The sequence below is a fragment of the Paenibacillus sp. J22P15 genome, from assembly GCF_056269345.1.
On the sequence record NZ_JBWDNT010000003.1, the window covers coordinates 346,029 to 461,371 of the forward strand.

The following is a 115,343-nucleotide window of genomic DNA, read 5'->3' on the forward strand; positions in this document are numbered from 1 at the left end:
CGATAAATGCCTGCTCCAAGGCTTCCAGCGGTAGGTTTGTAATATAGGAAGTGATGTTTTTCCAACAATTCCTTTATTTTATCCGCAGAAGGGTTGTTGACCGATTCTGGCAAGTGATTCAGCGCTTCAGGATCGTTATCGAGAAGCTTGTAGACGTCGGCCTTGTTGAAGAAGCTCCAGTTGAAAAAAGGGATCTTGCGGCGCACGAATCGTTCGCGCAGCGAATTAATGGAAGAGGATGTCTCCGCTTTGCGGCTCGGCAGGCGATTGTAGACGACGTCCGGGAGCGGCACGATTTTACGGTACCAGCTGCCCTGCGGGTTTAGAAAATAGCCGTTGACCGTTTCCTGCTGCCAATTGATGTCGCTTGGCGTAAAGCCGAACAGATAAGCTTTATGCTCACCTATACGAATAACTTGTTTGATAAATTCCGTTCGCGGACCGAAAGGATTGCTTTCGGAACGAGTGGGATTGTCACTCAGTATGCCGACTAGCGGCCCGAGTTGAACCTCGTTTTCTCCGGAATTAAGCACATATACGTTGCCTGATTTCGGCACTTTAATCGATTGACGGATGGCAGTGGACAAATACAAATGATTGCCCGGTCGCTTCAATTGCTTGATTTCAGCTACGATCACCTCTTTGCCTAGCTTGAGGTGAACCGATTTTTTGCCGGACAGCTTGAGTTGCTTTAGCAGAGGGCTGGATAAATAGACGATTTTATTCGATTGCTGTGAGAAATGTACGTTACAAGTTGTCAAACTCATCGATGAACCTCCTGAACGTTGAAAGGCCGTAATTGGTTGTCAGAACTTGAAAGATGATGACGGCCAATTGCGAATTCATTGGCTACAAAGGACGGTGATAGGCGCCTAGAGAGCGTGCGTGCATATATAAGTGGTCTTTCAATGGAAAGCCGCTCGGCCTCATGGTCGCTTATGATTCGAAAGGAAGAGCGGCCAGGCTTCGAGTTCGCTTCGAGCAGCCATATTCGGCCGCTCTGATCAATGCCATAATCTAACCCAAGTTCGGCAAGTCTGCCGAATTTGCTTTCTAGCCGTACTGCTGTTTGCTTGCTTATTGTATGGATCATCTCTAGCAAACGTTCGGCTTTTGGCTTACCAAATTTGTCTGATAGCAGTTGGAAGGCTGGGGAAGCGCCGCCGCCGCCGTGCAGGTTCGACGTTAAAGAACCCGCTTGCCCAGTACGAACTGCGACTCCAGAGATCGACCAACTGCTCTTCGTATCCTTTTGAATGAGTACTCTTAAATCAAATGGTTTGTTGTCGTCACCGCTAAGCTCTAAATAGGGCTGGACTAAATAGGGGGTACGATTAACAAATCGATTGATCCATTGCTCTAAAGCGAGATCCTCCTTAAAGGCGAACTTAAAGTGACGATTGCTACGAGTTCGACCCTTTACTACTGTTGACTGCTCGAGCGGACAGCGTCTCACATGTACAATGCCTCTGCCCTGCATGCCTGAGGAGGGTTTTAGAATAATGCCCCCACTGTAACGATCGGCTAGTTTAAGAGACAGCTGTGAAGTTAGCAAAGGCAATGTGAGGGGCAAAAATCTAGCGAGCTTGCTGTCTTCTTTGAGCGCTTCATAAACATTAAGCTTTGCGGGAAGAGCTCCGTTCAGCATTTGGTATGATTTTACTTGAGCTAGATGACCCAGCATGAGACGGCAATTTATTCGCTGGCTAGCTTGAGTGAAAAAACAGCGGTCATAGATGACGTCGGGCAATGGAACGGGCTGTCTTGCAAAATGTTCGTCTACCAATCGATAGCCCATGAGCGTTCCTGTTTGCTCCCGGTAGTCTTCTGCTGTGAATACATAGACGTCCATGCCTAACTGTTCCCCGGCATTACTGAGCGCTCGGTAGAAGGAAGGCTCTGGCAATATCGGATCGGATGCTTCATCCAATGCTTTATGGTTGATCGAGGCGACGAGGATTCCGAGTTTAACCACCCGAGTCTGCATAGGCGCCTCCGTTAAAAGCCAGATAAAAAACGAGAATATTGAATCATCATACGGACGGATGGACGGATCTTATTCTCAGACAACGGGGTGTTATCGTTCTTGGACGGCTTTGAATTGACCTCAAGCAGCCAGACACGACCGTTAGTATCCATAGCAAGATCAATACCGAGCTCACCAAAGTGTGCTGGAATTTGAGCGTCAACGCCGCGAGCGATATTTAATGCTGCCTGTTGGAGCCGCTGTGCCGCATCCTGCCTGCTAACTCCAGCCTGCAGATTTGACTTTGCCACAGCTTCTCCAACCGTGCTAAGCGTGCCGCCTCGCGCTAAATTCGAAACGAAATGATGGTTTCCTGCCGTACGAGCTACAATGGACGTAATCGACCATTTGCCGCTGGCATTTTTTTGGACGAGTGCACGAAAGTCGACTGGCCGCTTCTGAATTTCGATGAGCTGCAAACCCTGTTGAATTTGGTACCTCACCGTTTTCATCTTTGCCGATATCGTTGAGAAGAGCTTTACTAAGCTCGAGAACTGCTGCTTTCGGGATCCTGCCGATGTCGCATACATCACTTGATAATTGTTCATTTCCTGATGAGTGATGCGAATGATTCCTTTCCCTAAGCTGCCGCGTACTGGCTTGAGAAATACACTGCTGTGCCGAGAGCACATCGATTTCAGCATTGTATAGTTGCGAAGCAAATGTGACTCGGGTAAATAACGAACCAGACTCTCATCTTTCTTAAGCGCGTCGAATACCTCGGTCTTATCCAGAAACTTTTCGTTGAATACAGTCGTCTGATGGTGCTGTTTTACTTCTTTCAAGAAATGTTGTACGCTGGGACTGTTCTCTAATTTCCGCGAAGTTAGACGGTTATTTACGACATCAGGAACGGGCATAGAGTCCTTCTTCCAGCCGTTTGAATAGATCCAACCATCGATGTTATTGATATTTGTACCGATATGGTTTGGTGTGAAAAAATAAACGTATGCGCCTTGCGCCGTACAGGCTTCAACAAGCTCTCTGCAAAACATGGTAATGGAACCGAAGGGTTTATCCGGCATATGCGGATAATCACGGCTAATGAGTACGCCGATCAAGGGCCCCATTACGAGTGTGGCTGTGCTGGCTTTGTACTGCAGTCGGATCGATGTGCCATTTGTTAATCCCATCTGTCTGGCTAAGCTTTGGCTCATCCGCATTCCGTCGTATTTCGCGACAGGAATGACCTTAACATGCTGCCGAAAAGCGCCGAACTTTAAGATTATGTGCTGGCCTTGAGGGATCTTCCACTGCTTTACTTGTGTTTCGCCAAGCATGAGCGTATCCTCCGGTAGCATGCCGGAGCTGATCACCTGTACGGCTACTTTCGATTTGAGCATCATAAATCTCCTTCCAAGCAGGAGGATGACGATAAGAGGTAAGCGGCCTGTAGGTGTTTTACACGAATTACTTCAGCATATGAGGACATCTATCCCTTTGTGAATCAGAAACGAATCTTAGATCAACAAATATGTTTCCAAGAATAGGAGAGATACGAATGAATGTTCATGACAAAGCCTATGAGTTAGCGAAGACGCTTAAGGAAAGTGAGGAAGCAATACTGTTGAAAGCGGCGAAGCAGGAGGCTGAGGCTGATCCAGAGGCAAAGGCGATGCTGGATGATTTTCGCGAGCGTCAAAGCTTTTTGCAGCAAAAAATGATGGCTGGAGAAGAGCCGTCTGCAGAGGATATGGAGAAGATGAGCAAGCTCTACGAGTTGATCACGCTCAATCCTTTGATTGGCAAGCTCCTTGATGCAGAGCGTCGGTTTGCAGCGGTGTTCGAGGACGTTAACCGTATTATGTCCGATGTGCTGAAGTCCATCGTAGATTAATAAGAGACATATACCCTGTCCCTCCCTCATAGAATGATTATGCGGACAAGATAATAAGCCGCGTACGACCCTATAGAGGAGTTGAATGGAATGGTTTCTGGGAAAGTCCGTCATGTATTGTATTTGCTTATTGCGCTTGCGATGCTCGTATATGCGTTTCCTCGTCTCGAGCTGAGTGCGCCGTGGAGCCTGATGAGTGTATTTGGTCTTGTCTGGATTTTATTCGCATCAATCATCATCATCTCACATGTGAACGCACTATTCATGAGTGACGAGAAGCGTAAAGAGCTTGCTCGAATTAAGAGAGCAAAGGCGGTGCTCTGGGAGCGGAAGCTTACTCAGAAGGCTGCGTCTTCGAGAAGAGCTCAGGGCTAGAGGATAATTCCATAACACTGCAAACAAAAAGAAGATTCGACGGTATTATACCGGCGGATCTTCTTTTTGTTTGCAACGCTATTATCGGAGCTTGCTTATTGAATTTCCTTAAAATGTACAAGCTGCTTGACGAATTTATATACGGCTTCCTGCTCTTTTAAGCTCAATCCGTTCATTTGATGGGCAACTTTAGCGGCGTAGCCTTCATCGTCACTAACCTCCACCGCTTCAGAGCTGGCAATGATGTTTACGATCTTAGACAGCGGTATTTGAAGCGCAAGCGCGATTTTGCTGAGCACATCGATGGTTGGATTTTTTTCTCCACGCTCAACTTGTCCCAAATAGGAAGCATTTATATCAGCGCGGAATGCAAGCTGTTCTTGGCTTAGCCCGCTATTTTTGCGCAGCTTTCGAATGTTATCTCCTACTAGCCCTGCAATTTCACTCATTTGGTCACCCCAGACTAACGATAAATCTTTACAAGCTTATCAACAACATTCTATAGAACATATTAAAAAAAGTGACTATAGTCATTGACTAATTGATGGTCACTTTACTATAATTGTGTAAAAAAGTATCATTCTATTAACATGATTTACTTTAAAGGGTTGATTTACCAATTCAAATAAAGGTGATAGGATATAAAAGGGAAAAATGGACACGAGGAGGATGCATAGTGGTTGATGAATTCGAATTCTTCAGAAAAGTGCGCGCTTATTATAATAATGTTCCATTCCTTGTTCAGTTCACATACCGCTTGTCTCACCGTGTCGATAAGGCTTTAGAAGCTCGGGGTTCATTCAGCTGTCGTGTTAATCCGCATACTCAGATCGTAGAATATGTGCTGGACTTAAAATCAGACCCTATTTCTCGGCCGCATAGTGAGCAGAATACATTCTTGTTCTCTAACATATACGATGAGATTCCAGTGCAGGTAATTGAACTGAATCAGTTCCTCATACAGTCGCTGCGATATCCCATTCCGATAGAATATGATTGGCAGGCGTTTGTAATGTCTGGCGCGGAGGATGCAATCAACGTACAGACAGTGCAGCAGCTGTTTAAGAAATGGCGGTTCAAAGGCAAGGAGGGGCAGCAGGTGGACGGAAGGCTAAGGGCGAATCAGGTTCTGCTGCAGTGGCAATTGTAGAAGAGGGTTCACATGGAGGGTGAGCATGACTTGTTCCTCGCTTTCTCCTATAATAGGGGGAGACAATGGTAAGTGGACGGGGGATATGGAATGGCTTCAATCGGACCAGGCAACGAAACTAGCACGAAGCATGAACAAATTTTGATTTATATACAAGGTTTAAAAATTGGAACGAAAATTTCAGTCCGCGCGATCGCCAAGGAATTAGGAGTCAGCGAGGGTACGGCTTATAAGGCATTTAAAGAAGCGGAGAGCTCAGGACTTGTTAGTACGAAGGAACGCATCGGAACGGTACGGATCGATCGGAAACGCAGAGAGGCGCTTGACCAGCTTACATTCGGCGAGGTTGCTGAGATTGTTGAGGGAAAGCTGTTCGGCGGTGCAGCCGGGCTCGAGAAAACACTGCATAAATTTGTAATTGGAGCAATGGAGCTGGATGCAATGCTGCGCTACATAGACGAGGGCAGTCTGTTGATTGTTGGTAACCGAATCGGTGCACATCGGTGTGCGCTCGAGGAGGGGGCGGGCGTTTTGATTACCGGTGGATTTGAACCGAGCGCAGAAGTTATCACTCTTGCTGATGAACGGGCTCTTCCAATTATCTCTTCTCGCCATGATACGTTTACAGTAGCATCGATGATCAATCGTGCGATGTATGACCGTCTTATTAAGCGAAAAATAATGCTCATTGAAGATATCGTAACTTTCAGCAAGCCTGCGGATGTGCTGCGAATCGGTCATACCGTCTTAGACTTCCATAAGATATCACACGAAACCGGCTACTCACGATTTCCAGTCTTGGATGAGAGAGGCAAGGTCGTCGGCATGATGACTGCCAAGGATGCGGTTGGATCACCTGAGGATAGTGCAGTAGATAGAGTTATGACGAAACATCCCATCACGGCAGCTCCGAATATTACGGTCACGTCAGCGGCTCATACGATGGCAGCTGAAGGCATCGATTTGTTGCCAATTGTGGATAGGCATCGCAAGCTGTTAGGCGTCGTAACGAGGCAGGAAATACTTGATGCCATGCGATTTGCCGGCAAGCAGCCAGAGTCAGGAGAGACCTTCGAGGATTTGATGTGGACAGGCTTTATGGCTACGTCAAACGTAAATGCAATGGGACAGGACGAGTTAGGCATTGCCTACAAAGGGATTATCACACCGCAAATGTCAGGTGCGTTAGGGATGGTATCAGAAGGATTGCTCTCTACTTTAATGACGCAAGCGGCACGCAAGATGATTCGAGAAACAGCAAAACGTGATTATTTGCTAGAGAGTATGACGACTTTTTTTGTTAGACCTGTTCAAATTGATAGTGAGGTTACGATTATACCGAAAGCGCTTGAGATGAGTCGGAAGTTTACGAAGCTGGAAATCGAGGTTAAGGACAAGCAGGGCCTAGCCGCGAAGGCTATGTTGACGGCCCAAATGATTGATCCTTATTAAGGGCAGCGTTAATTTCTTCTCGTGTTGTAAATGCTTAAATTGCGAAGACCTGCAAATAGATTGAACACGCCAAGCACTAAGAATAGGGCGCCCATGACAATGCGAAGCGTAGATTCGCCGGACAAAAACAGCTGTACCATGGCGATAAACACGAGCATTGCACCCATGCTAATATTCATTCTAGCTGAGAAGACAGCTCTCGTTCTCGCATCGGTGGAACGGCGTGACTTAAAGCTGAATACAGCCGATAGCACAAGTGAAATAAGGATGCCCGGAACGAGCAGCCATTGCAGAAATTGATCCATAAAAAAGCAGCCCCTTTAAATTATGTAATTACAGCTTCAATCTCGTGAATAGACAGGTTCTATTGTATCACGAATCGCAGCTGTATGCTCAAGAAGGCGGCTTCGTATAATCGCGAACCTTAATCCATACATGCAGGACGTTATCAACGACGAGAACGGTCTTCACCTCAATCGTATAGTCCTTGTTATACACATCCATGTAGACCTTCTTTTCTAGAAGAAGGCGAGCGAACTTCGCATCGGAGTCGATCTCATAAATACTTTGACCGAGGAAGCTGCTGAGATCCTCTTTGATACGTTTAATAAGCATGGCCTCGGTTACCTGATCAAGCTTAGGTCTTCCCGTGTTCTGACCGGTTTCTTTTTCAATCCGGGGCAAGATGCTTTTTATAACCGTATGTTGATTTTTGAATTGATTTAAATGTTTTAAATCTTGCTCATACTGCTCCAGCTTTACCTCTAGCTCACTCTTCAACGTGATTAAAGCCTCGAACTTTGCCAAAAAGAGCGAATTGTAAAAAATAGCGCCAATGATCATCCCAAGTGTCAATACCCCAACCATTTGCAGTCCTCGCGTGAAACGGCTAAACGGCGGCACGCGCATCGCTTAGGCGGCCCCCTTGCAAATAAGCTTGACCAGCTCCGTACTTAAGTGAGCACCTAAAAAAGCGATAACAATAAAACATATTTGCTGCGCTGCCGGCGATAATTGACCATCCATGATGTTGCTTTCAATGACCCGCACAGGGTCGATCGAACCCCCGATTGCTGCTACGATTGCCCATATTTTTAGCCTTACGGCCGTATCCAGCATTGTAGTTGCGGGCGGCATCAGCATAAAGACTGCCCCTATTCCTGCAAGTGTAGAGCCCCCTAATACAACTCCAAATGCAATAAAGAAATCAAGTCCAGCTTTGGACAAAAAATAGCTCACCCATATCCCTCCAAAATTATAATGGCGTAGAATAACGTCGCTAGCAGGTATGCTCTGCTACCATTCTATGGGCGTGTCCACCGCTATTATGATAAAATAGAATTATCTTATTTGGACGAAGCGGAAAGGAACCGATGCGATGAGCGGCCATAACGAACAATCTTTCGTGCATTTGCACGTTCACAGCGAATATAGCCTACTCGACGGCGCCGCTAGAATCCATGGCCTTACGGCTAAAGCTGCGGAGCTTGGCATGAAGGCGCTTGCGCTCACCGATCATGGAGTGATGTATGGAGCCATTCCTTTCTACCGTGCATGCCGTGCTCAAGGTATTAAACCGATTATTGGCTGCGAGTTATATATGACGACAGGATCACGATTTGAGAAAGGGACACGTAAGGAAAATCCGATTTATCATTTGATTGTGCTTGCCAAAAACGAAATAGGTTATCGAAATCTGATGAAGCTTACTTCCATTGCACATATCGAAGGATTTCACTATAAACCTCGTGTCGATCTAGAAGTGCTGAGGGAGTACTCAGAAGGGCTGATTTGTTTAAGCTCATGTCTGGGCGGAGAGATATCTCAGCATTTGCTGCATGACCGAGTAGAGCAAGCGCGCAGCAGCGCTTTACGTTATAAAGATATTTTTGGTGATGACTTTTATTTGGAGCTGCAGGATCATGGTCTGCTTGATCAGAAAAAAGTAGCTGCTGATATGATAAAGCTTGCAGGCGAAACGGGGATTAAATTAGCAGCAACAAATGACGTGCATTACTTGCAGGCCAAGGATGCTGCTGTGCAGGATGTGCTGCTCTGTATAGGTATGGGAAAAACGATCGATGATACAGATCGCATGCGTATGCTGACAGACCAGATGTACCTGAAAAGCGCTGATGAAATGGCTCTCATGTATAGGCATGTGCCGGAAGCGATTACGAATACGATAGAAATCGCGGATAAATGCGAGCTGGAGCTGACGCTTGGACGTGCAGCACTTCCCGTATTTCGGCCAGTACCAGCGGGGATGAGCTCATCCGATTATTTAATGACATTGTGCCGTGATGGATTAATCGCTAGATATGCGGGTTTTCCGGAATGGCTGGCGGATACGGATTACAGACAGAAGGCGGAGCAACGATTGGAGTATGAGCTATCCGTCATTGAGAAAATGGGATTCAGTGATTACTTTCTGATCGTTTGGGATTTTGTACGCTTTGCACATGAATCTGGTATTAGAACAGGACCCGGAAGGGGTTCATCTGCGGGGAGCTTGGTTGCGTATACGCTTCGAATAACAGATGTTGATCCGCTGAAATATAAGCTATTGTTCGAGCGGTTTCTAAACCCGGAGCGAATTTCCATGCCGGATATCGATATTGACTTCAACGATGAGCGTCGTGATGAGGTCATTGCTTACGTTGCGGCCAAATACGGTGAAGAGCATGTCGCACAAATTATTACGTTCGGAACGATGGCTGCCAAGGCCGCTGTCCGGGATGTTGGAAGAGCGATGAACGTTCCGTTCCAAGAAGTGGATCGTGCGGCAAAACTCATTCCGAACCAGCTCGGTATAACACTTGAGGATGCTCTGCGCATTAGCAGTGATCTGCGTGAAGCGAGTGAACGTCAACCGAAGACGGCTGCTTTGCTTAATATGGCATTGAAAGTCGAGGGCATGCCGAGACATGCTTCGACGCATGCAGCGGGTGTCGTCATTTCCCAAGAGCCGCTCACCCACTATACGCCTATACAAACAGGCAGCGAGCAAATACCGTTAACCCAATATTCAATGGAGCACTTAGAGGCAATCGGGCTGCTCAAAATGGATTTTCTCGGCTTGCGTACGCTATCGATATTAGAGCGAGCGTTGCATTCTGTGAAGGAGCAGCACGGTAAAATAATTGACTTCAATACGATCAACGATAATGATCCAGCAACCTATGCGATGCTTGGCCGAGGGGATACGACGGGGATTTTTCAGCTGGAGTCTGCCGGCGTGAGGCGAGTGTTAAAGGAAATGAAGCCGACAGAATTCGAAGACATCGTATCTGTACTAGCTTTGTACCGCCCAGGTCCAATGGAGTTTATTCCGAAGTATATTCAAGGCAAGCATGGGCTCGTCACCGTCGACTATCCGCATCCATCACTTGAGCCTATTCTGTCGGATACTTACGGAATTATCGTCTATCAAGAACAAATTATGCAAATTGCCTCTTTGATGGCCGGCTTCTCGCTTGGGGAAGCGGATTTGCTGCGCCGCGCTGTTTCCAAGAAAAAACGCGAGGTGCTGGACGAAGAACGGGCACATTTCGTGAGAGGCAGCCTCGCAGAGGGATACTCCGAAACAGAAGCGAATCATGTTTATGATATGATCGTTCGATTTGCAGATTACGGATTCCCGCGGGCTCATGCTGCGGCATATGGAGTGCTTGCGTTTCAAACGGCTTGGCTCAAGGCGAATTATCCCGTCCCATTTATGGCGTCGATGCTGGCTTCAGTTACTGGAAATCAACGAAAGACAGCGGAATATGTGGATGAATGCCGACGAATGGGCATTTCCGTGCTGCCGCCAGATGTGAATGAGAGCAGCGTTTCTTTTACGCCAGTAGAGAAAGCGGTTCGATTCGGACTTGCGGCTATCAAAAATGTCGGAACACAAGCCATTGAAGCGCTCCTGAAAGAGCGAGCAGAGCGTCCCTTTGAAAGCCTGCTCGATCTTTGCCAACGAGTAGACCTGCGCGTGGTGAATAAACGGGTGCTAGAGTCACTCATTCAGGCGGGCGCTATGGATTCGCTGCCTGGACACCGGGCTCAATTGCTTGCTGCATTAGAGGAGACGGTAGAGACTGCGGTCAAATGGCGCAAGGATCGTGAAGAGCTGCAAATTGAAATGTTTGGCCTAGAAGAGGTGCAGAACTGGGATGTCGAGCTGCCGGACATTCGCCCTTACACGACGGGGCAACAGCTCGATTTGGAAAGAGAGCTGCTTGGGCTCTATTTATCGGGTCATCCGCTGGATGCTGCTGAGCAGCAGCTCGCAAAGTTAGGACTGGATCGGTTGGTTGAGCTGACTGATGCGAAGGACGGCGCGATTGCCATTATTGGCATTATGATCGTATCGATCAAACCTTTCACGAATAAGAAAGGTCTCTCCATGGGCTTTCTAGAGCTAGAGGATCGCATCATGCGTGTAGAAGCTGTCGTATTTCCTACGATTTGGAAGCGGATTGAAAGAAAGCTCGAGAAGGGCGGATTAGCGATCATACAGGCTACTGTTCAACAGCAGGATGATGATTATAAGCTAATCGTTGAGGATTGTGTACCGATTGAACATGAGGATATGGATCTAGCAGATCACGTCGGCCGCCTGCAAAAGCAGGCGAAAGCACGTGCAGCACGAACCGGAGGCAGCAGCTTTGCTGCACAAGGAAATGCTCAAAAAAATCAACAAAAGCCGCAGCGAGTATATATTAAAATTATTTCGCAGAATGAGCAGCCTGCTATACTAGAGCAGCTTAAAAGAGTTTTGACAGGCCATTCCGGTCAGCACGATACGGTATTGTTCTACGTACAAGGTCAAAAAACGATTGCACTTAGCGATAGTTATCGTGTTCATCCTACTGCACAAATGATTGCTGCGGTTGAGCAGCTTTTGGGCGAAGGCTCTATTGTTGTCAAATAATCGAGTGGAAATCTTATACTTGCAAAAAAGACGATCCCCTTCTATGAAAAACTTGTAAACAGCCGTATTTCTTATGCACGTCAGGGCTTATCTGTGCATATGTTTAGAGATACAAGTGAGATGACCATGGAGCTCGGGAAGTGTGAGCGCCGCTTTAGGACAATGTCATCTGCTCTCGCTTATGTTTCCAAGATAAACGTACAAGCAGTTACGGGAGGGATGAGTCCTATGACAGGAATCGAGAAATGGCTCTTAAAACGAGGGGTATCGATCGACGATGTAACAGAAATTGTGTATACGCTGCAGCGTCCCTATAACGGTGATTTGACGAAGGAAGAATGCGAAGAGAGCGTAAGAGCGGTGCTTGAAAAGCGAGAGGTTCAATATGTTATGTATACAGGCATAGCGCTAGATGAACTAGCGGAGAAGAAATTGCTGCCCGAGCCCTTGCAATCAATTATGGAAAATGATGAGTCGTTATACGGTGTGGACGAGACGCTTGCACTCGGCATAACAAATGTTTATGGCATGATTGGATTGACGAGCTTCGGATATTTGGATAAAGTAAAACCCGGTATTATTCGTCAATTAAATATAAAAGGTAAACGAATTCATGTGTTTCTAGATGACTTGGTTGCTGGTTTAGCGGCTGCAGCATCTGCTCGAATTGCACATCAGGACCCGAAAGCAAACCAATATGATTTGCCGGATTCCCCTTGACTATGGTATCATTATGACATCATATGGCCTGTTACCGGGATAGCTGTGCTTAGTAAGTGAGCTTTGCGGAAGCAAAGTTTTCAGGAGGTACCATGATGTGGACGGTCATTTATATCGCACCAACAGCAAAAATCGCAGATAACATCAAGAAGCGGCTAACGGATGAAGGGTTTTTGGTGAAAATCCGCTCCGTCAATCTGTCCAAACAGCAATACGAAATACTAGTTCCGTCAGGCGAGTTGGAGGAAGTTCAAGAAGTATTCAACTCCATTATGCGGCCATTATGATGGACTGCTCTATACTATTGCGCCTTGAGAGGTGTCACACGTGCAAATAAAGGATCTATTTACTAAGAAAAAATACGCAACAATACCTTCGGAACCACGTAAGCGTGAAGTTCCTGAGGGCTTAATGAATAAGTGCTCTAAATGCGGCACAATTCAGTACAGCAAAGAGTTGGAAAAGAATTTAAAGGTATGCTCCTCCTGCGGCCATCATCATCGGCTAAGCGCATTGGAGCGTATTGCATTGACGCTCGATGAAGGGCATTTGGTAGAATACGATGCAAACATGGAATCCGTTGATCCGCTAACTTTCCCAGGTTATGCAAGCAAGCTTGAGCAGCAGAAGGCCAAGTCGAGTCTTCGCGAAGCTGTTGTGACGGGAGAAGGGACAATTGGCGGTTTTCCGGTCGTTGTAGCGGTTATGAGCTTTGACTTTTTCACCGGCAGTATGGGTTCCGTCGTCGGAGAGAAGATTACAAGAGCGATCGAAGCGGCTCATGCTAAGCAGCTGCCGCTTCTTATTTTCTCTACATCGGGCGGCGCTCGGATGCAGGAAAGTATTTTGAGCTTGATGCAAATGGCTAAGACGAGTGCGGCGCTTTCGAAGTTTCAAGGTGCTGGAGGTTTGTTTATTTCGATTTTTACCGATCCTACTACTGGCGGTGTTTCGGCAAGCTTCGCGAGCTTGGGCGATTACAATTTGGCCGAGCCTGGCGCGTTGATCGGTTTTGCCGGACGTATTGTTATTGAACAAACGATTCGCCAGAAGCTGCCTGACGACTTCCAGACGGCTGAGTTTAATTTGCAGCACGGTCAATTGGATAAAGTCGTACACCGCAAAGATATGAAGCCTACGTTAGCAAAGCTGCTCGATATGCATTGCGTAAGGGAGGAAACATCCTATGGCGGGTGAGCTGCCTTTTGAAAAACCGTTGAATGACTTGCGGCAGAAGGTAACTGAGCTGAAGACGCTAAGTGTGGAGAAGGGTATCGACTTCACCGAAGAAATTCGAGGTCTTGAGCTTAAGTGCAAGCAGCTGGAAGAAGAATTGTACAGTGAGCTGACTCCGGCTCAAAAAATGCATATGGCGCGCCATCATCAGCGTCCTACTTCGCTAGATTACATTCAAACGGTATTTACCGATTACATGGAGCTTCACGGAGATCGTCTATTTGCTGACGATCTTGCAATTGTTGGTGGTCTTGCCAAGCTTAATGGTGTTCCGGTTACTGTTATTGGACATCAACGAGGCAAAGATACTCGCGAGAACATTGCTCGTTTTTTCGGCAGTCCTCACCCTGAGGGCTTCCGCAAAGCGCTGCGGCTAATGGAGCAAGCTAACAAGTTCAAGCGACCAATCATTACCTTTATTGATACGAAGGGTGCTTATCCGGGCAAAACCGCCGAGGAGCGCGGTCAATCGGAAGCGATTGCGCGTAACCTGCGGGAAATGGCCGGCTTCGGCGTGCCTATTATTTGTATCGTAATTGGTGAAGGCGGCAGCGGGGGTGCGTTGGCTCTAGGTGTCGGTAATCGCGTATTGATGCTGGAAAATGCGATATACAGTGCGATCTCGCCAAACGGAGCGGCTTCCATCTTGTGGAAGGATGCTTCAAGGGCAGATCAAGCAGCTGAAGCGATGAAAATTACAGCCAAAGACTTACTTGAATTTGGTGTAATTGAAGATATCGTTGCAGAGCCGCAGGGCGGCGCACATAAGGATTTGGAAGTTCAAGCGGAGCGAATTAAAGATAAGCTATGGAAGCATTTGAAGGAGCTCATGGATATGAGCGCTGAGCAATTGATTGAAGATCGTTATAATAAATTCCGTAAGGTAGGTCAGTTCAAAATAGTTGAACAGGCCGAAGTATTGCCAAGCGGAACAGCAGTCGAAGTGAATATCGGTAAAAAAGCGGACGAGACGAATGCTCCCGTGGAGCAGACGCCGGAAGCAACTCCGACGGTTCAATAATGAATTATATGTAAAAATGATTATTTCACTGTACAAGCAGTGGGTTGTCGTGTAAGTATAGTAATGAATATCAGGCAGTATACGGAGGAAACATAACATGCGTAAAACTAAAATTGTTTGTACTATCGGTCCATCCAGCGAATCGTTGGAAAACACAAAGAAACTAATTAAAGCAGGGATGAACGTAGCCCGTCTTAACTTCTCCCACGGAGATTTCGAAGAGCACGGCAACCGTATTAAAAACATCCGCATTGCGAATGCAGAACTTGGTACTTCGGTAGCGGTTTTGCTTGATACAAAGGGTCCGGAAATTCGTCTTGGCAAGCTGAAGGAAGAGCCTATCGAATTGAACCAAGGCGAAACGGTTACACTTACAACTGAGGACATTTTGGGTGATCGCAACCGCGTTCCGATTACTTACAATAACCTTCCAAACGATGTAACAATTGGTTCTACGATTTTGATCGATGACGGCTTGATCGGATTGACGGTAGAAGAAGTTCATGGAACTGAAATCGTATGCCGTATCGTAAACAGCGGTCCAATTAAAAGCAAAAAAGGCGTTAACGTACCTGGCGTGAAAATCTCCCTTCCTGGTATTACGGAAAAGGATGCGAATGATATCGTATTCGGTATCGAGATGGGCGTAGATTTCATCGCTGCTTCTTTCGTGCGTAAAGCGAGCGACGTCCTTGAAATCCGTGAGCTTCTTGAGCGTCACAATGCGGGTCATATCCAAATCATCTCCAAAATCGAAAACCAAGAAGGCGTAGAAAATCTTGATGAAATTCTTGAGGTTTCTGACGGTCTTATGGTTGCGCGTGGCGACCTCGGCGTTGAAATTCCAGCTGAAGAAGTTCCACTCGTACAAAAGAACATGATCAAAAAAGGTAACCGTGTAGGTAAACCTGTTATCACTGCTACACAAATGTTGGATTCCATGCAGCGCAACCCGCGTCCTACTCGTGCTGAAGCGAGTGACGTTGCCAATGCGATCTTTGACGGTACAGATGCGATTATGCTATCAGGCGAAACAGCTGCTGGCAGATACCCAACTGAATCCGTACAAACAATGGCTCGTATTGCTGAGCGTGCTGAAGCAGCTTTGGAATACCGTGAAATCTTCACAAAACAAGCGAATGCACAACAAGTTTCCGTTACGGAAGCGATCAGCCAAGCGGTTGCTAACTCGGCTCTAGACCTTGGCGCGAAAGCGATCATTACGTCGACACAAAGCGGCTTTACAGCTCGTATGGTTTCGAAGTACAAGCCTAAAGCTCCAATCATTGCAGTAACAACGGATGAGAAAGTATTGCGTCGTCTTTCACTTATCTGGGGCGTATTTGCAGTGCTAGGTCCTGAAGCTGACACTACGGACGAAATGTTCGAAAATGCTGTAAAAGGTGGTATGAGCACTGGTTTCCTAAGCTTGGGAGATACAGTTGTTATTACAGCTGGTGTTCCAGTTGGACGTGCAGGTACTACAAACCTTATCAAAATTCACCACATTGGCGAGCTTTTGGCACAAGGACAAGGCATCGGAAGCCAAACAGCTATCGGTAAAATTGTTGTAGCTCGTACACCAGAAGAAGCAATCGCAAAAACGACTCAAGGTTCCATCTTGGTAACGATCTCCACTGATAAAGAATATATGCCTGCTTTTGAAAAAGCTGGAGCTGTTATTACAGAGCAAGGCGGAATTACTAGCCATGCAGCTGTAGTAGGTCTTAATCTTGGGATCCCAGTTATTCTAGGTATTGAGCAAGCAACTGAATTGCTTCAAGATGGCATGGAAGTAACCATCTATGGTGAAACTGGCGTTATCTATCACGGCCAATCAAAAGTACTGTAATAAAACAGTACCTTATATAAGAACAACATAGTACAAAAAGCAAAAGCGATGGTGATCTCACCGTCGCTTTTTGCTAATCTATGAGCTATAGCAACTTAAATAACTTTGGGGGTACTTTTATGCTTTCAAATTCCGCTTGGTTTCTGCATCCGCTGCGCGTTCGTTATCAGGAGACTGATCAGATGGGCGTTGTATTTCATGGGAATTATGTAACTTGGTTCGAAATTGGACGTACTGAATGGATAAGGAATGCGGGCTATGACTATAAAACAATCGAAGAGCGCGGTTTGCTGCTGCCCGTTATCGATTTGCAATGCCGATATATACTGCCTGCCCGATATGACGATACTGTTGTAGTATGCACGCGGGTTATAGACTTCTCTCCCGTCCGTGTTACCTTTGAATCGCAGGTGAGAAGGGTGGAACTTTGTGATTTTCATGCATCAGAACAGTCAGAAAGCGAGCAATTGCCTGGTGAACTGCTAGTAGAAGGCGGAACCAAGCATGTGTGGGTAAACGAGGCGTGGCATCCGGCCAGGTTAAACAAAGTGATGCCTGAGCTAGATGAATTGTTTCGTACGAAGTAAGTTTGCTCCGCAAACCGAGCTTATGCTTACGAAGTAAGTTTGCTCTGCAAACCGAGCTTATGCTTACGAAGTAAGTTTACTCCGCAAACTTTGGAGGAGGTCCAAACATGTATAAATGGTTATTGGCGGTTATTATTGTTGTTCCGTTAGTGGAAATGTGGGGAGTGTTCCTAGTTAGCGGTTGGATTGGGGGCTGGAGCACTTTTTTCTTAATGCTCGTCATTGGTTTGGCGGGAGCTTATTTGGCTCAAATGGAAGGCCGTAGAGTGTGGAGTGAGGCTCAGCGTCAAATGCAAGTAGGTCAAATTCCTGGTCAATCGCTTTTGGATGGGTTATGCGTGCTGGCAGGCGGTATTTTGCTGCTGTTGCCTGGCTTCTTGTCCGATATCGTTGGCATTACGCTGCTCATTCCAGTGACACGGACCTTTTACAGACAAATTATGCTGCGTGAGATTGAAAAAAGAATCCGAAATGGCAACTTTAAGATCGGAAGGTTCTGATGTTTACGTGACATTTACAATATATTAACATTGCACTAATAGTCATGCATCATAATGAACTAGATAAAAGTCGTTTCCTGTCACTTTTGGTCTTGATATGCTAGCGGGAGCGTAAGCTATAGAAGTAAGTTTATTTCGTAAAATGACTCAGGAGGCGTGAGAAATGACCAAGCTTTTGTCCAACTATGTAAATCGCGACTTAAGTTGGATCGAATTCAACCGTAGAGTTCTTCAAGAGGCTCAGGATGCCAGCAATCCATTGCTGGAGAGAGCAAAGTTTTTGGCGATCGTATCAAGCAATTTGGACGAATTTATGAGTGTGCGAGTTGCAGGTATCCAGATGCAGATGAGAGCCGGTTTATCCAAAACTGATTTTACCGGCTATACGCCGTCGGGTCTCTGGAAAAGACTTATTAAGCGGGCAACCCAAATGGTGCATGACCAATACCGTACATATAGAGAAGTATTTCGCAGCTTAAGCCGCGAGGGCATTTTTATTCGTTCACTAGAAGAGTTAAATGTATCGCAGACGAAGGCAGTTTCGGACTATTTTCATGAAATCGTATTTCCAGTACTTACGCCGATGGCAGTTGATCAAAGCAGACCGTTTCCACTCGTTCATACGAAAGAGTTGTATTTAGCGGTGCTTCTAAAGCGAGAGGGAGATCAATCAGAAGAGGATCCTTTGTTTGCGATTGTGCAAGTGCCCTCCATCTTGCCGAGATTCGTCCCTGTTCCTGGGCGTATAAACAGCAAGAAAACGGAATTTGTATTACTTGAGGATTTGATCGAACAATTCATAGATACGTTATTCAATGGTTACATTCCGTTCTCGGTTAATCCTTTCCGTCTGACAAGGGATGCCGATATTACGTTGAATGAAGAGGATGCAGAAGATCTTCTGGAGGAAATTGAGAAGGAGCTGCGTCGTCGCCGCTGGGGTATCCCTGTAAGGCTTGAGGTTTCGAAAGGCATGCATCCTTATGCGCTTGAGATGCTGACGGAAGAACTCGAAATCGAAGATAACTTATTCGAAATCGACGGTCCGCTAGATCTTAGTTTCTTGATGAAGTTCGCAGCTGCTGTGCCAGGTAATGACGATTTGCGTTATGAGAAGCTAGAGCCGATTTATCCAAGAGAGTTTGACCATACTGATGATATGTTTGAGGTTATCCGGCAGCGTGATGTGCTCATGTACCATCCTTATGAATCATTTGATGCGGTAAATGATTTTGTTATGCAGGCAGCTTATGATCCAGATGTGCTAGCAATAAAAATGACACTGTACCGCGTGAGTGGTCAATCTGCACTCGTTCAAGCACTTGCTAAGGCAGGAGAAGCAGGAAAGCAAGTAACGGTAGTCGTAGAGCTGAAGGCGAGGTTTGACGAGGAACGGAACATCGCTTGGGCACGTCAACTGGAGAAGGCTGGTTGCCATGTCGTTTATGGTTTAGTTGGTCTAAAAACACATGCGAAAATTTTGCTAGTGGTAAGACGCGAGCAAGGGACTCTTCGTCGATACGTGCATGTTGGTACTGGAAATTATAATGACAGCACGGCAACCTTATATACAGATATCGGACTATTTACATCACATCCAATAATCGGCGGCGATGCTTCTGCTTTGTTTAATGAGGTAACAGGTTATTCTTCGCCATATGAATGGAAGGCTTTTGGCGTAGCTCCGTCAGATTTAAAGGAAAAGCTATATCGTCTTATCGATCGGGAAAGATTGAATGCAATTGCGGGGAAACCTGCACGTATAATTGCCAAAATGAATTCGTTGTCCAATCAAGAAATGATCGACAAGCTGTACGAAGCCTCCCAAGCCGGTGTGAAAATAGTTCTAATCGTCCGTGGAGTATGCTGCTTGCGGCCGGGTGTTCCTGGGCGCAGTGAAAATATTCAGGTGATCAGTATCGTAGACCGCTTTCTCGAGCATGCAAGAATTATGTACTTCCATAATAACGGTGAAGAAGAGGTGTATTTGTCCAGTGCGGATTGGATGACTCGTAACCTTACGAGGCGTATCGAGCTAATGTGCCCTGTATTTGATACTAAGCTTAGACAAGTATTAATAAATATGCTTCAACTGAATCTTGAGGATAACGTTAAGGCTCGCGAGTTGCAGCCGAACGGTACTTATGAACATATTTCTAGTGTCGATAAGCAGCCGTTCCGCAGTCAATTCGAGGCAAAGGTTATTGCATCTTGGAAGGGACGTGCGTAGCCTCATAATCGAGGCTAGGTTTAACACCCCACAACTTTTTGAACTCACTGGCAAGCTCAGCAACCTCGCGCTGCTCAACAGCTAGTGTTCCACGAGGCTGGATTGGTCGTAGAAGCAGTTGATTGCCTGATAAATGAACATTTAGCTGAGCAATGGCTTGCGTTTCTCCTCGATCCAGCGCTGCTGATAGCTGAAGCAGAGAGCCTAGTTTGTAAATAATATCAAGGTCGGATTCGTTAAGCAGCTCTTTATATTCAGAGATGTGCTGGCGAGCCCGGCCTTTGCTTTTGTATGAAGCAATTGCTGCTGTCATAATCATCTCCCGATGAGTAAGCCCGTTCAGGTGAGAGTTGATAATGAGGTAAAAGGAATGCCTTGCATATTCATAATAATCAATAGAAGCCCCTATTCGGAAAAGCTGAGATGCAGTATCGAGCAGCACCCTTGACCGTGGGGTTAGCGGATGAACATAGTTCAGGACATCGTAGATCTCTAGCGCTATTCGATTGACTTGCAGCACATGCTGCTTTGGAGCTTCCGGGTGCAATGCGCTTAAATTAGTGAGGCTATATTTCAGCACATCATCCAATTTAGGGCGATTTGGAAATCTAGTCGCATGGAACAATCCATCGCGTAGGCCTGCTCCGCAAATACGATAATAAGAGGCTTTGGTGGCGCGGAACAATACACGTAAAATTGCTACACCTGGTACGACTACATCGGCTCGGTCCTTAGACAAACCTGGTAGTTTACGTCTTTTGTCGAGCGGCAGCTTGCGCATTTGATGAAATAGTTCGTCAACGTGTTCGCTAGTAGTCGGATAATTATGAGTTTGAGGAAAGGGATATTTATGTGCAGCTTGATGCATTTTTCCTAATGCACGAACGGTGCCTCCAACTCCGACGAGCGGTAAGCCGGGCGTTTCCCCAATCCAAGACTCATTTCGAGCAGCTTCTGTGACGATAGTCTCAAGCGCCCGCAGGTCATCGTCTGAGAGCAATCCCTTGGTACCGAAACGTTTGTTGAAGCTTACGCAGCCAAACGGAAAGGATACCGAATGCACGAGTACACGGTTGCGAAATAAAGACAGCTCTGTGCTGCCGCCGCCGATATCAATCAGCAGTCCGTCACGAATATTGAGCGAGTTAATCATGCCTAGAAAACCGTAGGATGCTTCATCCTCGCCGGAAAGTAATTCAATGGTCAAATCCGTTTCCGCTTTGATGCGATTAAGAATGTCTAATCGATTATTAGCATTTCGAATGGCAGCTGTCGCGACTGCTCGAATATTGCTGGTATGATTATGTGTACAAATCATGCTAAAATGAGACAGCGTGTCGATTAACTCATCGATCGCTGTATCTGGGAGACAACCGTCTCCGTCAATACGTTCGCTTAGTCTGGCAGGCCGTTTACTGCTATCCGCCACACGATGAGCGCCGTTTGCAGTCCTCTCATAAACGACGAGCCGGACGGAATTGGAGCCTATGTCAATAATTCCGATGCGTTGTCCTGTCATATAGCGCCTCCAATACGGCAAATTTTGCTCTGTTCGTTCTCTTTTGACATTTTACCACTTTATCCGTTTCTGTAAAAATAGTTTATGCTTCAGTGTTAATCTCAGCCTCAATCATTTTTGCATGGCTTGATGCCTTTATTACCTTTACAAAATCTTTATTTGTCCACAATTTACCTGATCATTTACCTAAAATGGTATATTCGAACGTGCCCGGTGGAACAATAAGCTGTCGACAAAAACTAGCGTTTCTGCGCTACAATGTGCTACTGTATTACATAGGTCATTCAAAAAATCAATGATGCTGATAAAGCATTTTTATGTCCGTATTTGTTCACTTCTTTGTCAAAATCATTTATGATTGAAGTCGACGGTACAAAACAACGACCCCTTTTTAATGTTTACGATAACCATGTTAAAGGAGAGAGAACGATGACAGCAACTAAAGGTCTCGAAGGAATTGTCGCTGCGGCGTCATCCATCAGTTCGATTATAGATGGCGAATTGACATATCGTGGTATAGATATTGATGATCTTGCGGAAAATGCTACTTTTGAAGAGGTTGCCTACCTGTTATGGTATGGTAAATTACCGAATCGTTCCGAGCTTGATGGACTGCAAAAGCAATTGGATCAATTTGCTGCGCTGCCACAAGGCGTGCTTGATCAAATCAAGCTATATCCAAAAAACACGAACTCTATGGCTGCTCTTCGTACGGCAGTATCCAGCTTGGCATTGTACGACGAATTAGCTAACGATATGTCACCAGAGGCGAATCAACTGAAAGCAATTAAATTGCAAGCGCAATTGCCTACAATTATTGCTGCATTTGCACGTATCCGCCTAGGACAAGAGCCTGTAGCTCCAAAGCAAGGAGTATCCATTGCTTATAATTTCTTATATATGCTTACTGGAAACGAGCCAGCTGAAGTTGCTGTTAAAGCACTTGATCAAGCGCTCGTTCTTCATGCTGACCACGAATTGAATGCATCGACGTTTGCTGCTCGTGTAACCGTAGCAACGCTGTCGGACATTTATTCCGGCGTAACATCCGCGATCGGCACTTTGAAAGGTCCGCTTCATGGCGGTGCAAACGAAGCGGTAATGGTTATGCTTGAAGAAATCGGTTCTGCTGCTAACGTTGAGAGCTTTATTAACAACGCGCTTGCGAACAAATATAAAATTATGGGCTTTGGACACCGTGTATACAAAAACGGCGATCCGCGTGCGAAACATTTACAAAAAATGTCCCGCGAGCTTGGTAAGCTGACAGGCAACATGGAGCTTTACGAAATGTCTGTCAAAATTGAAGAGTTAGTAACAGGACAAAAGGGCCTGAAGCCGAACGTTGACTTCTATTCCGCTTCTGTATACACAACGCTAGAAATTCCACGTGATCTGTTTACACCAATTTTTGCGATCAGCCGCGTATCTGGTTGGAGTGCACATATCCTTGAGCAATATCAAGATAACCGCTTAATTCGTCCACGTGCTGATTATGTTGGTCCGGTTAATGCGAAGTACGTTCCGATTGAGCAGCGTTAATTACTTAATTAAGTTATAATGGTAGAATAGAGTGAATAAACACATCGTTCTATTTTTTCACCAAGTATAATCATTTGAAAGCTTGCAGTTGCAATCATGATTATATTTCAACACGACATAATATAAACTCATGCTTGCTGTATAGCAGGTACAATTCTAAGGAGGATTTTATTCATGGCTAAGTTCGAAAAATTCGCGCTTCCAACAGAAGGCGAACAAATCACAATTGACAACGGTGTTCTTCAAGTACCTAACAATCCAATTATTCCTTTCATCGAAGGCGACGGCACAGGCCGCGACATTTGGAAAGCTTCGAAACGCGCACTTGATGCAGCGGTAGAGAAAGCTTATAACGGCGAGAAAAAAATCGCTTGGTACGAAGTATTTGCCGGTGAAAAAGCATTCAACGAGTACGGCGAGTGGTTGCCTGCTGATACACTTACAGCAATCCGCGAATATATCGTTGCTATTAAAGGACCATTGACTACGCCAATCGGCGGCGGCATTCGTTCTTTGAACGTTGCACTTCGTCAAGAACTTGATCTTTACACTTGCTTGCGTCCTGTTCGTTACTTCACTGGCGTACCTTCCCCAGTAAAACGTCCTGAGCTTGTTGACATGGTAATTTTCCGTGAAAACACTGAGGATATCTACGCGGGTATTGAGTACCAAGAAGGTTCTGCAGAAGTGAAAAAAGTAATCGAATTTTTGCAAAACGAAATGGGAGCTAACAAAATCCGCTTCCCAGAAACTTCCGGTATCGGCATCAAACCAGTATCGAAAGAAGGTTCGAAACGTCTTGTTCGTGCAGCGATTGAGTATGCAATCAAGCATGGCAAAAAATCAGTTACATTGGTACACAAAGGCAACATCATGAAATACACAGAAGGCGCGTTCAAAAACTGGGGCTACGAAGTGGCTGAAGAAGAATTCGCTAACGAAACTTTCACATGGGGTCAATACGACCGCATTAAAGAAGCAGAAGGCACTGACGCTGCAAACAAAGCTCAAAAAGACGCAGAAGCAGCTGGCAAGCTAATCGTTAAAGACGCAATTGCTGATATCGCTTTGCAACAAGTACTTACTCGTCCAACTGACTTTGATGTTATCGCAACATTGAACTTGAACGGCGACTACTTGTCCGATGCTCTTGCAGCACAAGTTGGCGGTATCGGTATTGCTCCGGGCGCGAACATCAACTACTTGACTGGACACGCAATCTTCGAAGCAACTCACGGTACAGCTCCGAAATACGCTGACCTTGACGTAGTAAACCCAGGTTCCGTAATCCTTTCCGGCGTAATGCTCCTTGAGCACCTTGGCTGGCAAGAAGCGGCTGACCTTATCTATAAAGGTATGGAAGCTTCGATCAACAACAAAACAGTAACTTATGACTTCGCTCGCTTGATGGAAGGCGCAACAGAAGTTAAATGTTCCGCTTTCGCAGACGAAATCATCAAAAACATGTAGTCCAATCTTCACCTAAATAAGGGGACATTTGTCCCCTCATCTTTGGAATGGCGTCCCTATGGGACGTCATTCCTTGCTCTAAGCGCTAGGAATGGCGTCCCGCAGGGATACATTCCTTGCTCTTCGCATTAGGGAGTGGCGTCCAGCAGGGACAATTCCTTGCTCTTCGCATTAGGGGGAATGGCGTCCCGCAGGGACAATTCCTTGCTCTTCGCATTAGGGAATGACGTCCCGCAGGGACAATTCCTTGCTCTTCGTATTAGGGAATGACGTCCCGCAGGGACAATTCCTTGCTCTTCGTATTAGGGAATGACGTCCCGCAGGGACAATACCTTGCTCTTGCTCTAAACGTAAAGCGTGTCCCGAAGGGACGAAAGCGATCCAAGCTCATCAGTCGCATAGACACATCGGTCGTTCTCCAACGTTAGTCCAATTCGCAGGTGTCCAGAGGGCGCAGCGCCTTGGGGTCCTCCCTTGGAAGGGAGGATTTAGGTGGGTTCGAAAGGGTCAAAGGGGTCTCCCCTTCAAAACATATTGTTATGGGAGGATTTTCACAAGATGGCTATTAAACGCAAAAAAATCACTGTCGTAGGAGCAGGCTTTACAGGTGCGACTACTGCACTTATGCTGGCTCAAAAAGAACTAGGTGATGTTGTTCTTGTTGATATTGCACCTCTTGAAAACCCGACTAAAGGCAAAGCGCTTGATATGCTTGAAGCGACTCCGGTACTTGGAGTAGATGCAAACATTATCGGTACTGCCAACTACGAAGATACAAAAGATTCCGATGTTGTCATTATCACTGCTGGTATCGCTCGTAAACCGGGTATGAGCCGCGACGATCTTGTCAGTACTAACGCAGGCATTGTTAGATCCGTTTGCGAAAACATCAAAGTTTCGAGCCCGAATGCTTATGTTATTATTCTAAGCAACCCGGTTGATGCGATGACTTTTGCTGCTTTCCATGCGCTTGGTTTCCCTAAAAACCGCGTAATCGGTCAGTCAGGTGTTCTTGATACTGCTCGCTACTGCACATTTATTGCACAAGAGCTTAATGTATCTGTTGAAGACGTTCGCGGCTTCGTGCTTGGCGGTCACGGTGACGATATGGTTCCACTCGTTCGTTACTCGAACGTTGGCGGTATTCCAATTGAGAAGCTTATTTCAGCAGAACGTATAGAAGCAATCGTACAACGTGCACGTGTTGGCGGCGGCGAAATCGTTAATCTGCTTGGCAACGGCAGCGCGTATTATGCGCCCGCAGCTTCCTTAGTTCAAATGACAGAAGCTATCCTTAAAGACAAAAAACGTATCATCCCGGTTATCGCTTTACTTGAAGGCGAATACGGGTATGATAATTTGTTTATGGGAGTGCCAACAATCATTGGCGGTGACGGCATCGAGAAAGTGCTTGAGCTTGATTTGACTGCTGAAGAAAAAGCTGCACTTGATAAATCTGCTCAATCCGTACGCAACGTTATCGAGTTAGTAAAAGGCTAGTAAGCAAACTAAACTGCTGCTTTTATGAATGAATGCGTTTGGGAGGACCCTGACAGAATGCTGCCAGGGTCCTCTGTTTATTTTTACGGTAAACAAGCTTTACTTTGGGAGGGGTACAGGTTGATCGAACAAGCAAGACAAGCCTTGAAGCAAGTATATGGCTATGACTCTTTCCGCAAAGGGCAGGAGGATATTATATCGGGTATATTGAACGGACGTGATACACTGGCTATTTTGCCGACCGGTGGAGGGAAATCGATTTGTTATCAAATTCCATCGATGCTCCTGACGGGTACTTCGCTTGTGATATCTCCGCTCATTTCGCTCATGAAGGATCAGGTCGATGCGCTAAGACGGGTTGGTGTATCAGCTGCGTTTCTTAACAGTTCATTAGGAGCAGCTGAATATCGAGAAGTGATGCGTAACGCAATGAATGGCGAGTATAAGCTGTTGTATGTGGCTCCTGAACGACTTGATGCGCCAATGTTCCAGTCCTTGTCAGAGCAGCTTACAATCCCGCTCATTGCGATTGACGAAGCCCACTGCGTATCGCAATGGGGACATGACTTCCGTCCAAGCTATCGCCAGCTTGCCGGCTGGATTGCAAGAATGAAGGATCGTCCGCTTGTAGCTGCGTTTACAGCTACGGCTACGAATGAAGTAGCGATGGATATTTCAGAAATGCTCAAGCTGCGTGATCCTAGTATTTTTGTTACAGGTTTTGCTAGACCGAATTTGTCTCTCTCTGTCGTTACGGGTGTGGACAAGAAAAAATTTCTTGAAAGCTTTGTATCGGGGCGCAAAGACCAGTCAGGCATCATCTACGCAGCAACGAGAAAAGAAGTAGAAAATGTATATGAGCAGCTAACACGAAGGGGCATCCTAGCAGGAAAATACCACGGCGGATTGTCAGACGTTGAACGTGCCGATACGCAGGAGAAGTTTCGTTTCGATGATATCCGTGTGATGGTCGCAACGAATGCTTTTGGGATGGGCATCGATAAACCAAACGTACGTTATGTGCTGCATTGGCAAATGACCAGCGACATTGAATCCTACTACCAAGAAGCGGGCCGTGCAGGACGGGACGGCGAGGAGAGCGAATGTATTCTTCTGTTTGAGCCTGCTGATATGCAAGTACAGCGCTTCCTGATCGAACAAGGTACTGGAGATTCGGAGCGCAAGTCGATTCAACTATCTAAGCTTCACACCATGATGAATTATAGTCGGACACAGCGCTGCTTGCAGCAGTTTATCGTCGATTATTTCGGTGAAACCGATGTCGTAGCTTGCGGCAAATGCAGCAGCTGTCTCGATAAGAGCGAGCCGGTTAACCGGACAGAAGAAGCGAAGATGGCGCTCTCCTGCGTTGGTCGAATGAGAGGGCGCTTCGGAGTTACGATGGCGGCTAAAGTACTAAAAGGGTCACGTGACAAACGTTTGCTTGAATTTGGTCTCGACGGCTTGTCTACTTACGGCTTAATGCGCCATTTGCCTGAGAAGGAAATTGCGGATTGGCTGTATTGGCTCGTTTCTGAAGGGTACTTAAAGCTCAGTGATGGGCAGTATCCTGTTGTGTCTTTAACTGCAAACGCACTTCCTGTACTGGAAGGCCGAGAATCCATTATGCAAAGAGTAAGAGCTACCGTGAGGCAAGCTGCTTCCTCCGATCTTGCGAATGCTTCTCCTTTATTCGATGCGCTTAAGCATTGGCGTAAAGAGAAAGCGGCGCTAGAAGGCGTTCCGCCATTTATGCTGTTCTTTGACGCAACACTTCGAGAAATTGCGAATGCTCGTCCACAAAATGATGAGCAACTGCTAAGCGTTAAGGGGATTGGCGCGGCGAAGGCGCAGAAATACGGCGAGGATTTGCTCTCTATTATTTATTCGTTTGGAAATGAAGGGGATGCCGAGGGCGTCATAGGAAATACAGCTAGATCGTCAGCGCCTTCTAATAAGAGTGGATTAAGCGATGAGCAGCCGAGTCATCTAAGTACTCTTGCATTGTTTCAAACCGGGCTTGAAACGGATGAAATAGCGCAACAACGAGGATTAAGCAAAGTGACGATTGAAGGCCATATCATACGCTGCGCGGATGAAGGTGAAGAGGTCGATTGGAGCCGCATCATACCGGCGGAATATGAGCAGATGATCGTACAAGCCATTGGTGAGCAAGGAATTGAAAAGCTGCGACCGATTAAAGACGTTTTGCCAGAGGAAGTCACATATTTTGCAATTCATGGGGTTATGAGTAAGTATGGATTTAAGTCTTAGTTCTAAGTCCAGTACGTTCATCATGAGAACTTGCATTAAAGTGTGAAAATTCCGGGAACGTTTTTGGCATTAAGTCGTCAAAAAGTGTATAATACAGCGGTTCAGGAGCGGAGTCATTTGAAAAAAATCTCATTTCTGATAAACTATTTATAGATACGATTTTGGCGAAAGCGGATCGTTGATTACGCTTTACCAAAAACAGGAGGAGTTCAAATGTTTAATGTAATGATATTTTTGCACGTGCTAGGTGCAGTAGGAATGGGATTCTACATTGTGCTGCCCATTATGGTAGGCAGAGCATCTAAGCTAGCTGGTGTTGGACAAGGGGGACTCGCGGACGGCTTGCTTTCGGCGAATCGAATTGCACAGTATTTCCTAGTGCTTCAGCTGCTTACAGGCGGATACTTGATGTCTCAAGCTGATTACACTGTAGCTTGGATGATTATTGTCGTATTGCTATTCCTAGCGATAGCTGCACTAGGCGGTATTATGACCAAACCGCTTAAACTAGTTGTTGCATCTATTCAAGAAGGCAAGAGCGCGACAGCGCATATTAACAAAGCTCGCGTAATGAGCATGATCGTATTGGTGCTGTATATCGTTATTATTTACTTTATGAAATTTCCGATGATTGAAAGCTAACAATTACAATGTAGTTTATATGACGCTGTAGGGGGATTTTACGTGTTTGAATCATCGCCGCAAATTGTAACGTTTGGCGAATCAATGGCTTTGTTTATGCCGCAGGAGCACAAGTCGATCGAACGTGCTGCTACGCTGGAACAAAGCTTTGGCGGAGCGGAAAGCAATGTCGCTATAGGACTTGCACGTCTTGGCGCTTCGGTTGGCTGGTTTGGCGCTCTAGGCGACGATCCGTTTGGCAAAATAATATTGAAAACATTGCGCGGCGAGGGTGTGGATGTATCTCGCGCTCAGCTTAGCACAGAATCACCGACGGGTATGATGTTTCGTGAGCATGTAGCGGGTAGATCTGCTGTACATTATTTCAGAAAGCATTCGGCAGCCAGTCGAATGCTGCCTGAACAGCTTGATGAGAATTACATTCGCGGAGCTAAGCTGCTTCATGTAACCGGTATCACTGCAGCACTAAGTGACGATTGCAGGAGAACACTTCGCCGCGCTGTTGACATTGCCAAGGAAGCAGGCGTACTTGTAAGTTTTGATCCAAACATTCGGCTTAAACTTTGGTCAATAGAAGAGGCTCGCGCAACACTGCTGCCGTTTGCTGCAGATGCGGATTACTTTTTGCCAGGCTGGGACGAGCTTAAGCTATTGTATGAAACAGATGATTATGAACTAATTAAAGGTCGACTCAATGAGTTGAAGGCTGTGTCTGTCATTAAAGGCAGAGGAGATACGACAGTCGTCTTGAACAAAGGGCAGGAAGAGAGCTTGCCATTCTACCCGGCTGAACAAGTGATTGATACAGTTGGTGCGGGAGACGGTTTTTGTGCAGGTTTCTTGGCAGGAATAATGAAGGGCTTATCCCCCGTTGAAGCGGTGCGTCTTGCTAGTATCAACGGATCTTTAGTCGTGCAAATGCGAGGCGATTGGGAAGCGCTGCCTGAATGGAGCGTCGTCCAGCAGCGGATGTCCGCCAAAGCTTGGGTGGAGCGCTGATCATGGCTGAATTGATCGGAAACAAGGGGCAGCGTCGCCGTGAAGCTTTGTTGCAGCTTTTGAAGCAGCAAGGTCGGGTGACGATAGTCGAAATGGTGGAGCGATTCGGCTGTTCGGAGGCGACGGCACGTCGAGATCTCGAGCAAATGGAAGCTGATTATCCCATTATTCGGACAATTGGCGGTGCGATGTATGATGGAATGAATACGGTGAGGGATTTACCTTTTGCGGAGAAGGAAGGGTTATCGATTCTGGAAAAGGAACATATCGCTGAGCTTGCTGCTTCCCTAATTTTGGAAGGAGATGTGATCGGTCTTTCTGGCGGTACGACAAACTTTCTCATTGCAAAGACGTTAAAGTCCCGAAAAGGAATAACGGTAGTGACCAATGCGGTTAATATCGCGATGGAGCTTGCGGGCAGCGATATACAGGTTGTTGTTACCGGAGGCATAATGCGCCATAACAGCTTCGAGCTATGTGGTCCTCTTGGAGAAGGAATGGTGGCCCATCTACATATCGGAAAGATGTTCATTGGAGTCGATGGCATCTCTGCCGCTGGCGGAATTACGACATACTCCGAGCAGGAAGCGCAAATCGCTAAAGCACTCATTAAACGTTCACAAGCAGCATATGCCGTATTTGATCATTCCAAAACAGATCGTACCTCGTTGTTTTCGATTGCCTCCTTATCCGAGCTGCGAGGGGTCATTACAGATGCCCCGCTCAATGAGGAACTTACAGCCGAGATGCTGCGTAATGGTATTTCCGTTCATGTGACAAATTAACATCATGTTTAAGAGGTTCCGTTTCAAACGGTCACTGACCCTATGAAGCGGAACCTCTTTTTATATTCAGAAAGCTCAATTCGGCGGGTTACGTGTTATTAAGAAAGGGCTGCCCAACAAGCAGGAATAACCTGCTTGCGGGACAGCCCATTTGTTACCTATATGATTATTAGTAAATGACCCAGTTTAAGCTTCAAATACGGAACGGCCTTGTACCCAAGTTTGTTGAACGCGCATTTCCGTGTCAATCCAAACAAGGTCAGCTTGCTTACCGCTTTCTATGGTGCCCGTACGTTCGAATATACCAAGCTGCTTCGCTGGATTAGCACTTGCAAAACGACTAATCTCTTCAATGGATAACGAGGTGTGCTCAAGCATGAAGCGAATCGCATTAATCATCGTTAAACAGCTGCCTGCGAGGGCATTGCCTTCACGCAATCGTGCTTCCCCGTCCTTAACAATAACAGGTAATCCACCTAGACTATATTCGCCTTCCGGCATGCCAGCTGCAGCCATCGCATCCGTAATCAATATCACTTTGTCTGAAGGCTTCGCAGCAATCACCAGTCGTATCGCCGCTGGATGCACATGTATGCCATCCGCAATGAGCTCAGCTGCAATACGGTCATCTGTTAGAACAGCGCCTAGTGTACCCGGCTCGCGATGGTGTAGACCACGCATGGCATTATACGTATGAACAGCTTGTGAAAGACCGGCATCAGCGGCTGCAATGACTTCCTCATAGACCGCATCCGTATGCCCGCAAGCGGTGACAATACCTTTTTCAGCAAGCCAAGCAATGGTCTCAATTGAACCACTTTTCTCAGGTGCCAACGTGAGTTGACGAATAAGACCAGGCCAGCTCGCTTCCCATTGCTGCAGCCATTCGAGCTGAGGGTTTTTGATATGAGCCGGATTTTGGGCGCCTGGCCAAAGCTCGCTAATGAAGGGTCCTTCTAGATGTACGCCATACAACGCAGTAAAAGGCATTTCGCTGCTGCGGTAATCAGCTACCGCATGCAATACATCTTCAATTGCGTCTTTGGGAGCGGTCATCGTTGTGGCAAGCATTCCAGTCGTGCCTTGTGAAGCATGAAACTTAGTAATGGTATCGAAGCTATCACGGCTGGCATCCATAAAGTCCGCGCCGAAGCCGCCGTGAACATGTACATCAATAAAGCCTGGAAGCAGCCAGCCTCCTTGTCCATCAATGGAATGCAGTTCTTCTGAAACTGCAGCAGCAGCTCCTTTGTCATCCTTAGCAACGATCTTTGTTATTTTTCCTTCTTGCACGACGACACTGCCATTAACAACCTTGTCTTCAAGCACGATATTTACGTTTTGAATGATCCAGTTATTAGAGCTTATTGTCATTTAGCTTAACATCCTTCCTGCCTCGCGATCGAGCAATACAATGACGCGAGGATGTGTTTGCAGCAGCGAAGCTGGTACGTTAGTCGTAATCGGACCAGTAAGTGCCTCTTTTACAATTTTCGCTTTATCAGCACCACGAACAGCTAAGACGATCGTATTAGCCTTCAATATCGAACCTACGCCCATTGTGATTGCATACTCAGGTACCTCATCCATGGATTCGAAGAAACGAGCGTTTGCTTCACGAGTTTCCTCTTTCAATTTAACGACGTGAGTGCCGCCCGATAGGTTAATATCAGGTTCATTGAATCCAATATGACCGTTGTGGCCGAGACCAAGCAGTTGGACATCGACTGGTTGAGCTTCAAGCATTGCATCGTAAGATGTGGATTCAAGCTCAACATCCGCAGCCATACCGTTGGGCAAATGGGTTTGGTCTGCTGAGATATCGATATGCGAGAATAAATGTTGGTTCATATAATAGGCGTAGCTTTGGTCATTCTCAGGTTTTAGTCCCACATATTCGTCCAAATTGAACGTCGTTACATCCTTGAAGCTAACTTTTTTCTCATTGTATAGCTCTACTATTTTGTCATAAATTCCGATAGGTGTCGATCCTGTTGCAAGACCAAGTACTGCGTTTGGTTTCTCATTTACGGTACTTACAAACAGCTCCGCTGCATAAGCATCCAATTCCTTCTGTGTATCAAATATAATCATTTCCATGTTAAGTCCTCCTAGAACGTTTTTGTTAACTTTATTTTATATGAGTTTCGACGGATTAACAATATAAAATGATTGTAAAATTCAAATAAATGATTGCAAAAATCATTTATTTGTGTGACAACGTATTGCCTCTGCACATATAGAATAAGACGCAGGAGCTGGCCTAGACTCATTTATATTCAATCGACGACTGACTTTTATTAGGATGCCACATTTGCTGGAAGAACTATTCCTTGCGGCAGTTCTTGTTCTTCATTCAGGTTTATTCACCTTATGTGTCAAAGTCGTGGAGTTGGGGGCGTGAAACCGAATTTTATGTTAAAATAGTACATAGTCGTTTAGTCGGATATTAGAATTAGAAGATAGATAAGCAAAATATGAGCTGCGTTGCCATAGAAGGCGTTAGCCGTTTAAGCTTGGGAGGAACAAGCATGTCAGTAGATCAGCAAGCAGCGACTGCAAAGCGTAAAGGAGAGCATATACGCATATGTTTGCAGGAGCAGGTAAATAGCGTGGGCATTGAGACGGGCTTGGAGCGGTATCGCTTTAAGCATAATGCGCTGCCAGAACTATCCTTCGCGGAAGTGAGTCTGAATACAGAATGGTTTGGCAAAAAGTTAGGTGCTCCGCTGCTCGTTAGCTCCATGACTGGAGGAACAGATGAAGCAGGTGCTATTAATCGTAGATTGGCCGTTGTTGCAGAGGCAAAGGGGTGGGCAATTGGTCTTGGTTCCATGCGCGCCGCAATCGAAAATGAACAACTTGCTGCTTCGTTCTCCATTCGAAAAGATGCCCCTACCGTCCCAGTCATAGCTAATATTGGCGCGGTTCAGCTTAATTACGGTTTTGGAGTAGAATCTTGCTATAGAGCGGTTGATATAGCTGAAGCGGATGCACTCGTCCTGCATCTTAACAGCATGCAGGAAGTGTTTCAGCCTGAGGGTGACACAGATTTTCGTAATTTATTGTCTTTGATAGAGCAGGTTTGCAAGTCGCTTGATGTACCTGTTGGCATCAAAGAAGTCGGTTGGGGCATCGATGCTGATACAGCAGCAGCGCTTGCTGGTGTAGGCGTCTCATTTATTGATGCGGCTGGCGCAGGAGGCACTTCTTGGAGTCAGGTCGAGAAGTACCGTTCTACTGACGATATGAGAAGGCAGGCTGCCGAGTCGTTCGCCGATTGGGGAATTCCAACCGCTGAGAGTGTTATAGAAATTCGCGGAAGGCTGCCGCATGCAAACATTATTGCAAGTGGGGGCTTGCGTACGGGCGTTGACGCTGCCAAAGCTATTGCGCTAGGCGCGGATCTTGCAGGTTTCGGGCGGGTATTACTGCCGCAAGCGGCGAACAGCAGCAATCATATCTCTCAGGAGCAATTGATGCAGCAATTCGAACGAATTGAATTTGAACTGCGTACGGCCATGTTCGGAATTGGTGCAGGAACTATTCATGAGCTTCGTCACACCAATAGGTTGATATTAAAATAAAGACAACAAATAGAGTTGCCTAAGAAGCGATATTGATGCTTCTTAGGCAACTTTTTATTTTACAGAGATACCTTTTATTTGATAATACCGGTACCTTCTATTTTGATATTGGAATTGACGATGAACTTAACATTGGGATAAATGGATTCCCATTCCTTCCATGCATCATTACCAGGATGGGTAGCGCGATAATACAGTCCAAATCCCATAGGGTCAACGTTAGCTTTTTGGATTTTTTTCAACAGAGCAATGCAGGATTTAGAATAGTCTGCATTCAAATCTTGCTCGATGGGTAACCAATCGTCTTCATAAAGTCCCTTAGGCGCCTCCTCGAAGACGACCTTCATATTGATATTAAAAGTGATCGTATCTTGACCATTCTGCTTGCTAAAACGAAAGGTTGAACTCATATTTGTGAGTGCAACGACGAGATCCATTCCTTCAAACATGCCATGCATGGAAGATTTCGTGAAATCTTCTGAAAGCTGATTGAAAAGTTGGGATTCCGCAGTTGTTAATATGAGTTTTATTTTCTTTTTATTCAGCAGTGCTGTTCGGTTGATAATAAAGCTTTCATGACCTCCTTTGATGATCACGGGCAAAATAGGATCAAGTCCTTCCTCTGTTGCGCGCCTAGCAAAGTCGGACAAAGATTCTACATACGTATAAGATGATTCGGTACCGTCAGCACCAAAGCTTAAAAACAGTGTGTTGCCGGGATACCGCTCTGATAAAGGCTTCACCTTGAGCAGCGTTTCAGCGTCTGGTTTACCTATCGCAATATCAGCGACACTTTGAATATCTCTTCTTCTTAACATCCATTGCAGTATTTCCTGATAATCTTGACGGGCGACTTTCTCACCAATCAGAAATACTTTGCAATGTCCGAAATCAAGCTCCTTATCGACATAGGACTTCAACATCCGAACGCCTTCTGCAACCGTTTTTGTTTCTAAAGTTTCGATTTGTGTCTTTGATGCACCCGGTTCGATCTTCGGAGAGGGTACAGCAAGCTGCACAGTAATACGATAAGGCTTGTTCTCATTCTCCGTAGTATCTATGCCAAGGGCCACAACAAAGAAGCGTTTATCGATATCTTTGAAGCCGCAGCCGCCGAGCAAACTAATCGTGGTAATGACCAAGATGATACGAAGGATGATGTTCATACGGTTTTAGCCCTCCTTCTACTTAGCACGAATACCGACATCACGATTAGGATTTCAACGAACATACGGATAATGAGCCAATACATTGTAAAGCTCATATTCATCTTTTCGTTTGTCAGCATGAGATACAATATAGTCATCAATGCAAAAATACCGACGATAACGAAGTTGGATCTCGGCGTTTTGAGACTATCGAACTCCGGCTTATTGTTTGGAAAGCAAGCTTTAATAAACTCCATCGCTTGATGCCAGCCGGACATTGTATAAACGAGAGTTAGAATCAAAAAAACAATGAGGAATAGAAACAATACTCGCTCAATAAAGCCGTATTGCATGAGTAGAGAATCCGCGGTTTGAACCCAAACGTAAATATATTGATTCACACCTTCGGTTCCGTGAAAGCCAATCGGCACAAAAAACGTAATCAATAAGATTACGAAACCGAAAAGCGGGTAAACAAAGCGGAACTTAAAACGGAAATTTGGCGGGAAGAGCCGATTAAACAAAGAGAGATTAATGTATCCGGTAAAAATAAAGGTAGAAGCCGCTATGCAGGTTAATGTAGGCATTTCAGTTATGTAATTGGCTACTACATGAATCGAATCCCAATTCAGCTGCGGGCTTCGTACCGCTTTAAACAATATAAATATAATGATCGGAGCATTTACAATCAAACTGATTTCAATGACGAACATGACAGACAGCGTCGTACGTGTAGCTGCATAACCGGAGGCGATGACCAGCATGGTCAAAATAATGACCGGGTCTGCGTCTGGGTTGAAAAAACGATTAATGAGTATGGCGTAGGCTACAATTACAATAGTCGTTGCAAACCACCACATCATTGAGAAAAATATCAACAGGATGGAAACGAGCCACTTCGGGAAATGCAGCTTTAATATTTCAGGCAAGCCCATTCCTGGATAACGGGCCATTGCGCTTGTATACATATAAACGAGTATCGTACCGATTATAGCACCTATCAGTATGGAGGATACTGCGCCGGTATACCGAAATTGAATTAATATATGCGGGACGTAGAGCATCAGGTTTATGAAGCTCGCGAGTATGAAATTGTAAAAAAAGTATCGATTCATTTTACTTTCACCTGCCCGACATCGCCTTCTAATGGCCTTAATTTTCCGAAAATACGCATATATGGTTTTCCAAAACTTCTTAGACTGCAGAGATATGCAAGATATATGAACATACCTACAGCGACGCCGGTGACGCCAAAGAAAATGGCGATGCAAATAAGCGGATACTTCAAGAAGCGAACAGCAAATGACAACGAGTTTACCGGGATAACAAAATTTGAAATCGCAACAACAGACGTTACAATAATCATAATGCTGCTAACAAGACCGGCTTGTTGTGCAGCTTGTCCGAGAATAAGGCCTCCGACGGTTGTAGCGGTGGAGCCGATGTAGCGTGGCAAGCGTATGCTGGCTTCAATAAGAGTCTCGATCATGAATAACATTATTATTACTTCAACGAATGAAGGATAAGGTACAGCAGATCGGCTGCCTGCAATCGAGAAAGCAAGCTGCACGCGAAACAGCTCCGGGTTGTAGGAGACGACTGAAATATAAAGAGCGGGCAAGGTAATCGTTAGCAGAGTTGATACGCACCTAAGGAAGATTATAAAACGAGTCATCCAGAAGGAGTCATAATCATCCTCCATTGCATGCATGAAATCAAAAAAGGTAGTAGGCAAAATAAGAGCGAACATATTTCCCTTTACGAGAATGATAATCTTTCCTTTAGATATCGCTTTGGTAATACGATCAGGACGTTCCGTGATTAGGACAGTTGGGAACAAATGCTTTCGGTTTCCGACCAAAAGTTTCTCCAGCTCGCCTGCGGAATGAATCATTTCTACATTAATCGTCGTTAATTTTGTACGTACGTTATCAAGCACGGTTGGATCTACCCGGCGCTGATCATATAAGGCTAAAACAGGTGTTTTGGATAAAAATCCGATCGTATGCTCTTCCACAGAAAGGTCCGGAGACGGATACATATTGCGGATCAGGTTGAGAGAAGTCTTTATATTTTCACTTAATGCGATCTGAGGACCTTGAATCGCACTTTCCACTTGTGTCTGAGTAGTTTCAATACATATGATGCGTTCTGCCTCGAACGCATAGATGATCTCTTCTACATGAATCAACACATTGCCGCGCAAAAGAAGCTCTTGCCATTGAGCAACATCCTCGATGATCTGGTATTCTGGATTTGTACCTAGTTGTTTTCTAAACGAATATTCCTCTTTTGTAAAAGGGACGATAATGAAATCACTTATTTTCTTTTCATCGCAAAGCGGGGAAATATAGGCGATTTCAATAGTCATTTCGCTGTTTTTTAAATGTTCTAGTTTGATATCGACCGATTCGGCAAATAACAAGCGAATACGTTCATTCATGCTGTTTCCTCCTTTGCCGCGTTTCTGATGAATAGATGAACTTATTGGATGGGCTTCCATAGTTTGCACATGAGACTAGAAATTATGCTTGTACGAATCTATTTTGCCAGTATGTTGGAATTCAAGTACAATTAAGCAATGTCAGTAATTAGCTAAGCGTATGATCTTATGAAGGAGAACAATATAATGAAACCTTGGTACGAACAAAGCTTCGGCTCCGACTATATGCTTGTTTATAAACATCGCGATTGGGAAAATGCAAATAAAGAGGCGGCTAAAATGATCGCTTGGCTGCAACTTACGGAGGGTGCTCAAGTACTGGATATAGGTTGTGGGATGGGCAGGCATGCGCTTGCTCTCGCGAGCTTGGGATATTCAGTAACAGGCATGGATTTATCAGATATAATGCTTGAAGAGGCGCATCGTAATGATGAAGATGGACTTGTAGAATGGGTGAGAGGTGACATGCGCGAGCTGCCGTTTGAAGCGGGAAGTTTTGACGCGACGGTCAATTTATTTACCTCTTTCGGGTATTTCATAGTTGAGGAAGAAAATGTAAACGTACTGAGGCATATTCGGAGAGTGCTGCGTCCAGATGGATCATTTATTATCGATTTCCTCAACCCTATTTATGTAGCTCAAACTTTAGTACCTCAATCGGAACGATTGGATGAGGAGACGGGGCTTCTTATTCAAGAGGCGCGTTCAATTACAAATGGCTGGGTTCAGAAGGGGATTTCAGTATCAAATCCGCTGGCTGAAGAGAAACCAAGGCGATATTTAGAACAAGTGCGCTTGTACAAGCTGGACTGGTTCGAACAAAACCTTGAAGCCAGCGGTCTTGAGTTAGAGAAGCTGTACGGTAATTACGATGGTTCGAAGTATGAGCCGGAAGTTTCTCCTCGAATGATTATGACAGGAAGGGCGAAATGACGATGTTTGAGCATAAGGAAGAGTCCAGCTTGTCGCAATCGCCAGCAGAGACTTGTATACATACAGTATCGTTACAAGAAGGATGGCTGCAGGTGAAGGTGCCTGTACCCTTCTCATTAAAATGGGTAAACAGTTATCTGATACCTGAAAGCCAAGGTTATACGCTCATTGATCCGGGCTTGCGGACGGATGAGGCGATTAAGGTATGGGAAATTGTTTTGCAGCATTATGGCTTGGAATGGAACGATATTTCTCGTGTTATTTTGACGCATCAGCATCCCGATCATTACGGACTGGCTGGTTACGTACAGGAGAGAAGCGGGGCGCCGGTCTTTATGTCGCGAAAGGCACATAGCTATGCGATAAGGTTATGGGGAGAGGGAAGTCAATTTTCTGAACAGCTGCAAGCCCTTTACGAGAAGCATGGCATGCCAATAGAGCAAAGAGAGGCTATTGCACTAAATCTAGAAACGTTTGTTGCCATGGTATCTCCACAACCGGCAATAACCTATTTCGAAGCAGGCGAACAGATGATGATCGGCGGGCTAAGCTGGCAATTAATTGATGCGCCAGGTCATGCGAACGGACAGCTCTGCTTCTATCAGAATGAGCGCAAATGGATGATATGCGGTGATCAGGTCATGCCTCATATTACCCCCAACGTCAGTATCGTGCCAGGAGAGGAAGGCGATCCGTTGGAAGCTTTCTTGAACAGTTTGCATGAGCTGGGACAATACGAGGTTAGATTGGCTTTCCCGGGACACCGCGATCCTTTTTCGGATTTTCAGGGCAGGATTGTGGAGCTTCTGCAGCATCATATCCGCAGACTAGACAGGATGGCTGGGATGCTTGCAGCAGAGCCGCGCACCGCTTATGGTATGTGCGAAGCTCTATTTGGCAATCGACTGAATGGAAATGCGCACCAACTTCGATTTGCAATGTCTGAAACGCTTGCTCATCTAGTGTATTTGGAGCGTAAAGCACGAATTTTGTCCACGGATAGAGAGGGAATCTATCATTATTCCGCGGCTGCGATTTAACGATCTGTTGATCAAGAGAGCGTACTTTTACAGGCATTCCTGTGAACGTATGCTCTTTTGTTGTTCTATTGCAGGATGCTATTCGCATAATAAAACCAACATTCCTAATAATGATGATTAAATGAAAGTGGATAAATATATATTGCGACATATATAAATATATGATACATATTATATAACGGAAACGACCTCAAATCGTGTGCTAATTACTTATTCCGTCATAAGAGGGTAAGGGAGACTGATTATGGAGAGAGAATTAGCATTAGAGCTTGTACGAGTAACGGAATTGGCTGCACTCGCATCTGCGCCTTGGATGGGAAGAGGCGACAAGAATAGTGCTGATGGAGCCGCAACATCAGCGATGCGCTCGATGTTTGATTCGGTCTCTATTCGGGGTACAGTCGTCATTGGTGAAGGGGAAATGGATGAAGCGCCGATGTTATACATTGGTGAGGAAGTAGGGAGCTTGAACGGACCTGAAGTGGATGTAGCGGTTGACCCGTTAGAAGGGACAGAAATTGTGGCCAAAGGGCTAAACAATGCGATGTCTGTACTCGCAGTTGCAGGCAAAGGACAGCTCCTGCATGCTCCTGATATGTACATGGAGAAGCTTGCTTTCGGTCCAGCACTCATTGGCAAGCTAACGATATCCGACCCTATGGATGTAACGCTTCGCAAAGCAGCAGACGCTTTAAATAAGAAGGTCTCTGATTTAACTGTTATGATTTTAGACAGGACGCGTCATGAGGCAATCGTCAAAGTGCTTCGACGGGTTGGCGTACGGATAAAGTTTTTGTCGGACGGTGACGTTGCTGGTGCAATGGCGCCTGCTTTTCCAGAGGCAGGCATTGATCTATATGTAGGCTCGGGCGGTGCGCCGGAGGGTGTGTTGGCCGCGGCAGCGTTAAAGTGTTTGGGGGGCGAGCTGCAAGCAAGGTTGATGCCGGCAGACAGCAGCGAGTACAATCGCTGTGTTCAAATGGGGATCGAAGACCCGTACCGCGTGCTTACGATGGAGGATATGATCGGAACTGGCGATGTTTATTTTGCTGCAACGGGTGTTACGCCAGGCGAGTTTTTGGGAGGAGTACAGTATTTTCCCGGCGAGAGAGCGGAGACGCAATCCATCGTGATGCGTGCGAAGACTAGAACGATCCGTTTCGTACGTGCCATGCACTATTTGCCGAATAAAACTTTTTTGAAAGAAAATATATAATACATCACAGGCTGTCCTTATCATTCGAAAAGATTGATAAGGGTTGTCTTTTTTTATGAGAAAGAATACCGGGATATCTCCAGCTAAATTTATGTAAATGACAGATAGAGGACATTTAGCTGGAAATACTCCCGCAAGAGTTCTAATTAAATTGGAATAAAGCTATGCAAGTATGGCTGTTAACTGCCGCCTGGTATAAACTTTTTCAACCAAGCTCCAAAGCTTGCCGGATTACGCGTTTGAATAAGTACGACACCTTCACCACGGAAGCGGCAAACGAGACCCTCGCCGCTCTTAATGCTGGATAGCCAGCCCTTCGAGGCTTTCTCAATCGTATAGTTCATATAACTTGGCCAAGCGACCAAATGTCCGTTATCAACGATAACCTCTTCGCCATGACTTAGGTTGAGCGCATGGATTGCACCATATGAGGAGAGAAACACAGTGCCTCTGCCGCTGATTTCTACAATAAAGAAACCTTCGCCTGACAACAATCCCTTGCCTAAGTTTTGCATTTTTGTGTTGACCTCTATACCGCTGGTGCCGGCCAAGAAACCATCTTTCTGAACATAAAGCTTATAAGAGCCGTCGAGTTCAATCGCTTCAATATCACCAAGAGAGGGCGGGGCAAGGAGGACTTCTCCTTGACCCCGATTCGCAGTCATTTCTTGGAAAAAGAACGTTTCCCCGCTCAGCATTCGTCCGAGTCCCCGCATTATGCCGCCGTCAGTCGTACCCTTCAGGTCAATGCTCGGAGACATGGACACCATAGCGCCCATTTCGGCTTTAACGCTCTCCCCCGGATTGAGCTTAACTTTCAGCATGGCAAATGCGCCTTTATACACAATATCATAATTCATGATTTAACCTCCTAAAGGTTTTGCGAAGCAAAATCCTACTTCGAAAGCATGAGCTTAGGTTTTGCGAAGCAAAATCCTACTTCGAAAGCATGAGCTTAGGTTTTGCGAAGCAAAATCCACTTCGAAAGCATGAGCTTAGGTTTTGCGAAGCAAAATCCTGCTACGAAAGCTCCGTCTAGTCGAGCGGCGGCTGTGTAACGCCTTCGCGCTCTGCTTGTTTGCGGTGAGCCATCCGGCTTGCGGCAGAGGCAGCGATGGCTCCAACGATATCGTCCAAGAACGTATGGATTTCTCCGTCTTTTTTATCGTTGAGCTTGACCAGAATCCCAGGCTTCAGCTTATCGACATAGCCGAAGTTCGTGAAGCCGATGCTTCCATACACATTTACAATGGACAATGCCAAAATTTCATCACATCCATATAGGCTCTCATCATGCTTGATCATATCCTGAAGCGGGGCCATCAACTTGCCTTCTTCAGCGAGAATATCAAGCTGTATACCAGTCAATACGGCATTTTGAACCTCACGCTTGGACAGAACAGCATCAATATGGACGATGCAATCCTCAGGCGTTAAGCCTGGAAAATAGTCTTTTTGCAAGAAATGCACGAGCTCGGCGATTGCCATCTTGGTTACTCCGCGTTTGACGAGCCATTCGTCTGTAGCTTCAGCCACTTTGCGGCTGTTTAAGCTGTAAATTTCGGGATTGGACATGTTTTTGTTCCCCCTTAGGATTTTGTGGACAAATTTGGTCTAAAAAAGGGAAGGGCTCGTATACATAGTACTACAAATAAGGAGTTGTACAAAGCCGGTAGGCAAAACTTGATTAGGGAGGAAAGGTCAATATGATTCAAAAAAGATGGATTAGGGGTGCTGTACTTTCGGGGGTTTTGGTGTTGCCCATACTTACTTCAGGCTGTGGTCTGTTTTCTCAGCAGACAAGCAAGTCAATTGATCCGCCACAGGTTGAAATCAAGGATGGAGTAGAAGGTGCAGAAACCGGACAGGCTGTTGGAACGGGCGAAGGCGAAGGAACACAGATGACTGTATACCTTGAAGACCATAACGGTTATCTCGCTCCAATCTCGCTCCAAACGACACTAGGCGCTAACGAAGCAGCTGCACAGAAGGCACTTGAGATTATGGTTGAGAATGGTGTATATGCGAATCAACTGCCAGAGGATTTCCGCGCGGTTATCCCGCAAGGCACTCAAATTAAATCGTATGAATATGATAAAGAGCAAAAGCTTGCTAAGGTAGAATTCTCAGAACCGTTCAGCGACTACAACCCGCAGGATGAGCGGACGATTGTCGAAGCGATCACTTGGACTTTGACGGCTATACCAGGAATTGAAGGTGTTGAGCTCTGGTACGAAGGTGCCAAGCTACCGGAAATGCCGCAGGACGGTTTCCCGCTTGATGACAAGCTGACACGTGCGGTTGGTATTAATATCGAAGCAGCTGAGGGTGTGAACTACGCGCAATCTACGCCAGTAACACTCTACTTCTCAGCACAAACATTAAATGACGAGCCATACTATGTTCCAGTTACACGACTTGTCGCTCGCTCAGAGTCAAAAGCACAAGCGGCGCTTGAGCAGCTGATTTCAGGACCGCTTAACAAAAAAGAGCTGATCAGCGTCATTTTACCGGACGTGCAAGTGAAAAACGTCGTGCAGGAAGGCAATGTAGTTACTGTAGATTTGCAGGATGAAACCTACCAGGAAGGTGAGAAGCTGCCGACTGAAATGCTTCAAGCTCTCGTTCTTTCAGTCACAGAAAATACGGGCGCAGAAACAGTTCAAATTAAATTGAACGGAGAAGCAAATGTCGTGGATGAGGCTGACAAATCCTACAGTGAGCCGGTAGGCAGACCACATCATGTCAATGCGATTAAGTCATAATAAATAGTGTATGTTCTAATGAAGAGGCTGTTCAAAAGCGATTGCTTTTGAATAGCCTCTTTTTGCTTCTTTCATGTATGATCTGCCCTCATTTCGTGACTTCCGATCTGTTTCTGTTTCTTTTTCATAAGCGGCGGATGCAATTCACAATTTACTTTGTTAAAATAGGAAAGATTGCAGAATGGGGTACATTTGTTTTCTAATCGTATAACGCAACATTCAGGAGGAAATTAACATGAGAAACGATGGTCGGCAACCGAACCAGCTTCGGCCGGTTACCATAACGACAGGTGTCAATAAATACGCAGAAGGATCGGTCCTCATTGAAGTTGGAGAGACGAAGGTTATTTGTACGGCGAGTGTAGAGGATAGAGTGCCTCCGTTTATGAAGGGACAAGGCAAGGGCTGGATTAATGCTGAATATGCGATGCTGCCCCGTGCAACACATACACGTAATATTCGTGAAGCAGCAAAAGGCAAGCTGACAGGACGGACGATGGAAATTCAACGCCTGATCGGTCGTGCATTGCGCTCGGTCGTAGATTTGCAAGCGCTGGGTGAGCGTACCATTACACTGGATTGTGACGTTATTCAAGCCGATGGCGGTACTCGTACAACATCCATTACTGGAGCATTTATCGCACTTTCTATCGCAATTAATAAAATTTCTGAGAAGGTTCAATTTGCCAAATACCCGATAACTGATTTTTTGGCGTCGGTAAGCGTTGGTGTTATTCAAGAGAAAGCGCTGCTTGATCTGAACTACGAAGAAGATTCAAAGGCAAAGGTCGATATGAACGTCGTTATGACGGGCAGCGGCAAGTTTGTTGAAGTGCAAGGAACGGGCGAAGAAGCACCATTTTCACGGGAAGAGCTTAATCAATTGTTGGCACTTGGCGAAGAGGGTATCTTGGAGCTGATCAGTAAGCAAAGGGATGTACTCGGTCCTTTGGCGGCGCGTATCGGAGGTTAGTATTTCAGATGAAACACAACCTTTTATCACATGATGTTATTGTCATTGCGACCAAAAATGCCGGCAAGGTGAAGGAGTTCGCGCATGCGCTCCAGAAGCTTGATAAAACCGTTGAAAGCCTCCTGGACTATCCAGAAATTCCAGATATCGTGGAAGACGGCGACACATTCGCCGCTAACGCACGTATCAAAGCAAAGACGGCGGGAGACGCGCTGGGTGTTCCTGTACTGGCTGATGACTCAGGCTTGCGTGTTGCAGCGCTGAATGGCGATCCGGGCGTCTATTCAGCTCGATATGCTGGCGAGGGTGCGACTGACGGGGACAACAATGCGAAGCTTATTCAAGAACTTAAGAAATTAAGTGTTTCTCTCGAACTAGAAGAGTTGGGGCAGCTGCCTGACGGCTCTCAATTGCTGAGCAAGTCGCAATTCGTATGTGCGCTCGCGCTGTACGATCCGGCAACCGGCATGTTTTTGGAAGCGGAAGGCACCGTGGATGGTATCATTACCGATATGCCTCATGGCAACGGCGGCTTCGGTTATGATCCGTTATTTTGGCTTCCGAGCTTGAACCTAGGAATGGCCGAGCTGACGAAGGAAGAGAAGCAGCAAATTAGCCATCGCGGTGATGCGCTGAGACAGCTGCTTCCGCTGCTAGAGCAAGCCTAATGAAATGAAAAATAAAGCAACCCCATCCACTTTCAGCCGATTAAAGCGGCTTCTGGTAGATGGGGTTGCTTTTTTTGATAACCAGCAGGCAAATTTTGAGTTGTATCAGCCTATGACCACTTTATATTGCTTTAGCCATAAATTCACTTGATACAAATAAGCGAACAGTTGCGGACCAGACATTAACTGACCGAACCAAGGCGTATTCGAGCTTGCAGATTCCGATTCGGTGAGCTCTCTGACCTTGGCTACATTGATTAATGGAAGGAGCGGTGAGCTAGGATCGTTCAGCACGTCAAGCAGCAGTCCTTTGACTGCGGCCAAATAGTTGGGATTATGCGTTTTTGGATATGGACTTTTTTTGCGAGTTAATACATCCTCAGGCAAGACGCCGCGCAGCGCCTTACGCAGTATCCCTTTTTCCCGATCGCCGGATGTTTTGATCTCCCAAGGGATGTTCCACACGTATTCTACTAACCGATGGTCACAGAATGGGACACGAACCTCTAACCCTGCTGCCATACTCATTCTATCCTTGCGGTCTAGAAGCGTTGGCATAAAGCGAGTGATGTTCAAATATGACATCTGACGCATCTTGCGGAGTTGTTCGGATTCTCCATCTAAATGAGGGACCTCCGCTATTGCTTGTGAATAACGGTCCCCAATGTAATCAAGCGGTTTAATCCATGCTGCGACATCAGGTGCAAGCAAATCAGCGCGCATAGCGGAAGCTAGCGACCAAGGAAAGGTATTTGAATTTAATGCTTCTTCACGATGAAACCAAGGATAGCCGCCAAAAATTTCATCGGCAGCCTCGCCAGATATAGCTACGGTTGCATCTTTTTTTATTTCGTGGCAAAAGAGCAGCAATGATGCATCTACATCGGCCATACCAGGAAGATCACGAGCGAGGGTAGCGGCATTTAAGGCCCCAATCAAATCTGGCGTATCAAATTGTATGGGGTGATGAATGGTGCCCAGATGTGTCGTCATTCTCTCGATCCATGGAGCATCACTATTTGGCTGGAAGACATGCGCTTTAAAATGTTTATCGTTGTCTGCGTAATCGACAGAGTACGTATGGACATTTCCTTGCCCGTTTTCGTTGTAATAATTGACGGCTAGCGTAGTTAACGCGCTGGAATCAAGGCCGCCGGAGAGCAAGGTGCATACAGGAACGTCGGAAACAAGCTGTCGCTCAACCGTATCCTTTAGGAGCTCGCTCACTTGTTCTGCTGTTTCTTCTATATTCTGTTCATGGGGCCCGCTCTCAAGCTGCCAGTACGTAATGGTCTTTACGCCTGCGTGATTGACCGTCATACAGCGGCCAGGCCGAAGCTCGCTAATTTGTTTATAAACACCGTGTCCTGGCGTGCGAGCGGGTCCAAGAATGAAGATTTCCGCAAGTCCTTCCGCGCCAACCTCTGGCTGCACAGCGGGGTGTGCCAGTATACTTTTTTGTTCGGAGCCAAAAATAAATAAACCGTCCTGTGTGCTATAGAACAGCGGTTTAACACCAAGTCGATCGCGCGCTAGAAACAGCTCCTGCTCGACCACATTCCATATTGCGAATGCAAATATCCCATTAAAACGTTCAACGCATGACTTGCCCCATTCCATAAAAGCAACTAGCAGCACTTCTGTGTCGCAGTTTGTCGTAAATGCTCTGCCTCTGCTCTCCAGCTCCTTGCGGAGCTCTAGTGCATTATACAATTCCCCGTTATAGACAACGACATATTTGTCATCGCCGGTATGGCGAATCATTGGTTGTGCTCCGTTCTCTGGATCAATGACGGATAAACGTCGATGTCCTAAAGCGCAATGAGCTGATATCCACGTACCGGAAGCGTCGGGACCGCGCGGTGCAAGGGTGTCAGTCATCTTCTCTAAGCTTTCACTTTGCTTAGTCAGATCACGGTTCCAGTCGATCCAGCCGGTAATTCCACACATCGATCTCATTCCTCTCTTTTACTGGTCTCAAAGTAGCGATAATATCAGTTATATGCAGAAAAAGGGATAAAATGTCTGTCCGACGGGGGATGCTAGATGTGTCTGTATAAAGTTAAGGATGCAGGAAGGAGTGTGGGATTGATGGTTGAGCAGGAAGCAGGCAGAGAGGAACGCAAGACATACTACGTATCGGTTCAAGCAGGACAAATACTAGAAGATCCGCAAGCAGCAGCTTACGAGCTTGAGATTATAATGAATGAGAATGAGCATACGAAGCTGAGGGAGCTGTTTGACGAGCTGTCCAGCGTGGATGAAGCGGAGATGTTTCATTTCTCGCACCATCCATTTGGCTCAGCAAGTGACGGCGAAATCAATGCAGGATACGATGGGTTGATCGAGCAAATCTATAGGCAGTTACATGAGTATGGAACGGATACGACGAAGCGTCATATCGAATCGATGCATATTCTGTAATCAGAACGATTAGAAGGCATCTTGCAATGAATAGGATGGTGCTTGCGCGTAATAGCTGCAGCAACATCCTTTTTCTTTTAAATAGGCAATAAATTCTACTATAAAGGAACAAAAGGTGATATACTTCTACAAAAAAATAGTGGAGGGTTATCCTTTTGCAAAAGTTAGTTTTTTTCGTCGGAGTAGCAGGCACAGGTAAGACAACGGTAGCTAGGAAGCTGGCTGCTCGCATTCCAGCAGCTTTTCTTGATCGTGATACAATTGGAGGTCGTTTTGTAGAGGCGATTTTGGAGCTTAATGGCCTTGACAAAAGAGATCGGGACTCGGACTACTACAAAAAACATTTGCGTGATTTAGAGTATGATACTGCTAAGGACGTATGTATCGAGAATCTAGCAGCAGGACAAAACGTGTTTATGATTTCACCATTTACAGCAGAACTGAAAAACAAGCAGTGGATCGAAGAGGTTGTTAAAGCAGCAGGTATAGCCATGGAAGAAGTAGATATTAAAGTTGTCGTTGTAACGCTGCAGGATATGGAGCTGCAGAAAAATCGAATCGTTGGTCGTCAAACGGAACGTGACCAGTGGAAGCTGGATAACTGGGGAGACTTCGAGAAGCGAATTGAATTTGTACCGCAAATAAACTGGGACATCCCAAGTACCTCAGTCCTCGTTTTTGATAATAGTGGAGAGCTTACTGAAGAGAAGTCAGAGCAATTATTTCAATTCGTTAATGAGAAACAAGCATCCTTCTCGGCATAATGTTGTTTTATTACGGTTAAATATATAAAGGCGAGGAATTAGAAAAAAAGGCTGACCTTGTTGGTAATAACCGGGGTTAGCCTTTTTGTGCTTTATGAGAAGAAAATAAAAAATCCGCCTCGAAAGGCGGAGTTAATGGAAAAGATATGGCGTCCCGGAAGAGATTCGAACTCCCGACCGACGCCTTAGAAGGGCGTTGCTCTATCCAGCTGAGCTACCGGGACACAAGAAATAATATAGCACACATATCTGGTATATTGCAAGCCCTTTTTTGTTTTTTTATTCTTTTTATTATAAAATACGATTTATGAGTTGTCGGAATACTACATTTGTTTTTTCTTTTGACTGTACATGGTATAATCGTACGCAAGATTGTCCGAATGAACAAAAGGCGTGACCATAAGGCGGTGTTATCATTACAACTCCCAATGACACACAAGGCGACAACAAGGATAACGTTTACTTGTTCCCTAGCATGCTGGACCATTATCAGGTACAGTTAACCCGTATGCTGGAAGCGGAACAATACGGGGAGGCCAAGGAGTTGCTGCGCTTTTTGCTGCAATGCCAGGGCGAGGATGCTCGCCATTATGAAGAGTGGGATAGCCTATTGACTTGGCTTGACATGGCTTTTCCTGGAGAAGGTAATGATGCAGAAGGTTTGGGTTTCCATTTGGCCAAACAAGATAAGGAAGAGGATGAAGCGACTATACGCGAGCAGCTTCTTAATCCTCCTGATCAAGATGAAGCTTATGTGAACCAGGTAATCTACATCATGCAAAATCATCCGATGATCGATCAGCAGATACTTGCCCTTGAGCGCGCTGCTTATATTCAAGCGCCAGAAATGGATGAGTCTATAAAGAATTGGTTGATGACCGAGCAGGTTCACCCGGTTGTTCAGTTTAAGGCATTGCAGTGCTTGCGTAAACGTGGAGCTGCAGGAACACTTACACTGGAGAGATTGGGGGAAACTGTAGAGCTTGATCTCGAAGTCACGCCTCTTTCTATGGATGAATTCCCTTCGCCGATTAATCGGATTTTGGAGCGGACAGAGCAGGTTGTCGAGGTCGATGATCCCACATTGCCGCATTTTGCAAGAGAGCTTTGGAAGGAAAGTTTACAGTTTTTGTATGGTACCGCTGCTTATCATTGGATGCTGAGAGAAGACGAGGATACGGTAGATTATTTTGCAGCTGCGCTGAATTTAACGCTGCATCTTACGGTTTACGGCTCGGCAAACGATGACGATATTCGTGATACATACGGCATTACTGAAGAATTAAGGTTCCGTTATGAGCAAGCGTGCAAAGCGTTAAGACAGGTTGCTGTACTGCAGCAATCGGGAGATGACGAACCAGAGTCTTGATAATCTGGCCCAGCTTGTTTATAATAGAATGGTTTATGAAACGTGATAACTACTGATGCTATGAGCATTTTCGGAGGGGAAGGCATAAAATGAAAGCAACTTGGGAAAAAATAGACAAGAACATCGTGTCGATCGACGTGGAGGTAGGGGCGGAGAAAGTCACTGTTGCTCTTGATCAAGCATTTAAGAAAGTCGTTCAAAAAGTAAACGTACCTGGATTCCGTAAAGGTAAAGTGCCGCGCGGCATTTTTGAATCCCGTTTTGGTATTGAGAGTCTGTACCAGGATGCAATTGACATTCTGTTGCCAGATGCTTATTCCGATGCAATTAAAGAACATAGTCTTGAGCCGGTTGACCGTCCTGAGATTGATGTTGAGCAATTCGCGAAAGGCGAAACGTTCAAGTTCAAAGCAAAAGTTATCGTTAAGCCAGAAGTAACACTTGGCGATTACAAAGGCTTGGAAGTTGAAGCGGTAGTAGCTGAAGTTACAGAAGAAGAAATCGCAGCTGAACTTGAGCGTTTGCAACAGCGTCATGCTGAGCTTTCCGTTGTTGAAGAAGGCGCTGCACTAAACGGCGACATCACAGTTATCGACTTCGACGGTTATGTTGACGGTGAAGCATTCGAAGGCGGAGCAAGCGAGCGTTATTCGCTAGAGCTTGGTTCAAACTCCTTTATTCCTGGATTCGAAGAGCAAGTAGTTGGCATGCAAATCGGCGATTTCAAGGATGTTGAAGTGAACTTCCCTGAGAGCTACCACGCTGAGCACCTTGCAGGCAAACCTGCTGTGTTCAAAGTGAAGCTTCATGAAATCAAACGCAAAAACTTGCCTGCTCTAGATGATGAGTTTGCAAAAGACGTAAGCGAGTTCGATACGCTTGAAGAGTACAAGCAAGATCTCGTTAGCAAACTAAAAGAGCGTAAAGACCAAGAAAGCGAGCAAGCTCGCGAAGTAGCGGTTGTTGATAAAGCTACTGCAGCAGCAGACGTTGAAATTCCTGAGCCGATGATCGTTTCTGAAACAGATTTCATGATCAAGGATTTCGAAAACCGCCTAAAAATGCAAGGTATGAACATGGATCTTTACTTCCAATTCTCTGGTCAAAACGAATCTGTTCTTCGTGAGCAAATGCGTGGAGATGCTGAGAAGCGCGTTCGTAACAACCTTGTTCTTGATGCAATCGCAAAAGCTGAAAGCATCGTTTCAAATGAAGATGATTTGAACGAAGAGCTTGAGAAGCTGTCCAAACAATACAACCGTCCTTCTGAAGAGCTTCGCGAGATTTTCGTGAAAAACGGAAATCTTAACAACTTGCAAGAGGATATCGTTCTTCGCAAAACAATTAAGTTCTTGCTAGATAACAGCAAAACTGTTTAATAGCCACATACGAATAATTGAATAAACGATTGACTCAGGATAAGGCACGTCATTGGTACGTGCCTTATTTTGACCCTACATATGGAAAAAAAGCTTGTTTTGGAGGATAACCTCCATACATATCGAACGGCCGGCGTCGTATACTGTATTATTGGAAAAATGACATCAATACGACGACGTGTTACAATAAGTAAGTAACCAAAGTCATAAACGAAAAGAGGTTGGTCGCATGAATCTAGTACCGATCGTAGTCGAACAAACGAATCGCGGGGAACGTTCTTACGATATTTACTCCCGTTTGCTGAAGGACCGGATCATTTTTCTTGGGAGCGCAATCGATGATGATGTAGCAAACTCCATCATTGCACAGCTGCTGTTTCTGGCGGCCGACGACCCAGAGAAAGACATTCATCTGTACATTAACTCTCCTGGCGGTTCCGTGACTGCGGGAATGGGTATTTTTGATACGATGCAATATATTAAGCCTGAAGTGTCCACGATTTGTATGGGCATGGCAGCAAGCATGGGTTCGCTACTTCTTACAGCGGGCGCGAAGGGCAAGCGTTTTGCGCTTCCTAATGCTGAGGTTATGATTCATCAACCGCTCGGCGGCGTACGCGGTCAAGCGTCTGATATCAAAATCCATGCGGATTGGATTTTGAAAACAAAACAAAAGCTAAATCAAATTTACGTAGACCGCACCGGACAGCCTTATGAGAAAATCGACCGAGATACCGACCGTGACAATTTCATGAGCGCGGAAGAGGCCCTTGCCTACGGTTTGATTGACAAGGTGATTACAGCACCGGTATCGACGATTTAATCGAAGGGGTGATAACATGTTTAAATTCAACGACGAAAAAGGCCAGTTGAAATGTTCTTTCTGCGGCAAGTCGCAGGATCAAGTACGTAAATTGGTTGCCGGTCCTGGCGTCTATATATGCGATGAGTGTATCGAACTCTGTACCGAAATTGTTGAGGAAGAACTCGGCAATGAGGAAGAGCTTGATCTTAAAGATATTCCGAAACCGAAAGATATTCGGGCTATTCTGGATTCTTATGTCATCGGTCAAGAGTTTGCGAAAAAATCGTTGTCTGTAGCGGTATATAACCACTACAAACGGATTAATTCAGGAAGCAAGATCGAAGACGTAGAGCTGCAAAAGAGTAATATTTTGCTGCTGGGTCCTACGGGCTCAGGAAAAACGTTGCTAGCTCAAACGATGGCTAAAATTTTGAATGTTCCATTTGCTATAGCAGATGCAACTTCGCTGACAGAAGCAGGTTATGTCGGTGAGGACGTTGAGAACATTTTGCTCAAGCTCATTCAGGCAGCCGACTATGATGTGGAAAAAGCGGAACGCGGCATTATTTATATCGATGAGATCGATAAAGTAGCTCGCAAATCGGAAAACCCATCTATTACGCGTGATGTTTCTGGCGAGGGCGTACAACAAGCGCTGCTTAAAATACTAGAAGGTACAGTTGCTTCCGTTCCTCCGCAAGGTGGACGTAAGCATCCGCATCAAGAGTTCATTCAAATCGATACAACGAACATTTTGTTCATTTGCGGCGGTGCGTTCGATGGCCTCGAGTCATTGATCAAACGTCGTATCGGTAAGAAAGTAATTGGCTTTAGCTCTGCGGGCGAATTGCAGAAGGATTTGAAAGCTGGCGAATACCTCACGATGGTATTGCCGGAGGATCTGCTGAAATTCGGACTTATTCCGGAGTTTGTAGGTCGTCTTCCGATCATTTCAACTCTTGAACCGCTTGATGAGCCTGCACTCGTTCGGATTCTTTCCGAGCCGAAGAATGCGCTTGTGAAGCAGTATCAGAAGCTGCTTGAGATGGACAATGTGAAGCTTGATTTCGAACCAGCGGCACTAGATGCCATTGCCAAAGAAGCGATCAAGCGCAACACAGGCGCTCGCGGCTTGCGTGCGATTATCGAGAGCATTATGCTAGAAGTTATGTATGAGGTGCCATCACGTGATGACCTAAGTACATGTCTAATAACGGAACAAACTGTTCAAGAGAAAATCATGCCTGAGCTAACGTCCAAGAAGAACAAGAAAAAGGAAGAAAGCGCGTAAGTTAGCGTTCAAATATAAGTGGCTATAAGTTCATGCTCATAGCTAAGCTTATATATCACCGCGAAACGAGCTGTTGCCGCTATAATGGATGGCAGCAGCTGGTTTCGCTTGACTACCGTCATTGTTTCCACCCAGCCGCGTGGCTTAGAGCCGCCAGTCAAAGGGTGGACTTTGCCGTTCATGGGAGAGATAACCTTATGTACTTACGTCAAGATACGGTACCGGTTAAAGTCGGCAATCTAACGATTGGCGGCAGTAACGAAGTGATTATTCAAAGTATGTGCACGACTAAGACTGCTGATGTGGAAGCAACGGTAGCTGAGATATTAGGCCTTGAAGAAGCAGGGTGCCAGCTTGTACGGGTTACTGTCAACAACAAGGAAGCAGCAGAAGCTATCAAAGAGATTAAGAAACGCATTCATATTCCGCTCGTTGCGGATATTCATTTTGACTACCGTTTGGCATTGCTTGCTATCGAGAACGGCATCGATAAGGTACGGATTAATCCGGGCAATATCGGTCGCAGAGAACGTATCGAAGAAGTTGTGAAGGCCTGTAAGGCAAAAGGGATTCCTATTCGAATCGGCGTTAACGCGGGTTCGTTGGAGAATCATTTGCTAGAAAAGTACGGTTATCCGACGCCGGAAGCGATGGTAGAGAGTGCGCTGTTCCATATCGGTATTTTGGAAGAGCTTGATTTCCACGATATTATCGTTTCACTCAAAGCGTCTGATGTCCCAATGGCAATCGCTGCATACTCGATGGCGGCTAAAGTCATCAAGTATCCGCTTCACTTAGGCATTACAGAAGCTGGAACGCTTCATACAGGTACGATTAAGAGTTCAGCAGGTATTGGTGCGCTGCTTGCACTAGGCATCGGTAATACCTTGCGTATCAGCCTTAGCGCCGATACGGTTGAAGAGGTGAAAGTAGCTCGTGAGCTGCTTAAAACCTTCGGACTGATTACGAATGCAGCTACACTCGTATCATGCCCGACATGCGGTCGACTGGATATTGATCTGTTCTCTATCGCAAATGAGGTAGAAGATTATATTTCGAAGATTAAAGTACCAATCAAAGTTTCTGTGCTTGGCTGTGCTGTAAATGGTCCGGGCGAGGCTCGCGAGGCGGATATCGGTATCGCAGGGGCAAGAGGCGAGGGAATGCTGTTCCGTTATGGAGAGCTGATCCGCAAAGTTCCTGAAGCTGAACTGCTATCCGAGCTAAAAAAGGAAATTGACGAAATTGTACGCGTGTTTGAAGCGACTGGTGAAATACCTGGACGCAAGCATCATACCCCAGCATAATATAATTGATAAAGAGGCTTATTTACGTCAGCTAATGACGTGAGTAAGCCTTTTTTGGTTGTTTTGAGCAGAGGAACGGAATGCAAGTATGAGAAATGCTTGTGAAAAATAACAATAATTACGGTTATTACCACATCGTAGAGGCAATACTATCATATACGCATGCTTATTACGAAGGGGGATCTTCGTTCTAGTCAATTTCACTATTTCATTGGCTTCAGCCGTTTACGCTTGAAAGGAGCGGATTAGTAATGAGTTTAAGTATTGTATTAATGTTGATTCAAGTGTTTTTTGCTGTTGTAATCGGCTTGTATTTCTGGAATTTGCTTCGCAATCAGAAGACGAACCGCTCAGCCGTTGATCGAGAATCACGGAAGGAAATGGACAAGCTGAGGAAGCTAAGGAGCGTATCTCTTACAAAGCCTCTATCGGAGAAGACAAGGCCGCAAGCGATGCAGGACATCGTTGGACAGCGGGACGGTCTGCGTGCCTTAAAAGCGGCGCTGTGCAGCGCTAACCCGCAGCATGTTATTATCTATGGTCCTCCAGGCGTCGGGAAGACTGCTGCGGCACGTGTCGTGCTGGAGGAAGCGAAGAAAAACCCTTCCTCGCCGTTTTTACCTGAAGCTAAATTTACTGAGATTGATGCAACAACTGCAAGGTTTGATGAGCGTGGAATAGCTGATCCATTAATTGGATCCGTTCATGACCCTATTTATCAGGGAGCAGGCGCCATGGGCGTAGCGGGCATCCCGCAGCCTAAGCCAGGTGCTGTTACGAAAGCCCATGGCGGAATTCTGTTTATCGATGAAATAGGAGAATTACATCCGATTCAAATGAATAAATTGTTAAAAGTGCTAGAAGATCGTAAAGTGTTTCTAGAGAGCGCGTATTATAATTCGGAGGATTCGAATATACCGGTGTATATTCATGATATTTTCCAAAATGGTCTGCCTGCTGATTTCCGTCTAGTTGGTGCTACAACACGTTCTCCGCAGGAAATTCCACCTGCCATTCGTTCACGCTGTATGGAGGTGTTCTTTCGGCCGCTGCTTGCAGATGAAATTGGGCTGGTAGCAGAAAATGCTGTGAAGAAAATTGGCTTCGCACCTTGTCCTGAAGCGATAGATGTTGTTAAGCGGTATGCAACTAACGGACGAGAAGCCGTTAACGTTATACAGCTGGCTGCAGGTGTGGCACTTTCGGAGAAAAGGGACACGATCGCAGCAGGCGACATTGAATGGGTTGTGAACAGCAGCCAAATTCCGCCGCGTCCTGATCGTAAGGTGCCTGAGGCGCCGCAAATCGGCTTCGTGAACGGCCTGGCTGTGTATGGACCGAATATGGGAACGCTGCTCGAAATCGAAGTGAGCGCGATTCCTGCGGCTGCTGGTAAAGGTTTGTTTACGATTACTGGTGTCGTTGACGAAGAAGAGCTTGGCGGCGGTTCACGTACACTTAGAAGAAAAAGCATGGCCAAAGGTTCTGTAGAAAATGTAATTACTGTACTGAGAAGAATCGGGTTGAATCCGCAGGATTTTGACTTGCACATTAACTTCCCGGGAGGTACACCCATCGACGGCCCGTCTGCCGGTATCGCGATGGCAACAGCCATTACATCAGCGATAAAAGGGTTGCCGATCGATAATATGCTGGCTATGACTGGTGAAGTTGGCATTCATGGGAACGTAAAGCCAGTCGGCGGCGTATTAGCTAAGGTTGAAGCGGCCTTCCAAGCTGGTGCGAAAACGGTCGTTATTCCGAGAGAGAACTGGCAAGCAATTTTTGCTGATTTGGAAGGTCTAAAGGTCATCCCTGTCGAAAAGGTGGAAGAAGTGTTCAAAATCGTGTTTCCAGATGCGGAAGTATCCCCTGTGCGGGTTGAAGCGCCGTTTGGAACCGATCTTTTTATCGCTTCAGCTGTTCCGTATTTGCAGGCTGATTCCGTAGAATGATAAACTAGGGTAGACGTTAACATTTGGAGGTGCTGGTGTGGGACCTAGTAAATCGAAAGGTCGTCGGCTGCCCTTGCTTCCGCTTAGAGGGCTACTCGTATATCCCAGCATGGTGCTTCACCTTGATGTGGGTAGGGATAAATCGGTTCGAGCATTAGAACGCTCGATGGTCGAAGATCATATGATATTGCTTTGTTCACAGTCTGAAGTGAACATTGAGGAGCCGACGGAGGAAGATATTTATAAAGTTGGCACTATCGCAAAGGTAAGGCAAATGCTGAAATTGCCTAACGGCACGATCCGTGTGCTGGTGGAAGGTGTTTCGCGTGCAGAGATTTTGGACTATTTGCCAAATGACGAGTTTTATGAGGTATCCGTAAAAGAATTGCCAGAGCAGGAGACGGATGATCCTGAAGTAGATGCGCTCATGCGCTCTGTCTTAAATCAGTTTGAGCATTATATTTCATTATCAAAAAAAGTTACACCAGAAACATACGCGGCGGTATCTGATATTGATGATCCGGGCCGCCTAGCGGATGTTATTACAAGCCATCTTTCGCTGAAGATCAAGGATAAGCAGGATATCCTTGAAACGGTTGATGTTGGTGAACGACTGGAGAAGCTGCTCGACATCTTGAACAATGAACGCGAGGTGCTTGAACTCGAGCGTAAAATCAACCAACGCGTCAAGAAGCAGATGGAAAAAACGCAGAAGGAATATTATTTGCGTGAGCAAATGAAGGCGATCCAGAAGGAGCTTGGTGAGAAAGAAGGCCGCGCGGGAGAGGTCGAGGAGCTGCGTGCGCAGCTCGCCGAAGCTGGCGTGCCTGATTTGGTGAAAGAGAAGATCGAGAAGGAAATCGACCGACTCGAGAAAATGCCATCGACCTCAGCTGAAGGCGGTGTCATTCGCAATTATATCGACTGGCTGCTTTCATTGCCGTGGAACAAAACGACCGATGATGATTTGAGCTTAAGCAAAGCAGAAGCGATTCTTAATGATGACCATTACGGTCTAGAGAAGCCGAAAGAGCGTGTGCTTGAATATTTGGCAGTCCAGCAGCTCGTCAAGCAACTGAAGGGGCCAATCCTTTGCTTGGTAGGTCCGCCAGGTGTGGGAAAAACCTCGCTTGCTCGTTCAATTGCCAAATCGCTTGGACGTAAGTTTGTTCGTATCTCGCTTGGCGGTGTACGCGATGAAGCTGAAATCCGCGGTCACCGTCGTACCTATGTAGGCGCAATGCCAGGCAGAATCATTCAAGGGATGAAGACAGCAGGCTCTTCAAATCCTGTATTTTTGTTAGATGAAATTGACAAAATGGCGATGGACTTCCGCGGTGATCCAGCTTCTGCGCTTCTTGAAGTGTTAGATCCGGAACAAAATAACACGTTCAGTGATCATTTTGTAGAGGTGCCATTTGATTTATCGAACGTAATGTTCGTAACAACCGCTAATGCGATGCACAACATCCCACGTCCGCTTCTCGATCGGATGGAGGTATTGTACATTCCTGGTTATACCGAGCTCGAAAAACTGCAAATCGGTACACGTTACTTATTTCCGAAGCAGAAAAAAGAACACGGCTTAACGGAGGAACAGCTCATTATTACTGAAGAGGTGTTGCTGCAGCTGATTAGGGAGTACACTAGGGAGTCTGGCGTTCGTAATTTAGAGCAGCAGATCGCAGCTGTTTGCCGTAAGGCTGCCAAGCACTTTGTTTCGAAAGAGCAGACGGAATCCGTTGAGCCCTTTGAAGTTACTAGCGAGCAGCTTAAGGAATGGCTAGGGCCTTCCAAGTTCCGCTACGGACTTGCGGAGATCGAAGATCAGATCGGAGCGGTTACGGGTCTTGCATGGACTGAGGTAGGCGGCGATACACTTGTTATCGAAGTAACGGTGATGCAGGGTAGCGGAAAGCTAACGTTAACTGGTAAACTAGGGGATGTCATGAAGGAATCTGCTCAAGCGGCTTTCAGCTATACGCGCTCGAAAGCGATTGAGCTTGGTATTGATCCAACCTTCCATGAGAAAAACGATATTCATATTCATATTCCAGAGGGTGCTATACCTAAGGATGGACCATCGGCTGGAATTACGATTGCAACAGCGCTTATTTCGGCTCTTACAGGCCGCTATGTAAACAAAGAAGTGGCGATGACTGGCGAAATCACGCTAAGAGGCCGTGTGCTTCCGATTGGCGGTTTAAAGGAAAAATCGCTCGCAGCACATAGGGCAGGTATTCGCAAAATATTGTTGCCGAAAGAAAATGAACGGGATTTAAGGGATATTCCCGATAGCGTACGTCATGATATGCAATTTTTTCCTGTCAGTCATATGGACGAAGTGCTGCAGCATGCGTTGCTTCCGGTTCAAACGGAAGAGAAAGCAGGTACAACGATTTTATGAAAATTACACAAGCAGAATTCATCATCAGCGCAGTAAAACCACATCAATACCCAGAGGACGCCTTGCCAGAGATAGCTCTGGCAGGGCGTTCGAATGTCGGAAAATCTTCATTGATCAATAAACTTATTTTACGTAAAAACTTAGCTAGAACGAGCTCGCAGCCAGGGAAAACACAGCAGCTTAATTACTACCGTGTTAATGACCTTATTTATTTGGTTGATTTTCCGGGGTATGGCTACGCTAAGGTTTCGAAGACGCAGCGCGTACAGTTTGGCGAAATGATTGAGCGTTATATTCGTGACCGTGAGCCGCTAAAGCTCCAGCTGCTAGTCATTGATATTCGTCATGAGCCGTCGGAGCAGGATCAGCAAATGTATAAGTGGTTGAAGCACTATGAAATCCCAACTTGTATCGTAGCTACTAAGGCGGACAAGATTCCGAAGTCGAAATGGGACAAGCATATCAAAATGATCAAAAAAACGCTTGAGGTTGATCCGAACGATCCCGTTGTATTATTTTCCTCTGAACTAGGTCTAGGCCGCGAGCAGCTATGGGACATAATAACCGAAGCGATTGCTACATAAGGTAGCAAGTGCAGCAAGTTATTATATAAATCAGAGGATTTAGTGAAAAAGTCAGCATTCCTCGTGAAATCTACCGTTATTTTGTGGAATATGCGAGAATATCGGGGATGAACCGCAGGAATAAAATGTTCAGATCACGTATAATATACTTAAGCAACAAGACCAAAGTTTAAAAACCAAGCGTGCAAGTTCAAAGAATTGAGGAGATTTTTATGGCTAAGCGGCTAGCCACAGAGTATGTAAACGCCAAACTGCAATTGACGAATGAAGAGATGGCTGAGTTTATCCGTTCATTTGATGAGCAGCAAATACACCTTCAGGTGTTGGTGCTCGATAATGGGAATCAGGAGCTCGTTCTCGAAGATGTAGCAGGGAGGGAAGAAGTCCGACTGACCTTTGAACGTCAACAAAATTATTATGTATGCGTAATATCTTGCCGTCTTGTGCAACCGAGGCTGACAAATGCAATGCGTAAAGCAGTTTCTGCTTTCCGCGGCAACGCGATCGTCAACCGAATCTACAGTCATTATACGATGATCTATCATTATAAGAATGGTTCCGTTCACCAAATTGTTGAGAGCTCCAAAACGGGTGACCGTATTGTGTTCGAGTTTAAGGATACTCTCGGACAGTTGGAGCGAGTATTCCGCAGTCGTCTGATCGAGCGGGAAATTGGTTTGCTGAGCAGTGCAGTCAATGAGTTGCTTGATCTACGCAACCAGACAAAAGTTGCTCAAGAGATTAGTAAAATTGATGAACGCTTAAAAGACTTGACTCGTAAGCTCTTCATCCTCGAAGCATAATACATGCTGGAAATAATGAAAAAGAAGCCGCGGCTGCGGCTTCTTTTTTTGTATTTAGTGATAAATTCGCAACATTATTCACTCTTTAGCGGTTAGCAGGATGCTGAAAATAATATGGCGGGATGACCTAAAAGCCTATGGCGAGATAAGCTGGCGCATCATACATTAAAGACGGGGCTGGTAATGATAGGTTATTTCCATCCTTTAGAAAAAAAGTATTGCAATTATCCCAGATAGATGTTATTTTTATTCTCGTTGAAAACATTGTTGATGATAATAATAGGAACCAGGATTCACTCAGGACATTGTTATGTTGCGAGAGATTAATCCCTCGAGAAGTGAATGACGTAGGTCCTAGCGGATGAAATTTTTCAAACATTTTATTCCTAGGAAGGGGGAACCGGAAGATGGAATACTCAACTTTCGGAAGACACGTTGCTGTTGATACTTGGGGTGTAGACTTTGATCTACTGAACAGCGCTGAATTTTTGCAATCACACATGGTAGAGGCTGCTGAAGCATGTGGTGCTACTGTATTGTCGGTTCAAGCTAAACAATTCGATCCTCAAGGTGCAACTGTGCTCGTGCTGCTGTCGGAGAGTCACCTCTCGATTCATACGTATCCTGAGAGAGGTTTTGCTGCACTTGATTGCTACACATGCGGCGAAACTGTAGATCCTCAGCTTGCGATCGACTACATGCTCGCTGTACTGAAGCCAAAAGCGACGTATGCGAAGAAGCTTGTACGCGGTATGGGCGAACTGCAAGTAGAAGAGCCAAAAATGAAACAAACTGAGCTCGTTTAAGAGCTTTAAAACTTATTGCTCATAGCCAAATAACCATGGATGGTATCCATGGTTATTTCTTTGCCTGAAAAGGGAATAATGAGTATGTACTTTTCAAATATTAGTCATAAATGAACATTATCTGAATGTTTAACTATGCTATAATTACTCATATCATCAATGGTTGATACGCACAAGAAAAGGAGGCAGGTGACCGCGCATGCACATTATCGCAGTAGGACTGAATTACCGAACGGCTCCCGTAGAAGTGAGAGAACAGTTTGCGTTCGCAGAACGGGATTTGCCAGAGGCGTTAATACAGCTCATTCAGACACAAAGCATAATGGAATGTGTCATAGTAGCGACCTGCAATCGGACGGAGATTTATGCAGTTGTAGATAGGCACCATCTATGTGGGCATTATATTCGGAGCTTTATGGAGAAGTGGTTTAAGCTGCCGAGGCAGAATTTCACTAACCATTTATATATGTACGAAGATGAGAAGGCGATCGATCATTTATTCCGTGTTACGAGCGGACTCGATTCCATGGTCATTGGAGAAACACAAATTTTAGGACAAGTAAAAACAGCTTTCCAGCTCGCTCAGCAGCAGAAGACGACTGGCACTGTTTTTAACATGCTGTTTAAACAAGCCGTAACTATGGCCAAACGTGCGCATTCCGAAACATCGATTGGCGAATCTGCGGTTTCCGTCAGCTATGCTGCGGTAGAGCTGGGGAAACGGATTTTTGGGCAATTCAACAAAAAAACGGTTATGGTCATCGGTGCGGGTGAAACAGGTGAGCTGACAGCAAAACATTTGTACGCAAATGGAGCGGACCGCGTAGTTGTTGTTAATCGGACCTATGAGCGAGCATTGCAGCTAGCTGACAAGTTTAACGGTATTGCATGGTCAATGGAAGAAGCTGCTGATAAGCTTCATGAAGCTGACATTATTATAAGCTCCACAGGCTCTGCTGAGTACGTATTGACTCGTAATCAAGTTGCGGCAGCGATGCGGCGCAGGAAAGCAAAGCCGCTCTTTATGATCGATATTGCGGTTCCGCGGGATTTGGACCCATCGATTGCGGCTGTCGAGAATGTGTTCTTGTATGACATCGATGATTTGGAAGGTATTGTAGAGAGTAACCTCGCACATCGACGTCTTGAGGCTGCAAAAATCGAAACGATGATCACCGAAGAAATCGAGCTGTTCGAGCAATGGTACAAAACGCTTGGTGTAGTTCCATTAATAAGAACACTTCAAACGAAGGCAGCAGGCATTCACGAGGAAACGATGAATAGCTTGACGAATAAGCTGCCTGATCTTGGTGAGCATGAGCTCAAGGTCATCCGTAAGCTTACTAAGAGCATCGTTAACCAAATGATGCAGGATCCTATTTTGCGTATTAAAGAAATGGCCGGCGAGAAGCGAGCAGACGAAGCGATGGATATGTTCGTTAAGCTGTTTGCACTCGAGGATGAGCTTGCTAAAACGCGTCAAGCAGAGCTTGAAGCGGCAACGGATACTGTCGCTGCTGCAAAAAAGAAAAATGTTCAACCCCATGCAGCTGCGGCGGTATTAGCACCTATTACAAGATAGAGGGCTGCTAGGTGGAGGAGCTATGGTGACGCAAAACTTTTTATATGATGCGATACTTTATATTTACGCCCTGAGCCTGCTGTTTTATTTCTCTGACTTCATGAATGCGAGTCAGAAAGCGAAACGGATGGGTACAGGGCTGCTTATTTTTGTTTGGGTATTACAGACTGGTTATTTAGTGACTCGTATCTTATCTCATCTTCAGATGACAGCGGTAACGACTTTTGAATATTGGTTAGGCTTTTCTTGGCTGTTGGTTACGATATCGTTAGTCATCAACAGGTTCATAAAAATTGATTTTATCGTATTTTTTGTCAATGTCATTGGCTTTGCGGTGTTAGCGCTCAATCTTTACAGTAATCCTGAAAATGGGGAGTCGCTTGAAGTTTGGGAAACAACAAGAGAGTTATTATATATTCATATTAGTCTTGTTCTTCTCGCCTATGCAGCATTAACACTAGGAGCTTTGTTTGCAGGCATGTATATGTTTTTACATAATCAACTGAAACGTAAACGTTGGACCAATTTCGTGCGTAGATTGCCCAGCTTAGACATGATTGAGCGATATGGGGATCGAGCTGTTATTGTTGGGGTTCCTTTGCTAGCTATGTCGCTCGCAATTGCTGTAATCTCCTTGCTTGTTGAAGGACGCTTTTCACTGCTGTTTGATTGGAAGGTGCTTTCTTCGCTTGGAACATTGATCATGTATATCATTTATGTGTATCAACGAGCGATGCTGAAGCGGCCAGGGTTTCAATTAGCCCGGTTATATATTTTTTCGTTCGGTTTGCTTCTGTTGAATTTATTTTCTAATTATTTTTCTTCCTTTCATTAACGGAATTAACGACGCAGCTGGGAGGCAAGGTCCATATGAATGGATTTTATCCGGTCTTCTTGCAGCTTAAAGGCAAGCGCTGCGTAATTATAGGCGGCGGCAGTATCGCACAGCGCAAGCTGTTAGGTTTACTCGATGCAGGGGCGGATGAGATCTATGTCATCAGTCCAACATTAACACCGAGAATGGTCAGCTTAGCGTCTGAGGGGAAGATTTACTGCATTGAGCGAGAGTATTGTGAAGGCGATCTGTCAGGAGCTTGGTTAGTTTTCGCAGCGACAAGCAATAGTGGTTTAAACAAGGCGATAGCAGCCGAAGCTGAGCGACTCGGTATTTTGGTAAATGCAGTGGATGATGCGGGCAGTGGTTCCTTTATTTCTCCATCAGTTGTTAGGCGAGGAGATTTGCTGCTTGCAGTCACTGCCTCGGGAGCGAGTCCCGCACTATCACAGCAGATTAAGCAGGAGCTTGAAGCGCATTACGGCACAGAATACGCAGAATTAACAATGCTTTTGCGTCAGTTGCGTGAGAAAGTCAAGGACAGGCTGTTAGATGAAAAGAAAAAATATGCCGTGTTGAAGCTTGCGGCGGAAGAGGCTCCGAAGCTTAATCGGACTAACATTGATATGGATGAGTGGCTGCAAAGTCTGCTTAATCGGATAGACAGGGGGCTTACATAATGGAAGCAATGAACGAGGGGCAACGAGTGATCGTTGTAGGGACAAGACAAAGCGCACTCGCATTGACGCAAACGGGACAAGTCATCGATGAACTAATACGAATAAGTGAAAAACATGGGTTTGATTATAAGTTTGAAGTGAAGAAAATCGTTACCAAAGGCGATAGAATTCTCGATGTCACTTTGTCAAAAGTGGGCGGAAAAGGATTATTCGTGAAGGAAATTGAACAAGCGCTCGCAGATGGAGTGATCGATTTAGCTGTTCACAGTATGAAGGACATGCCTTACGAGCTGCCTGAAGGCTTAATGAATGGTGCAATTCCGAAACGAGTAGATCCACAAGATTGTCTAATCACGCGCGACGGAGGCGGATTGAGTGATTTGCCGCAAGGAGCGAGAGTGGGAACGAGTAGTCTGCGCAGGTCTAGCCAGCTGAAAAATGCAAGACCTGATCTTCAGCTCGAATCCATTCGCGGAAATATAGACTCCCGTATTCGCAAATTAGAAACCGAAGGTTTCGATGCGGTAGTACTTGCTGCAGCAGGACTTAAACGAATGGGATGGCAGGATCGTATTTCCGCGAACATTCCTGTTGATGTATGTTTGCCTGCTGTAGGGCAGGGCGCACTCGGCATTGAATGCCGCGAGAGTGACATGCAGATTCGTGAGCTGCTTTCGCTTCTTAATGATAATGAAACTGAGCTTACCGTGCGAGCTGAACGCAGCTTTCTAGGCTCTTTGAACGGTGGTTGTCAGGTGCCGATTGGCGCATACTGCACGATAGGTGAAGAAGTGGAAGGCCATAATGGCAAGCGTGAGCTTACTTTGACGGGAATGGTCGGATCGCCGGACGGGGCAACAATATTGAAGGAAGTTTTGAAGGGTAATGACCCCGAGCAGCTCGGCCGTGACGTTGCAGATGCGCTCATAGCACGCGGCGCAGACCGTATTTTAGCTGAAATTGGGGGATGACGGGTTTGGACAAGGGGAAGGTATATTTGGTTGGCGCCGGGCCGGGAGATCCGAAGCTGATAACAGTACGTGGACTGGAGTGCTTGGAAGCATGTGACGTTGTTGTCTATGATCGGTTGGCGAGTCCGAGATTGCTTCGTTTTGTGAAGCCGGGAGCCGAGAGAATCTACGTCGGCAAGCTGCCAGATCGTCACACGATGAAGCAGGAGGAGATCAATCAGCTTCTTGTGGACTTGGCACTGCAAGGCAAGACCGTAACTCGTCTGAAGGGCGGAGATCCTACGATTTTTGGACGAGTTGGCGAAGAAGCAGAGCTGCTCTATGATAACGGAATTGAGTTCGAAATCGTTCCAGGCATCACTTCGGCAATTGCTGTACCTGCCTATGCAGGTATTCCAGTTACACATCGTGATCTAGCATCATCCTTGTCCATTATTACAGGTCATGAGAGTCCGGATAAGCTTGATCGCTCTATTCATTGGGATAAAGTAACGAATGCAACGGGAACGCTTGTTTTTCTCATGGGCGTAGCCAAAATCGGATATATAGCTGACCAGCTTATCAAGCATGGCAAACCTCCTCAAACGCCGATTGCACTTATTCGCTGGGGGACGAGAGTTGAACAGCGCACGATTGTAGGTACTTTAGATACGATTGAGGCGATTGTCAAAGCGGCGAATTTCCAGCCTCCTGCCGTTATTGTAGTCGGCGAGGTTGTTCTGCAGCGTGAGAAGCTGCAATGGTATGAGAAAAAGCCGCTATTTGGAATGCGTGTTCTGGTCACGAGGGCTAGAGCGCAGGCGAGTGAGCTTGCTGAACAGATAGAAATGCTGGGCGGGGAGCCTTGCGAGTTTCCAGTCATCGAGACGATAGAGCCATCGGATCCTGAAGAGATCGAAGAGCTGCGGAAGCAGCTTGAGCAGGCGGAACATTATCAATGGCTTATGTTTACGAGTGTAAACGGCGTTGATTATTTTTTTGAATGGCTGCGTAAATTTCATATCGATATTAGAAGATTTTTTGGCGCAAGAATTGCAGCGGTGGGTCCTAAGACGGCTGAGGCGCTTGTAAAGCGCGGCTTGGTGGTTGATGAACTGCCGGTTAAATTCCATGCAGAAGGGCTTCTGGAGCAGTTAGAACCGCTGCTCCAGGCTGGCGAGCGAGTGCTGCTGCCACGAGGCGATCTTGCTCGCGAGGTACTGCCGCGAGAGCTTACGGCCATGGGACTTCTGCCAACGGAAATAGATGTTTATAAGACGGTGCTTGTCGATCAGCAGGATGAGCTGGCACTTGAATGGATACGTGAGAAAGAGATTCAAATGATTACATTCACAAGCTCGTCTACAGTAACGAATTTAATCGAAGTACTGAGACGCAAGGGGATACCGAATCCTATAGAATTGTTGGCTGATATTCCGATTGCAAGCATTGGTCCCCTTACAACGAAGACAGCCGCTGATGCAGGTCTGAAGGTTTCTATCGAGCCTGAAGATTCAACGCTTGAGGCGCTGCTTCAGGCGATTGTTGATTATAATCAAAACAACTTACAAGGCAAGTAAGAGGAGGAATACGAAGTGATAGGTTTTCCAACAGTTAGAAACCGCAGATTACGCAAAACATCTGCTCTTCGGAGCATGGTAAGAGAAACCGTGCTAAGTGTAAATGATTTTATTTATCCGATCTTCGTTACTCATGGCGAGCATATAAAAGAGGAAATTCCATCAATGCCGGGTGTGTATCACTTATCGATGGATCTTTTGGAGCAAGAAATTCGTGAAGTTGTAGCTGCAGGCATCCAATCCGTGCTCCTCTTCGGACTTCCAGAGCATAAGGATGCGCTTGGTACTTCGGCGTATGAAGCAAACGGAATCGTTCAACAAGCAATTAGAGCGGTTAAAGAGTGGGCACCTGAACTTGTCGTCGTCGCAGATACCTGCTTATGCCAATTCACCGATCACGGCCATTGCGGAATTGTTCACGTGCATGAGGAAACTGGCGCAGCTGAGGTGGATAACGACTCCTCCTTAGATTTACTCGTACAGACTGCTGTGTCGCAGGCGGAAGCAGGCGCAGATATTATCGCCCCTTCTAATATGATGGACGGCTTTGTACTTGCCATTCGTGAAGGACTTGATGATGCAGGTTTTAGCGATGTTCCGATTATGTCTTACTCTGTTAAGTTTTCATCTGCTTACTATGGCCCATTCCGTGATGCTGCACATTCGGCTCCGCAGTTCGGCGACCGCAAGACTTATCAGATGGACCCTGCTAATGTGCGCGAGGCGCTTCGTGAAGCCGAGTCAGATATTGCAGAAGGTGCGGACATGCTGATGGTAAAGCCTGCTCTCGCTTATTTGGATATCGTAAGACTGCTTAAGGACAAATATAATTTGCCTGTTGTTGCTTATAATGTGAGTGCTGAATATTCAATGGTGAAGGCTGCGGCTGCTAATGGTTGGATTAATGAGCAAGCCATTGTCCTTGAAACCTTACTTGGCATGAAACGTGCTGGTGCGGATCTAATCATCACGTACCATGCGAAGGATGCCGCTCGTTGGTTGAAGGGGGAGGAGTAGACAGATGAGTAATCATTCGAACGTAAGAAATGATGCACGCTCGGTTGAAGCATTCGAAAGAGCGAAAAAAGTGATGCCAGGCGGAGTAAACAGTCCAGTTAGAGCATTCAAATCGGTCGGTTTAAACCCTGTCTATATGGAGCGGGGACAAGGCAGCCGTATCTATGATATCGATGGCAACAGCTATATTGACTATGTAGCTTCGTGGGGCCCTTTGATTATGGGACATGCTCACCCTGAAGTGGTCGAAGCGATAAAACGCACTGCGGAGAAGGGGACAAGCTTTGGCGCCCCAACGGAGCTGGAGACGTTAATGGCTGAGCTCGTTTGCGAGCGGGTTCCTTCCGTTGATATCGTTCGAATGGTCAATTCAGGTACGGAAGCAACGATGAGCGCACTAAGACTTGCTCGCGGATATACGAAAAGAAGCAAAATTTTGAAATTTGAAGGCTCTTATCATGGTCATGCCGACAGCTTGCTCATCAAAGCAGGTTCAGGTGTAGCGACGCTTGGCTTGCCTGACAGCCCGGGTGTTCCAGAGCATGTGGCTTCGCATACGATTACAGTCCCTTACAACGATATAGAATCGGTAAAGCTTGCTTTCGAAAAGTTCGGCGAGGAGATCGCATGTGTCATCGTCGAACCGGTAGCTGGAAACATGGGGGTTGTTCCTCCATTGCCTGGTTTTCTGCAAGGGTTGCGTGATGTAACAACGAAGTATGGTACGGTTCTTATTTTTGACGAGGTTATGACAGGGTTCCGCGTAGGGTATAGCTGTGCGCAGGGTCTTTATGATATCAAGCCGGATCTTACTTGCTTCGGCAAAGTAATCGGCGGTGGTTTGCCTGTTGGCGCTTATGGCGGCAAACGCGAGCTTATGGAGATGATTGCTCCGAGCGGACCTATTTATCAGGCAGGTACACTATCAGGCAATCCGCTTGCGATGGCGGCAGGTTATGCGACTTTGAGTCTGCTTACGCCTGAGGTTTACGAACACATGGAGCGTCAAGCTGTACGGTTGCAACTTGGCTTTGAAGCGAATGCGCGCAAGCACGGTATTGCGAACACGATAAATCGTGTAGGATCGATGGTGTGTCCGTTCTTTACAGACACTTTTGTCATTAATTTCGAAACGGCAAAAACATCTGATTTGGAACGGTTTAAGGCATATTTTGCTTCGATGCTGGATCTCGGTGTCAGCATTGCTCCTTCACAATTCGAAGGCATGTTCGTTTCTGGAGTTCATACGAATGAAGATATTGATGCAACGATTGAAGCACATGATATTGCATTTAGCCGATTGTAAGCGAAGCGAACGATTGGGAGGAATATGAAATGATTAATGGGCAAATGAAGAGGAACGGACAGTGGCTGGAGCTGGATTGGCTGGCTCTTGGCTCCGTCTCCTCTGAGGCCATTAATCCCGATTCGGAGAAGGATCCGGCAGCATCGCCGGAGCTTGCACAGCCGCGGGCTGGCAGTCATCCGCACCTTGTGCGGCAGTGGCTGCTGGCCCGTTCCTTTTTTCCGCAGAAGTGGATTAATCGGTTGTTTTCGATTGGAGGTATTCAGTGGAATGGGGAGCTGCTTCAACTGCTCGCCTTCCCGCCGGTAGATCCGCGCAATGATGCTTTGTACCGACATATACGTATGGACCATAAGGCGAATATACCCGAAGTGTTATATGAAGATGATTTTTGCATTGCGTTCGACAAACCAGCCGGTATGGCTGTCCACGGATCATCACCTGGCCAAAAGGGTACATTGGATGAAGCAGCGGCAAGGTATCTGCTGAGTCAAGGTGACCCGCTGAACGTAAGACATATTCATAGACTTGATGATGATACCTCGGGTCCCGTTTTGTATGCGAAAAATGATTTAGCCCAGTGGAAGCTAGACGAAGCGATGAGAGCGAAAGTAATCGATAGACACTATATGGCCGTTGTTCAAGGTCGGCTGTCAAAGCTTTCGGGTACGATAAATGCCCCTATTGGGAAGGATCGACATCACTCTGCAAAGCGCAGAGTCTCAGATAACGGAGATTTGGCAATTAGCCATTACGAGGTCGTAGCAGCAAATGCGCGATTGTCTTTAATACGAGTAAAGCTAGAGACCGGACGAACACATCAGATACGAGTACACTTAAGCCATATCGGTCATCCGCTGCTCGGGGATGGCTTGTATGGAGGCGACACTCAGATGCTGAAGCACCAAGCACTTCACGGGGAAAAGTTGATTTTCCCGCATCCGGTGACGGAGTCGCTAATGGAAGCAGCTTCACCTTGGCCGCAGTGGCTGACACAGCTTTCTGCGAACATGGAGTTTCGATCAAAATGATAGTCATGCTCTTGCCCAACCTACCATATAGATAAGTAGTGAATGTAATGTTAGACCAAGCATTCAGTATGAGAGGGGAGGACTTAGGCGTGACGGATCAAACGAACGGATTACGCTTTGATGTGTATGAGCGCGTCCACTTGCCCGATGATGTTGCGGCAATTGACGAGCTGGAGGAAATTGAGCTTGTTCCCCGTATTCAGGTTATCGATCAAGGGGATCATGCTGTGCTTAGAGGGCAGCTTCTGCTTAGCGGGGTATATCGGAGTCAAAGTGATTCCGAGAACTCGCTGACTCTCGAGCACTGGATACCAGTCGAGATAACACTGCCAATGAACCGCATTTCACGGCTGGATGATATTTCGATTGAAATTGATAATTTTGACGTCGATCTATTGTCTGCCCGAACGTTAAACATTACTGGCGTTCTTTCTTTACGTGGTATTTCCGCTCAGCCCCTTGTGGAGCATGAGGACATTTGGCGAGAAGAACCGTTCACTGTCGTCCATCAAAGGGAAACCTATGATGAACGAGCTTTGGAGTTTTTTCAAGGTCAAAACGCTGCCAATGAACAGCCATACATACCGGAAGAGCTTGTATTTGCTGCAGAAGAGGAAAACTCTTACGAGCAGCAGCCGGATGTATCGGATGAATCGGAGGAGGCAACTGTAACGATCTCTTCCGCGGCATCAGAAGGAGGGTGGTCTTCTTCTCAGCTATTTGCAACGCCTGCTCAACAGGAAGAATCGGAAGAAATCCCATCGGACGAACGGGAAATATCGTTAGCCTCCCAGCAATCAAGTAATGAGGGATGGTTAGCTACATCTTCGCCGTTTGCAAATGATTCTATCGCTGGTTCTTCAGAGAAAGTTGCAAGCGGAGATGTATTGGATGAGGATCGTGAAGAGCCTAAAGCGAGTGATGCTTCCATAGCCCCCATATCTCCCATAGCTCCCATAGCATCAATTGTTCCTCCTGCAGAGGCTTTTTCAGAGCAAAGGCCTGAACCAGAGCAAGAAAAGCAAGAGCCTCGTATCGCGATTACGAATAAGCAGCCCCAAGATAGTACAGGTTTGGCCGGAGATGTGGGTATACTCACACTGCTGCAGACCAGTCGTCGGGAGCAAGCGGCTCGTGAGGCTGCTGAGCAAGTTGTTGCACAGCAGCGTGCTGATGAGGAAGCAAGGGTACAGGCTTCAGGCGATGAGATTGAATGGAAAAAACTGTTTCTTGGCAAACGTACTGAGGATCAGGAGTTCAGTAAAATTCGGATGTGTATCGTGCAGAGGGATGAGACGCTTGAGGTCATCGCTTTACGTTACAGCATGAACCCAAGAGAAATCGTCATGTATAACCGTTTGGATGACTCAAGCGTGTCAGAAGGACAGCTGCTGTATATTCCGTAGAGGTCAATATGAACGAAAATGCCCTTATTGCTCATAAATTTGAGCGATAGGGGTATTTCTTACATCTGTTTGGTTGACTCAGATGAGCAACAAAGGTATGATTAAAGGTATATATGCGTTATAACGACATTGATGGGGAATAGTAGGCAGCAAAGCCTTCAGAGAGTGGAACCGTTACGCTGAGAGGTTCTGCAGGAAGTGACTGCTACGAGTCGCCCCGGAGTTGCCTGAGCCAAGTAGGAGCAACATGTGCTCAACCGAAGTCAGGCCGGCCGCAGCCGTTATCTGTTTGAGTGTCATGCGAATGTATTTCGCATGGAACAAAGGTGGTACCACGGAAGCTAAACCTTTCGTCCTTTATGATAAGGGCGGTAGGTTTTTTTTGTTTTTGTAGATCGATTTATGGAGGATGGACGAATGTCAGAAAATCAAACGACAACTGCAATGCCGACAACCTATGATCCGAAGGCAGCTGAGCAGAAATGGTACGATTACTGGATGCAGGGAAAATATTTTGAGGCAGGCAAACGACCGGACGCGCAAACGTATACGATTGTCATCCCGCCTCCTAACGTTACCGGAATGCTGCATATCGGGCATGCGTTAGATTTTACCCTACAGGATATTTTAATTAGAACGAAGCGGATGCAGGGCTTTGACACACTTTGGCTGCCAGGAACAGACCACGCAGGTATCGCAACTCAAACAAGAGTTGAGCAGAAGCTGCGCGAGCAAGGTATTTCTCGTTATGACTTAGGACGGGAAGCGTTCCTTGAAAAGGTATGGGAATGGAAGGATGAGTACGCAAATACCATTCGTGATCAATGGGCGAAGATGGGGCTTTCACTTGATTATTCAAGAGAACGGTTCACGCTGGATGAAGGTCTTTCCAAGGCTGTTCGCGAGGTTTTCGTAAAGCTCTATGAGAAGGGCTTGATTTATCGCGGTAAAAAAATCATCAACTGGGACCCAACTGCACGAACAGCTCTTTCAGATATTGAAGTAGAGCACAAGGAAATCAATGGTCATTTGTATCACTTGAAATATCCTCTAAAGGACGGATCGGGCTTCATTACTGTAGCGACGACTCGCCCAGAAACGATGTTAGGCGATACAGCTGTTGCGGTTCATCCCGAAGACGATCGTTACAAGCACCTTATTGGGCAAATGATTGTGCTTCCAATTGTTGGTCGTGAAATCCCGATTATTGCGGATGAATACGTAGATAAGGAATTTGGTTCAGGCGCTGTGAAAATAACGCCAGCACATGATCCGAATGACTTTGAAGTTGGCGAGCGTCACAGTCTGCCGCAGATTATTGTGATGGATGAGACAGGCACAATGAATGCTGAAGCTGGCCCATATCAAGGTCTCGACCGCGCAGATTGCCGGAAACAGCTCGTTAAGGATTTGCAGGAGCAAGGCGTATGCGTAGAAATAGAGGATCATGTACACCAAGTTGGACACAGCGAGCGCAGCGGCGCCGTTGTTGAGCCATATTTGTCTACGCAGTGGTTCGTTGCTATGAAGCCGCTGGCTGAAGCAGCGATTGCAGCACAGAAGGCAGGCAAAGGTGTCAACTTCGTACCGGAAAGATTCGAGAAGATTTATTTGCACTGGATCGAAAACGTACGTGACTGGTGTATTTCGAGGCAGCTATGGTGGGGTCATCGCATTCCGGCTTGGTATGATGAGACGACAGGCGAAATGCATGTTTCCCGTGAAAATATGGAAGGCGATCACCTGAGCCAAGATAACGATGTACTTGATACCTGGTTCAGCTCCGCATTATGGCCGTTCTCAACACTTGGCTGGCCGGATGAAACGAATGATCTGAAACGTTATTATCCAACGGATGTACTCGTTACGGGCTATGACATCATTTACTTCTGGGTATCTCGGATGATCTTTACAGCTCTTGAGTTCACGGAGCAGACTCCGTTTAAGGATGTTCTGATGCATGGACTTGTTCGTGACTCCGAAGGCCAGAAGATGTCGAAGTCGAAGGGCAACGGTGTTGATCCGCTCGAAGTTATCGAGAAATATGGCGCAGATGCTATGCGTTATATGATCTCGACGAGCAGCACCCCTGGACAGGATTTGCGTTTCCGCTGGGAGAAGGTTGAGCAATCGCGCAACTTTGCGAACAAGATATGGAACGCATCACGCTTCGCGCTGATGAATCTTGAAGGCGTTGAAGCAGCTGATATTGATATCACGGTCAATCTTGGCACAGCGGATCGCTGGATTTTGCACCGCCTTAATGAAACGGTTCGTGATGTAACCCGTCTAATTGACAGCTATGAGTTCGGTGAAACTGGCCGATTATTGTATAATTTTATTTGGGACGATCTCTGCGACTGGTATATTGAGTTCGCTAAGCTTAGTCTCTACAGCACGGATGAAGCAGCCAAAAAGGCAACACAATCCGTACTTGCTTATGTGCTTGACCGCACACAGCGTCTCATTCACCCGTTCATGCCTTATATCAGTGAAGAGATATGGCAGCATTTGCCGCATGTCGGCGATACGATTACTTTGGCTGAATGGCCAGTATACGACACTGCTCTCGAAGCACCAGATGCTGTTAAGGAAATGGAACTGCTAATGGAAATGATTCGATCAGTACGTAATATCCGTGCAGAAGTAAACGTACCAATGAGCAAAAAAATTGAAATGCTGATCAAGCCTGCTGGTGAGTTTGAAGCGGCTATTATGTCCCGTAACGAAGAATTCATCAAGCGTTTCTGTGGAACTTCAAGCCTCGAAACAGGTTTGCATATTAGTGCGCCAGATAAAGCGATGACTGCTATTCTTACTGGTGCTGAGATCTACTTGCCGCTCGCTGGCTTGATCGATATTGCTCAGGAAATTGCACGTCTGGAGAAGGAACATCAGCATCTGAATACTGAAGTGGAGCGGGTTGAGAAGAAACTCAGCAATGAAGGTTTCGTTGCAAAAGCGCCAGCTAAAGTGATTGATGAGGAACGCGCCAAAATGAATGATTACGCAGATAAACGCGACAAAGTACTAGCTCGAATTGCGGAATTGCGCGGATAACGCTGCAAAACGGAAGAAGGAAGATTGAATGACGAATCAACAAATAGAGCAGCGGCCTGCAGGGCCGCTGCAATCCTACCATGAAGCGGTGAATTGGATTACTGAGCTCATTCCTTTCGGTATTCGCCCAGGGCTTGAGCGGATTGAAAAGCTGATGGAAATGTTGGGAAATCCGCATCGCAGACTAAAGTTTATTCATATTGCTGGGACGAATGGTAAAGGATCAACATGTGCTTATTTAACCAGCGTTTTGCTGCGCAGCGGATATGATGTAGGTACGTTTACTTCACCCTATATAACAAAATTCACGAATCGTTTTCAATATAACGGCGTCGATATCGAAGAAGAGACACTACTTAGGCTTGCCAACGAGCTGAAGCCTCATGTTGAGGAGCTTGCTTTGACTGAGCTAGGCTCACCAACAATGTTTGAGGTATCTACAGCGTTAGCCATTCTTTTTTATGCTAAAGTTACTTATCCTGATTATGTGGTGTGGGAGACAGGACTTGGCGGAAGACTTGATGTGACGAATATCGTACTACCGGTTGTTACGGTGATTACGAATATTGGACATGATCATATGGATCGGCTGGGCGATACGATTGCTGCTGTTGCGAGCGAAAAGGCGGGCATTATTAAAGCAGGCATTCCAGTCGTCAGTGCGGTTGCACAGCCAGAAGCCATTGAGGTTATCAAACAGGTTGCTGCTGAGAAGAAAAGCACGCTTTATTTGCTAGGTGAACAGTTCCATGAAACGGCGTTGTCGGTTCGTGAGGATGAACAAACATTCCGCTTTGATAATTTATTCCGCAGCATTGAGCCTTTAACGATATCGCTTAACGGCGCACATCAACGGACTAACGCAGCTGTTGCTGTCATGACTCTTGAGGTGCTCCGCCAATACAATGCGCTTGTTGTTGAGGACGAGATTCTAGCGGAAGGGCTGCAGAAAGCTGCATGGCCTGGCCGTCTTGAGATGGTGTCGCAGCAGCCTCGTATTTTGATCGATGGCGCACACAATCCAGAAGGTGCAGAATCACTCGCGGACGCTTTAAAAAATACGTATAAGTATGATCGTTTACATCTTATGATGGGTATGCTGGAGAATAAGAATCATCAGGATGTTCTTAAGCATATACTGCCAATAGTGGATACGCTTATTGTGACCGAGCCTGATTTTCGGATGAAAAAAGATGCTCCAGCTTTGGCTGATTTGATACGTGAAATGCGTCAGCAACAGCCAGATAAATACGCTTTCGAGCTTGTAGTTGAACAGAACTGGCAAGCAGCATTACAAAAACTACAACAGTTAACCGGGGAAACAGATCTAGGAGTCGTGACAGGCACGCTTTATTTAATTGCTGACGTTCGCTCCCGTATTTTGTATGACTCGGATTCTGAAAAAGGTTGGTGAACCGTCTTTGAATACGGCAGAACACGTTCATTTCATCGGAATCGGCGGTTACGGAATGAGTGCCATTGCCCGCGTAATGCTGGAAATGGGCTATAAGGTGACTGGATCCGATGTAGCACGTCAAGAATTAACAGAGAAGCTTGCAGCAAATGGTGCCAGCATTTATATCGGACATCAGCCGGAGCATGTGAAGGGTGCGGATCTGGTCGTTTACTCCACTGCGCTATCTAAGGATAACGTAGAGCGTAAAGCAGCAGAGGATCTTAACATTCCTGTTTTGCACAGATCACAAATGCTGGCTAGATTGATGAATGCAGGCAAAGGAATCGCGGTAGCCGGCGCTCATGGCAAGACGACAACATCTTCCATGATCGCACTTGTTATGGAGTCATGTGATGCAGATCCAACCTATATTATCGGTGGCGAAATCGTTAATGTAGGCACAAACGCAAAAGCAGGCAAAGGCGAGTACGTCGTAGCGGAAGCGGACGAGAGCGATGGCTCATTCCTCCACTATCACCCTACGCTAGCTATCGTGACGAATATAGAGCCGGATCATCTTGAAAATTATGATGGCGATTTCGGCAAGCTGAAGGCTGCCTATGTACAGTTTTTGCAGCAGGTGAAAGAGGACGGAAAGGCAATAGTATGCGCGGATGACGAGACGGTTAACGAGCTGATACCGCAAGTATATAATGGAAATATTCATTCATCGCAGCTGGTGACTTATGGCATTGACAGCGATGCAGACTATAAAGCTGAGAACATCGTGCTCGGCGACCGTAAGGTATCCTTTACGATGATGCATAAAGGTGCATTGCTTGGAGAAGTGGAGCTATCTGTTCCAGGACTTCATAATGTGTACAATGCCATGGCAACTGTTATTACTTGTCTTGAAGCAGGCTTGTCCTTTGATAAGGTTGCTGTTGCTATTAAATCCTTTATAGGCGCAAAACGCCGCTTTCAGGTGCTTGGGGAAGTTAACGATATTTTGGTCATTGACGACTATGCCCATCATCCGACGGAGATCAGAGCAACGATCAGCGCTGCCAAAGCGACAGGTAAACGCATTATTGCAGTGTTTCAGCCGCAGCGTTATACGCGGACGTTTTTCTTATTCGAACAATTCAGCCGCGCATTCCCTGAGGCTGACGAGGTAATCATTACCGATATTTACTCGCCAGCGGGCGAGCTTCAAATCGAGGGTGTGACATCTCGCAAGCTAGTAGAGCTGATTCAGAGTAACAGCAATGCGAACACCGAGTATATTCCAACCAAGGAAGAAGTGCTTGTATACTTGACTGAACGGGTCGCACCTGGCGATCTTGTTATCACAATGGGAGCAGGCGACATTTGGAAGGTAGCGGATTCGTTAGCCAAATCGTTGAAAACAAACCAGTAAGCAGCTAATGCCCGGCGGTTCCATCGTGGAATCACCGGGCATTTTGTAGTTTCTACGTTGTAGAAAGTGCAACAGAAACCTGACATGGTACTCGGCATAGGCTGCTACATTGCAGAAATGCATTAGAAATAGTCCTCAAAGAGCGATATGAGGTTAAACGAGCTAATTCTACTGCAGAAACTACAACGTAGAGCGATTGAGGCTGGTGTGAAGGTGATTCTGTTGTAGAAACTGCAACGTAGCAAAGTAAATAAGTTACTGGTCCTGGGAGGTGAGTTGCAGCATACGAGCTCAGGCATTCTCCCACACCTACTCTACATAAAAAGTAACAAGTCCTCTATAGCCACCTTTTAATTAATCTAACACAACTTTACGCGTGCCCCTAAACTAATTAAGCCGTACAAGCTTCCAGCGTGTCCCGTAGGGACAAAGCGCTCCAACACCACATTAGCTAACGAACGACTGTAGAATGCATACGTTAGTCCAATTGTGGGAGTCCAGAGGGTGCAACCTTAGCTGAAGTTCGCATTTTGTAGTTTCTACGTTGTAGAAAGTGCAACAGAAACCTGACATGGTACTGGGCATAGGCTGCTACATTGCAGAAATGCATTAGAAATAGTCCTCAAAGAGCGATATGAGGTTAAACGAGCTAATTCTGCTGCAGAAACTACAACGTAGAGCGATTGAGGCTGGTGTGAAGGTGATTCTGTTGTAGAAACTGCAACGTAGCAAAGTAAATAAGTTACTTGTCTTGGGAGGTGCAGTTGCAGCATACGAGTTCAGGCTTTCTCCCACACCTACTCTACATAAAAAGTAACAAGTCCTCTATAGCCACCTTATAAATAATCCAACTCGACTTTACGCACGCCCCAAAACTAATTAAGCCTCACAAGCTTCCAGCGTGTCCCGTAGGGATACAGCGCTCCAATACCACATTAGCTTACGAACGACTGTAGAATGCATACGTTAGTCCAATTGTGGGAGTCCAGAGGGTGCAGCCTTAGCTGAAGTTCGCATTATGTAGTTTCTACGTTGTAGAAAGTGCAACAGAAACCTGACATGGTACTCGGCATAGGGTGCTACATTGCAGAAATGCATTAGAAATAGTCCTCAAAGAGCGATTGAGGCTGGTGTGAAGGTGATTCTGTTGTAGAAACTGCAACGTAGTAAAGTAAATAAGCCTCACAAGCTTCCAGCGTGTCCCGTAGGGATACAGCGCTCCAACACCAAATTAGCTTACAAACGACTGTAAAATGCATACGTTAGTCCAATTGTGGGAGTCCAGAGGGCGCAGCCCTTGGGGCCCTCCCTTGGAAGGGAGGGTTTGGGCGGGTTCGAAAGGTTTTGACAAAGTGTTGGTCCTTTTAAAGCCTCGGGTCTAAATCTCGTAAAAGTCTCATAGATTAATACTAGATGAAAGGGACAAGGAGTGAATGAAATGACTCAGAAAAATCGTATTACCTATCGATTTGATCGTAATGGACATGGACAGTCCGTTAATGAAGTAAGCCTTACCAATGATAAAGATCTAGAGGCTCAAAATACTAATGAAGCCTCTTCTAGTAGTTCAAATAATCATGTAAATAAATCGAGCTCAAAAAATGTTATTCCCTTATATCCCTCTGTCGATCAGCATGCAGTTAGTGAGGTGAGCCCTTGGAACAGCCCGTTTCAAGAGGATATTGGCGCGTTGGAACAGCTTATTAGAAATGCAGATGCTAAGCCGACACCTTCAGCAACGATTCAATCGATATCTCCTAAGGAAAAGATAAAGAGCACGAAGCCGAATATGATGGATTTTCCACTTGAGCAACATGAAAGTGAAAAGGAAAATGAGGAGAGCTACTTCGAAATTGATGAGGTGAAGGAGCCGATACTGGCTTATGAGGAAGTATTTGTAGATGATGAAACTAGTAGAAATAGAAAACATTACTCACGATCGAAGCGCAAAACAGGAGCACCTTCTTGGTTTAATGTGTTTTTGTCTGTGACGGCCGCTCTTGCTACTGGAGCGTTGTTTGGTTATTTATTATTGACGTTATTTACTGGGGCAAGCATATGGCCGGAAGGAGCAGGCGCTAAGCCTGATACGCAGCCTGTGATCGGGGGAGTATCCACGGGTCAGGCTGAGAATGGGGCGAACACGAATGTAAGCGAAGGCAACCAAGTTGTGGAAAATGACAAAAATGCCAACACTGCCACAAAACCTGATCCTAATATTGCGACGGTTGAACTAAGTGGTTTGGATCGCAGCTATTATATGCTGCAATTCGGAGTATTCAGCAATACGGAGGGCAAGGATGCCGCAATGGCACAACTAGCCGGGAAGGGTCTTGCCGGCGCTTCAATGACAAGTGCTGCGGATTATCGTGTTTACGTGGGCATGGGAAGTGAACGTAGTGAGGCACAAGTCATTCGCGAGCTGATGCCGAGTATAGATCTTTACATTAAGGAAGTAAGCATAGTGAACCCAGGGGAAATACCATTCAAAGGTGATCAAAAGACGGCACAAACGTTCTTCGAGCAGACGGCAGCACTCGTCCAAATGTTGGATGATTTAACAGTGACTCAACTGGAACAGCCGTCGTTATCGGCACTAAGCAATGTTGCAGCGGATTCATGGAAAGCTGAGCATCAAAAATGGACAGAAAACGCAGCAGCGCTGCGAATAGGTATAGTAGATGCGGATGGAAAAGCTTATGTAGATAAAATCATACAAGCGATGAATACGGCTGCAAAAACGATGGTCGAGTATGATAAGAAGCCTTCGAAAGCACATTTATGGTCGACTCAAGCGGAAATTATGAAAGTGATTATCACGCAAAAAGAGTGGTTTGAGAAGATCAGCGCATTGTAAACGAATAGGTTCATGCGTATAATAAGTATTAGGTGTCATTTCATGGCGAGAGGCGTTGAAATATGAAGAAAAACGGCTGGATTCTTCTCATTTTTATCATACTTGGCTTGTTAGCCGGTGCTCTAGTAGCACGATGGCTGACTCCAGTTCCAGGCATCTCTTTTTTGACGAACCCGATCGAAACAACATGGACTCCTGCTATCGATCTATATGTGCTGAGCTTCAGCTTATCGCTGCATCTTCAATTTAGCTTGTTTAGCTTAATTGGTGCGATTATTGCGATATGGTTGTACCGCAAAATGTAGAGCAGCGGACATTTGCCCATGAAGGAAAGTAAGAAGGAGCGCAGCATTCAATTTATGGAATATAAAAAATTACGCAACGAAGCGATTAGCCAGATCGTACTGGCCTCTTCGTCACCGCGCCGGAAGGAACTGGTCGCATCGCTGGACCTTTCTTTGCCGGTTTATATTTTGTCTACTGATACGGATGAAACGATTGAAGCAGGCTGGTCACCATCGCAAGTAGTGGAGGAGCTCAGCCTGCGTAAAGCAAGAGCAGCGATACCTTTGCTGCAACAAAAACAGGAGGTTTCATCGTCATTAATTATTGGCGCGGACACAATTGTGGTGCTTGATGGCGATGTGCTTGGCAAGCCTGTAGATGACGAAGAAGCAAAGGCTATGCTGGGACGGCTTCAAGGTCGTGCTCATGAGGTGTATTCAGGTGTTGCTTGTGTTCACTCCTCAAGTGGGGAAGCATTAGTAGCCCATCGTATGACGAAGGTGATTATGAAACCTCTTAGTGAAAATCAAATTGCTAGGTACGTTGCTACCGGCGAGCCGCGAGACAAAGCGGGCTCATACGGTATTCAAGGACTAGGATCGACGATTGTGGAACAAATTGACGGTTGTTATTTTAATGTCGTTGGATTACCATTATCGCTGCTCTCGGATATGCTCGCTGCCTATGACATTTCTGTTTTTTAGACTGGAGTTTTAATGATTTCGATCGGATTTTTTTTCATGAATGTGGCAGTATATGAATAATCCATTTTTTCGAAGAGGTGGGATTGGGACATGATGCCGCAACCAATGAATTTGCGTGATGTCCCCCATGAAGAACGTCCAAGAGAGCGCATGATGAAATATGGGGCAGAAGCACTAAGCCATACCGAATTGCTAGCGATACTGTTGCGTACAGGTACGAATCGGCAATCCGCCGTACACTTGGCAGGCACAGTACTAAAACAATGCGGCAGCTTGCGCAACTTGATGGATATGAGCATGGAAGAACTAACGGCCATTCGAGGAATCGGTCCTGCTAAGGCGATTCAGCTTCGTGCTGGCATTGAACTGGGGAGAAGAATTACCCGCAGTCAATTTGGCGAGACGATAATCGTACGCAAGCCGCAGGATGCTGCAGATTATGTGATGGAAGAGCTCCGTTATTTGAAGAAGGAGCATTTCGTTTGTTTATTTTTAAACACTAAAAATCATATTATTGCCCGGGAAACCTTATCTGTCGGTACGCTCAATGCGTCGCTTGTTCACCCTCGAGAAGTATTTCGTGCAGCTATTTCGCGTAACAGCGCATCTATCATTTGTGTTCACAATCACCCAAGCGGCGATCCTATGCCAAGCCCGGAAGACATTGCGTTAACGGGACGTCTAGCGGAAGCTGGGCAGCTAGTTGGAATAGAAGTGCTTGACCATTTGGTTATCGGAGACGGAAGATACGTAAGTTTGAAGGAACAAGGTCATATGTAATATAATAAAGTGATGTGGCAATTAGAAGGGAGCAACAACATGTTAGGTGGTTTTTCGAAAGATTTGGGTATAGATTTAGGGACAGCGAATACGCTCGTATTCGTTAAAGGCAAAGGAATTGTGGTAAGGGAGCCTTCGGTGGTGGCCCTTCGTACCGATACAAAAACAATAGAAGCAGTAGGCGAGCAGGCTAAAAAAATGATCGGCAGAACACCGGGCAACATTCGTGCTATTCGTCCTATGAAGGATGGCGTTATCGCTGACTTCGAAACGACAGCAACAATGATCAAATATTTCATTCGTCAAGCACAAAAGCAGCGCTCTTTATTTCCTCGTCATCCAAACGTAATGGTTTGTGTACCTTCTGGTATTACAGCAGTTGAGAAACGTGCTGTTGAGGATGCTACGAAGCAAGCTGGAGCACGTGAAGCCTATACGATTGAAGAGCCGTTTGCAGCAGCAATTGGCGCTGATTTGCCGGTATGGGAGCCGACAGGCAGCATGGTTGTTGATATTGGTGGAGGAACGACAGAGGTCGCTGTAATTTCATTAGGGGGCATTGTTACGGCAAGGTCCATTCGTGTAGGCGGCGATGAGATGGACGAGGCGGTAATTCAGTATATTAAGCGACAATACAACCTTATGATCGGTGAGAGAACATCCGAGCAGTTGAAGATGGAGATTGGATCGGCGCTTCCTTTGGATCGTCCTGAAAAAATTGAAATTCGCGGACGTGACCTCGTTTCGGGCTTGCCAAAAACACTTGCGATCACTTCGGATGAAATTACAGAAGCATTAACAGATACAGTTAATGCGATTGTTGACGCAGTTAAAGTAACGTTGGAGAAATGCCCGCCAGAGCTGTCAGCAGATATTATGGATCGGGGTATCGTACTCACAGGCGGAGGCGCACTGCTTCGCAACTTGGACAAGCTGCTGCAAAGAGAAACTGGCATGCCGGTTATTGTTGCAGATAATCCTCTTGATTGCGTTGCGATCGGCACAGGCCGTTCACTCGATAACATTCATTTATTTAAAGCAAGAAGCTCAGCATCTCGTTCGAGACGCTAAATAAGATCCGATGGGGAACGGATATGAAATGGGCAGGTGGTCGAGCTGTTTAAGCTAATGCGAAATAAGCGCATGTTTATGCTTATGATCGGATTTATTTTGTTCATAGCGGTCATCGGCTTCTCGCTAAGCGATCGCAAGGAATTAACATGGCCGGAAAAATTTCTGAAGGATTCGGCAGCATACGTGCAGCAATGGTTCTACAAGCCCGCTGGTTATATAGCGGGCTTCTTCGAGGATATTGGAAATCTGCGTACGATTTATGAAGAGAATGAGCAGTTGAGAATCACTGCAGCCGCCTATTCACGTGATAAAATCACATACAACTTCCTAAAGAAAGAGAATGAGCGTCTGAAGGAAGATCTTAAGTTCACACAGCGGCAAAAGGACATGTATGAATATAATTATTTGATCGCGCAGGTCGTGTCCATCAGCAATGATGCAAACAACCGGACAATGACGATTAACCTAGGTTCGAAAAATGGGGTTAAACCGAATATGGCGGTTACAACCGTCGATGGATTGATCGGCTTAGTAAGCTCGGTAACTCCTTTTACAGCAGCGATTACACCGATTACGGAGCTTGACGAAGCATCGCCAACGTTCAACTCCATTGCTGTAACGATCATGGGACGCGAGAACCAGTCTTTCGGCATTTTGAGCAGTTACAACGAAGAAACATCGAGGCTTATTATGACGAAAATCGCAGAAGACGATAAAATGGACTATCAGGATACGGTTATTACATCGGGGCTAGGCGGTATTTATCCAAGAGGTCTCGTTGTGGGAACGGTTGAAAACAAACAGCTTGGCGATTTCGGGCTTACTTATACAGCATCGGTGAAGCTTGCGGCCAGCTTTGAGCATTTGACAGAGGTGTTCGTTGTTCAGGTGCCTGAGTTGGGGGATGCCGAGAAATGAGATTGAACCGAATCATCCTGCTCATGTTTCTATTGTTTATCGTTGAGGGAGCAGTGATGCCGTGGATCATTCCTGCAGGCCTCGGTTACCGAATCATTCCTCACTTCGTATTTGTAATGGTCATATACTCAGGACTTTATAGCAGAAGGCATCTAGCACTGATGCTTGGTATAGGATTCGGATTACTTCAGGATGTTGTGTACTTTGGCCATTTGTTAGGCATTAATGCTTTTATAATGGGTTTAATGGGCTATTTTACGGGTGTCCTGCTAGAGCATCGCCGTTCAACGATTATGATGGCTATTTCAGTTATTGGTTTTGCTTGCCTCTTATATGATAGCGTCATATATTTTATTTACAGAGTTTTTCGCATTACGAATGAAAGCTTTGCATGGGCACTAATTGATCATATCCTTCCTAGTTTATTTCTACAGCTGGCATTTGCACTTGCGTGTTACGTACCGGCAAGAAAATGGTTTGAAGGGCAGACAAAAGTGAAAGCAGAGAAGGATGAGGAATAAAATATTGCTGCAGGCAGGATTCTGCAAGGCTTAGCAAGAATTCATTAGGTTGGGGAGGGACGAACGTGACCGATAAGCAGCATATTATTATAAAGGGTGTTAAGGAAGGTCTCGTGTTCCTTCTCGACGATAAATGTGAATTTGCGACGCTTCTAGATGAATTGCAATACAAGCTTGAGAAGACGCATCAGCAGTTGCTCACAGGTCCACTCGTTCACGTTCAGGTGAAGCTAGGATCAAGGCAAGTATCTGATGATGATAAAGATCGCATCAAAAACGTGATACGATCACAAGGAAACCTAATGGTTCAATCTGTTGAGTCCGAAGCGACTAAGATCGATTCTCAGTTAGGACAGCAACCTAATCTGCAAGTGCTCACGTCTATTATACGCTCAGGTCAAACCTATGAGCATGATGGAGATTTACTTTTAATCGGCGATTTGAATCCAGGCGGTACTTTAATGTGTACAGGCGATATTTATGTGCTCGGAGCATTGCGCGGCACTGCACATGCAGGGATTGGCGGGCGTACTGACGTGATTATAGCGACATCTCTCATGCGGCCAACTCAGCTTCGCATTGCGGATATAATCAGCAGACCGCCAGAGGAATGGATGACCGGCGATGCCTCTATGGAGTTCGCCTTCTTAAACGAAGGCAGAATGCAAATTGATAAGCTAGCGCAATTATTCCGCATACGGCATAATCCTATAATGTTTAAAGGGGTGTAAAGCATGGGAGAATCGATTGTTGTAACATCAGGTAAGGGCGGCGTTGGTAAAACGACTACCTCGGCGAACCTGGGAACCGCGCTAGCTTTGCTTGGTAAGAAGGTATGCATGGTTGATACAGATATCGGACTTCGCAATCTAGACGTGGTCATGGGACTGGAAAATCGAATCATCTATGATTTGGTTGATGTTGCCGAGGGCCGCTGCCGCTTAAATCAAGCACTCGTTAAGGATAAGCGGTTTGAGGAGCTGTACATGCTTCCTGCCGCACAGACGAAGGACAAGGATTCCATTTCCCCTGAACAGGTTCGAAATATGATTCTAGAGCTTAAGAAAGAGCATGACTATGTTATTATCGATTGCCCTGCCGGGATCGAGCATGGATTCCGCAATGCAATTGCAGGAGCGGATCGGGCTATCGTCATTACAACACCGGAAAATGCGGCGGTGCGTGATGCCGATCGTGTAATTGGTTTGCTGGAGCAAGAGAAAATTCCGAGTAAGCTTATCATCAACCGTATTCGTCAAAATATGATGAAAAACGGTGAAATGCTAGATATCGATGAAATCTGTCAAGTACTGGCTGTTGATCTCATCGGGATCGTTCCCGATGATGAGAAAGTTATTTCTGCCGCAAACAGCGGAGAGCCGACGGTCATGAATCCGGCTTCACGTGCCGCAATCGCCTACCGAAACATTGCGCGCCGTATACTCGGCGACATGGTTCCTCTCATGCTGCTGGATGAGAAGGCGGGGGCGTTCAAACGTTTCCGTAAGTTCCTTGGAATAGGATGATTACGTCTTGCTGAATAAATTAAAAAAGTTGGATTGGGGAATTTTGATTATTTTAGTATTCCTCATGATTATTAGTACTCTAGTTATCCATAGTGCAACTGCGAATTTCCCGAAATATGCAGGATCAGATATTAAACAACTCAAATATTACGGATTAGGTTTTTTCGTTGCTATTGCTGCCACCTTATTTGATTACCGTATTGTGCTTAAGAGCTGGCATGTCCTCTATGGCATCGGGGTGACACTGTTAATCCTAGTTTATTTTTTTGGTGCGGTGATCAATGGCGCTAGAGGATGGTTTCAGTTTGGAAGCTTCTCGTTTCAGCCTGCGGAAATGGTCAAGATCATACTCATAATAGGGATCGCGTATCTTATGGGACGTCGACAGGGGGACCGGTTGACGTTCTCACGAGACTTGCTTCCGATTGCAGCATTCTCGTTTATACCATTCTTGCTTGTCATGATTCAGCCTGATCTCGGCAATGCGATTATCTATCTCGTTATCGTGTTAGGGATGTTATGGATTGGGAATGTAAAATACTCTCATGTCATTGCAGGTCTAACGACTGTAGTTGTGGGTTTAATTTTATTTGTTACTTTGTTCAATACATTTAACCAACAAATTTTCACCTTTTTGGACGACAACGAAATGGGGCACTGGTATAAAAGGATTAACACGTTCATTAATCCTGAGACAGCCTCGGCTGATGACAGTCATCAATCGGAAAACGCGCAAATTGCGATTGGCTCCGGCGGCTTAAGCGGAGACGGTTATTTGCAGGGCGATATGAAAAATGGCGGCTTCGTTCCTTATCCGTATTCAGACTCGGTCTTCGTCGTCATCGGAGAGGAATTCGGCTTTCAGGGTGCGGCGATTCTACTGCTTCTGTACTTTCTGCTTATTTATCGAATGATTATTATTGCTTTTAAATGTTATGATTTGCGAGCCTCGTATATTGTTATTGGAATTGTATCGATGTACGTGTTCCAGGTTTTTCAAAACATTGGAATGATGATTGGGATTATGCCGATAACGGGAATTACATTACCTTTTATCAGTTACGGAGGCACATCTCTACTGCTCAATATGCTGTCAATTGGACTCGTATTTAGCATAAAAGCGCATCAAGAAAAATATGAGATGGCTGATTGAGATTAAGCCATGTTAGGAAGCTGCTTCTGAGTCGGATGACATCCGCCCGGGGGCGGCTTTTTTTTTGAGCAAATAGACGAAAAGGTTACTACAATACATGAAAGCATTGTATTTGCAGCAATAGTGCTCGCATACTTGTCTCACTCCCCACATATTCTTGTACAAAGGAACAAGCTGTCGTAAGAACGATGGGGGCGGGGGGAAGCTGAGATGCTTATTAAGGATAATGGGAAACAGCGTAAACAGCTAAATAATCGGAATGATGAGGATCGACATTCTAAAGCAGCGCAAGTGGAGGACATGTATTCAGACCCTCGCATGACTTATACGCACGAATATTTTGATGAGGAAGAAGAACTTGATCCAGAGATCGTATGGAAAGCAAACCCTAATCCTTGGGCGAGTTGGGACGAGGACAAAGGGGTTATGGATAAAAAAAGTTATGTGAAAGGGCCTTCTCTTTCGAATAGTAATGATCCGAGCTCAAGGAATGGTAAAAATAATCATTATTTTCGCAGAGAGCTGAAATGGAAGCTGGCAATCGCTTTATTGTTGTTTGGAGCAGTATGGGCGTTGTTTCGCTATGACACGGAATATACGCGTATGGGACAAGCGCTCGTTAAGCAGGCGCTTACGGATGAGATCGATTTTGCAGCAGCTGCTGCGTGGTATAAGGATGCATTTGCCGGTGCACCTTCCTTTATTCCTATTTTTGAGAATAATTCCGATGCGACTGTAGGTGTGGACGGAACAGTAAAGCTACCACTCGTGACGCCGCTCGAAGGGGGAGCTATGGTAAGAACCTTCGCGGAGCTGCTGAACGGAATAGAGCTTGCTGGAGCCTCAGAAGCAGAAGTCGTCGCTGCTGAGACGGGACGCGTGCTGGTATCGTCTGATCAGAATGAGCAAGGCTCAACGATTGTTATTCAGCATGTTAATCAACGAGTTACCGTCTATGGGATGCTTGGGAAAACAAAGGTTAAAGTAAATGATTGGGTTGAAGCAGGGGATTCTATTGGCAACCTGTTGAAATCAGAAGATACGCAGCCAAGCTTGCTTTATTTTGCCGTAAAACAAAATGATTTGTATATCGATCCAGTGGGCGTGATACCGATTGATTAAATGGAAAGGGATCATATGGTCGGTCCATCCGCTGTTTGTTATCATTATGCTTGGATCGGTCATGACGGGCTATTTCGCCGAGCTATTTACTTTATTTTTACTCGTCCTTGTTCACGAAATCGGTCATGTGCTGGTAGCGCTAGGTTATGGCTGGACGATACGGGAAGTAAAGCTGCTTCCCTTCGGTGGAGTGGTGGAGGTGGAGGAAGCTGGCAGCATACCTGCAAAAGAGGAAGCCGTTGTAGCCATTGCGGGTCCTCTCCAAAACGTATGGATGGGACTAGCTGCTTGGGGCTGTGGACAGCTGGGGTTATGGGACCCCGAGTGGGCGGCATATGTGTGGAAGGCAAATTTGATGATCGGATTGTTTAATCTATTGCCGATTCACCCGCTTGATGGGGGGAAGCTTCTGCAGGCTGCTTTAAGCTATACTGTTAATTATTATAAAATGCTTATATGGTCAGCGCGTATCAGCTTATTATTCAGTGTGCTTATGATTATTGTCTCGCTATTACCGTGGCTTGTTTATAAGGACGGCATACAGCTAAATCTGTTGATCGTCGGCATTTTCCTCGTGATGACGAATTGGACATATTACCGAAATGTTCCGTTTTTGTTTTATCGTTTTTTGATGTATCGCGATCGAATTTATTTGCAAGCGCAGATGCTTGGTCAAATCGCAAGCCCAATTATCGTTAGCAGCAAACAGTCCATACTTTCCGTAGCAAGACTCTTTCAAAGGGAACGATATCATTTAATTTATATGGTTGAGGCTCAAAGCAAGGAAGTGAAAGTGCTCCCTGAACAGATAATTATTGAAGACTGTTTGTCTGAAAACAATCCCAATCGTGCAGTGTCGGAACTTTTCAGTTAAAATAGATGAAAAGCGTACGGGCAGGTGATATTCAGGAATGAAGCAAATGTTGATGCACGTAAATGGGGAAATGCTGCAAACTGCAGTGCTGGAAAACGGACGCCTAGTTGAATTTTTTATGGAAAAATCGAAAGCAAGCAGTTTGGTTGGCAATGTTTATAAAGGCCGTGTCGTGAACGTTCTGCCTGGCATGCAAGCAGCATTCGTTGACGTCGGACTAACCAAAAATGCTTTTTTGTATATTGATGAGCTGCTCCACCCGCATTTGGAAAAACAGCCAGCAGAAAAGCCGCTCATACAGGATATTGTCAAACCAGGTCAGGAATTACTCGTACAAATCATGAAAGAGCCGCTGGGCGGTAAAGGTGCTCGTGTGACCACGCACTTCTCTCTGCCTGGTCGATGGCTCGTTTATATGCCGAATGCCGATTACATCGGGGTTTCCAAAAAAATAAGTACGGAAAGCGAACGAACACGTCTGCGCAATATAGGTGAAAAGCTGCGGGAGATGGAGGAAGGAATTATCCTTCGAACGGCTGCTGGAGCGGAGAGTGAACATTCTTTGCATGCGGATGTGGCTGGTTTGCGAGAGATTTGGCGGGGAATCATAGAGCGAAGCGAAGAGGCGAGTTCACCTAGCGAACTGCACCGAGAGGCGGGACTTATGAGGCGAGCCGTTCGTGATACGTTAACGACCGACATGGATGAAATTTGGGTAGACAACGCTGCAAGATTTGAGGAAGCATCAGTACTGGTAGAGGAAATGACCCCTAAACTGCGAGAGCGGCTAAAGCTCTTCGAACCGAAGCAAGGTATATCTTTATTTGATACACACCGGGTAACAGAGCAGGTAACGAAGGCATTTGAGCGCAAAATCCCACTTATTTGCGGAGGTCATCTCATTTGGGAAGAGACCGAAGCACTGACAGTTATTGATGTGAATACAGGCAGATTTATTGGCACATCTGGTCTTGAGGACACCGTATTTCGCACGAATATGGAAGCAGCAGACGAGATCGCGAGATTGCTTAGAGTTAGAGATGTAGGCGGCATTATTATTATTGATTTTATTGATATGGAACTGGACCTTCATCGGGAGCAGGTTATGCAGAGGCTTGTTGATAAGGCACGCGGCGATCAAACGAAATGTACGATTTTGGGTTGGACGAAGCTTGGATTAATTGAATTGACTCGTAAAAAAGCTCGTGAGAATGCCGTCAATCAGTTGACAGCACGCTGTGAGTGCTGTGGCGCGCACATCAAACGTAACGAGATGCATAAATAGTTTTAAATTTCTGCTTAGATGAATTGATATAGCTTGCATAGTATGGTACAATCTTTGGGTGTGTGTCTCGTACCTCATGGAATGGGACGTACAAGTACCGCTCCGATTGGGTAAATAAGTGTTCAGGCGTAAGCTGTGAGCCACCTGAATTAGGCGAGTCTTCGAAAATAAGGAGGTGCACCAACAATGTTCGCAATTATCGTAACTGGCGGCAAGCAATACAAAGTTCAGGAAGGCGATGTTATCTACATCGAAAAACTGGATTCTGAAGCAGGCGAAAGCGTAACGTTTGATCGTGTTTTGGCGGTTTCTAAAGGTGACGGTCTTGTAACTGGAACTCCGGTTGTTTCCGGCGCTACAGTAACAGGCAAAATCGAGAAACAAGGCAAAGGCCAAAAAATCATCGTTTACAAATACAAAGCCAAAAAGAACTATCGTCGTAAGCAAGGTCATCGTCAACCGTTCACAAAAGTAACAATCGAGAAAATCCAAGCGTAAGAGGAATTTCTATGATAACTGTTACCTTTGTACGAAGAGCCGCTGACAGACGTATCGTATCTTTTGCGGTCGAAGGACATGCTAAATATGCGAAGCTCGGCAAAGATATCGTTTGTGCGGGTGTATCAGCCATTTCGGTTGGTACCGTTAACGCGATTGAAGCTCTAGCGGGAGAGGAGCTTCCTGTTAAGATGAAGAACGGCTGGCTATCGTCGGATATTCCGACGCTCGCAGACGAGGCTTCAGATGGCCGGATGCAGCTGCTGCTGGAATCGATGGCGGTTATGCTTGACACTATTGCAAAATCATACGGCAAGCATGTCGTTATTCATGAACTTCTTAATGCGTAAGCGTTCAGAGTAGGTTTGTTTCACAAACCTTAAGTTCATGCTTACGGAGCAGGTTTGCTCCACAAACCTTAAGCTTATGCTTACGGGGTAGGTTTGCTCCACAAACCTTTAAGAAGGAGGGAATAACTATGTTGAAACTGAATCTTCAGCTCTTCGCTTCGAAGAAAGGTGTAGGTTCCACTAGAAACGGACGTGACTCACAGTCGAAGCGCCTTGGCGCTAAACGTGCTGATGGTCAAACCGTATCAGCTGGAAGCATTTTGTTTCGCCAACGCGGAACAAAAATTCACCCAGGTACTAACGTAGGCATCGGGAAAGACGATACGCTTTATGCAAAAGTAGAAGGCGTAGTGAAGTTCGAACGTTGGGGACGCGACCGCAAAAAAGTGAGCGTGTATCCAGCAGTTCTTGCTCCGGTAGCTGCAGCAGTAGAAGCTTAATACAACCTTATATATGCAACAAGCCCCGGCCTGCATCGCTTGGCCGGGTTTTTTTATTTCATGGCTGATGACCGTAGGACAGTCGCATGATATACTGGATAAGCAAGCAAAAATGCCTTCGGTGTCTCTGGACGATGAAGTAGCTTTGACGGGGAATATAAGCCGTTTATAAGGAAATTAACGTATAAATGCTTATATTTTCGGGAAATACGATGAAAGTAGGTTTAATCAATGGGACGCTTAACAAAGGCGAAATATTACGTGGCAGCAACAATCGTATTGCCAGCTGCGGCTGTATTTATTTGGCCCAATCAAGTGTGGTTAACTGCTGTCTTTCTCGTTTGGCTTATAGCTGTTGCGACTTACTGGATACGAACGGAAAGAAAAGAGCACGCAGAGCAGACTGCACGGACGATTCTCTCGTTGCAAAATTCTGCAATACGAACTCTCAATCATCATCGTCATGACTGGATGAACGACCTGCAAGTCGTGTTTGGTTATATTAGGCTCAAAAAGCTGGATAAAGCGGTCGAGTTTGTGGAGAAAATAAGTGATCGGATGGCTGTGGAGAGTAGTGTATCCAAGCTGGGTGTTCCATCTCTGATTAGTTATATCCAATCGTTTCGTACGATATCGAATTCGCTGGAATTGCAAGTAGTCATTAAAGGCGATATACATTTAAACGAAATAACGGCAGAAGCCGATCAAATAGCCGAAACGCTCATTCATACGATTAACGCATATCGGTTTGCGGCGAAGCCTGGCTATGGTGATGCTGCTGTTCTTACGCTGGAGCTATCGCTGGATGAGGATGCACTGTATGCAGCCTTCTATTATGATGGCGAACTAATGAATGAACAGCAATGGAAGCAAAAAATACAACAGCATTTGGTAGGCGCGCCAATGCAGCCGATCAACTTCGAGCAACCGTATGCAAAGGTGTTGCTGAGGGCGGAAATGCGCGCATGAACGGGGGCACAGCATGTTTGTCGATAAAGCGAAGATATTTGTAAAAGGCGGCGACGGAGGCGATGGTATCGTTTCTTTTCGCCGTGAGAAGTATGTCGAGCAGGGCGGTCCTGCAGGCGGAGACGGCGGCCGTGGCGGAGACTTGATTTTTCAAGTTGACGAAGGGCTTCGTACGCTAATGGACTTCCGCTATCAGAAGCATTTCAAGGCTGATCGCGGTGAGCGCGGTAAAGTTAAAAGCATGCACGGAGCGGGCGCTGAGGATACGATCGTTCGCATTCCGCCTGGCACCGTAATCATTGATGACGATACGCAGGAAATTATTGCGGATATGACCCGTCATGGTCAAAAAATCGTTATTGCAAAAGGCGGACGAGGCGGTCGAGGCAATATTCGCTTCGCTACCCAAAACAATCCAGCTCCATATATTTCGGAGAATGGTGAAGAAGGGCAAGAGCGCTGGGTTGTGCTTGAGCTTAAAGTAATGGCTGATGTGGGCTTGGTTGGTTTTCCTAGTGTAGGCAAATCGACTTTGCTATCTGTCGTTTCTGGAGCAAAGCCTAAGATTGGTGCTTATCATTTCACGACGATTACGCCAAATCTCGGCGTCGTAGACGTCGGCGACAGCCGCAGCTTTGTTATGGCTGACTTGCCAGGGCTAATCGAAGGAGCGCATGAGGGAGTAGGTCTCGGTCATGAGTTTCTTCGTCACGTCGAGCGGACTAGAGTTATCGTTCATGTCGTCGATATGTCTGCTTCGGAAGGACGCGATCCTTTCGAGGATTGGGTGAAGATCAACGAAGAGCTTGTACTCTATAATGAGAAGCTCGCGGATCGTCCGCAAATTATTGCAGCTAACAAAATGGACATGCCAGATTCTGCGGAGCAGCTTGAATTGTTCAAGCAGCAGCTAGCAGAAGTAAGCGGTGATCGTCATTATGAGATTTTGCCAATCTCCTCGCTAACGAAACAAGGCGTGCAGGAACTTCTGTATAAAGCAGCGGACGTTCTTGATACGGTTTCTGAGGAAGTAGAAATCGCAGATGTGAAAGATGTTGCTGAACGGAAAGTTTATACGTATGAGAAGCGCCAAGAAACGACATTCACGATCCATAAGGAAGATGAAGTGTTCGTTATCGTGAGCGAAGGTATTAGTAATTACATGAAACGAATGAATTTGACTTCCTATGATGCTGTCATGCGCTTTGCGCGTACGATGCGTAAAATGGGTGTTGATGCCGAGCTTCGGAAGATGGGAGCAAAAGACGGCGACATGGTTCAAATCGGCGATTTTGCTTTTGAATTCTTCGAGGGCAGCGACTATAATCCGAATGGCTAGACCACTCGCACATATTAAGAAATGAGGACGGCGAAAGCCGTCTTTTCTTATTTTGCCTATTGCTCCGAGCTTTAAATTTCGATATAATGTCCACTATAGGTGAACAATTGTCTTTTTGAGGAGGACGTATAGTGACGAAACGCTATTATGCCGTTCGAGAGGATATTTTACCGGAAGCGATTATGAAGACGATACAAGTGAAGGAAATGCTTGGCCGCGGTGATGCAGCAACCGTACATGAAGCGGTTGAACGCGTTGGACTTAGCCGAAGCGCTTTTTATAAGTATAAAGATGGCATCTATGCACTTAATGAGCTTGAACGAGAACGTATTGCGACGATTTCCATGGATTTGGAGCATCGCTCAGGCGTGCTCTCGAATGTGCTCAGCATGGTAGCGAGCTTGGATGGAAATGTTCTGACGATGAATCAGACGATTCCTCTCCAAGGCTTCGCAAATGTCGTCATTTCGGTCGATATTTCACAGCTTTCCGGGGAACTGTCATCGCTGGTCGAAATGCTTCGCAGTCAAGCTGGCGTGCGTAAGGCTTTGGTCATCGGACAAGGATAACGGAATTGATAATGGAGGGTATATATGAAGCCGGTTAAAGTTGGTTTGTTAGGTCTAGGAACTGTAGGCACAGGCGTAGTGCGAATTGTTGAAGGTCATCAGGAGGATTTGGCAAGCCAGGTTGGCTCGCCGATCGTAATAGAAAAAGTACTTGTTCAAGACAAAAACAAATCACGTAATATTGCAGTTGATCCAAGCAAGCTTACAGAGGACCCTTGGGAAATTATTCGTCACCCTGAAATTGACGTTATCGTTGAGGTAATGGGCGGAATCGGGCTTACGAAAGAATATATATTAGAAGCACTATCCCTCGGCAAACACATAGTAACGGCAAATAAAGATTTGATGGCAATGCATGGCCCTGAAATACTGGCCAAAGCCAAAGAAAATCGCTGCGATGTATTATATGAAGCAAGCGTAGCTGGCGGCATTCCAATTATTCGTACACTTGTGGAAGGTTTCTCATCCGATCGTATTAATAAAATTATGGGTATCGTAAATGGCACAACCAATTTTATTTTGACAAAGATGAGTCAAGAGGGTGCATCCTACCTAGATGTGCTTAAGGAAGCACAAGAACTCGGTTATGCTGAGTCTGATCCAACATCGGATGTTGAAGGTCTTGATGCTGCGCGCAAAATGACGATTCTTGCTACGATTGGATTCCGCGCAAATGTAGCGCTTGAGGATGTATCTGTTCAAGGTATTTCTTCTGTTAGCAAAGAAGATATTTTGTATGCGAAGCGTCTAGGCTACGAAGTGAAGCTGCTTGGTATTGCAGAGCGGCAGGATGATCTGATCAGCATCAGCGTTCAACCTACGATGGTTAAGCAATCGCATCCAATTGCGTCTGTTAACGGCGTGTTTAATGCGGTTTATGTACATGGAGAGGCTGTAGGCGAAACGATGTTCTACGGTGCAGGAGCAGGTGAGCTTCCAACAGCAACCTCAATCGTATCTGATTTAGTTGCAGTAGTGAAGAATCTGAAGCTTGGTGTAAATGGCATGCAGGGAAGTCTTGCTTACAAAGAGAAGAAGCTCAAAACCGACGAGCATATCTCATCCAAATATTTCATGCTGCTTGAGGTAGCAGACCGTGCTGGCGTTCTTTCACGTATTACACAAGTATTCGCTGACTTTGAAGTGAGCTTGGAATCGGTACTGCAGCAGCCAACACCGTCTAATCCGGAAGCCGAAATCATTATCATTACTCATGACGCGAATAAAGCAGCTATCCAGAAGGTACTGGCTACGTTTGAATCGCTGGAAGTCGTTCATAAAGTGAAGAGCGTCTATCGCGTAGAAGGATAAATCTTATGAATAATCGCAGAGTTATTGTAAAAGTACCGGCAAGCACAGCAAATCTAGGTCCCGGTTTTGATACGCTCGGAATGGCGCTTTCGCTTTATGCATGGATTGAGATGAGCGTATCGGACCAAACGGAATTTCAGTTTTACGGTGATCAAATGAATGGCTTGCCGAAAGACAAGTCTAATTTGATCTATAAGGTAGCACAGCTCGTCTTCGAAGAAGCAGGCGTATCAGTGCCTGAGCTTTCGATCTCGATGCACAGCGACATTCCGCTTACACGCGGCTTAGGCAGCAGCGCATCAGCAATCGTAGGCGCTCTTGTTGCATCGAACGCTTTGATTGGCAGTCCGCTCACGGACGATAAGCTGTTCCAAATGGCAACGGCATTGGAAGGGCATCCTGATAATGTTGGCGCTTCGTTATTTGGCGGTATTATCGTTTCAGCTTGGGATGGGGAGCGAGCGGATTATGTGAGAATTGAGCCGCATCAAAGGCTGAAGACGCTAGTCGCGATCCCAGCCTTTCAATTGTCGACGGAAAAAGCACGCCACGCGCTGCCGTCTTCAATTAGTATGGCTGACGCTGTATTCAACGTAAGCCGCAGCTCTTTGCTCGTCGCAGCGCTTGCTGGCGGCGAGCTCGGTATGATTCGTCATGCGATGAAGGATCGGCTGCACCAGCCTTACCGTGCAGCGATGATTCCCGGCATGACGACTATTCTGGAGCGCGCGGTAGATCATGGCGCGCTAGGCGTTGCGCTAAGCGGAGCAGGGCCGACGCTGATTGCATTTGTCGAGGATGTAGAAGCTGGAGTGGAACAGGGCTCAAATGAATCCATGCTCGAAACATTTCTGCTGGATACGATGAAGCAGGAGGGCATTGAAGCGGCGACGCTGTGGCTGTCGCCTTGCACTAAAGGTCCACAAATTACGATAGAGGACATGGCTAAGCAGCCTGCGGTCCTTCTTCCTGACAGAATTAAAGGAGACTTGTAGTAATGAAGACGATAGCGGTATTACCAGCTGGTTCTGTATCGGATGAAGCTGCGAGACATCTATTTCGTGGAGAAGATGTGAGCTGGAAACATCACAGGCTAATATCAGATGTGTTTCTATCTACTGTCAATGGAATAAGCGATTACAGTATTATTCCGATCGAGAATACGATAGAGGGTTCTGTGAGTCTACATATGGATTGGCTCGTTCATGAGGTTGATATTCCTATTCAAGCAGAGTGGGTATATCCGTCTATTCAGAATTTGATTGGCCGTCAATCCGAGCTTATAGATGATAACGGGGAAATAGACTACTCACGTATTACTAAAGTAATTAGTCACCCTGTGGCAATCGCTCAGTGTCTGCAATTTCTACGGACGCATCTTCCGCATGCCGTGACGGAACATGTTAGCAGCACAGCTGAGGGCGTTAGAATTGTTCAAAACAACCCGAATGCAGGCTGGGCAGCAATAGGCACAATGACGGCTGCTGCAAATGAGAAGCTTGATGTTATCGCAAGTGCAATTACGGATCATGACAACAATTACACTCGTTTCTTGCTGGTTGGATCAGAGCCCTATACAGCTCGTCAATCAGATAACCAAAAAACGAGTATATTGATAACTTTGCCAGAAGACTATCCGGGTGCGCTCCATCAGGTTCTAGCTGCTTTTGCATGGCGCAAAATCAACTTATCCCGTATCGAATCGCGTCCAACGAAGAAGAAGCTTGGCAATTATTATTTTTTTATCGACATTGACATGGCACTGGATACTGTACTTCTGCCATCAGCTATTCAAGAAATTGAAGCAATTGGCTGCCAGGTTCGCGTATTAGGAAGTTATCCAAGCTTTTCAGAGATCAAGAAATAATAATAGCGTTTGTCAGTTATAGCATTTGAAACATCCATGTATATATAGAAAGCCGAGTTCACTCTGAGGGGTGACTCGGCTTTTTACTATTTTTTTTGTGAAAGTGGAGACACACGCCCATATTCTGCATAGGATGTATGGATTGATAATAGGCATTAGCAGTGCCTGATTATTCAGAACGTGACAGGAGGTTAACAACGAGTGAAAATCCATATTGTGAAAAAAGGCGAATCCTTATACTTTATCGGCCAAAAGTATAACGTATCGCTCGAAGAACTTTTGAAGCTGAATCCGGGTATTACGAATCCGGATGCCATTGATGTTGGCATGAAGCTGAAAGTTCCGTCAAGCCACACGGGAGGCTCAGGAGGTGAAATGGATATCATGCATCAGCATGTTGTAAAACAAGGGGATACGCTTTGGAAGCTTTCGAAAGCTTGGGGTGTGCCTTTAGCGGATATGATCAAGGCAAATCCACAGCTTAAAAACCCTAATGTACTGCTTACAGGTGAAATTGTTAACATTCCTAAGGCAAGTGAGTCTATGCATGAAGGTACTGGCGGACATAGTACAGGACTTAGCACTGGACAGCATGCAGTGCATAATACTGGAGGAGCTCATCCCCTTCACCCGAGTTCAATCATGCAAGGCGTACAGGGCTGGGTCGGAAAGCTTTCTACAGCTCCAATTATAGGGAAAACACCTACAGGACCTATTACAGGCAAAACGCCAACAGCACCGATTGCACCAGCACCAGTTGCTCCGGCTCCCGTAGCTCCAGTTCAAGAAAAGAAACCAACAGCTCCAATCGTGAAGCCTGTAGCGCCAGCTCCTCTTCCTGAACCTAAAGCGGCAGCGGTAGAGCCAGCCAAAAAAGCGCTGCCGATCGAGAAGCCTGTTGAGAAGAAGCTTAAACCGATTCATTCTGAATATAAGCCTAATGTTGATTTATTCAAGCAATATGGCATTCCGGCAACCGAAGCTTTGTCCTTGTATAATATGCCAAAAGCGCCTGAGATGGTATCGCCAGTCGCACAACAACCTACTTACGGTGGATATGGACACGGTCAGCCAATGACCATGCCAGCTCAAATGGGGTACGGCTATGGGCAACCTATGGTTATGCCAGTTCAAACGGGATATGGTTATAGTCACCCGATGACTATGCCAGCTCAAATGGAGCATGGTTATGGTTATGGTGAATGGCACCAGCCAGTGCCATTTGGCAGTACGGTGAGTCCTATCAATGAAGGTCATGAAGCGCCGTTTGAATGTCCTCCTGGAATGGTGTTTGTTGGAAGCTATCCATCAGTTTCGAATATGCCTATGGGTGTTGGACCAGAGTGGGGACATGGTTATCCAATGGTTAATCCGCTCCAGCATGGCATGGTATCGCCGCTGGCGACTCAGCCGAACCAAGGGATGGTATCGCCGCTGGCGACTCAGCCGAACCAAGGGATGGTATCGCCGCTGGCGACACAGCCGAACCAAGGGATGGTATCGCCGCTCGCGACTCAGCCGAACCAAGGGATGGTATCGCCGCTGGCGACACAGCCGAACCAAGGAATGGTATCGCCGCTGGCGACACAGCCGAACCAAGGGATGGTATCGCCGCTGGCGACACAGCCGAACCAAGGAATGGTATCGCCGCTGGCGACTCAGCCAAACCAAGGAATGGTATCGCCGTTCGCAACTCAGCCAAACCAAGGAATGGTATCGCCGCTCGCTACTAAGCCGAACCAAGGAATGGTATCGCCGCTGGCGACACAGCCGAACCAAGGAATGGTATCGCCGCTGGCGACACAGCCGAACCAAGGAATGGTATCGCCGCTGGCGACTCAGCCAAACCAAGGAATGGTATCGCCGCTGGCGACACAGCCGAACCAAGGAATGGTATCGCCGTTCGCAACTCAGCCAAACCAAGGAATGGTATCGCCGTTCGCAACTCAGCCAAACCAAGGAATGGTATCGCCGCTGGCGACACAGCCGAACCAAGGAATGGTATCGCCGTTCGCAACTCAGCCAAACCAAGGAATGGTATCGCCGCTGGCGACTCAGCCGAACCAAGGAATGACATTCCCGACTAGCATGCAGCCAGAGTATGGTTATCACTCAGGCTACGGTCATAGCGGACATGGGAATGTAATGTCAGCTCAAGTACAGAATGATGGCGGTTATGGCTATGGGTATCCTGTAGCAGGTTTCTCAACATACTCACATCCATATCAAGCAAATCCAGGCTGGCCGCAAACGGCAGGTGTGGGTAACACTAAACAAGATGACTGCGGATGCAAAGGCAATCGATCGGATCAAACCTCTGCAAAGGTGGAAGATGTGGAAATCGAGAAGCCAGCGAAAACAGTTGTACAACGGAAAACAAACAAGAAAGCTGTTATTCGGACAGTTTCCTCAAGATTCAATGTACCGAAAAATCGTGGCAATCAACCGTGGATAAATCGATAAGAAAATAGAGGAAGCCCCAAAGACGATTAAAGTCCTTTGGGGCTTTTTTATATTACTTGAATATTTATGTAAACATGGCGCATACTATCAAAAAATAGAATGAAGGGGTCTTCCCTATGATGGAATTCAGCCTTTGGAAAAACGTGAAGAAGCGTTTGCGCAGAAAGCGGAGGCCAGTTTGGATGTTAGGAGTAATCACGTTTTGCTTAATGGCGGGGTGGCTTTTTCTTGCTAATGCAAAACATGTAACTGCTGCGCCAGAGCCGCTCATGAATCAAAGCAGCGTTATTCAAGCACTGGAGAAGCAAGAAGGACCGCTTTCTGTTAAGCTTCGACTTGTCTATGTGTGCGGTGAGGAATCGAAGCAGCTAGGAAGTATGATGAATAAGGAGATTGTTCAGCTCATGCTAGAACATCCAGAATGGAAGGCAAATCTGAATCAAGAGCAAGATTTGCTTTCTTTCGAGCAGCGAATTGAAGACTTGTCAGAGCATTGTAAAGCCAACGCGTATATGGGGGTCGATAAGAAGGGCAATCTTACTCTTTTTGATGGCGCCCCCAAGAAGGAGAAGGTCGTACGCACCTTTTTTCAGCTAGATGTAAGATATATGGAGAGCAGTTTGCCACAGGACAAGCTGGAGCAGCTGAGTAAAGGGATTCGAATAAGTGATATGGCTGAATACAATAGCGTGTTGTCTACCTATAGTGACTACGCGATTGAGCCAAATCAGAAAGTATTGAAACCAGTGTATTAGAATTAGTTATGATCAAGGAGGTCACACTTCACCGTGTGATCTTCTTTTTTGCATGTCTATAGTCCGAAATATCAAACGCGCGTTCTCATTCACGTCAAGTTTTGCTATAATGGATGAAGCAACTTTCAGTGAGTATGTAAAGAAAGTAGTTTTACCCTGTAAAACTAAGCGTATGCTTACGAAGCAAGTTTTGCTTCACAAAACTTAAGCCTATGCTTACGAAGCAAGTTTTACCTTGTAAAACTTTTGAGGAGATGACCGTTTGCGCGTTCTTGGAATTGACCCTGGTTATGCGATCGTTGGATTTGGATTTATAGATAAGATCGGACACAAGCTTACACCCGTGCAATACGGAGCCATTCAGACGGAAGCCCATACGCCTTCAGAGCAGCGTTTATTACAAGTTTACGAGTCTGCGGGCGCTTTGATGGATAAATATAAGCCAGATACTGTCGGAATAGAGAAATTGTTTTTTAATCGAAACGTAACGACTGCTTTTGATGTGGCCCAAGCTAGGGGCGCCATTATTTTGGCTGCTGCGCAGCGTGGATTGCCAGTTGGAGAATATACACCGCTTCAAGTAAAACAGGCCGTTGTTGGTTATGGCAAGGCAGAGAAGAAACAAGTGCAAGAAATGGTTAAAGTCTTTTTGAAGCTTTCGGCGGTGCCTAAGCCTGATGATGTTGCCGATGCGCTTGCAGTGGCTATTTGTCATGCACACTCCGTCGTATTGAATCAGAAAATTAATGAGGTGAAGCGTTCATGATCGATTTTTTAAGAGGCAATGTCGTACATTTAGAATCAGAATATATCGTTCTGGACGTAAGAGATACCGGTTATCGGGTATTTACCCCTAATCCGTACGCATTTGCCAAAAAAGAAGAGCCGGTTATCGTCTACATACATCATAACGTCCGCGAGGACGCTGTTTTGTTGTTTGGATTTGAGACGAGAGAAGAGCAAACGTTGTTCCGTAAGCTGCTGGAGGTATCCGGAATCGGACCCCGCGTCGCTTTAGGTATTTTATCAGGCGGTCGACCGGATGCAGTCATTGCAGCTATTCAACAGGAGAATATCGCATTTCTCATTAAGCTTCCCGGCATAGGAAAGAAAACCGCGCAGCGGATGATACTAGATCTGAAAGATAAGCTGATTGGAGCGGGGCTGGATGGAGGACTTTTGACAGCCGCAGGCGTAGCGCTAGATCTTACTTCGAGCAGACATTCGGGTCAAGGTGCAGGCACCGCTTGGCAGGAAGCAAGGGAAGGCCTTGCAGCACTCGGCTACACCGCTGTGGAACTAGATAAAGCATGGAATGGCTTGCAGCATAGTGTAACGGCTGAGGAAACGGTCGATTCTTTAATGAAAAGAGCTTTGCAGCAGCTATTTAAAGGGTAAAGGAGGGAGATGAAGGCAGATGGATGACAGAATCATTTCCGCCAACCTGATGATGGAAGATCAGGCAGTTGAACTCAGCTTGAGGCCCCGCTATTTAGCCGAGTATATTGGTCAAACGAAGGCCAAAGAAAATTTGAAAATATATATAGAAGCAGCGAAACTGCGCAAGGAAGCACTTGATCATGTTCTGCTATATGGACCTCCGGGCCTTGGTAAGACAACCTTGTCAAACATTATTGCAAACGAGCTCGGAGTCAGTCTTCGCACGACATCGGGCCCTGCTATTGAACGTCCTGGTGATCTTGCTGCACTGCTGACAAACTTACAGGAGGGTGATGTACTCTTTATTGATGAAATTCATCGCCTGCATCGTACAGTTGAAGAAGTGCTATATCCGGCAATGGAGGACTTTGCGCTCGATATTATGATCGGTAAAGGGCCAAGTGCCCGTTCAGTTCGGCTCGATTTACCGCCGTTCACCTTAATTGGAGCGACTACTAGAGCAGGCTTGCTGTCGGCACCGCTTCGCGACCGTTTTGGCGTAGTAAGCCGACTTGAATTTTATACGATGGACGAGCTAGCATTCATCGTAGCTAGAACAGCAGAAATATTGAACGTTGGTATCGTAGGAGAAGCGGCGTCTGAGATTGCAATGCGGTCACGAGGAACCCCTCGAATCGCGAATCGCCTGCTAAAGCGAGTACGTGATTTCGCCCAAGTGCGGGGCGATGGCGTTATCACACATGATATTGCCCGTTCAGCGCTTGAGCTGCTGCAGGTAGATCAGATGGGTCTGGATCTTATCGATTTCAAAATGCTGCAAGCGATGATGACGACTTTTGCCGGCAGGCCTGTTGGACTTGACACTATTGCAGCGACGATTGGTGAAGAAAGCCAAACGATTGAAGATGTGTACGAGCCATATTTAATGCAAATTGGTTTCTTACAGCGAACACCACGTGGGCGGATAGCGACTGAAAATGCCTATCGTCATTTAGGTCTTCCGATGCCAGGGAGGTAGCTCTTCATGCATACAAGTGCAAAAGGTGCTTCTGAGAAACTCTATGTTATCTACGATGGACATTGCAATCTTTGTCTCGGTTCCATTGCGAAGTTAAAGGAGCTGCATTCACACGCGGATCTTCACTATGTACAGATTCAGCAATTGGAGGCGGCCGGCAATATTAAAGAGCTAGTTCCCCCAGTGGATCAGTTGAATTTTGCACAGTTGTATGAGAAAATGCATGTTGCTGATGAGCATGGCCAGCTGTTTGCTGGCGCAGACGGAATTGTTCGGATAATGAGAACCGTAAAGGGTTTCCGCTGGATATCTGCTATTTACGGAATACCAGGCATGGAGCGTTTCGCGAATCGTTTGTACCGATTTGTAGCAAAAAGAAGATATGTATGGTTTGGATCAACAGAACAAAGTTGTTCCGTTAATGGCTGCGAATTGCCGCAGAACAGAGGGGAGAATAACAAGAATGTCAATTAAACAGACTATAAAGCGCTACGTGATCATGACGTTCGCAATAGTACTGCTAGCGACTGCGTGGACTGGTTCTCCATCACAAGCCGCAGTACCAAAGCTTGATATTATCCGTGTTGCTTTGTATATGCATTTGCCTGAGAAGAAATATGATGATACGACACCAGCTGTTACATTCTCATCAACGAGCGGATTGAGCGTCGGAGTGCGACAACCGGACGGCATCAATAATTGGTTTAATGTAGATGGAACAACTACGGCTCGATTTGGCATGGAGAACTATAAAGTGAATGTATATGAGTCTCCTACTTTTGCTTCAGCACTGGCTGTACAGAAGAGGCTGCAGGCTTTGAAGGGAGCGGCGTTCCTAACCTCCCTTTCGAAAAACGGAGCTATTGTCTACCAGGTTATTGAGGGTACATACAAGACAGCAGCTGAGGCAGCTGCTGCTAAAACCAAATGGGCTGGTGATAGTGAGCTTTCTAAGCTTGTAGGCGGCTTTAAATCAGTGCTTCAAGGGCCGCTTCATTTGGAAAGTGGAACATATCCGAGTAAATCTGCTGCAATGGCTGCTGCAGCAAGCTTCGGAGCAGCAGGATTGGATGCTTTTGTAGCTGTTCGTTCACAGCAAAATGGAGTATCCCAGTACTCTGTTATCGTTGGAGCTGCTGCGACAGATGCTGATCTTCAAACGATCAGGGCAGCAGCGGCAAATACTTCAGGCGGAGGCGCATTGAAGGATGCAGATACAAGCTCACCTTACTTGTTGATAAGAAACGATCATACGATCAGTGCCAAAGCGGAAAGCAGTTCAGAGCTTTATTTGTTTCCAGGAAGTGATACGAAAGTAACGGTCTCGCCAGCGGGGACGGACCCGATAAAGCTGACGGAACGCAGCAATCGCAGCTACCGGGGACTGTTTGAACTGAGCGTACTGAATGGAAAGATGGCGGTTGTTAATGAGCTGCCATTTGAACAATATCTATATTCAGTTGTAGGCGTTGAGATGTACCCGACATGGCCAATAGAAGCGCTTAAGGTACAAGCTGTAGCAGCACGTACCTACGCTTTATATAAAGGTCTAGGTTTCCAAATTGCGCATGTCGTTGATACGACTTTAAGCCAAGCCTATTACGGAGTTAGCTCAGAGCGCCCGTCAACAATAACTGCCGTTGAAGAGACAGCAGGTCAAGTCGTATTGTACAAAGGAAAAGCGATTGAGGCCATTTACTCAGCAAATAGCGGTGGTTTTACGGCGGATGCCAAAGAAGCGTGGAACAATTCGGTTCCGTATTTGCAGGCAACGAAAAGCCCGGATACTTCGTCTGAGACTAAGCTGCTTAACTGGTACCGTGTTGTAGTTCCAAACGGATCCATCGGATATATTCGAGAGGATTTACTTAACGATACTGGACAAAAGACCGCAGCTGGCAGCGTTATTATGCAAGTGAATACGAACGGTACTAAGGTTCGCAAGCACCCGCTCGTTCAGGATACTATTCCTGTTATTGCACAGGTAGAGAACGGAACACAAGTTGTCGTGCTGGACAAAAGCATCGAATCCAATTCAATGACATGGGTTCGCGGTCCTTATAACGCACAAGAAATGTTAACGGTTATTAATTCTAAATCGAAGACTCCAATCGCAGGTCCTCTGAAAACATTAGAGGTGAGTCAGCGCGGCGCTTCAGGGCGTGCTACAGAAATTTTGGCAAATGGACAGAAAGTGGTTGTAAACTATCCAGTTGATTACCGTGTTGCATTAGGCGTGCAAGGCTCGTTGCCGAGTACGTTGTTCAAGATCGAGGAGACAGCTAAGGTATCACTGCTCGGACAGAACTCGGCGACGCGCAACAAGCCGTCAGATTCTGCTCCGGTATATATGATTAGTGCGGGTGGTCAGAAAGTAGAAGCTACCAATGCTAATATGTTTATTCTAGATGGCAGCGGACAGATGCGTGCAGCTACGAAGGAGCCTAACTATCGTTTTATCGGCTCTGGTAATGGACATGGAGTCGGTTTATCACAATACGGAGCATTAAGCCTTGCAGAGCAAGGGTATGACTATCAATATATTTTGAAATACTACTACAAAGATGTAACCATCGCTAAGGAATGATTGAATCGATATGAACGTAGAATGGTTTGATTTTGAACTGCCGGAACGGTTAATTGCCCAGACACCTTTGCTTGATAGAACGGCTTCAAGATTGCTAGCTCTAAATAAGCAGTCAGGTGAAATTACACACAATAGATTTACTGATTTAGAACAATATGTTCAATCTGGAGATGTACTAGTACTAAATGATACAAGAGTTATTCCTGCCCGCTTAACGGGGATGAAGAGTGATACTGGCGCAAAGATCGAGCTGTTGTTATTGAAGCAGTTTGAAGATGGCAGTTGGGATGCACTCGGCAAGCCTGCGAAACGTCTCAAGGTCGGCACAGCACTTTCATTTGGAGACGATGGAGAAGGAAATCCATTGCTGCGCGCTGTAGTCGAGCAGGAAGGCGAGATGGGCGGAAGAACGATTCGGTTTGAATATGAGGGTATCTTTCAAGAGCTGCTTGATCGTCTTGGTGAAATGCCGCTGCCTCCTTATATTAAGGAAAGGCTGGAGGAACGCGAAAGATATCAGACGGTATACTCAAAGCATGCGGGATCCGCAGCTGCGCCTACGGCGGGTCTGCATTTCACAGATGAGTTTCTTGAAAGGCTGCAGGCAAAAGGTGTAAAGCTGGCGTATGTTACATTGCATGTTGGACTGGGTACATTCCGGCCAATGTCAGTGGAGTTAGTTGAGGATCATGAAATGCATGCCGAATATTATGAGCTGAATGAGCAAAATGCGGCAATTATTAATGAAGCCAAACGATCCGGGGCACGTATAATTGCTGTAGGGACAACCTCATCGCGAACACTGGAGACTGTAGCAGCTCGTTTCCAAGATAGTCCTATCGAGGCTTGCAACGGTTGGACTTCCATATTTATTTTTCCAGGATATGAATTTAAATTGGTAAATGCCTTGCTTACTAATTTTCATCTGCCAAAGTCAACGCTCGTTATGCTTGTAAGTGCGCTGGCTGGACGAGATGCTGTTATGAAAGCCTATGAAGAAGCGGTCGCTCATGAATATCGTTTTTTCAGCTTTGGCGATGCGATGTTTATTTATTAATTAGGAATAGGAAGCGTGAATTGTGGCTGTAAAATATGAATTAATCAAACAATGTAAGCAATCCGGAGCAAGACTAGGTCGTGTACACACACCGCATGGAATTATTGAAACACCTACCTTTATGCCGGTAGGCACGCAAGCAACAGTCAAAACAATGAGTCCAGAAGAGCTTAAGGTGATGGATGCTCAAATTATTTTGAGCAATACGTATCATTTGTTCCTTAGACCTGGACATGACATCGTAAGGAACGCTGGCGGATTGCATAAGTTTATGAACTGGGATAGACCGATTCTGACGGATAGCGGCGGATTTCAGGTGTTCAGTCTAAGCGAAATGCGAAAAATTACCGAAGAAGGCGTACATTTCCGCTCTCACCTCAACGGTGACAAGAAGTTTCTTTCTCCTGAGGTAGCTATGGAAATTCAAAATGCTCTAGGCTCGGATATCATGATGGCATTCGATGAATGCCCTCCATTTCCAGCTGAGCATGATTATGTGAAGAAATCACTAGAGCGTACGACACGCTGGGCAGAGCGTTGCCTTAAAGCTCATGCAAGACCTCATGATCAAGGATTGTTCGCAATTGTTCAGGGAGGAATGTACAAGGATTTACGCATTCAAAGCGCAAATGATTTGACTTCCATGGATTTCCCGGGGTATGCTATTGGTGGACTGAGCGTAGGCGAGCCTAAGCATCTTATGTATGATGTTCTCGACTATACGGTTCCCATTTTACCGGCGAATAAACCGCGTTATCTCATGGGAGTCGGCTCACCAGATGCATTAATTGAAGGGTCTATCCGCGGAATCGATATGTTCGACTGTGTTCTGCCAACGCGAATTGCCCGTAATGGGACAACAATGACAAGCCAAGGCAGACTCGTTATTCGAAATGCGAAATACGCAGAGGATTATGGACCTTTGGATCCGGAGTGCTCATGCTATACATGCCAGAATTATTCAAGAGCTTATATCCGGCATTTAATTAAAGCGGATGAGACGTTTGGCATGAGGCTGACGACTTATCACAATTTGCATTTCTTACTACAACTCATGCGGGACGTTCGGCAAGCGATTATGGATGATCGGCTTCTTGATTTCCGTGATTCCTTCTTCACAAGCTACGGCCTGTTCGATAATGAGAAAGGGTTTTGAAAGGGGGGATTACGATGTGGTTAGCAGCAGAACCAACAGGTGCAACTGGTATTCTTAACATGGTTTGGCCGTTCATACTTATGTTTGCGGTGTTTTATTTCTTGCTTATTCGTCCGCAGCAGAAGAAACAAAAGCAACGTACGTCCATGCTTAACCAATTGAAAAAAGGCGATAAAATTTCGACAATTGGTGGTTTGCACGGTACAGTCGTTGAACTTAGTGATGATACGGTTGTACTTCGTGTAAACGATACAACAAAAATGACGTTCGAACGCAGTGCGATCAATAACATTATCAATTCTGCACCAGCAGAAAAGGAATAAGATGATTAATTAGAAACGGCTGACATGCTTGCATGTCAGCCGTTTTTTTTGATTATTAAAGATCACCTTCTCATATTTACGCCAATCATTCCGCCAAACGCTCCAGCAAGAAGGGCTGCTCCAAGAAGGAGGATACTGTGCATTGATATTGAAGCATTGGTTGCAAGGAAGCTGATAATGATGACGATTGCACCGTAAAGCAAACCAAGCAATGCGCCGTTATACCAACCTTTTCGTTCGGAGCGTCGTCCCGAGGTAAAGCCTCCAGCGAGTGCTGCAAAGCCATGAATTAGCAATGCATTACCAGGTAAGCTGCTTTCCTTCATACTTGTAAAATGCAAAAGCAGTGAGAGCAGCAAGGCACCTGCTGCCAGCCAAATGATTGAAAACAGCACTCCGGCAAGCAAAGGTGAAGCGATTAAAGGCGGTTTAGGTGCTTGTTTAACCGAGCTCATCATATTCCCCCCAGCGATATGAACGTATTACTTATCCATATGGTCAAGCTAAGCAGAATAGTACACAAACACGGGTGACAAGCACTAATTTATGTGGAGTTCATGTATCATTGCCATATATTCGTATAAACTGCAGGAGTATGATGTTGGAACACGTAGGTCAGAATACCTTTACGGTCAAAACGCAGCTGGAATCAGCTCGAATGATAAAGACGAGGAGGCGGTTTCCTTTGGAATTTTGGGGCCTGTTGATCCGGACGATAATGATTTATTTCGTCGTATTTCTGATCATGCGTTTTATGGGGAAACGAGAAATCGGTAAACTATCCGTATTCGATCTCGTTATTTCAGTCATGATTGCTGAAATTGCTGTCATAGTCATTGAAGACATGGATCGATCGATGTGGGAAGGTATTTTACCAATGGTCGTTTTGATGATTATTCAAGTAGGCAGTGCTTTTATGACGATGAAAAGCCGTAAGCTAAGACTGCTGTTTGATGGCAAACCTAGTGTGATTATTGACAAAGGCAAGTTAAATAGTGATGTTATGCGCAAGCAGCGTTATAACTTGGATGATCTAATGCTTCAGCTTAGGGAAAATAAAATTAGTGCAGTATCGGACGTTGAATTTGCTATTTTGGAAACAAGCGGCAAGCTGTCCGTCATACCACGGGAGCATTCCGATGAATCCGAAGACAAACCTCTTGATAACAATACAACAGGCCCATCTGATCAAAAACTAAAGCGATATAACCAAACCAATGTTTTTCCACCGAAATATCGATTCGAAATTTTACCTGTCCCGCTCATTATGGATGGCAAGGTACAGGATAAAAATTTAGAAAATCTAGAGAAAACGAGATTTTGGCTCAAAAATGTATTGCAGGAAAGAGGCGTCTTTGATTTTAAGGATGTATTCTTTTGTACAATTGATTATAAAGGGAAGTTGTTTATCGATACGCATGATAAAAAACCGCGATAAAGAGGGGATTATCCCTTTCTTTACCGCGGTTCTTCTATGATGTATTTCAAATTATTTAAACCAATTTCCGATTAACGGGATACGTACAATGTCATGGCGATCAATAATTTTCATAACAACCATTAGCATTAAATACACGATTACACTTGCCATGCAAGCTAGAAGTAAATTAACCCATTCGACGGACAACGGTTCATTATTCATCGTGAACCGAGCAGCCGCACCCATAATAATCATAGCTGTACCAACTTTTGCAAAGTCGAAAAATTTCATATGGAAGCCGATAAACCTCAAAACGCTGATCGCATGCAATACGGTGACGAGAACGATATTGACATTAATAGCAATTAATGCGCCATATATTCCGAAATCAGGATCCGATGCAAGCTGGACAATGAGAAAGAGCTTAACGACAGCGCCAATTAAAGTGTTGATTAATGCAGTTCCAGGCTTATTAAGCGCTTGTAGAGCTGCTTGAAGCGGCGCTTGCAAATAGATAAAAATGCCAACGGGAGCGATAAGCTGGAGCATAGGAGCTATTTCCGCATGATTATATACAATTCGGCAGATCGGATCCGCAAACAAAGCCATAATGACAACAAAAGGAGCTCCTGAAACAAGTGCAAGTCTCATCGATTGATGAAGCCTTTTGTGGATTAGAGCATTATCACCTCGAGCAGCAGCTTCGGATAAGGAAGGGACAAGGGACACGGCAAGGGAGTAAGTTAATGCAGTTGGCAGCAGCAGAAGCGGTACAATCATACCTTGCAAAGCACCGTATTGTGCAGTAGCGATGCCTGTCGTAATTCCAGCTGCTGCTAAGCTTCTAACCGTAAGGATGGATTCGAGCAAATAGGAGAAGGAACCTACCAATCGACTGCCAGTGACCGGGATCGATATGCTTAGCAATCTTCGCAGTACGGGTTCGTTTTTGACCATTTTTTGATTAGGAAGGCTGGTAACCTCTTGTTTCACGCGCGGCTTGTCGCTGTAATATTTCCAAAGCAGTACAGCAAGTCCTCCAATCTCACCGACCACAGCGCCAAGCATGGCACCAGCTGCAGCCCACTCAAGGCCATATGGAAGCAGCATATATGAAAAGGTTAACGATGCAATAATACGTAGCAACGTTTCTACAATTTGTGATACAGCAGTTGGAATCATGTTTTGTTTGCCTTGAAAATATCCCCGATAAACCGATGATATCCCTATAATAAGCAGCATGGGTGTCATCACCATAAAGGTTCGGTATACACGAGCGTCTGGCAGTACATGCTTTGTAATCCATGGTGCAAAAAGTATCATCAATGCGGTCAACAATATGCCGAGTGAAGCAACTAGCCCCATTGCCGTTCGGAAAATGTACTTTACACGAGTCGAATCGCCCTGTGACTCAGCCTCCGCGATCCATTTGGCTACTGCAAGCGGAATGCCGCCTGTAATTAGGGTGAGCATAACTGTCAAAAACGGATAGCTTAGCTGATATAGTCCGACCCCTTCAGCGCCCATAATACGTGGCAGCGCAATGCGGGTTACGAATCCGAGCAGCCTGTTAATAAGGCCTGCGGCAAGCAAAATCATTGCGCCTTTTATAAAGTTTTGCTTGGTTTGATTCGATAAGTTTGACATAATAAATTACCCTCTTCTCTATCATGAAATAACTGATCTTAACTTGTCGCAGCAATATGATGATATAGTAAGACATGTAGGTACTATCATCTTTATGCGCGGCATGTCCTATTCCATGTCAGTCATTTTAGAGAATAGCAATACAGCGGGCAGGAAAAAGGCAGTAAGATATCGAATATGTGGATTACAGCTTTATGTCAGAAGCTTTTGGGAGGCGCAGCATGGCAGACGAAGTGTTAAATCGTATGATTGAGGAGCTATGCAACAGCAAAGCGGAGGAATTCCAACTCATTGGCTACGAGCATGTAACAGGTCAAGATGTATGGGAATGCGTAAGTGAGATGTATAATAAAAAAGGGCAGCCCGAGCTGCATCAATTAGTAAACGATATTTTATCTTTAAAGGTTATGAAATTTATGAATTTCATGACGATTAGCGCATACAAAGGAACCCAATTTTAAATTGACGGTTTCTTTTTTTTTGACTCGATTTTGTCACGTCTGTATAATAGGAATATTGAGATCATAAGGAGGATTTAGTCGTATGTTCGGGAAGAGAATAATTGCCTTCCTTGCGATCGTAGTCATTATGTTTGGCGTTATCGCTTGGACAAGTCCATCGCTGGTAAAAAACGTAAGGTTAGGCCTAGATTTAAAAGGCGGATTTGAGGTTTTGTACGAAGCTACTCCCCTTGAAGGTGGAGAAGCTGTAACACCGGAATCATTGAAGGAAACGGCAAGAAGCTTAGAAAAACGGATTGACGAGCTTGGTATTGTGGAGCCGGAGATCACAACTGAAGGTTCGAACCGGATTCGTTTACGATTAGCTGGTGTCACAAATGAGAATGAAGTAAGAGACATTCTTGCAAAACCAATTAATCTGACGTTCCGCGCACCTGACGGCACGATCGAGCTTGACGGCAGCGACTTTAAGCAAAATGGCGCAGGCGTTGGCTATGATGAACTAAGTAAACCTTATATCACCATTGAGCTCAAGGATGGGAAGAAATTCGAAGAAATTACGGGACGTCTAGCAGGTCAATACTTAGCTATTTTTCTCGATGACAAAGAGTTGTCAAGACCTGCTGTACACGGAGCTATTCCAGGCGGTTCTGCTTCAATTACTGGTGAATATACGGTTGCTGAGGCGCGTGAGATGGCAGATATGATCAATCTTGGTGCGTTGCCGCTCAAACTGACTGAAAAATATACGCAAAGTGTAGGCGCAAAGTTAGGACTAGATTCGTTGAAAGAGACAGTCGAGGCCGGTATTATCGGTACGATTATTATTTTGGTATTCCTAGTCTTATTGTTCCGTATTCCAGGCGTTGTTGCTGGTATTACTGTTATTACGTATACATGGCTCTTGATCGTTGTATTTAATTTAATGAATGCGACCCTTACACTTCCAGGTATTGCAGCCTTCGTACTTGGTATCGGTATGGCGGTTGATGCGAATATCATCATGTATGAGCGGATTAAGGAAGAGATTCGAAGCGGTAAGAGTTTGCTATCATCCCTTAAAGCGGGATCGAAAAACTCATTCCGGACTATTATGGATGCGAATATTACGAATATTATTTCGAGCGCGGTATTGTACTTTATCGGTAACGGTGCAATTCGTGGTTTTGCATTAACGATGATTTTCAGTATTTTGGTTAGTATGCTGACAAACATCTTCTTGTCTCGCTTTTTAATTATGCTCATTATTAAGAGCAACCTATTTACAAAACCAAGCTACTTTGGTGTGAAGGAGGCAGAAATCCGTGAACTTTAATACAAAAATTCGTTATGACTTCATTGGGAACCGCAACAAGTTCTTTCTGTTCTCGATCACGTTAACTGTAATTGGTATATTGTCACTGTTGTTTTTTAGCATGAATTTCGGCGTTGATTTCAAGGCTGGTACGAATATGGATATTTCAGTAGGCAAGGCAGCAACCCAGCAAGAAGCGAAAGAAATTATTGCAAAAGCAGGATTTGAAGACATTACGCCAACGATTGGCGGTGCTGGAGAAGATCGAGTAACTGCTCGCTTTGACGAAGTGCTTACACAAGCCAAGATCACTGAAATCCAAGATGCTTTCAAGGCGAAGTACGGTGACCAAGTATCAGCCGAGGTTAACGTCGTTTCACCTGACATGGCGCAGGAGCTTGGGATCAAGACGATCTGGGCAGTTCTCATTGCCAGCGTAGCCATTATGATTTATGTTATGATTCGCTTCGAATGGCGCTTTGCGCTGGCAGCGAACATTGCGATATTGTACGATGCTTTTGTCGTCATAGCTATATTCTCGATATTCCGCCTGGAAGTGGACCTTCCGTTCATCGCAGCGGTGTTGACGACAATTGGTTATTCTATTAATGATAAAATCGTTATTTTTGACCGGATTCGTGAAAATCTTCGGTTTGGCCAATATAAAAACCGCGATCAGCTCGCTGAGATGGTAAATGCCAGCATCTGGCAAACGATGGCACGTAACATTTACACCGTATTAGCTGTGCTTATCGTAGCCGTATGTTTGTTCATCTTCGGAAGCGAATCAATCAAGCTATTTGCACTTGCCAAAATTATCGGTCTTACGAGCGGCGCGTACTCATCCATTTGTATCGCGAGCCCGTTGTGGCTATTGCTTAAAGGTAAACAAAAGCCGAAGGCTGTCGTTAAAAAAACAGCTTAATTTTGTAGATTAACATGCTAACGAAGAGGTTTTGCATTCGCAAAACCTAAGAACATGCTTACGAAGTGGTTTTGCATTCGCAAAACCTTTAGGAGGTACAAATGTCAACCACACAGCGATATGCAAAAGCGGAGTCCGCAAGCTGGACCGGCTTATGGGGAAACATGCTGCTGGCTCTATTGAAAGGCGTGGTAGGTTGGTTGTCAGGAAGCAAGGCGCTGCTCGCGGATGCATTTCGAACAGGAGCTGATGTAGCCGCAGGAGCAGCTGCTCTTTCAGGACTGAGGGCAAGCCGGCAGCGCAAAATGGCAAATTCGGTTACCAAAGCGGCGCCTGTAGACATAAAAGCAGAGACGGCGACAACGATATTGTTGTCTGTCGTCCTGCTTATTATTGGGCTCGAAATTGGCATATCCGCCATTAGAGATCTTTCAGAGGGTGTAACGAGTGCACCGCATTGGAGCGCGGCAGTCGTAATTGTGCTGGCTTTAATTGTACAGCAATTATTTTTTCCATCGAAAGATCGAATGACTGGACTATATTGCTCTATTGCTGCTTTAGTGGGTGTAAGTGGAGCGATTGTTGGGAAAATGTTAAATATTCCGGTGCTCTACTATTTTGATCCAGCAGCAGCGATCGTTATTGCAGTTATAGTTGTTGTTAATGGCTACAGAATGGCTACTGTCTTCATCCGTAAAGAAGAGAATGGAAAGACTTCAGAAGAAAACCCTGATGAGCTGATGCAGCTTATTCAGCGTGTTGATGGAGTCATTACCGTTCAAACCTTGAGGGCGAAAGAGCATGGGCACTATGTCATAGCAGA

The 115,343-nt window shown here is 45.8% G+C and carries 107 protein-coding genes, 1 tRNA gene and 2 other annotated features (2 of these 110 cut by a window edge); of the genes, 88 read left to right on the forward strand and 20 right to left on the reverse strand.

Annotated features, from left to right (window positions below; genetic code table 11):
* The 3 genes in view from AC0YN6_RS09945 to AC0YN6_RS09955 are tightly spaced (at most 11 nt apart) and all read right to left on the reverse strand, a layout consistent with a single transcriptional unit that may run on beyond the window.
* Window positions 1-767 carry the 5' portion of a YheC/YheD family endospore coat-associated protein gene (locus AC0YN6_RS09945; protein WP_475746623.1) on the reverse strand. 613 nt of this gene lie to the left of the window's left edge, so 767 of the gene's 1,380 nt are visible here — the first part of the coding sequence; it begins with the start codon at window positions 765-767; its stop codon lies beyond the left edge, outside the window.
* Entirely contained in the window at window positions 764-1,987 is a 1,224-nt protein-coding gene (locus AC0YN6_RS09950) for a YheC/YheD family endospore coat-associated protein (RefSeq protein WP_475746624.1), read from the reverse strand. Before AC0YN6_RS09950 ends, AC0YN6_RS09945 begins: the two co-directional genes overlap by 4 nt.
* Window positions 1,988-1,998: 11 nt before the next feature.
* Window positions 1,999-3,369, reverse strand: coding sequence for a YheC/YheD family endospore coat-associated protein (locus AC0YN6_RS09955; protein WP_475746859.1), 1,371 nt, complete (start codon window positions 3,367-3,369; stop codon window positions 1,999-2,001).
* Window positions 3,370-3,527: 158 nt separating this feature from the next.
* Between AC0YN6_RS09955 and AC0YN6_RS09960 the strand changes: the two genes are divergently transcribed.
* Entirely contained in the window at window positions 3,528-3,863 is a 336-nt protein-coding gene (locus AC0YN6_RS09960; protein WP_475746625.1) for a YlbF family regulator, read from the forward strand.
* Between the two features lie 90 nt (window positions 3,864-3,953).
* On the forward strand, window positions 3,954-4,238 hold the full coding sequence (locus tag AC0YN6_RS09965) for a hypothetical protein (RefSeq protein ID WP_475746626.1): 285 nt from the start codon (window positions 3,954-3,956) through the stop codon (window positions 4,236-4,238).
* Between the two features lie 95 nt (window positions 4,239-4,333).
* Here AC0YN6_RS09965 and AC0YN6_RS09970 read toward each other — a convergent pair whose 3' ends face one another.
* A complete protein-coding gene (locus AC0YN6_RS09970) occupies window positions 4,334-4,687 on the reverse strand; it encodes a helix-turn-helix domain-containing protein (RefSeq protein ID WP_475746627.1) in 354 nt (117 codons plus the stop codon).
* A 227-nt stretch (window positions 4,688-4,914) separates the two neighbouring features.
* Between AC0YN6_RS09970 and AC0YN6_RS09975 the strand changes: the two genes are divergently transcribed.
* Together AC0YN6_RS09975 and AC0YN6_RS09980 are read left to right on the forward strand one after the other, a co-directional pair.
* Entirely contained in the window at window positions 4,915-5,388 is a 474-nt protein-coding gene (locus AC0YN6_RS09975; protein ID WP_475746628.1) for a hypothetical protein, read from the forward strand.
* A gap of 90 nt (window positions 5,389-5,478) precedes the next feature.
* Window positions 5,479-6,840, forward strand: coding sequence for a DRTGG domain-containing protein (locus AC0YN6_RS09980; protein ID WP_475746629.1), 1,362 nt, complete (start codon window positions 5,479-5,481; stop codon window positions 6,838-6,840).
* 8 nt (window positions 6,841-6,848) lie between these two features.
* Here AC0YN6_RS09980 and AC0YN6_RS09985 read toward each other — a convergent pair whose 3' ends face one another.
* From AC0YN6_RS09985 to AC0YN6_RS09995, 3 genes are all read right to left on the reverse strand, one after another.
* Entirely contained in the window at window positions 6,849-7,145 is a 297-nt protein-coding gene (locus AC0YN6_RS09985; RefSeq protein WP_475746630.1) for a YtpI family protein, read from the reverse strand.
* Window positions 7,146-7,233: 88 nt separating this feature from the next.
* Window positions 7,234-7,749: a sporulation membrane protein YtrI gene (locus AC0YN6_RS09990; protein ID WP_475746631.1), complete on the reverse strand. Its 516-nt coding sequence runs from the start codon at window positions 7,747-7,749 to the stop codon at window positions 7,234-7,236.
* Window positions 7,750-7,752: 3 nt separating this feature from the next.
* Window positions 7,753-8,079, reverse strand: coding sequence for a YtrH family sporulation protein (locus AC0YN6_RS09995; RefSeq protein WP_475746632.1), 327 nt, complete (start codon window positions 8,077-8,079; stop codon window positions 7,753-7,755).
* A 139-nt stretch (window positions 8,080-8,218) separates the two neighbouring features.
* On the opposite strand from AC0YN6_RS09995, the gene AC0YN6_RS10000 reads away from it, so the two are divergent.
* The 9 genes from AC0YN6_RS10000 to AC0YN6_RS10040 all read left to right on the forward strand — a co-directional run bounded on the left by AC0YN6_RS10000 (window position 8,219) and on the right by AC0YN6_RS10040 (window position 19,910).
* Window positions 8,219-11,764 (forward strand): DNA polymerase III subunit alpha, encoded by a 3,546-nt coding sequence (locus tag AC0YN6_RS10000; RefSeq protein ID WP_475746633.1) that lies wholly within the window; start codon window positions 8,219-8,221, stop codon window positions 11,762-11,764.
* Window positions 11,765-11,992: 228 nt separating this feature from the next.
* The gene (locus tag AC0YN6_RS10005) at window positions 11,993-12,484 is read left to right on the forward strand and encodes a phosphatidylglycerophosphatase A family protein (RefSeq protein WP_475746634.1); all 492 of its coding nucleotides are present in this window, start codon (window positions 11,993-11,995) and stop codon (window positions 12,482-12,484) included.
* 95 nt (window positions 12,485-12,579) lie between these two features.
* A complete protein-coding gene (locus tag AC0YN6_RS10010; protein WP_076267800.1) occupies window positions 12,580-12,771 on the forward strand; it encodes a glutamate decarboxylase in 192 nt (63 codons plus the stop codon).
* 40 nt (window positions 12,772-12,811) lie between these two features.
* Window positions 12,812-13,681: an acetyl-CoA carboxylase, carboxyltransferase subunit beta gene (gene accD / locus AC0YN6_RS10015; RefSeq protein ID WP_475746635.1), complete on the forward strand. Its 870-nt coding sequence runs from the start codon at window positions 12,812-12,814 to the stop codon at window positions 13,679-13,681.
* A complete protein-coding gene (locus tag AC0YN6_RS10020) occupies window positions 13,671-14,741 on the forward strand; it encodes an acetyl-CoA carboxylase carboxyltransferase subunit alpha (protein ID WP_475746636.1) in 1,071 nt (356 codons plus the stop codon). The genes accD and AC0YN6_RS10020 overlap by 11 nt, the downstream gene beginning before the upstream one ends.
* A 97-nt stretch (window positions 14,742-14,838) precedes the next feature.
* The gene (gene pyk, locus AC0YN6_RS10025) at window positions 14,839-16,593 is read left to right on the forward strand and encodes a pyruvate kinase (protein ID WP_475746637.1); all 1,755 of its coding nucleotides are present in this window, start codon (window positions 14,839-14,841) and stop codon (window positions 16,591-16,593) included.
* A gap of 119 nt (window positions 16,594-16,712) precedes the next feature.
* Window positions 16,713-17,180, forward strand: coding sequence for an acyl-CoA thioesterase (locus AC0YN6_RS10030; RefSeq protein ID WP_475746638.1), 468 nt, complete (start codon window positions 16,713-16,715; stop codon window positions 17,178-17,180).
* A gap of 107 nt (window positions 17,181-17,287) precedes the next feature.
* On the forward strand, window positions 17,288-17,680 hold the full coding sequence (locus tag AC0YN6_RS10035) for an FxsA family protein (protein WP_475746639.1): 393 nt from the start codon (window positions 17,288-17,290) through the stop codon (window positions 17,678-17,680).
* 163 nt (window positions 17,681-17,843) lie between these two features.
* A complete protein-coding gene (locus tag AC0YN6_RS10040; protein WP_475746640.1) occupies window positions 17,844-19,910 on the forward strand; it encodes an RNA degradosome polyphosphate kinase in 2,067 nt (688 codons plus the stop codon).
* Here AC0YN6_RS10040 and AC0YN6_RS10045 read toward each other — a convergent pair.
* On the reverse strand, window positions 19,882-21,429 hold the full coding sequence (locus tag AC0YN6_RS10045; protein WP_475746641.1) for a Ppx/GppA phosphatase family protein: 1,548 nt from the start codon (window positions 21,427-21,429) through the stop codon (window positions 19,882-19,884). The genes AC0YN6_RS10040 and AC0YN6_RS10045 overlap by 29 nt on opposite strands.
* Before the next feature lie 429 nt (window positions 21,430-21,858).
* Between AC0YN6_RS10045 and citZ the strand changes: the two genes are divergently transcribed.
* From citZ to AC0YN6_RS10080, 7 genes are all read left to right on the forward strand, one after another.
* A complete protein-coding gene (gene citZ / locus AC0YN6_RS10050; protein ID WP_475746642.1) occupies window positions 21,859-22,971 on the forward strand; it encodes a citrate synthase in 1,113 nt (370 codons plus the stop codon).
* Between the two features lie 174 nt (window positions 22,972-23,145).
* Window positions 23,146-24,441 (forward strand): NADP-dependent isocitrate dehydrogenase, encoded by a 1,296-nt coding sequence (gene icd, locus AC0YN6_RS10055; protein WP_475746643.1) that lies wholly within the window; start codon window positions 23,146-23,148, stop codon window positions 24,439-24,441.
* A gap of 558 nt (window positions 24,442-24,999) precedes the next feature.
* Complete coding sequence (gene mdh, locus AC0YN6_RS10060) at window positions 25,000-25,941, forward strand: malate dehydrogenase (protein WP_475746644.1); 942 nt, start codon at window positions 25,000-25,002, stop codon at window positions 25,939-25,941.
* 120 nt (window positions 25,942-26,061) lie between these two features.
* Window positions 26,062-28,215 (forward strand): DNA helicase RecQ, encoded by a 2,154-nt coding sequence (gene recQ, locus AC0YN6_RS10065; RefSeq protein ID WP_475746645.1) that lies wholly within the window; start codon window positions 26,062-26,064, stop codon window positions 28,213-28,215.
* Window positions 28,216-28,428: 213 nt separating this feature from the next.
* Complete coding sequence (locus tag AC0YN6_RS10070) at window positions 28,429-28,857, forward strand: hypothetical protein (protein ID WP_475746646.1); 429 nt, start codon at window positions 28,429-28,431, stop codon at window positions 28,855-28,857.
* A gap of 42 nt (window positions 28,858-28,899) precedes the next feature.
* The gene (locus tag AC0YN6_RS10075; protein WP_475746647.1) at window positions 28,900-29,856 is read left to right on the forward strand and encodes a sugar kinase; all 957 of its coding nucleotides are present in this window, start codon (window positions 28,900-28,902) and stop codon (window positions 29,854-29,856) included.
* Between the two features lie 2 nt (window positions 29,857-29,858).
* Window positions 29,859-30,641: a DeoR/GlpR family DNA-binding transcription regulator gene (locus tag AC0YN6_RS10080; protein ID WP_475746860.1), complete on the forward strand. Its 783-nt coding sequence runs from the start codon at window positions 29,859-29,861 to the stop codon at window positions 30,639-30,641.
* Window positions 30,642-30,827: 186 nt separating this feature from the next.
* Here AC0YN6_RS10080 and nagA read toward each other — a convergent pair whose 3' ends face one another.
* On the reverse strand, window positions 30,828-32,015 hold the full coding sequence (nagA, locus tag AC0YN6_RS10085; protein ID WP_475746648.1) for an N-acetylglucosamine-6-phosphate deacetylase: 1,188 nt from the start codon (window positions 32,013-32,015) through the stop codon (window positions 30,828-30,830).
* Window positions 32,016-32,741: a glucosamine-6-phosphate deaminase gene (gene nagB / locus AC0YN6_RS10090; RefSeq protein ID WP_475746649.1), complete on the reverse strand. Its 726-nt coding sequence runs from the start codon at window positions 32,739-32,741 to the stop codon at window positions 32,016-32,018.
* A gap of 431 nt (window positions 32,742-33,172) precedes the next feature.
* On the opposite strand from nagB, the gene fni reads away from it, so the two are divergent.
* Window positions 33,173-34,228 (forward strand): type 2 isopentenyl-diphosphate Delta-isomerase, encoded by a 1,056-nt coding sequence (fni, locus tag AC0YN6_RS10095; protein ID WP_475746650.1) that lies wholly within the window; start codon window positions 33,173-33,175, stop codon window positions 34,226-34,228.
* 74 nt (window positions 34,229-34,302) lie between these two features.
* On the opposite strand, the gene AC0YN6_RS10100 is transcribed toward fni, so the two are convergent.
* Genes AC0YN6_RS10100 through AC0YN6_RS10110 form a run of 3 tightly spaced genes read right to left on the reverse strand, consistent with a single transcriptional unit; the run spans window position 34,303 to window position 37,819 of the window.
* A complete protein-coding gene (locus AC0YN6_RS10100; RefSeq protein ID WP_475746651.1) occupies window positions 34,303-35,394 on the reverse strand; it encodes a Ger(x)C family spore germination protein in 1,092 nt (363 codons plus the stop codon).
* The gene (locus AC0YN6_RS10105) at window positions 35,391-36,491 is read right to left on the reverse strand and encodes a GerAB/ArcD/ProY family transporter (RefSeq protein ID WP_475746652.1); all 1,101 of its coding nucleotides are present in this window, start codon (window positions 36,489-36,491) and stop codon (window positions 35,391-35,393) included. Before AC0YN6_RS10105 ends, AC0YN6_RS10100 begins: the two co-directional genes overlap by 4 nt.
* Complete coding sequence (locus tag AC0YN6_RS10110; RefSeq protein WP_475746653.1) at window positions 36,488-37,819, reverse strand: spore germination protein; 1,332 nt, start codon at window positions 37,817-37,819, stop codon at window positions 36,488-36,490. The genes AC0YN6_RS10105 and AC0YN6_RS10110 overlap by 4 nt, the downstream gene beginning before the upstream one ends.
* Before the next feature lie 186 nt (window positions 37,820-38,005).
* Between AC0YN6_RS10110 and AC0YN6_RS10115 the strand changes: the two genes are divergently transcribed.
* From AC0YN6_RS10115 to glpX, 3 genes are all read left to right on the forward strand, one after another.
* Window positions 38,006-38,752: a class I SAM-dependent methyltransferase gene (locus AC0YN6_RS10115; RefSeq protein ID WP_475746654.1), complete on the forward strand. Its 747-nt coding sequence runs from the start codon at window positions 38,006-38,008 to the stop codon at window positions 38,750-38,752.
* A complete protein-coding gene (locus AC0YN6_RS10120) occupies window positions 38,749-39,792 on the forward strand; it encodes an MBL fold metallo-hydrolase (RefSeq protein ID WP_475746655.1) in 1,044 nt (347 codons plus the stop codon). Before AC0YN6_RS10115 ends, AC0YN6_RS10120 begins: the two co-directional genes overlap by 4 nt.
* A gap of 244 nt (window positions 39,793-40,036) precedes the next feature.
* Window positions 40,037-41,008, forward strand: coding sequence for a class II fructose-bisphosphatase (glpX, locus tag AC0YN6_RS10125; protein WP_475746656.1), 972 nt, complete (start codon window positions 40,037-40,039; stop codon window positions 41,006-41,008).
* A 179-nt stretch (window positions 41,009-41,187) separates the two neighbouring features.
* Here glpX and AC0YN6_RS10130 read toward each other — a convergent pair whose 3' ends face one another.
* Together AC0YN6_RS10130 and AC0YN6_RS10135 are read right to left on the reverse strand one after the other, a co-directional pair.
* Window positions 41,188-41,868 carry a TIGR00266 family protein gene (locus tag AC0YN6_RS10130; protein ID WP_475746657.1) on the reverse strand — a complete coding sequence of 227 codons (681 nt, stop codon included), beginning with the start codon at window positions 41,866-41,868 and terminating at the stop codon, window positions 41,188-41,190.
* 175 nt (window positions 41,869-42,043) lie between these two features.
* Window positions 42,044-42,583 (reverse strand): phosphatidylglycerophosphatase A family protein, encoded by a 540-nt coding sequence (locus AC0YN6_RS10135; protein ID WP_475746658.1) that lies wholly within the window; start codon window positions 42,581-42,583, stop codon window positions 42,044-42,046.
* Between the two features lie 131 nt (window positions 42,584-42,714).
* Between AC0YN6_RS10135 and AC0YN6_RS10140 the strand changes: the two genes are divergently transcribed.
* The 3 genes from AC0YN6_RS10140 (at window position 42,715) to rdgB (ending at window position 45,414) form a co-directional block, all read left to right on the forward strand.
* Window positions 42,715-43,773: a GerMN domain-containing protein gene (locus tag AC0YN6_RS10140; RefSeq protein ID WP_475746659.1), complete on the forward strand. Its 1,059-nt coding sequence runs from the start codon at window positions 42,715-42,717 to the stop codon at window positions 43,771-43,773.
* A gap of 235 nt (window positions 43,774-44,008) precedes the next feature.
* Window positions 44,009-44,746 (forward strand): ribonuclease PH, encoded by a 738-nt coding sequence (rph, locus tag AC0YN6_RS10145; RefSeq protein ID WP_475746660.1) that lies wholly within the window; start codon window positions 44,009-44,011, stop codon window positions 44,744-44,746.
* Window positions 44,747-44,754: 8 nt separating this feature from the next.
* Window positions 44,755-45,414, forward strand: coding sequence for an RdgB/HAM1 family non-canonical purine NTP pyrophosphatase (rdgB, locus tag AC0YN6_RS10150; RefSeq protein WP_475746661.1), 660 nt, complete (start codon window positions 44,755-44,757; stop codon window positions 45,412-45,414).
* 105 nt (window positions 45,415-45,519) lie between these two features.
* On the opposite strand, the gene asnB is transcribed toward rdgB, so the two are convergent.
* A complete protein-coding gene (gene asnB, locus AC0YN6_RS10155; RefSeq protein WP_475746662.1) occupies window positions 45,520-47,364 on the reverse strand; it encodes an asparagine synthase (glutamine-hydrolyzing) in 1,845 nt (614 codons plus the stop codon).
* Between the two features lie 96 nt (window positions 47,365-47,460).
* Between asnB and AC0YN6_RS10160 the strand changes: the two genes are divergently transcribed.
* Together AC0YN6_RS10160 and AC0YN6_RS10165 are read left to right on the forward strand one after the other, a co-directional pair.
* The gene (locus AC0YN6_RS10160) at window positions 47,461-47,838 is read left to right on the forward strand and encodes a hypothetical protein (protein WP_475746663.1); all 378 of its coding nucleotides are present in this window, start codon (window positions 47,461-47,463) and stop codon (window positions 47,836-47,838) included.
* 155 nt (window positions 47,839-47,993) lie between these two features.
* Window positions 47,994-48,602 carry a P-loop nucleotide/nucleoside kinase family protein gene (locus AC0YN6_RS10165; protein ID WP_475746664.1) on the forward strand — a complete coding sequence of 203 codons (609 nt, stop codon included), beginning with the start codon at window positions 47,994-47,996 and terminating at the stop codon, window positions 48,600-48,602.
* Window positions 48,603-48,749: 147 nt separating this feature from the next.
* Here the strand turns inward: AC0YN6_RS10165 and AC0YN6_RS10170 are convergent.
* Window positions 48,750-48,826: transfer RNA gene (locus AC0YN6_RS10170), tRNA-Arg, on the reverse strand.
* A gap of 239 nt (window positions 48,827-49,065) precedes the next feature.
* Here AC0YN6_RS10170 and AC0YN6_RS10175 point away from each other — a divergent pair.
* From AC0YN6_RS10175 to clpX, 4 genes are all read left to right on the forward strand, one after another.
* A complete protein-coding gene (locus AC0YN6_RS10175) occupies window positions 49,066-49,971 on the forward strand; it encodes a hypothetical protein (protein ID WP_475746665.1) in 906 nt (301 codons plus the stop codon).
* 89 nt (window positions 49,972-50,060) lie between these two features.
* Complete coding sequence (tig, locus tag AC0YN6_RS10180; RefSeq protein WP_475746666.1) at window positions 50,061-51,350, forward strand: trigger factor; 1,290 nt, start codon at window positions 50,061-50,063, stop codon at window positions 51,348-51,350.
* 229 nt (window positions 51,351-51,579) lie between these two features.
* Window positions 51,580-52,173 (forward strand): ATP-dependent Clp endopeptidase proteolytic subunit ClpP, encoded by a 594-nt coding sequence (clpP, locus tag AC0YN6_RS10185; protein WP_053374767.1) that lies wholly within the window; start codon window positions 51,580-51,582, stop codon window positions 52,171-52,173.
* Between the two features lie 16 nt (window positions 52,174-52,189).
* Window positions 52,190-53,446 (forward strand): ATP-dependent protease ATP-binding subunit ClpX, encoded by a 1,257-nt coding sequence (gene clpX, locus AC0YN6_RS10190; protein WP_475746667.1) that lies wholly within the window; start codon window positions 52,190-52,192, stop codon window positions 53,444-53,446.
* Between the two features lie 8 nt (window positions 53,447-53,454).
* Here clpX and AC0YN6_RS10195 read toward each other — a convergent pair whose 3' ends face one another.
* Window positions 53,455-53,628, reverse strand: coding sequence for a hypothetical protein (locus AC0YN6_RS10195; protein WP_475746668.1), 174 nt, complete (start codon window positions 53,626-53,628; stop codon window positions 53,455-53,457).
* Window positions 53,629-53,643: 15 nt separating this feature from the next.
* On the opposite strand from AC0YN6_RS10195, the gene ispG reads away from it, so the two are divergent.
* The 50 genes from ispG to yajC all read left to right on the forward strand — a co-directional run bounded on the left by ispG (window position 53,644) and on the right by yajC (window position 108,773).
* Window positions 53,644-54,753: a flavodoxin-dependent (E)-4-hydroxy-3-methylbut-2-enyl-diphosphate synthase gene (gene ispG / locus AC0YN6_RS10200; protein WP_475746669.1), complete on the forward strand. Its 1,110-nt coding sequence runs from the start codon at window positions 53,644-53,646 to the stop codon at window positions 54,751-54,753.
* 251 nt (window positions 54,754-55,004) lie between these two features.
* The gene (lonB, locus tag AC0YN6_RS10205; protein WP_475746670.1) at window positions 55,005-56,708 is read left to right on the forward strand and encodes an ATP-dependent protease LonB; all 1,704 of its coding nucleotides are present in this window, start codon (window positions 55,005-55,007) and stop codon (window positions 56,706-56,708) included.
* A 37-nt stretch (window positions 56,709-56,745) separates the two neighbouring features.
* Window positions 56,746-59,115, forward strand: a complete 2,370-nt coding sequence (lon, locus tag AC0YN6_RS10210; protein WP_475746671.1) for an endopeptidase La — start codon at window positions 56,746-56,748, stop codon at window positions 59,113-59,115.
* Window positions 59,112-59,699: a ribosome biogenesis GTP-binding protein YihA/YsxC gene (gene yihA, locus AC0YN6_RS10215; protein WP_475746672.1), complete on the forward strand. Its 588-nt coding sequence runs from the start codon at window positions 59,112-59,114 to the stop codon at window positions 59,697-59,699. The genes lon and yihA overlap by 4 nt, the downstream gene beginning before the upstream one ends.
* Window positions 59,700-59,911: 212 nt before the next feature.
* Window positions 59,912-60,502, forward strand: coding sequence for a non-ribosomal peptide synthetase module (locus tag AC0YN6_RS10220; protein ID WP_475746673.1), 591 nt, complete (start codon window positions 59,912-59,914; stop codon window positions 60,500-60,502).
* 407 nt (window positions 60,503-60,909) lie between these two features.
* Window positions 60,910-61,308: an adenosylmethionine decarboxylase gene (gene speD / locus AC0YN6_RS10225; RefSeq protein ID WP_054027216.1), complete on the forward strand. Its 399-nt coding sequence runs from the start codon at window positions 60,910-60,912 to the stop codon at window positions 61,306-61,308.
* 199 nt (window positions 61,309-61,507) lie between these two features.
* A complete protein-coding gene (gene hemA, locus AC0YN6_RS10230; RefSeq protein WP_475746675.1) occupies window positions 61,508-62,890 on the forward strand; it encodes a glutamyl-tRNA reductase in 1,383 nt (460 codons plus the stop codon).
* Window positions 62,891-62,912: 22 nt separating this feature from the next.
* Window positions 62,913-63,725, forward strand: coding sequence for a cytochrome C assembly family protein (locus tag AC0YN6_RS10235; protein ID WP_475746676.1), 813 nt, complete (start codon window positions 62,913-62,915; stop codon window positions 63,723-63,725).
* Between the two features lie 35 nt (window positions 63,726-63,760).
* Complete coding sequence (locus tag AC0YN6_RS10240; protein ID WP_475746677.1) at window positions 63,761-64,405, forward strand: precorrin-2 dehydrogenase/sirohydrochlorin ferrochelatase family protein; 645 nt, start codon at window positions 63,761-63,763, stop codon at window positions 64,403-64,405.
* Entirely contained in the window at window positions 64,405-65,376 is a 972-nt protein-coding gene (gene hemC, locus AC0YN6_RS10245) for a hydroxymethylbilane synthase (protein WP_475746678.1), read from the forward strand. The genes AC0YN6_RS10240 and hemC overlap by 1 nt, the downstream gene beginning before the upstream one ends.
* 5 nt (window positions 65,377-65,381) lie before the next feature.
* Window positions 65,382-66,935: a uroporphyrinogen-III C-methyltransferase gene (gene cobA / locus AC0YN6_RS10250; RefSeq protein ID WP_475746679.1), complete on the forward strand. Its 1,554-nt coding sequence runs from the start codon at window positions 65,382-65,384 to the stop codon at window positions 66,933-66,935.
* An 18-nt stretch (window positions 66,936-66,953) separates the two neighbouring features.
* Window positions 66,954-67,952, forward strand: a complete 999-nt coding sequence (gene hemB, locus AC0YN6_RS10255) for a porphobilinogen synthase (RefSeq protein WP_475746861.1) — start codon at window positions 66,954-66,956, stop codon at window positions 67,950-67,952.
* A gap of 4 nt (window positions 67,953-67,956) precedes the next feature.
* Window positions 67,957-69,258 (forward strand): glutamate-1-semialdehyde 2,1-aminomutase, encoded by a 1,302-nt coding sequence (gene hemL, locus AC0YN6_RS10260; RefSeq protein WP_475746680.1) that lies wholly within the window; start codon window positions 67,957-67,959, stop codon window positions 69,256-69,258.
* Window positions 69,259-69,287: 29 nt separating this feature from the next.
* Window positions 69,288-70,289 (forward strand): RluA family pseudouridine synthase, encoded by a 1,002-nt coding sequence (locus AC0YN6_RS10265; protein ID WP_475746681.1) that lies wholly within the window; start codon window positions 69,288-69,290, stop codon window positions 70,287-70,289.
* A gap of 89 nt (window positions 70,290-70,378) precedes the next feature.
* Window positions 70,379-71,695, forward strand: coding sequence for a LysM peptidoglycan-binding domain-containing protein (locus AC0YN6_RS10270; protein WP_475746682.1), 1,317 nt, complete (start codon window positions 70,379-70,381; stop codon window positions 71,693-71,695).
* Between the two features lie 120 nt (window positions 71,696-71,815).
* Window positions 71,816-72,056 (forward strand) — a binding site (T-box leader).
* A gap of 56 nt (window positions 72,057-72,112) precedes the next feature.
* Window positions 72,113-74,755 (forward strand): valine--tRNA ligase, encoded by a 2,643-nt coding sequence (locus AC0YN6_RS10275; protein WP_475746683.1) that lies wholly within the window; start codon window positions 72,113-72,115, stop codon window positions 74,753-74,755.
* A 28-nt stretch (window positions 74,756-74,783) separates the two neighbouring features.
* Window positions 74,784-76,169: a bifunctional folylpolyglutamate synthase/dihydrofolate synthase gene (locus AC0YN6_RS10280; RefSeq protein WP_475746685.1), complete on the forward strand. Its 1,386-nt coding sequence runs from the start codon at window positions 74,784-74,786 to the stop codon at window positions 76,167-76,169.
* Window positions 76,170-76,176: 7 nt separating this feature from the next.
* Window positions 76,177-77,571, forward strand: a complete 1,395-nt coding sequence (murC, locus tag AC0YN6_RS10285) for a UDP-N-acetylmuramate--L-alanine ligase (protein ID WP_475746686.1) — start codon at window positions 76,177-76,179, stop codon at window positions 77,569-77,571.
* A gap of 1,438 nt (window positions 77,572-79,009) precedes the next feature.
* Window positions 79,010-80,428 carry an SPOR domain-containing protein gene (locus AC0YN6_RS10290; protein WP_475746687.1) on the forward strand — a complete coding sequence of 473 codons (1,419 nt, stop codon included), beginning with the start codon at window positions 79,010-79,012 and terminating at the stop codon, window positions 80,426-80,428.
* A 62-nt stretch (window positions 80,429-80,490) separates the two neighbouring features.
* Entirely contained in the window at window positions 80,491-80,733 is a 243-nt protein-coding gene (locus AC0YN6_RS10295; protein WP_475746688.1) for a DUF4321 domain-containing protein, read from the forward strand.
* A gap of 54 nt (window positions 80,734-80,787) precedes the next feature.
* Window positions 80,788-81,417: a Maf family protein gene (locus AC0YN6_RS10300; protein ID WP_475746862.1), complete on the forward strand. Its 630-nt coding sequence runs from the start codon at window positions 80,788-80,790 to the stop codon at window positions 81,415-81,417.
* Between the two features lie 93 nt (window positions 81,418-81,510).
* Window positions 81,511-82,197: a RadC family protein gene (radC, locus tag AC0YN6_RS10305; protein ID WP_475746863.1), complete on the forward strand. Its 687-nt coding sequence runs from the start codon at window positions 81,511-81,513 to the stop codon at window positions 82,195-82,197.
* 39 nt (window positions 82,198-82,236) lie between these two features.
* On the forward strand, window positions 82,237-83,268 hold the full coding sequence (locus AC0YN6_RS10310) for a rod shape-determining protein (protein WP_475746689.1): 1,032 nt from the start codon (window positions 82,237-82,239) through the stop codon (window positions 83,266-83,268).
* A gap of 57 nt (window positions 83,269-83,325) precedes the next feature.
* A complete protein-coding gene (gene mreC / locus AC0YN6_RS10315; protein ID WP_475746690.1) occupies window positions 83,326-84,189 on the forward strand; it encodes a rod shape-determining protein MreC in 864 nt (287 codons plus the stop codon).
* The gene (gene mreD / locus AC0YN6_RS10320) at window positions 84,186-84,710 is read left to right on the forward strand and encodes a rod shape-determining protein MreD (RefSeq protein WP_475746691.1); all 525 of its coding nucleotides are present in this window, start codon (window positions 84,186-84,188) and stop codon (window positions 84,708-84,710) included. Before mreC ends, mreD begins: the two co-directional genes overlap by 4 nt.
* A gap of 65 nt (window positions 84,711-84,775) precedes the next feature.
* Window positions 84,776-85,441, forward strand: a complete 666-nt coding sequence (locus tag AC0YN6_RS10325) for a septum site-determining protein MinC (RefSeq protein ID WP_475746692.1) — start codon at window positions 84,776-84,778, stop codon at window positions 85,439-85,441.
* A gap of 3 nt (window positions 85,442-85,444) precedes the next feature.
* A complete protein-coding gene (gene minD / locus AC0YN6_RS10330) occupies window positions 85,445-86,236 on the forward strand; it encodes a septum site-determining protein MinD (protein WP_475746693.1) in 792 nt (263 codons plus the stop codon).
* A gap of 7 nt (window positions 86,237-86,243) precedes the next feature.
* Entirely contained in the window at window positions 86,244-87,389 is a 1,146-nt protein-coding gene (locus AC0YN6_RS10335) for an FtsW/RodA/SpoVE family cell cycle protein (RefSeq protein WP_475746695.1), read from the forward strand.
* Window positions 87,390-87,599: 210 nt separating this feature from the next.
* Entirely contained in the window at window positions 87,600-88,511 is a 912-nt protein-coding gene (locus AC0YN6_RS10340) for a peptidoglycan DD-metalloendopeptidase family protein (protein ID WP_475746696.1), read from the forward strand.
* Window positions 88,504-89,385 (forward strand): M50 family metallopeptidase, encoded by an 882-nt coding sequence (locus AC0YN6_RS10345; protein ID WP_475746697.1) that lies wholly within the window; start codon window positions 88,504-88,506, stop codon window positions 89,383-89,385. The genes AC0YN6_RS10340 and AC0YN6_RS10345 overlap by 8 nt, the downstream gene beginning before the upstream one ends.
* Window positions 89,386-89,422: 37 nt before the next feature.
* On the forward strand, window positions 89,423-90,670 hold the full coding sequence (locus tag AC0YN6_RS10350) for an Rne/Rng family ribonuclease (protein WP_475746698.1): 1,248 nt from the start codon (window positions 89,423-89,425) through the stop codon (window positions 90,668-90,670).
* Window positions 90,671-90,752: 82 nt separating this feature from the next.
* Window positions 90,753-90,841, forward strand: a sequence feature (ribosomal protein L21 leader region).
* A 15-nt stretch (window positions 90,842-90,856) separates the two neighbouring features.
* On the forward strand, window positions 90,857-91,168 hold the full coding sequence (rplU, locus tag AC0YN6_RS10355; RefSeq protein WP_475746699.1) for a 50S ribosomal protein L21: 312 nt from the start codon (window positions 90,857-90,859) through the stop codon (window positions 91,166-91,168).
* Between the two features lie 11 nt (window positions 91,169-91,179).
* Window positions 91,180-91,518, forward strand: a complete 339-nt coding sequence (locus AC0YN6_RS10360) for a ribosomal-processing cysteine protease Prp (RefSeq protein ID WP_475746700.1) — start codon at window positions 91,180-91,182, stop codon at window positions 91,516-91,518.
* A 128-nt stretch (window positions 91,519-91,646) separates the two neighbouring features.
* Window positions 91,647-91,958, forward strand: coding sequence for a 50S ribosomal protein L27 (gene rpmA / locus AC0YN6_RS10365; protein ID WP_054027240.1), 312 nt, complete (start codon window positions 91,647-91,649; stop codon window positions 91,956-91,958).
* A 231-nt stretch (window positions 91,959-92,189) separates the two neighbouring features.
* Complete coding sequence (locus tag AC0YN6_RS10370) at window positions 92,190-92,927, forward strand: Spo0B domain-containing protein (RefSeq protein ID WP_475746701.1); 738 nt, start codon at window positions 92,190-92,192, stop codon at window positions 92,925-92,927.
* A 13-nt stretch (window positions 92,928-92,940) separates the two neighbouring features.
* On the forward strand, window positions 92,941-94,266 hold the full coding sequence (gene obgE, locus AC0YN6_RS10375; protein WP_475746702.1) for a GTPase ObgE: 1,326 nt from the start codon (window positions 92,941-92,943) through the stop codon (window positions 94,264-94,266).
* Window positions 94,267-94,397: 131 nt separating this feature from the next.
* Complete coding sequence (locus AC0YN6_RS10380; protein ID WP_475746703.1) at window positions 94,398-94,835, forward strand: ACT domain-containing protein; 438 nt, start codon at window positions 94,398-94,400, stop codon at window positions 94,833-94,835.
* A gap of 24 nt (window positions 94,836-94,859) precedes the next feature.
* Window positions 94,860-96,146, forward strand: a complete 1,287-nt coding sequence (locus AC0YN6_RS10385) for a homoserine dehydrogenase (protein WP_475746704.1) — start codon at window positions 94,860-94,862, stop codon at window positions 96,144-96,146.
* 5 nt (window positions 96,147-96,151) lie between these two features.
* Window positions 96,152-97,141 carry a homoserine kinase gene (gene thrB, locus AC0YN6_RS10390; protein WP_475746705.1) on the forward strand — a complete coding sequence of 330 codons (990 nt, stop codon included), beginning with the start codon at window positions 96,152-96,154 and terminating at the stop codon, window positions 97,139-97,141.
* 2 nt (window positions 97,142-97,143) lie between these two features.
* Entirely contained in the window at window positions 97,144-98,013 is an 870-nt protein-coding gene (pheA, locus tag AC0YN6_RS10395; protein ID WP_475746706.1) for a prephenate dehydratase, read from the forward strand.
* A 201-nt stretch (window positions 98,014-98,214) separates the two neighbouring features.
* Window positions 98,215-100,476 (forward strand): LysM peptidoglycan-binding domain-containing protein, encoded by a 2,262-nt coding sequence (locus AC0YN6_RS10400; protein WP_475746708.1) that lies wholly within the window; start codon window positions 98,215-98,217, stop codon window positions 100,474-100,476.
* Window positions 100,477-100,658: 182 nt separating this feature from the next.
* Window positions 100,659-101,231, forward strand: a complete 573-nt coding sequence (locus tag AC0YN6_RS10405; RefSeq protein ID WP_475746709.1) for a BofC C-terminal domain-containing protein — start codon at window positions 100,659-100,661, stop codon at window positions 101,229-101,231.
* A gap of 262 nt (window positions 101,232-101,493) precedes the next feature.
* A complete protein-coding gene (ruvC, locus tag AC0YN6_RS10410; protein ID WP_475746710.1) occupies window positions 101,494-101,997 on the forward strand; it encodes a crossover junction endodeoxyribonuclease RuvC in 504 nt (167 codons plus the stop codon).
* Entirely contained in the window at window positions 101,994-102,629 is a 636-nt protein-coding gene (ruvA, locus tag AC0YN6_RS10415; protein ID WP_475746711.1) for a Holliday junction branch migration protein RuvA, read from the forward strand. The genes ruvC and ruvA overlap by 4 nt, the downstream gene beginning before the upstream one ends.
* Window positions 102,630-102,648: 19 nt before the next feature.
* Entirely contained in the window at window positions 102,649-103,650 is a 1,002-nt protein-coding gene (ruvB, locus tag AC0YN6_RS10420) for a Holliday junction branch migration DNA helicase RuvB (RefSeq protein WP_475746712.1), read from the forward strand.
* Between the two features lie 6 nt (window positions 103,651-103,656).
* On the forward strand, window positions 103,657-104,124 hold the full coding sequence (locus AC0YN6_RS10425; protein WP_475746713.1) for a thiol-disulfide oxidoreductase DCC family protein: 468 nt from the start codon (window positions 103,657-103,659) through the stop codon (window positions 104,122-104,124).
* Window positions 104,114-106,237, forward strand: coding sequence for a SpoIID/LytB domain-containing protein (locus tag AC0YN6_RS10430; protein ID WP_475746714.1), 2,124 nt, complete (start codon window positions 104,114-104,116; stop codon window positions 106,235-106,237). The genes AC0YN6_RS10425 and AC0YN6_RS10430 overlap by 11 nt, the downstream gene beginning before the upstream one ends.
* A 10-nt stretch (window positions 106,238-106,247) precedes the next feature.
* The gene (gene queA / locus AC0YN6_RS10435; protein WP_475746715.1) at window positions 106,248-107,294 is read left to right on the forward strand and encodes a tRNA preQ1(34) S-adenosylmethionine ribosyltransferase-isomerase QueA; all 1,047 of its coding nucleotides are present in this window, start codon (window positions 106,248-106,250) and stop codon (window positions 107,292-107,294) included.
* A gap of 22 nt (window positions 107,295-107,316) precedes the next feature.
* Window positions 107,317-108,450, forward strand: a complete 1,134-nt coding sequence (tgt, locus tag AC0YN6_RS10440; protein WP_475746716.1) for a tRNA guanosine(34) transglycosylase Tgt — start codon at window positions 107,317-107,319, stop codon at window positions 108,448-108,450.
* A 14-nt stretch (window positions 108,451-108,464) separates the two neighbouring features.
* A complete protein-coding gene (yajC, locus tag AC0YN6_RS10445) occupies window positions 108,465-108,773 on the forward strand; it encodes a preprotein translocase subunit YajC (protein WP_475746717.1) in 309 nt (102 codons plus the stop codon).
* Window positions 108,774-108,835: 62 nt separating this feature from the next.
* Here the strand turns inward: yajC and AC0YN6_RS10450 are convergent, their stop codons facing one another.
* Window positions 108,836-109,231, reverse strand: coding sequence for a TIGR04086 family membrane protein (locus AC0YN6_RS10450; protein WP_475746718.1), 396 nt, complete (start codon window positions 109,229-109,231; stop codon window positions 108,836-108,838).
* A gap of 260 nt (window positions 109,232-109,491) precedes the next feature.
* Between AC0YN6_RS10450 and AC0YN6_RS10455 the strand changes: the two genes are divergently transcribed.
* Window positions 109,492-110,211 (forward strand): YetF domain-containing protein, encoded by a 720-nt coding sequence (locus AC0YN6_RS10455; protein WP_475746864.1) that lies wholly within the window; start codon window positions 109,492-109,494, stop codon window positions 110,209-110,211.
* A gap of 51 nt (window positions 110,212-110,262) precedes the next feature.
* Here AC0YN6_RS10455 and spoVB read toward each other — a convergent pair whose 3' ends face one another.
* Window positions 110,263-111,840 (reverse strand): stage V sporulation protein B, encoded by a 1,578-nt coding sequence (gene spoVB / locus AC0YN6_RS10460; protein WP_475746719.1) that lies wholly within the window; start codon window positions 111,838-111,840, stop codon window positions 110,263-110,265.
* 221 nt (window positions 111,841-112,061) lie between these two features.
* On the opposite strand from spoVB, the gene AC0YN6_RS10465 reads away from it, so the two are divergent.
* The 4 genes from AC0YN6_RS10465 to AC0YN6_RS10480 all read left to right on the forward strand — a co-directional run.
* Window positions 112,062-112,301 (forward strand): post-transcriptional regulator, encoded by a 240-nt coding sequence (locus AC0YN6_RS10465; protein ID WP_475746720.1) that lies wholly within the window; start codon window positions 112,062-112,064, stop codon window positions 112,299-112,301.
* Between the two features lie 82 nt (window positions 112,302-112,383).
* Window positions 112,384-113,616 carry a protein translocase subunit SecD gene (gene secD / locus AC0YN6_RS10470; protein ID WP_475746721.1) on the forward strand — a complete coding sequence of 411 codons (1,233 nt, stop codon included), beginning with the start codon at window positions 112,384-112,386 and terminating at the stop codon, window positions 113,614-113,616.
* The gene (gene secF / locus AC0YN6_RS10475) at window positions 113,606-114,520 is read left to right on the forward strand and encodes a protein translocase subunit SecF (RefSeq protein ID WP_475746722.1); all 915 of its coding nucleotides are present in this window, start codon (window positions 113,606-113,608) and stop codon (window positions 114,518-114,520) included. The genes secD and secF overlap by 11 nt, the downstream gene beginning before the upstream one ends.
* Window positions 114,521-114,621: 101 nt before the next feature.
* A protein-coding gene (locus AC0YN6_RS10480) for a cation diffusion facilitator family transporter (RefSeq protein ID WP_475746723.1) crosses the window boundary here: on the forward strand, window positions 114,622-115,343 show its 5' portion. The gene runs 196 nt beyond the window's last position; the window shows 722 of its 918 coding nt (coding positions 1-722); its start codon is at window positions 114,622-114,624; the stop codon falls past the right edge of the window.

What these genes read in the sequence shown, in the direction of transcription:
- rplU (WP_475746699.1), top strand. Translation starts at nt 90,857, where the DNA reads ATGTTCGCAATTATCGTAACTGGCGGCAAGCAATACAAAGTTCAGGAA.
- speD (WP_054027216.1), top strand. Translation starts at nt 60,910, where the DNA reads ATGGAATACTCAACTTTCGGAAGACACGTTGCTGTTGATACTTGGGGT.
- secD (WP_475746721.1), top strand. Translation starts at nt 112,384, where the DNA reads ATGTTCGGGAAGAGAATAATTGCCTTCCTTGCGATCGTAGTCATTATG.
- mreD (WP_475746691.1), top strand. Translation starts at nt 84,186, where the DNA reads ATGAGATTGAACCGAATCATCCTGCTCATGTTTCTATTGTTTATCGTT.
- lonB (WP_475746670.1), top strand. Translation starts at nt 55,005, where the DNA reads ATGAGTTTAAGTATTGTATTAATGTTGATTCAAGTGTTTTTTGCTGTT.
- AC0YN6_RS10310 (WP_475746689.1), top strand. Translation starts at nt 82,237, where the DNA reads ATGTTAGGTGGTTTTTCGAAAGATTTGGGTATAGATTTAGGGACAGCG.
- hemC (WP_475746678.1), top strand. Translation starts at nt 64,405, where the DNA reads ATGGAAGCAATGAACGAGGGGCAACGAGTGATCGTTGTAGGGACAAGA.
- AC0YN6_RS10135 (WP_475746658.1), bottom strand. Translation starts at nt 42,583, where the DNA reads ATGTCCAATCCCGAAATTTACAGCTTAAACAGCCGCAAAGTGGCTGAA.
- AC0YN6_RS10220 (WP_475746673.1), top strand. Translation starts at nt 59,912, where the DNA reads ATGGCTAAGCGGCTAGCCACAGAGTATGTAAACGCCAAACTGCAATTG.
- AC0YN6_RS10290 (WP_475746687.1), top strand. Translation starts at nt 79,010, where the DNA reads ATGACTCAGAAAAATCGTATTACCTATCGATTTGATCGTAATGGACAT.
- yihA (WP_475746672.1), top strand. Translation starts at nt 59,112, where the DNA reads ATGAAAATTACACAAGCAGAATTCATCATCAGCGCAGTAAAACCACAT.
- spoVB (WP_475746719.1), bottom strand. Translation starts at nt 111,840, where the DNA reads ATGTCAAACTTATCGAATCAAACCAAGCAAAACTTTATAAAAGGCGCA.
- AC0YN6_RS10070 (WP_475746646.1), top strand. Translation starts at nt 28,429, where the DNA reads ATGTTTAATGTAATGATATTTTTGCACGTGCTAGGTGCAGTAGGAATG.
- nagA (WP_475746648.1), bottom strand. Translation starts at nt 32,015, where the DNA reads ATGACAATAAGCTCTAATAACTGGATCATTCAAAACGTAAATATCGTG.
- radC (WP_475746863.1), top strand. Translation starts at nt 81,511, where the DNA reads ATGCCGCAACCAATGAATTTGCGTGATGTCCCCCATGAAGAACGTCCA.
- rpmA (WP_054027240.1), top strand. Translation starts at nt 91,647, where the DNA reads ATGTTGAAACTGAATCTTCAGCTCTTCGCTTCGAAGAAAGGTGTAGGT.
- obgE (WP_475746702.1), top strand. Translation starts at nt 92,941, where the DNA reads ATGTTTGTCGATAAAGCGAAGATATTTGTAAAAGGCGGCGACGGAGGC.
- rph (WP_475746660.1), top strand. Translation starts at nt 44,009, where the DNA reads ATGAGAAACGATGGTCGGCAACCGAACCAGCTTCGGCCGGTTACCATA.
- AC0YN6_RS10030 (WP_475746638.1), top strand. Translation starts at nt 16,713, where the DNA reads ATGCTTTCAAATTCCGCTTGGTTTCTGCATCCGCTGCGCGTTCGTTAT.
- ruvA (WP_475746711.1), top strand. Translation starts at nt 101,994, where the DNA reads ATGATCGATTTTTTAAGAGGCAATGTCGTACATTTAGAATCAGAATAT.
- AC0YN6_RS09985 (WP_475746630.1), bottom strand. Translation starts at nt 7,145, where the DNA reads ATGGATCAATTTCTGCAATGGCTGCTCGTTCCGGGCATCCTTATTTCA.
- nagB (WP_475746649.1), bottom strand. Translation starts at nt 32,741, where the DNA reads ATGGAAATGATTATATTTGATACACAGAAGGAATTGGATGCTTATGCA.
- AC0YN6_RS09960 (WP_475746625.1), top strand. Translation starts at nt 3,528, where the DNA reads ATGAATGTTCATGACAAAGCCTATGAGTTAGCGAAGACGCTTAAGGAA.
- AC0YN6_RS10040 (WP_475746640.1), top strand. Translation starts at nt 17,844, where the DNA reads ATGACCAAGCTTTTGTCCAACTATGTAAATCGCGACTTAAGTTGGATC.
- AC0YN6_RS10010 (WP_076267800.1), top strand. Translation starts at nt 12,580, where the DNA reads ATGTGGACGGTCATTTATATCGCACCAACAGCAAAAATCGCAGATAAC.
- queA (WP_475746715.1), top strand. Translation starts at nt 106,248, where the DNA reads ATGAACGTAGAATGGTTTGATTTTGAACTGCCGGAACGGTTAATTGCC.
- AC0YN6_RS10105 (WP_475746652.1), bottom strand. Translation starts at nt 36,491, where the DNA reads ATGAATCGATACTTTTTTTACAATTTCATACTCGCGAGCTTCATAAAC.
- AC0YN6_RS10240 (WP_475746677.1), top strand. Translation starts at nt 63,761, where the DNA reads ATGAATGGATTTTATCCGGTCTTCTTGCAGCTTAAAGGCAAGCGCTGC.
- ispG (WP_475746669.1), top strand. Translation starts at nt 53,644, where the DNA reads ATGTACTTACGTCAAGATACGGTACCGGTTAAAGTCGGCAATCTAACG.
- AC0YN6_RS10295 (WP_475746688.1), top strand. Translation starts at nt 80,491, where the DNA reads ATGAAGAAAAACGGCTGGATTCTTCTCATTTTTATCATACTTGGCTTG.
- thrB (WP_475746705.1), top strand. Translation starts at nt 96,152, where the DNA reads ATGAATAATCGCAGAGTTATTGTAAAAGTACCGGCAAGCACAGCAAAT.
- ruvB (WP_475746712.1), top strand. Translation starts at nt 102,649, where the DNA reads ATGGATGACAGAATCATTTCCGCCAACCTGATGATGGAAGATCAGGCA.
- AC0YN6_RS10430 (WP_475746714.1), top strand. Translation starts at nt 104,114, where the DNA reads ATGTCAATTAAACAGACTATAAAGCGCTACGTGATCATGACGTTCGCA.
- fni (WP_475746650.1), top strand. Translation starts at nt 33,173, where the DNA reads ATGTCAGTAGATCAGCAAGCAGCGACTGCAAAGCGTAAAGGAGAGCAT.
- AC0YN6_RS10005 (WP_475746634.1), top strand. Translation starts at nt 11,993, where the DNA reads ATGACAGGAATCGAGAAATGGCTCTTAAAACGAGGGGTATCGATCGAC.
- AC0YN6_RS10280 (WP_475746685.1), top strand. Translation starts at nt 74,784, where the DNA reads ATGACGAATCAACAAATAGAGCAGCGGCCTGCAGGGCCGCTGCAATCC.
- clpX (WP_475746667.1), top strand. Translation starts at nt 52,190, where the DNA reads ATGTTTAAATTCAACGACGAAAAAGGCCAGTTGAAATGTTCTTTCTGC.
- AC0YN6_RS09950 (WP_475746624.1), bottom strand. Translation starts at nt 1,987, where the DNA reads ATGCAGACTCGGGTGGTTAAACTCGGAATCCTCGTCGCCTCGATCAAC.
- AC0YN6_RS10110 (WP_475746653.1), bottom strand. Translation starts at nt 37,819, where the DNA reads ATGAATGAACGTATTCGCTTGTTATTTGCCGAATCGGTCGATATCAAA.
- AC0YN6_RS10350 (WP_475746698.1), top strand. Translation starts at nt 89,423, where the DNA reads ATGAAGCAAATGTTGATGCACGTAAATGGGGAAATGCTGCAAACTGCA.
- AC0YN6_RS10115 (WP_475746654.1), top strand. Translation starts at nt 38,006, where the DNA reads ATGAAACCTTGGTACGAACAAAGCTTCGGCTCCGACTATATGCTTGTT.
- citZ (WP_475746642.1), top strand. Translation starts at nt 21,859, where the DNA reads ATGACAGCAACTAAAGGTCTCGAAGGAATTGTCGCTGCGGCGTCATCC.
- AC0YN6_RS10405 (WP_475746709.1), top strand. Translation starts at nt 100,659, where the DNA reads ATGTTAGGAGTAATCACGTTTTGCTTAATGGCGGGGTGGCTTTTTCTT.
- yajC (WP_475746717.1), top strand. Translation starts at nt 108,465, where the DNA reads ATGTGGTTAGCAGCAGAACCAACAGGTGCAACTGGTATTCTTAACATG.
- AC0YN6_RS10425 (WP_475746713.1), top strand. Translation starts at nt 103,657, where the DNA reads ATGCATACAAGTGCAAAAGGTGCTTCTGAGAAACTCTATGTTATCTAC.
- hemL (WP_475746680.1), top strand. Translation starts at nt 67,957, where the DNA reads ATGAGTAATCATTCGAACGTAAGAAATGATGCACGCTCGGTTGAAGCA.
- AC0YN6_RS09980 (WP_475746629.1), top strand. Translation starts at nt 5,479, where the DNA reads ATGGCTTCAATCGGACCAGGCAACGAAACTAGCACGAAGCATGAACAA.
- AC0YN6_RS10275 (WP_475746683.1), top strand. Translation starts at nt 72,113, where the DNA reads ATGTCAGAAAATCAAACGACAACTGCAATGCCGACAACCTATGATCCG.
- AC0YN6_RS09965 (WP_475746626.1), top strand. Translation starts at nt 3,954, where the DNA reads ATGGTTTCTGGGAAAGTCCGTCATGTATTGTATTTGCTTATTGCGCTT.
- AC0YN6_RS10385 (WP_475746704.1), top strand. Translation starts at nt 94,860, where the DNA reads ATGAAGCCGGTTAAAGTTGGTTTGTTAGGTCTAGGAACTGTAGGCACA.
- AC0YN6_RS10140 (WP_475746659.1), top strand. Translation starts at nt 42,715, where the DNA reads ATGATTCAAAAAAGATGGATTAGGGGTGCTGTACTTTCGGGGGTTTTG.
- clpP (WP_053374767.1), top strand. Translation starts at nt 51,580, where the DNA reads ATGAATCTAGTACCGATCGTAGTCGAACAAACGAATCGCGGGGAACGT.
- AC0YN6_RS10045 (WP_475746641.1), bottom strand. Translation starts at nt 21,429, where the DNA reads ATGACAGGACAACGCATCGGAATTATTGACATAGGCTCCAATTCCGTC.
- AC0YN6_RS10235 (WP_475746676.1), top strand. Translation starts at nt 62,913, where the DNA reads ATGGTGACGCAAAACTTTTTATATGATGCGATACTTTATATTTACGCC.
- AC0YN6_RS09955 (WP_475746859.1), bottom strand. Translation starts at nt 3,369, where the DNA reads ATGCTCAAATCGAAAGTAGCCGTACAGGTGATCAGCTCCGGCATGCTA.
- AC0YN6_RS10020 (WP_475746636.1), top strand. Translation starts at nt 13,671, where the DNA reads ATGGCGGGTGAGCTGCCTTTTGAAAAACCGTTGAATGACTTGCGGCAG.
- hemA (WP_475746675.1), top strand. Translation starts at nt 61,508, where the DNA reads ATGCACATTATCGCAGTAGGACTGAATTACCGAACGGCTCCCGTAGAA.
- AC0YN6_RS09970 (WP_475746627.1), bottom strand. Translation starts at nt 4,687, where the DNA reads ATGAGTGAAATTGCAGGGCTAGTAGGAGATAACATTCGAAAGCTGCGC.
- pyk (WP_475746637.1), top strand. Translation starts at nt 14,839, where the DNA reads ATGCGTAAAACTAAAATTGTTTGTACTATCGGTCCATCCAGCGAATCG.
- AC0YN6_RS10035 (WP_475746639.1), top strand. Translation starts at nt 17,288, where the DNA reads ATGTATAAATGGTTATTGGCGGTTATTATTGTTGTTCCGTTAGTGGAA.
- AC0YN6_RS10450 (WP_475746718.1), bottom strand. Translation starts at nt 109,231, where the DNA reads ATGATGAGCTCGGTTAAACAAGCACCTAAACCGCCTTTAATCGCTTCA.
- rdgB (WP_475746661.1), top strand. Translation starts at nt 44,755, where the DNA reads ATGAAACACAACCTTTTATCACATGATGTTATTGTCATTGCGACCAAA.
- glpX (WP_475746656.1), top strand. Translation starts at nt 40,037, where the DNA reads ATGGAGAGAGAATTAGCATTAGAGCTTGTACGAGTAACGGAATTGGCT.
- AC0YN6_RS10300 (WP_475746862.1), top strand. Translation starts at nt 80,788, where the DNA reads ATGGAATATAAAAAATTACGCAACGAAGCGATTAGCCAGATCGTACTG.
- icd (WP_475746643.1), top strand. Translation starts at nt 23,146, where the DNA reads ATGGCTAAGTTCGAAAAATTCGCGCTTCCAACAGAAGGCGAACAAATC.
- AC0YN6_RS10370 (WP_475746701.1), top strand. Translation starts at nt 92,190, where the DNA reads ATGGGACGCTTAACAAAGGCGAAATATTACGTGGCAGCAACAATCGTA.
- AC0YN6_RS10120 (WP_475746655.1), top strand. Translation starts at nt 38,749, where the DNA reads ATGACGATGTTTGAGCATAAGGAAGAGTCCAGCTTGTCGCAATCGCCA.
- pheA (WP_475746706.1), top strand. Translation starts at nt 97,144, where the DNA reads ATGAAGACGATAGCGGTATTACCAGCTGGTTCTGTATCGGATGAAGCT.
- AC0YN6_RS10340 (WP_475746696.1), top strand. Translation starts at nt 87,600, where the DNA reads ATGCTTATTAAGGATAATGGGAAACAGCGTAAACAGCTAAATAATCGG.
- asnB (WP_475746662.1), bottom strand. Translation starts at nt 47,364, where the DNA reads ATGTGTGGAATTACCGGCTGGATCGACTGGAACCGTGATCTGACTAAG.
- minD (WP_475746693.1), top strand. Translation starts at nt 85,445, where the DNA reads ATGGGAGAATCGATTGTTGTAACATCAGGTAAGGGCGGCGTTGGTAAA.
- AC0YN6_RS09990 (WP_475746631.1), bottom strand. Translation starts at nt 7,749, where the DNA reads ATGCGCGTGCCGCCGTTTAGCCGTTTCACGCGAGGACTGCAAATGGTT.
- mreC (WP_475746690.1), top strand. Translation starts at nt 83,326, where the DNA reads ATGCGAAATAAGCGCATGTTTATGCTTATGATCGGATTTATTTTGTTC.
- AC0YN6_RS10455 (WP_475746864.1), top strand. Translation starts at nt 109,492, where the DNA reads ATGATTTATTTCGTCGTATTTCTGATCATGCGTTTTATGGGGAAACGA.
- AC0YN6_RS10360 (WP_475746700.1), top strand. Translation starts at nt 91,180, where the DNA reads ATGATAACTGTTACCTTTGTACGAAGAGCCGCTGACAGACGTATCGTA.
- tig (WP_475746666.1), top strand. Translation starts at nt 50,061, where the DNA reads ATGAAAGCAACTTGGGAAAAAATAGACAAGAACATCGTGTCGATCGAC.
- AC0YN6_RS10265 (WP_475746681.1), top strand. Translation starts at nt 69,288, where the DNA reads ATGATTAATGGGCAAATGAAGAGGAACGGACAGTGGCTGGAGCTGGAT.
- AC0YN6_RS10465 (WP_475746720.1), top strand. Translation starts at nt 112,062, where the DNA reads ATGGCAGACGAAGTGTTAAATCGTATGATTGAGGAGCTATGCAACAGC.
- AC0YN6_RS10130 (WP_475746657.1), bottom strand. Translation starts at nt 41,868, where the DNA reads ATGAATTATGATATTGTGTATAAAGGCGCATTTGCCATGCTGAAAGTT.
- mdh (WP_475746644.1), top strand. Translation starts at nt 25,000, where the DNA reads ATGGCTATTAAACGCAAAAAAATCACTGTCGTAGGAGCAGGCTTTACA.
- AC0YN6_RS10100 (WP_475746651.1), bottom strand. Translation starts at nt 35,394, where the DNA reads ATGAACATCATCCTTCGTATCATCTTGGTCATTACCACGATTAGTTTG.
- AC0YN6_RS10160 (WP_475746663.1), top strand. Translation starts at nt 47,461, where the DNA reads ATGTGTCTGTATAAAGTTAAGGATGCAGGAAGGAGTGTGGGATTGATG.
- AC0YN6_RS10195 (WP_475746668.1), bottom strand. Translation starts at nt 53,628, where the DNA reads ATGAACGGCAAAGTCCACCCTTTGACTGGCGGCTCTAAGCCACGCGGC.
- AC0YN6_RS10080 (WP_475746860.1), top strand. Translation starts at nt 29,859, where the DNA reads ATGGCTGAATTGATCGGAAACAAGGGGCAGCGTCGCCGTGAAGCTTTG.
- AC0YN6_RS10000 (WP_475746633.1), top strand. Translation starts at nt 8,219, where the DNA reads ATGAGCGGCCATAACGAACAATCTTTCGTGCATTTGCACGTTCACAGC.